Source organism: Paraburkholderia strydomiana (assembly GCF_031456815.1).
Taxonomy (GTDB): Bacteria; Pseudomonadota; Gammaproteobacteria; order Burkholderiales; family Burkholderiaceae; genus Paraburkholderia; species Paraburkholderia caledonica.
The window spans coordinates 229,214-344,556 of the sequence record NZ_JAVDVL010000006.1; the positions used below are offsets into that span (position 1 = coordinate 229,214).

At 61.7% G+C, this 115,343-nt stretch carries 98 protein-coding genes, 1 tRNA gene and 3 riboswitches (3 of these 102 only partly in view); of the genes, 70 read left to right on the top strand and 29 right to left on the bottom strand.

All coding sequences use genetic code 11. From position 1 onward, the window contains the following. Nucleotides 1–3, bottom strand: the 5' end (the start) of a protein-coding gene (gspE, locus tag J2W46_RS18335) for a type II secretion system ATPase GspE (RefSeq protein WP_310355374.1). 1,557 nt of this gene lie to the left of the window's left edge; the window shows 3 of its 1,560 coding nt (coding positions 1–3); its start codon is at nt 1–3; the stop codon falls past the left edge of the window. Continuing rightward, nucleotides 1–2,351, bottom strand: partial view of a type II secretion system secretin GspD gene (gspD, locus tag J2W46_RS18340; protein WP_020067389.1) — the 5' portion only. It extends 1 nt beyond the left edge of the window; the window shows 2,351 of its 2,352 coding nt (coding positions 1–2,351); its start codon is at nt 2,349–2,351; the stop codon is cut by the window's left edge — 2 of its three bases fall inside, at nt 1–2. Before gspD ends, gspE begins: the two co-directional genes overlap by 4 nt. Before the next feature lie 517 nt (nt 2,352–2,868). Here gspD and J2W46_RS18345 point away from each other — a divergent pair. Then, on the top strand, nt 2,869–3,315 hold the full coding sequence (locus J2W46_RS18345; protein ID WP_087752400.1) for a lytic transglycosylase domain-containing protein: 447 nt from the start codon (nt 2,869–2,871) through the stop codon (nt 3,313–3,315). A 252-nt stretch (nt 3,316–3,567) separates the two neighbouring features. Then, complete coding sequence (locus J2W46_RS18350) at nt 3,568–4,908, top strand: GTP-binding protein (protein WP_310355580.1); 1,341 nt, start codon at nt 3,568–3,570, stop codon at nt 4,906–4,908. Nucleotides 4,909–5,048: 140 nt separating this feature from the next. Here J2W46_RS18350 and J2W46_RS18355 read toward each other — a convergent pair whose 3' ends face one another. Further along, a complete protein-coding gene (locus J2W46_RS18355; protein WP_006050811.1) occupies nt 5,049–5,327 on the bottom strand; it encodes an HU family DNA-binding protein in 279 nt (92 codons plus the stop codon). Nucleotides 5,328–5,740: 413 nt separating this feature from the next. On the opposite strand from J2W46_RS18355, the gene mnmC reads away from it, so the two are divergent. The 7 genes from mnmC (at nt 5,741) to J2W46_RS18390 (ending at nt 15,138) form a co-directional block, all read left to right on the top strand. Continuing rightward, nucleotides 5,741–7,720, top strand: coding sequence for a bifunctional tRNA (5-methylaminomethyl-2-thiouridine)(34)-methyltransferase MnmD/FAD-dependent 5-carboxymethylaminomethyl-2-thiouridine(34) oxidoreductase MnmC (gene mnmC / locus J2W46_RS18360; protein ID WP_310355375.1), 1,980 nt, complete (start codon nt 5,741–5,743; stop codon nt 7,718–7,720). Between the two features lie 867 nt (nt 7,721–8,587). After that, the gene (locus J2W46_RS18365; RefSeq protein ID WP_020067394.1) at nt 8,588–9,793 is read left to right on the top strand and encodes a cation:proton antiporter; all 1,206 of its coding nucleotides are present in this window, start codon (nt 8,588–8,590) and stop codon (nt 9,791–9,793) included. Nucleotides 9,794–9,891: 98 nt separating this feature from the next. Beyond that, nucleotides 9,892–11,007 carry a YbdK family carboxylate-amine ligase gene (locus tag J2W46_RS18370; RefSeq protein WP_310355376.1) on the top strand — a complete coding sequence of 372 codons (1,116 nt, stop codon included), beginning with the start codon at nt 9,892–9,894 and terminating at the stop codon, nt 11,005–11,007. 537 nt (nt 11,008–11,544) lie between these two features. Next, on the top strand, nt 11,545–12,183 hold the full coding sequence (locus J2W46_RS18375) for a MarR family winged helix-turn-helix transcriptional regulator (RefSeq protein WP_027776893.1): 639 nt from the start codon (nt 11,545–11,547) through the stop codon (nt 12,181–12,183). Nucleotides 12,184–12,309: 126 nt separating this feature from the next. Further along, entirely contained in the window at nt 12,310–13,023 is a 714-nt protein-coding gene (locus J2W46_RS18380) for a glutamine amidotransferase (RefSeq protein WP_310355378.1), read from the top strand. Between the two features lie 195 nt (nt 13,024–13,218). Continuing rightward, entirely contained in the window at nt 13,219–14,331 is a 1,113-nt protein-coding gene (locus J2W46_RS18385) for an NADH:flavin oxidoreductase/NADH oxidase (protein ID WP_020067398.1), read from the top strand. 276 nt (nt 14,332–14,607) lie between these two features. Then, nucleotides 14,608–15,138: an SET domain-containing protein gene (locus tag J2W46_RS18390; RefSeq protein WP_027804522.1), complete on the top strand. Its 531-nt coding sequence runs from the start codon at nt 14,608–14,610 to the stop codon at nt 15,136–15,138. A gap of 63 nt (nt 15,139–15,201) precedes the next feature. Here J2W46_RS18390 and J2W46_RS18395 read toward each other — a convergent pair whose 3' ends face one another. Together J2W46_RS18395 and J2W46_RS18400 are read right to left on the bottom strand one after the other, a co-directional pair. Continuing rightward, a complete protein-coding gene (locus J2W46_RS18395; RefSeq protein WP_020067400.1) occupies nt 15,202–16,704 on the bottom strand; it encodes a sensor histidine kinase in 1,503 nt (500 codons plus the stop codon). A gap of 132 nt (nt 16,705–16,836) precedes the next feature. Then, a complete protein-coding gene (locus J2W46_RS18400; RefSeq protein ID WP_013590077.1) occupies nt 16,837–17,523 on the bottom strand; it encodes a response regulator in 687 nt (228 codons plus the stop codon). Nucleotides 17,524–17,694: 171 nt separating this feature from the next. Between J2W46_RS18400 and J2W46_RS18405 the strand changes: the two genes are divergently transcribed. Together J2W46_RS18405 and J2W46_RS18410 are read left to right on the top strand one after the other, a co-directional pair. Next, nucleotides 17,695–17,919, top strand: coding sequence for a DUF3717 domain-containing protein (locus tag J2W46_RS18405; protein ID WP_020067401.1), 225 nt, complete (start codon nt 17,695–17,697; stop codon nt 17,917–17,919). Between the two features lie 92 nt (nt 17,920–18,011). After that, nucleotides 18,012–18,503: an Lrp/AsnC family transcriptional regulator gene (locus J2W46_RS18410; protein WP_020067402.1), complete on the top strand. Its 492-nt coding sequence runs from the start codon at nt 18,012–18,014 to the stop codon at nt 18,501–18,503. Nucleotides 18,504–18,528: 25 nt separating this feature from the next. Here the strand turns inward: J2W46_RS18410 and J2W46_RS18415 are convergent, their stop codons facing one another. Together J2W46_RS18415 and J2W46_RS18420 are read right to left on the bottom strand one after the other, a co-directional pair. After that, nucleotides 18,529–19,065 (bottom strand): class IV adenylate cyclase, encoded by a 537-nt coding sequence (locus tag J2W46_RS18415; protein ID WP_027776899.1) that lies wholly within the window; start codon nt 19,063–19,065, stop codon nt 18,529–18,531. A 242-nt stretch (nt 19,066–19,307) separates the two neighbouring features. Next, complete coding sequence (locus J2W46_RS18420) at nt 19,308–20,207, bottom strand: LysR family transcriptional regulator (protein ID WP_020067404.1); 900 nt, start codon at nt 20,205–20,207, stop codon at nt 19,308–19,310. A 154-nt stretch (nt 20,208–20,361) separates the two neighbouring features. Between J2W46_RS18420 and J2W46_RS18425 the strand changes: the two genes are divergently transcribed. The 26 genes from J2W46_RS18425 (at nt 20,362) to J2W46_RS18550 (ending at nt 50,711) form a co-directional block, all read left to right on the top strand. Then, nucleotides 20,362–21,900: a CoA-acylating methylmalonate-semialdehyde dehydrogenase gene (locus J2W46_RS18425; protein WP_310355384.1), complete on the top strand. Its 1,539-nt coding sequence runs from the start codon at nt 20,362–20,364 to the stop codon at nt 21,898–21,900. A 101-nt stretch (nt 21,901–22,001) separates the two neighbouring features. Further along, on the top strand, nt 22,002–23,714 hold the full coding sequence (locus J2W46_RS18430; RefSeq protein WP_310355386.1) for a GMC family oxidoreductase: 1,713 nt from the start codon (nt 22,002–22,004) through the stop codon (nt 23,712–23,714). Between the two features lie 277 nt (nt 23,715–23,991). Further along, on the top strand, nt 23,992–24,771 hold the full coding sequence (locus J2W46_RS18435; RefSeq protein WP_020067407.1) for an ABC transporter ATP-binding protein: 780 nt from the start codon (nt 23,992–23,994) through the stop codon (nt 24,769–24,771). Beyond that, complete coding sequence (locus J2W46_RS18440) at nt 24,768–25,526, top strand: ABC transporter ATP-binding protein (protein ID WP_087752410.1); 759 nt, start codon at nt 24,768–24,770, stop codon at nt 25,524–25,526. Before J2W46_RS18435 ends, J2W46_RS18440 begins: the two co-directional genes overlap by 4 nt. Nucleotides 25,527–25,581: 55 nt before the next feature. Beyond that, nucleotides 25,582–26,796 (top strand): ABC transporter substrate-binding protein, encoded by a 1,215-nt coding sequence (locus J2W46_RS18445; protein WP_087752411.1) that lies wholly within the window; start codon nt 25,582–25,584, stop codon nt 26,794–26,796. A 166-nt stretch (nt 26,797–26,962) separates the two neighbouring features. Then, nucleotides 26,963–27,847, top strand: coding sequence for a branched-chain amino acid ABC transporter permease (locus tag J2W46_RS18450; RefSeq protein WP_020067410.1), 885 nt, complete (start codon nt 26,963–26,965; stop codon nt 27,845–27,847). Continuing rightward, nucleotides 27,847–28,818 carry a branched-chain amino acid ABC transporter permease gene (locus tag J2W46_RS18455; protein WP_288827641.1) on the top strand — a complete coding sequence of 324 codons (972 nt, stop codon included), beginning with the start codon at nt 27,847–27,849 and terminating at the stop codon, nt 28,816–28,818. The genes J2W46_RS18450 and J2W46_RS18455 overlap by 1 nt, the downstream gene beginning before the upstream one ends. Nucleotides 28,819–29,335: 517 nt before the next feature. Continuing rightward, nucleotides 29,336–30,502: an ABC transporter substrate-binding protein gene (locus J2W46_RS18460; protein WP_087752413.1), complete on the top strand. Its 1,167-nt coding sequence runs from the start codon at nt 29,336–29,338 to the stop codon at nt 30,500–30,502. 387 nt (nt 30,503–30,889) lie between these two features. After that, on the top strand, nt 30,890–32,050 hold the full coding sequence (locus tag J2W46_RS18465; RefSeq protein WP_088176204.1) for an ABC transporter substrate-binding protein: 1,161 nt from the start codon (nt 30,890–30,892) through the stop codon (nt 32,048–32,050). A gap of 200 nt (nt 32,051–32,250) precedes the next feature. Further along, nucleotides 32,251–33,306, top strand: coding sequence for a branched-chain amino acid ABC transporter permease (locus tag J2W46_RS18470; RefSeq protein WP_310355389.1), 1,056 nt, complete (start codon nt 32,251–32,253; stop codon nt 33,304–33,306). 4 nt (nt 33,307–33,310) lie between these two features. After that, nucleotides 33,311–35,095 carry a branched-chain amino acid ABC transporter ATP-binding protein/permease gene (locus J2W46_RS18475; protein WP_310355391.1) on the top strand — a complete coding sequence of 595 codons (1,785 nt, stop codon included), beginning with the start codon at nt 33,311–33,313 and terminating at the stop codon, nt 35,093–35,095. An 11-nt stretch (nt 35,096–35,106) separates the two neighbouring features. Next, complete coding sequence (locus J2W46_RS18480; protein WP_087752415.1) at nt 35,107–35,859, top strand: ABC transporter ATP-binding protein; 753 nt, start codon at nt 35,107–35,109, stop codon at nt 35,857–35,859. A 161-nt stretch (nt 35,860–36,020) separates the two neighbouring features. Then, entirely contained in the window at nt 36,021–37,979 is a 1,959-nt protein-coding gene (mnmG, locus tag J2W46_RS18485; RefSeq protein WP_310355393.1) for a tRNA uridine-5-carboxymethylaminomethyl(34) synthesis enzyme MnmG, read from the top strand. After that, nucleotides 37,976–38,659, top strand: a complete 684-nt coding sequence (gene rsmG / locus J2W46_RS18490; RefSeq protein WP_310355395.1) for a 16S rRNA (guanine(527)-N(7))-methyltransferase RsmG — start codon at nt 37,976–37,978, stop codon at nt 38,657–38,659. Before mnmG ends, rsmG begins: the two co-directional genes overlap by 4 nt. 78 nt (nt 38,660–38,737) lie before the next feature. After that, nucleotides 38,738–39,529: a ParA family protein gene (locus tag J2W46_RS18495; RefSeq protein ID WP_310355397.1), complete on the top strand. Its 792-nt coding sequence runs from the start codon at nt 38,738–38,740 to the stop codon at nt 39,527–39,529. Nucleotides 39,530–39,547: 18 nt separating this feature from the next. After that, nucleotides 39,548–40,435, top strand: coding sequence for a ParB/RepB/Spo0J family partition protein (locus J2W46_RS18500; protein WP_020067420.1), 888 nt, complete (start codon nt 39,548–39,550; stop codon nt 40,433–40,435). 533 nt (nt 40,436–40,968) lie between these two features. Continuing rightward, the gene (locus J2W46_RS18505; RefSeq protein ID WP_087752418.1) at nt 40,969–41,508 is read left to right on the top strand and encodes an ATP synthase subunit I; all 540 of its coding nucleotides are present in this window, start codon (nt 40,969–40,971) and stop codon (nt 41,506–41,508) included. 156 nt (nt 41,509–41,664) lie between these two features. After that, nucleotides 41,665–42,516, top strand: a complete 852-nt coding sequence (gene atpB, locus J2W46_RS18510; RefSeq protein ID WP_027776916.1) for a F0F1 ATP synthase subunit A — start codon at nt 41,665–41,667, stop codon at nt 42,514–42,516. A gap of 81 nt (nt 42,517–42,597) precedes the next feature. Further along, nucleotides 42,598–42,867, top strand: a complete 270-nt coding sequence (gene atpE / locus J2W46_RS18515; RefSeq protein WP_007180033.1) for a F0F1 ATP synthase subunit C — start codon at nt 42,598–42,600, stop codon at nt 42,865–42,867. Between the two features lie 138 nt (nt 42,868–43,005). Then, nucleotides 43,006–43,476 (top strand): F0F1 ATP synthase subunit B, encoded by a 471-nt coding sequence (locus J2W46_RS18520; RefSeq protein ID WP_020067423.1) that lies wholly within the window; start codon nt 43,006–43,008, stop codon nt 43,474–43,476. Between the two features lie 2 nt (nt 43,477–43,478). Next, a complete protein-coding gene (locus J2W46_RS18525; RefSeq protein ID WP_310355402.1) occupies nt 43,479–44,018 on the top strand; it encodes a F0F1 ATP synthase subunit delta in 540 nt (179 codons plus the stop codon). 56 nt (nt 44,019–44,074) lie between these two features. Beyond that, nucleotides 44,075–45,616, top strand: a complete 1,542-nt coding sequence (gene atpA, locus J2W46_RS18530; RefSeq protein ID WP_020067425.1) for a F0F1 ATP synthase subunit alpha — start codon at nt 44,075–44,077, stop codon at nt 45,614–45,616. 139 nt (nt 45,617–45,755) lie between these two features. After that, the gene (atpG, locus tag J2W46_RS18535; protein WP_020067426.1) at nt 45,756–46,640 is read left to right on the top strand and encodes a F0F1 ATP synthase subunit gamma; all 885 of its coding nucleotides are present in this window, start codon (nt 45,756–45,758) and stop codon (nt 46,638–46,640) included. Between the two features lie 126 nt (nt 46,641–46,766). Then, a complete protein-coding gene (atpD, locus tag J2W46_RS18540; RefSeq protein ID WP_020067427.1) occupies nt 46,767–48,161 on the top strand; it encodes a F0F1 ATP synthase subunit beta in 1,395 nt (464 codons plus the stop codon). 160 nt (nt 48,162–48,321) lie between these two features. Beyond that, nucleotides 48,322–48,747, top strand: coding sequence for a F0F1 ATP synthase subunit epsilon (locus tag J2W46_RS18545; RefSeq protein WP_020067428.1), 426 nt, complete (start codon nt 48,322–48,324; stop codon nt 48,745–48,747). Nucleotides 48,748–48,980: 233 nt separating this feature from the next. After that, entirely contained in the window at nt 48,981–50,711 is a 1,731-nt protein-coding gene (locus J2W46_RS18550; protein ID WP_310355403.1) for an AMP-binding protein, read from the top strand. Between the two features lie 869 nt (nt 50,712–51,580). Here the strand turns inward: J2W46_RS18550 and J2W46_RS18555 are convergent. Beyond that, the gene (locus J2W46_RS18555) at nt 51,581–52,378 is read right to left on the bottom strand and encodes a transporter substrate-binding domain-containing protein (RefSeq protein WP_310355404.1); all 798 of its coding nucleotides are present in this window, start codon (nt 52,376–52,378) and stop codon (nt 51,581–51,583) included. Between the two features lie 217 nt (nt 52,379–52,595). Between J2W46_RS18555 and hemE the strand changes: the two genes are divergently transcribed. Continuing rightward, nucleotides 52,596–53,696, top strand: a complete 1,101-nt coding sequence (gene hemE, locus J2W46_RS18560; protein ID WP_310066006.1) for a uroporphyrinogen decarboxylase — start codon at nt 52,596–52,598, stop codon at nt 53,694–53,696. Between the two features lie 476 nt (nt 53,697–54,172). Continuing rightward, nucleotides 54,173–56,419 carry a primosomal protein N' gene (locus tag J2W46_RS18565; RefSeq protein WP_310355405.1) on the top strand — a complete coding sequence of 749 codons (2,247 nt, stop codon included), beginning with the start codon at nt 54,173–54,175 and terminating at the stop codon, nt 56,417–56,419. 41 nt (nt 56,420–56,460) lie between these two features. On the opposite strand, the gene J2W46_RS18570 is transcribed toward J2W46_RS18565, so the two are convergent. Next, nucleotides 56,461–56,670, bottom strand: coding sequence for a hypothetical protein (locus tag J2W46_RS18570; RefSeq protein WP_310355407.1), 210 nt, complete (start codon nt 56,668–56,670; stop codon nt 56,461–56,463). 142 nt (nt 56,671–56,812) lie between these two features. Then, nucleotides 56,813–56,983 carry a hypothetical protein gene (locus J2W46_RS18575; protein WP_167455745.1) on the bottom strand — a complete coding sequence of 57 codons (171 nt, stop codon included), beginning with the start codon at nt 56,981–56,983 and terminating at the stop codon, nt 56,813–56,815. A gap of 303 nt (nt 56,984–57,286) precedes the next feature. Here J2W46_RS18575 and putA point away from each other — a divergent pair, with 303 nt between their 5' ends. Continuing rightward, nucleotides 57,287–61,225: a trifunctional transcriptional regulator/proline dehydrogenase/L-glutamate gamma-semialdehyde dehydrogenase gene (gene putA / locus J2W46_RS18580; protein ID WP_310355410.1), complete on the top strand. Its 3,939-nt coding sequence runs from the start codon at nt 57,287–57,289 to the stop codon at nt 61,223–61,225. Between the two features lie 170 nt (nt 61,226–61,395). After that, nucleotides 61,396–62,544 carry a branched-chain amino acid ABC transporter substrate-binding protein gene (locus J2W46_RS18585; RefSeq protein ID WP_020067437.1) on the top strand — a complete coding sequence of 383 codons (1,149 nt, stop codon included), beginning with the start codon at nt 61,396–61,398 and terminating at the stop codon, nt 62,542–62,544. 98 nt (nt 62,545–62,642) lie between these two features. Here the strand turns inward: J2W46_RS18585 and J2W46_RS18590 are convergent, their stop codons facing one another. The 8 genes from J2W46_RS18590 to J2W46_RS18625 all read right to left on the bottom strand — a co-directional run bounded on the left by J2W46_RS18590 (nt 62,643) and on the right by J2W46_RS18625 (nt 74,011). Next, on the bottom strand, nt 62,643–64,361 hold the full coding sequence (locus J2W46_RS18590; protein ID WP_310355412.1) for a thiamine pyrophosphate-binding protein: 1,719 nt from the start codon (nt 64,359–64,361) through the stop codon (nt 62,643–62,645). 263 nt (nt 64,362–64,624) lie between these two features. Continuing rightward, on the bottom strand, nt 64,625–66,013 hold the full coding sequence (locus J2W46_RS18595; protein ID WP_020067439.1) for an L-serine ammonia-lyase: 1,389 nt from the start codon (nt 66,011–66,013) through the stop codon (nt 64,625–64,627). A 27-nt stretch (nt 66,014–66,040) separates the two neighbouring features. Continuing rightward, entirely contained in the window at nt 66,041–67,171 is a 1,131-nt protein-coding gene (locus tag J2W46_RS18600) for an alginate lyase family protein (RefSeq protein ID WP_310355415.1), read from the bottom strand. A 116-nt stretch (nt 67,172–67,287) separates the two neighbouring features. Beyond that, nucleotides 67,288–70,224 carry an aminomethyl-transferring glycine dehydrogenase gene (gene gcvP, locus J2W46_RS18605; RefSeq protein ID WP_310355417.1) on the bottom strand — a complete coding sequence of 979 codons (2,937 nt, stop codon included), beginning with the start codon at nt 70,222–70,224 and terminating at the stop codon, nt 67,288–67,290. 160 nt (nt 70,225–70,384) lie between these two features. Continuing rightward, nucleotides 70,385–70,765, bottom strand: coding sequence for a glycine cleavage system protein GcvH (gene gcvH / locus J2W46_RS18610; protein WP_020067442.1), 381 nt, complete (start codon nt 70,763–70,765; stop codon nt 70,385–70,387). A 78-nt stretch (nt 70,766–70,843) separates the two neighbouring features. Further along, entirely contained in the window at nt 70,844–71,962 is a 1,119-nt protein-coding gene (gene gcvT, locus J2W46_RS18615) for a glycine cleavage system aminomethyltransferase GcvT (RefSeq protein ID WP_310355419.1), read from the bottom strand. Between the two features lie 80 nt (nt 71,963–72,042). Further along, nucleotides 72,043–72,195, bottom strand: a riboswitch (glycine riboswitch). 42 nt (nt 72,196–72,237) lie between these two features. After that, nucleotides 72,238–72,337, bottom strand: a riboswitch (glycine riboswitch). Between the two features lie 91 nt (nt 72,338–72,428). Next, nucleotides 72,429–72,779: a hypothetical protein gene (locus J2W46_RS18620; protein ID WP_310355420.1), complete on the bottom strand. Its 351-nt coding sequence runs from the start codon at nt 72,777–72,779 to the stop codon at nt 72,429–72,431. A gap of 182 nt (nt 72,780–72,961) precedes the next feature. Further along, nucleotides 72,962–74,011: an oxidoreductase gene (locus J2W46_RS18625; RefSeq protein WP_310355422.1), complete on the bottom strand. Its 1,050-nt coding sequence runs from the start codon at nt 74,009–74,011 to the stop codon at nt 72,962–72,964. A 406-nt stretch (nt 74,012–74,417) separates the two neighbouring features. Here J2W46_RS18625 and J2W46_RS18630 point away from each other — a divergent pair, with 406 nt between their 5' ends. Both J2W46_RS18630 and J2W46_RS18635 read left to right on the top strand, forming a co-directional pair. Beyond that, nucleotides 74,418–76,526: a UvrD-helicase domain-containing protein gene (locus tag J2W46_RS18630; RefSeq protein ID WP_020067448.1), complete on the top strand. Its 2,109-nt coding sequence runs from the start codon at nt 74,418–74,420 to the stop codon at nt 76,524–76,526. 161 nt (nt 76,527–76,687) lie between these two features. After that, nucleotides 76,688–77,257 (top strand): hypothetical protein, encoded by a 570-nt coding sequence (locus J2W46_RS18635; protein ID WP_310355424.1) that lies wholly within the window; start codon nt 76,688–76,690, stop codon nt 77,255–77,257. 152 nt (nt 77,258–77,409) lie between these two features. On the opposite strand, the gene J2W46_RS18640 is transcribed toward J2W46_RS18635, so the two are convergent. Beyond that, nucleotides 77,410–78,336, bottom strand: coding sequence for a c-type cytochrome (locus tag J2W46_RS18640; protein WP_310066013.1), 927 nt, complete (start codon nt 78,334–78,336; stop codon nt 77,410–77,412). A gap of 293 nt (nt 78,337–78,629) precedes the next feature. On the opposite strand from J2W46_RS18640, the gene J2W46_RS18645 reads away from it, so the two are divergent. The 14 genes from J2W46_RS18645 (at nt 78,630) to J2W46_RS18710 (ending at nt 91,086) form a co-directional block, all read left to right on the top strand. Beyond that, a tRNA-Arg gene (locus J2W46_RS18645) sits at nt 78,630–78,705 on the top strand. A 131-nt stretch (nt 78,706–78,836) separates the two neighbouring features. Further along, nucleotides 78,837–79,017: riboswitch (yybP-ykoY riboswitch) on the top strand. Nucleotides 79,018–79,106: 89 nt separating this feature from the next. Further along, the gene (locus J2W46_RS18650; RefSeq protein WP_204522569.1) at nt 79,107–80,117 is read left to right on the top strand and encodes a sodium:calcium antiporter; all 1,011 of its coding nucleotides are present in this window, start codon (nt 79,107–79,109) and stop codon (nt 80,115–80,117) included. A gap of 477 nt (nt 80,118–80,594) precedes the next feature. After that, on the top strand, nt 80,595–81,257 hold the full coding sequence (locus tag J2W46_RS18655) for an acetyltransferase (protein ID WP_310355426.1): 663 nt from the start codon (nt 80,595–80,597) through the stop codon (nt 81,255–81,257). Nucleotides 81,258–81,269: 12 nt separating this feature from the next. Beyond that, nucleotides 81,270–81,509 carry an acyl carrier protein gene (locus tag J2W46_RS18660; protein WP_020067453.1) on the top strand — a complete coding sequence of 80 codons (240 nt, stop codon included), beginning with the start codon at nt 81,270–81,272 and terminating at the stop codon, nt 81,507–81,509. After that, on the top strand, nt 81,506–82,909 hold the full coding sequence (locus J2W46_RS18665; protein ID WP_310355427.1) for an AMP-binding protein: 1,404 nt from the start codon (nt 81,506–81,508) through the stop codon (nt 82,907–82,909). The genes J2W46_RS18660 and J2W46_RS18665 overlap by 4 nt, the downstream gene beginning before the upstream one ends. Beyond that, nucleotides 82,888–83,970 carry a LuxE/PaaK family acyltransferase gene (locus J2W46_RS18670; RefSeq protein ID WP_310355429.1) on the top strand — a complete coding sequence of 361 codons (1,083 nt, stop codon included), beginning with the start codon at nt 82,888–82,890 and terminating at the stop codon, nt 83,968–83,970. The genes J2W46_RS18665 and J2W46_RS18670 overlap by 22 nt, the downstream gene beginning before the upstream one ends. Beyond that, entirely contained in the window at nt 83,951–85,168 is a 1,218-nt protein-coding gene (locus tag J2W46_RS18675) for an acyl-CoA reductase (protein ID WP_310355430.1), read from the top strand. The genes J2W46_RS18670 and J2W46_RS18675 overlap by 20 nt, the downstream gene beginning before the upstream one ends. 23 nt (nt 85,169–85,191) lie before the next feature. Then, nucleotides 85,192–85,665, top strand: coding sequence for a 3-hydroxyacyl-ACP dehydratase FabZ (gene fabZ, locus J2W46_RS18680; protein WP_087754282.1), 474 nt, complete (start codon nt 85,192–85,194; stop codon nt 85,663–85,665). Continuing rightward, complete coding sequence (locus J2W46_RS18685) at nt 85,662–87,266, top strand: GMC family oxidoreductase (protein WP_310355432.1); 1,605 nt, start codon at nt 85,662–85,664, stop codon at nt 87,264–87,266. Before fabZ ends, J2W46_RS18685 begins: the two co-directional genes overlap by 4 nt. Before the next feature lie 2 nt (nt 87,267–87,268). Further along, the gene (locus J2W46_RS18690) at nt 87,269–87,685 is read left to right on the top strand and encodes a hypothetical protein (protein ID WP_310355434.1); all 417 of its coding nucleotides are present in this window, start codon (nt 87,269–87,271) and stop codon (nt 87,683–87,685) included. A 17-nt stretch (nt 87,686–87,702) separates the two neighbouring features. Further along, complete coding sequence (locus J2W46_RS18695; protein WP_310355436.1) at nt 87,703–88,446, top strand: SDR family NAD(P)-dependent oxidoreductase; 744 nt, start codon at nt 87,703–87,705, stop codon at nt 88,444–88,446. A 17-nt stretch (nt 88,447–88,463) separates the two neighbouring features. Further along, entirely contained in the window at nt 88,464–89,285 is an 822-nt protein-coding gene (locus J2W46_RS18700; protein WP_020067461.1) for a transketolase, read from the top strand. A gap of 16 nt (nt 89,286–89,301) precedes the next feature. Further along, a complete protein-coding gene (locus tag J2W46_RS18705) occupies nt 89,302–90,282 on the top strand; it encodes a transketolase family protein (protein ID WP_310355438.1) in 981 nt (326 codons plus the stop codon). 69 nt (nt 90,283–90,351) lie between these two features. Then, the gene (locus J2W46_RS18710; protein WP_310355439.1) at nt 90,352–91,086 is read left to right on the top strand and encodes an LbetaH domain-containing protein; all 735 of its coding nucleotides are present in this window, start codon (nt 90,352–90,354) and stop codon (nt 91,084–91,086) included. A gap of 90 nt (nt 91,087–91,176) precedes the next feature. Here J2W46_RS18710 and J2W46_RS18715 read toward each other — a convergent pair whose 3' ends face one another. From J2W46_RS18715 to J2W46_RS18735, 5 genes are all read right to left on the bottom strand, one after another. Next, on the bottom strand, nt 91,177–92,322 hold the full coding sequence (locus J2W46_RS18715) for a DegT/DnrJ/EryC1/StrS family aminotransferase (protein ID WP_087754275.1): 1,146 nt from the start codon (nt 92,320–92,322) through the stop codon (nt 91,177–91,179). Nucleotides 92,323–92,367: 45 nt separating this feature from the next. Continuing rightward, nucleotides 92,368–94,854, bottom strand: coding sequence for a tetratricopeptide repeat protein (locus J2W46_RS18720; protein WP_310355440.1), 2,487 nt, complete (start codon nt 94,852–94,854; stop codon nt 92,368–92,370). A gap of 364 nt (nt 94,855–95,218) precedes the next feature. Then, nucleotides 95,219–95,518, bottom strand: a complete 300-nt coding sequence (gene fliT, locus J2W46_RS18725; RefSeq protein ID WP_020067466.1) for a flagellar protein FliT — start codon at nt 95,516–95,518, stop codon at nt 95,219–95,221. 18 nt (nt 95,519–95,536) lie between these two features. Beyond that, a complete protein-coding gene (gene fliD, locus J2W46_RS18730) occupies nt 95,537–97,063 on the bottom strand; it encodes a flagellar filament capping protein FliD (protein ID WP_310355441.1) in 1,527 nt (508 codons plus the stop codon). Nucleotides 97,064–97,199: 136 nt separating this feature from the next. Further along, nucleotides 97,200–98,372 carry a flagellin gene (locus tag J2W46_RS18735; RefSeq protein ID WP_204522559.1) on the bottom strand — a complete coding sequence of 391 codons (1,173 nt, stop codon included), beginning with the start codon at nt 98,370–98,372 and terminating at the stop codon, nt 97,200–97,202. 267 nt (nt 98,373–98,639) lie between these two features. On the opposite strand from J2W46_RS18735, the gene J2W46_RS18740 reads away from it, so the two are divergent. Together J2W46_RS18740 and rpsU are read left to right on the top strand one after the other, a co-directional pair. Beyond that, nucleotides 98,640–99,581, top strand: a complete 942-nt coding sequence (locus J2W46_RS18740; protein WP_310355442.1) for an aldo/keto reductase — start codon at nt 98,640–98,642, stop codon at nt 99,579–99,581. Between the two features lie 358 nt (nt 99,582–99,939). Then, a complete protein-coding gene (gene rpsU / locus J2W46_RS18745) occupies nt 99,940–100,152 on the top strand; it encodes a 30S ribosomal protein S21 (protein WP_006050883.1) in 213 nt (70 codons plus the stop codon). 155 nt (nt 100,153–100,307) lie between these two features. On the opposite strand, the gene J2W46_RS18750 is transcribed toward rpsU, so the two are convergent. Both J2W46_RS18750 and J2W46_RS18755 read right to left on the bottom strand, forming a co-directional pair. Continuing rightward, nucleotides 100,308–100,733 (bottom strand): hypothetical protein, encoded by a 426-nt coding sequence (locus J2W46_RS18750; RefSeq protein WP_310066030.1) that lies wholly within the window; start codon nt 100,731–100,733, stop codon nt 100,308–100,310. A gap of 374 nt (nt 100,734–101,107) precedes the next feature. Beyond that, nucleotides 101,108–101,704, bottom strand: coding sequence for a DNA-3-methyladenine glycosylase I (locus J2W46_RS18755; protein ID WP_088176170.1), 597 nt, complete (start codon nt 101,702–101,704; stop codon nt 101,108–101,110). Between the two features lie 136 nt (nt 101,705–101,840). On the opposite strand from J2W46_RS18755, the gene J2W46_RS18760 reads away from it, so the two are divergent. Both J2W46_RS18760 and J2W46_RS18765 read left to right on the top strand, forming a co-directional pair. Continuing rightward, nucleotides 101,841–102,731: a BadF/BadG/BcrA/BcrD ATPase family protein gene (locus J2W46_RS18760; RefSeq protein ID WP_310355444.1), complete on the top strand. Its 891-nt coding sequence runs from the start codon at nt 101,841–101,843 to the stop codon at nt 102,729–102,731. Between the two features lie 126 nt (nt 102,732–102,857). Further along, complete coding sequence (locus J2W46_RS18765) at nt 102,858–103,679, top strand: Cof-type HAD-IIB family hydrolase (RefSeq protein WP_310355445.1); 822 nt, start codon at nt 102,858–102,860, stop codon at nt 103,677–103,679. 129 nt (nt 103,680–103,808) lie between these two features. On the opposite strand, the gene J2W46_RS18770 is transcribed toward J2W46_RS18765, so the two are convergent. Beyond that, nucleotides 103,809–104,120: a PXPV repeat protein gene (locus tag J2W46_RS18770; protein ID WP_020070718.1), complete on the bottom strand. Its 312-nt coding sequence runs from the start codon at nt 104,118–104,120 to the stop codon at nt 103,809–103,811. Nucleotides 104,121–104,585: 465 nt separating this feature from the next. After that, on the bottom strand, nt 104,586–105,326 hold the full coding sequence (gene aqpZ / locus J2W46_RS18775) for an aquaporin Z (RefSeq protein WP_310355446.1): 741 nt from the start codon (nt 105,324–105,326) through the stop codon (nt 104,586–104,588). 294 nt (nt 105,327–105,620) lie between these two features. Between aqpZ and J2W46_RS18780 the strand changes: the two genes are divergently transcribed. Further along, entirely contained in the window at nt 105,621–105,923 is a 303-nt protein-coding gene (locus J2W46_RS18780) for an H-NS histone family protein (RefSeq protein ID WP_310355447.1), read from the top strand. 313 nt (nt 105,924–106,236) lie between these two features. Here the strand turns inward: J2W46_RS18780 and J2W46_RS18785 are convergent, their stop codons facing one another. Then, nucleotides 106,237–107,301: a glycosyltransferase family 4 protein gene (locus J2W46_RS18785; protein ID WP_310355448.1), complete on the bottom strand. Its 1,065-nt coding sequence runs from the start codon at nt 107,299–107,301 to the stop codon at nt 106,237–106,239. 701 nt (nt 107,302–108,002) lie between these two features. Here J2W46_RS18785 and flhD point away from each other — a divergent pair. The 8 genes from flhD to J2W46_RS18825 all read left to right on the top strand — a co-directional run. After that, nucleotides 108,003–108,323, top strand: a complete 321-nt coding sequence (flhD, locus tag J2W46_RS18790; RefSeq protein ID WP_006050893.1) for a flagellar transcriptional regulator FlhD — start codon at nt 108,003–108,005, stop codon at nt 108,321–108,323. Nucleotides 108,324–108,368: 45 nt separating this feature from the next. Next, complete coding sequence (flhC, locus tag J2W46_RS18795; RefSeq protein WP_020070723.1) at nt 108,369–108,929, top strand: flagellar transcriptional regulator FlhC; 561 nt, start codon at nt 108,369–108,371, stop codon at nt 108,927–108,929. 225 nt (nt 108,930–109,154) lie between these two features. Beyond that, on the top strand, nt 109,155–110,015 hold the full coding sequence (gene motA / locus J2W46_RS18800; protein ID WP_006050895.1) for a flagellar motor stator protein MotA: 861 nt from the start codon (nt 109,155–109,157) through the stop codon (nt 110,013–110,015). Between the two features lie 19 nt (nt 110,016–110,034). Then, nucleotides 110,035–111,042: a flagellar motor protein MotB gene (gene motB, locus J2W46_RS18805; protein WP_020070724.1), complete on the top strand. Its 1,008-nt coding sequence runs from the start codon at nt 110,035–110,037 to the stop codon at nt 111,040–111,042. A gap of 84 nt (nt 111,043–111,126) precedes the next feature. Continuing rightward, nucleotides 111,127–111,504 carry a response regulator gene (locus J2W46_RS18810; RefSeq protein WP_020070725.1) on the top strand — a complete coding sequence of 126 codons (378 nt, stop codon included), beginning with the start codon at nt 111,127–111,129 and terminating at the stop codon, nt 111,502–111,504. 87 nt (nt 111,505–111,591) lie between these two features. Beyond that, entirely contained in the window at nt 111,592–113,871 is a 2,280-nt protein-coding gene (gene cheA, locus J2W46_RS18815) for a chemotaxis protein CheA (protein WP_310355450.1), read from the top strand. A 63-nt stretch (nt 113,872–113,934) separates the two neighbouring features. Continuing rightward, nucleotides 113,935–114,465: a chemotaxis protein CheW gene (locus J2W46_RS18820; protein WP_020070727.1), complete on the top strand. Its 531-nt coding sequence runs from the start codon at nt 113,935–113,937 to the stop codon at nt 114,463–114,465. Between the two features lie 42 nt (nt 114,466–114,507). Next, nucleotides 114,508–115,343, top strand: the beginning of a protein-coding gene (locus tag J2W46_RS18825; protein ID WP_131321581.1) for a methyl-accepting chemotaxis protein. 1,018 nt of this gene lie beyond the right edge of the window; 836 of the gene's 1,854 nt are visible here — the first part of the coding sequence; its start codon is at nt 114,508–114,510; its stop codon lies off the right edge, out of view.

Here is a 115,343-nt window from a genome sequence, read left to right on the forward strand (position 1 = left end):
CACGGCTGAACTCCTGGCGATGCGGTGGACGGCGCAACCGGCACTGGGTTGCTCTGCACGGCGCCGTTCACCGCGGGGGCGGCGGGCGCTGTGTAGGGCGTGCCGTTATTCGGCTGCGGCGCGGACGAACGTGGCTGAGGCGGCTGCATCTGCTGACGGCGCATCTGGTCGAGATCGAACAGATTCAACGGCGATCCGCCCTGACTCGGGCCGACGGGCATCGGCGGAACCACCGGGTCGTCCTTGTCCTTCATCAGGTTGTTGTCCTGCCGGTAGGCGCCCTGCACACCTTGAATATAGTCGTAACGGTTCGACGTGACAGCCTGCGCGGTGTCGCGATCGCTGATGATCACGGGGCGCAGAAACACCATCAGGTTCGTCTTGTTGCGGTTCTTCTGCTCCGAGCGGAACAGCTGGCCGATCCACGGAATATCGCCAAGCAGCGGTACCTTGCTGTTGCTGACCTGGTAGTTATCCTGCATGAGACCGCCGAGCACGATGATTTCACCGTTGTCCGCGAGCACCGTCGACTGGATCGAACGCTTGGTGAACTGCGGGCCGGCCGGGTTCGTCGTCGCGTTGGTCGTGCCGTTCACGATCGCCGAGTCTTCCGTGTAGAGCTGCAGCTTGAGGATGCCGCCGTCGGTGATCTGCGGTTTGACGTGCAGCGTCAGGCCCACGTCGACGCGGTCGTACGTGTTAAAAGCCGAGCTTGCACTTCCGCTCGTCAGGTTCGAATACGAACCTGTCTGGATAGGTATGTTCGTGCCGACGACGATCTTCGCTTCTTCGTTGTCGAGCGTGATCAGGTTAGGTGTGGACAGCACGTTCGCGTCGGCGGTCTGCGAGAGCGCCTGCAGCAATGCGCCGAGACCCTGCACGCCGAAAATGTTGTGAAGCCAGCCGATGTTCAAACCCTGCTGCACGCCTTGCGTGGCCAGCGCCGTGGCGAGACCGCCTGTGGCTCCGGCCGCCGCGGCGCCCGCCGTCAGGTTAATGATGCTGTTGCTGGAACCGGTTGCGAGGTTGGTGCCGGCGAAAAGCGAATTGTTCGCGACCTGCCACTGAATGCCGAGATTGCCGCTCGTGTTCGAATTCAGTTCCACGATCAGCGCTTCGATATAGACCTGCGCGCGGCGCGCGTCGAGCTGATCGATCACCGTGCGCAGATTGCGGTACACAGGTTCCGACGCGGTGATGATCAGCGAGTTGGTCGCGGCGTCCGCCTGGATCATGCCGCCCGGCTGATTGTCGTCGTTCTTGTCCTTGTCGCCACCGAGCAGCCCGCCCGCAGCATTGCCGCTGTTCGAGCCATAGCCGCCCGCACCGGAGCCGCCCATCGGCGAGGACATGGAACTGCTGTTGAGCCCACCCGACGGCAGCGGCGGAGTGCCGGAGGTGCCCGTCGAATTGTTGCCGCCGAGCCCACCGCCGGTGTTCTGATTGAACGCGTTCGCCTCGTTCGTTCCTCCCGACGAGCCGCTTTCGCCGCCTTTGCCCAGCATGCCGCGCAAGGTCTTCGCGAGCTTGGTTGCCTCGGCGTTGCGCAACGGCACGACGTGCATGTTGCCTGGCATGCTGGTGGGCGCGTCGAGTTCGCGCGCAAGCGTTCTCGCGGCGGCAAGACGCGCGCCGTTCGACGCGCGGATCAGCAGCGAGTTAGTGCGCGGGTCGGCGGTAATCGACACTTTGAGCGTAGCGTCCGTGCTGCCGATCGCGCCCGGGTCGAGCATCTTGTTCAGTTGCGCGGCAATGTCGAGCGCGTTGGCGTTTTTCAGTTGCACGACCGAGACCGACTGACCGGCCGCCGTATCGACGCCGGCAATGATCTGCGCGATGCGCCGCACGTTGTCCGCGTAGTCCGTCACGACAATCGTGTTGTTGGCGGGATAAGCGGCCACCGTGTTGTTCGGCGAAATCAGCGGGCGCAGCACCGGCAACAGATTGTTGGCCGACTCGTTTTTCAGCACGAATACCTGCGTGACGACCTGGTCGCCTCGCGCAGTCGGCGCGTTGCCGACGTAGGTCGGCACGCCCTGCAATTTGGCATCGGCTTCGGGTACGACTTTCAGTACGCCGTGGTCTTGTACCAGCGCGAAGCCTTGCATGCGCAGCGCGGATTGCAGCGTCTTCAGCGCCTGGTCCTCGGGCACCGCGTTTTCCGACACGAGATTCAACTGACCTTTGACACGCGGGTCGACGATGATCGTCTTGCCGGTCGCAGCGCCTATCGCCTTGGCCACCTGGTCGATGTCGGCGTTGACGAAGTTGAGGGTCACCTGTGCGTCCGCCGTCTGCGCAGTGATCAGTCCAGCCACCAGCAACGCCGTTGCGACGCGACGCAAAGCCATACGATTTCTTCTCATGGAATGTAATGTCGATGCCGGCAGCTCCAGCCGCCGGCGGTCATGCAGCGCGGACATGGGAGCAGAGCGCCGGTCTGTCGGTCTGCTGGCGGGCCAGGTGGGCGGAATCCCGCCCTAAAATGCTGGCCATCCAATGTCCGAAAAAAGTGAACAGTAACAGTTTTTCATGTCGGATTTGTCACAAATGGAAAGGCGCCGAGAGTTTCCTCCAGCATCCGCCTGCTTCGTCGGGACATTGAAAGGCAACCGATACGCACTGAAAACCGCGCCGGAACTTCGTGTTCCGCGCTCTTATGTCTGTTAGCCAACTTGACGGGTATCGGCCTGCCGGTATCATACGAGCCGTTCGAGCCGCCGGTTCGCTGTTGCCAACGCGGGTTTTCCCCGATGTTGCGTCAACGCCCGACCACAGTGCGCTTTCCGGCTTCTCGCGTCTGAACAATGGCCGACGCAATGCATTACGAAGCCTTACCCTTGCGGTTTTGCCAAGTCAGCTTGACCGATGAATCGATCCCTCGTTACCGCCCTGGCAGGAATTACCTTGTTGGCATTAGCCGGGCCGGCGCGCGCCGATTGTTTCGACGAGGCAGCGAAATATCAGAAGGTCAATCCGCTGATTCTGCGCGCGATCGCGTGGCAAGAGTCGCACAATCGGCCGGACGCGCAGCACAAGAATGCGAATGGTTCGACCGACTACGGCGTCATGCAGATCAACTCGATTCACTTGCCCACGCTTGCTCAATACGGCATCTCGCAGGGCACGCTGATGGAGCCGTGCAAGAACGTCTATATCGCGGCCTGGCATCTGCGCCGTCAGATGAACAAGTACGGCAATACGTGGCAAGCAATCGGCGCGTATCACTCGGAGACGCCCTCGTTGCGCGACAAGTACGCGCAACAGATCGCCGCGATTCTGCGCAAGTGGAACCTGATGCCGGCTGCGCGCTGAGCAACACGTTGATTGGGTTGTGACTCGCCCTCGTAGCGGCACGCTGATTAGTCCTTTCACTGCCCGTTGATCCGCCCGCAGAGCGACCCGGTCCATAGCCGGCTGCCGGCTACCGTCTGCTTGCCTTCCCGGATTTGATGCACAATGCGGCTTCGTGCTGCCGCCGGCGCTCGAGCGTCGATCCTGTTTCGACGCTCACGCAGCAATGCTGCGCCCGGCAAGCCCTCCAATTTCCAGCTTTCCCGTACTGCGATGAACCAGCCGCCATTGCCCGTCACCGTGCTCTCCGGTTTTCTGGGCGCCGGCAAGACCACGCTCCTGAAACACATCCTCGCGAATCGCGCCGGCTTGCGGGTCGCCGTGATCGTCAACGATCTGGCCGCCGTCAATATCGACGCGACGCTGGTACGAGACGCCGCCGCGCTTTCGCATAGCGAAGAGAAGCTGGTCGAATTGTCGAACGGCTGCATCTGCTGCACGCTGCGCGACGATCTGCTGGTCGAGATCAAACGCCTCGCCGCGGAAGAACGCTTCGACGCGATTCTGATCGAGTCGACCGGCGTGGCCGAGCCCATGCCGATCGCTGAAACATTCACGTTCGTCGACGACGACGGCGCGTCGCTATCCGACGTCGCGCGGCTCGATACGATGGTGACGGTGGTCGACGCGTTCAACTTCCTGCGCGATTACGGCTCGGCAGATGCGCTTGCCGAACGGGGCATTGCCGCCACCGAAGAGGACGACCGCACGCTGGTCGAGTTGCTGGTCGAGCAAATTGAATTCTGCGACGTGCTCGTGGTGAACAAGGCCGATCTGGTCAGCGCCGACGAACTCACGCGTCTGCAACGCATTCTCGCGCGAATCAACCCGCGGGCGGTGCAGGTGGTGAGCCGCTTCGGCGCCGTGCCGCTCGATCAGGTGCTGAACACGGGCCGCTTTGATTTCGACGAGGCGTCGAGCACGCCTGGCTGGCTTGCCGTGCTCAACAGCGATGAACACGAGCACGCGCACGGGCATAGCCATCACAGTGAAGCCGACGAGTTCGGCATCGGCAATTTCGTTTATCGCGCGCGTCGTCCGTTTCATCCGGAACGCCTGTGGGCGCTGCTGCATGAGGAGTGGAAGGGCGTGTTGCGCAGCAAAGGCTTTTTCTGGCTCGCGACGCGTAACGACATCGCCGGTTCGCTGTCTCAGGCGGGCGGCGCCTGCCGGCACGGTCCTGCGGGCATGTGGTGGGCGGCTCAGGACCGCACCGAATGGCCCGAAGCCGACGACGAACTGGCCGCTGAAATTGCCGCCGACTGGTATGGCGCGCCGGACGACCTAAGCATCGGCGACCGTCGGCAGGAACTGGTGATGATCGGCGTGGGCATCGACCCGGCGCTGTGGTCCGCGAAATTCGACGCGTGCCTTCTTACCGACGCCGAGTACGCCCTGGGACCGCAAGGCTGGCAGCAGTTCGCCGACCCGTTCCCAGCGTGGGATTTCGACGAAGACGATCACGATCATGACCACCACGGCCATGACCATGACCATGACCATGACCATGACCACGACCACGGTCACGGCGAGATCACGCATCGCCACGACTGAGCGGCCTTTCGTATCAGCCTGAAAGCCGCGATCCGGATCGCGGCACAGCACCGCGCCCGTCTCGCGCCACCTTCACGGGCGGAGCGCAGACGAAAAAAAACCCGCCGTTGGCGGGTGTCAACTGCCTGGCAGTAATCTGCTTAGCGCTTGTTGACTGCGTCTTTGAACGCCTTGCCAGCCGTGAACTTGACGGTCTTTGCGGCCGGAATCTTGATGGTTTCGCCCGTCTTCGGATTGCGACCCGTACGCGCTGCGCGCTTGCCCGAACCAAAGCTGCCGAAGCCGATCAACTGGACCGCGTCACCCTTCGACACAGACTTCTTGATCACTTCAAGCAACGTGTCCAGCGTTTCACCGGTTTGAGCCTTGCTGGCGCCCGTCTGTCCTGCGACGGCGTCGATCAGTTCCTGTTTGTTCATTAAGGTTCCTTTCTGAGTTTAGGTTGACACGAACAGCGCGAACGCGCCGATTATACGTGCGCGCGCCACGCCGTTAAGCAGCTACGGCTCCGGAGCCCCTCCGGATCGAAAGCGCCGGACAGCAAGTGTCCGTCGGCCGTGCTGCCGCTCCTCTCGCGGCGCTTGCTATGATAGCGCAGCGCAAACCCAATCAGGACAAGGGTTTCGAAGAATTACGCGGTTTTAGAACAGATACAGCAAGGAAACGGTACTTTTTGCGTATCTGAGCACGCCGCGAGCGCCGAAACCCAGCACGGACGGGGCTTTGACGTTGGTTTTTGCCAACGCTCAGCGCGTCTTCTTCGCCGCCCGGCGAGCCGCGCGCCGGCGGTAACGTTCGACCCGCTCGTCGCGGGCGTCACTTTGCGTCACGCATGACCGATCCGCTAATCCCCGCCGTCCTCTCGTTCCGGGACAACGGCACACCGTTTTCGCCCCTCTACGACGATATCTATCACAGCGCCGTCGGCGGTCTGGAGCAGGCTGACCATGTATTTCTGCGCGGAAATCTGCTGCCCGAACGCTGGCAAGGGCGGCGCATTTTCACCGTGCTGGAAACGGGCTTTGGCATGGGCATCAACTTCCTGGTGACATGGGCCGCGTGGCGAGCAGATCCGTCGCGTTGCGAGCGACTCCATTTCGTATCCACCGAAAAACATCCGTTCACGCTCGCCGATCTGCGTCGGGCTTACGCCGCGACCATCGGCGATCCGGCGATAGCGGCGCTCGCGCAATCGCTCGCTGACGAATGGCCGATGCTCGTGCCAGGCACGCATCGAATCGAGTTCGAAGACGGACGCGTGGTCCTTACGCTAGTCTTCGGCGATGCTCAGCAAAGCTTGCAGACCCTGCGCTTGCGCGCCGACGCGTTCTACCTGGACGGCTTCGCGCCGGCGAAAAACCCCGAACTGTGGACGCCCGCCGTCTTCAAGTCGCTGGCGCGGGTCGCGGGCGAAGGCGCGACTTTCTCCACGTATAGCAGCGCCGGCGACATCAAGCGCGCGCTAACCCAGTGCGGCTTCGAGTATCGCAAGGTCGAAGGGTTCGGCTGGAAGCGGGCAATGCTAGTCGGCCACTTCGCGCCGCGATGGCGCGTTCGCCGTCATGAACCGCCGTCGCCGGTCGGACCACTCGCGCCCGGCGAGCGGCATGCGGTCGTGATCGGTGCCGGTCTGGCGGGATGCTCGGTGATCGAGCGGCTCGCCGCTCGCGGCTGGCGCGTGACGTCGCTGGAACGGCACGCGTCGGTTGCGCAAGACGCGTCGGGCAACCCGGCCGGCGTGTTCCATCCAATGATTTCGCGCGACGACAGCGTCGCTTCGCGCGTCACACGCGCCGGCTTTCTGTATGCGCTCAGGCGCTGGGCAGCGCTCGAACGGCTCGGTTACGCGCCGTCACGCGGCGCGCCGGGCCTGCTGCAGATCGCCGAAAACGACGACGAAGCACGCTCCATGAGCGATGCCATCGCGGCGTTGCGCTACCCGCCGGAGTTCGTCTCGCCGGTTTCCGCCGCGGATGCGCAAAAGCTCGCCGGCGTGCCGCTTGCGCGGGGCGGCTGGCTGTTTCCGCAAGGCGGCTGGATCGACCCGGCATCGCTTTGTGCCGCGCAGTGTGGCGCGGCGGGCGATCTGCTCGAACGGCGCTTTGGAGTAGATGTCGGACGCGTCGAGCGTTTGGGTAGCCAGTGGAGCGTGTTCGATACCAGCGGTAAAGAGCTGGTGCGCGCGCCGGTTGTCATCGTCGCCGGCGCACACGATGCGGCTCGCATCGCCGGGTTGCAGCATGCGCCGACTCGCAGCATACGCGGGCAACTCACTTTGCTGCCCGCGGGCTCGGCGCCCTCGCTCGGATTGCCGGTGATCGGCGACGGCTACGCGATACCGCTGCCCAACGGCGTCACGCTCACGGGCGCCACATATGAACTCGACGACACCGATACGTCGCTTCGGCCCGGCGGTCATCTGGAAAATATCGAGCGTGTTGCGCAGATGTTGCCCGCGTTCGCAGATGTTGCCGAGAAAGCCGATCCCGCAGCGCTCGCCGGCCGAGTCGCATTTCGCTGCGTGACGAGCGATCGCATGCCGATGATCAGTAACGTCGCCGATGAAGCGCTCGCCACGCGCGACGCCGAGCGTTTGCGCGGCGCATGGCCGCTCGATTTGCCACGCATGGAAGGCCTGTATAGCGCGTTCGCTTATGGCTCGCGTGGTCTCGTGTGGGCGGCACTTGGCGCGGAACTGATCGCCTCGCAGATAGAAGGCGAGCCTTGGCCACTGGAGCGCGATCTCGCTGAAGACATCGACCCCGCGCGCTTTCTGTTGCGGGCGTTGCGGCAGGGAAGCATCGCCAGTTAATGGTTGTGTCTGAGTGCGGCCGGTTATCCACCGCAAATTGTGGATAACCGCATTGTTTACCTGCGCAACTCGTGTGGAACCGTTGTGGATGTAAACGGGGTAACTCGACCGCCGTCGAAATCCGCGAAAAGTTACCCTCGTATACGCGCTGCCATCGCACACGCTGTGCTTGCCGTTATGAACTTTGCAAGACGCTGATTTACTTCGGTAAACACCGGTTATCCACAGAATTGGGCGCAGCTTGTTAACTGTTACTACGTATACATACAGTAAACACGTAAACAGCAAGGCCCGAGCTGATTCACGCGTTGACGCCCGCATCAAACCCTCCCGGCGCGGTGTGCGACTCTGTCTAATCACTGTCCTGAAAAACACATGCCGACGGCGCAAACTTCGTCGGCAAGCGTCGCAACACCGCCGGCGATGAGTCCAAAGTGAGCAGGAAAAACGGTCGCTTTTTCCACACGTCGGCAAGATAAAGTATGTTTTTACCGTTTTGCCTGCATGTTGGCGTCTTTTCGGTTAAAGCTGAAAAAGCTATGGCACAATCGCCGTTCTTTTCCGCGTGGTGCCTGCTCTCGCAGTACCCGCAGCAACGGAACGGTGCCGTTCAATCAGACTCTGATTCAACGTCGACGGCGTTCTTTCACCGTGCCGTGCTGGTTGCTACGGCCGCACCCCTGAATGCGCCGGCTCCCTGCGACCGCGGCGCGTTCGAATCATCTGCTCGTTGAAAAACTCGCAACGCGGATCACGCGAATCGTTTGCGAAAGTGAGCGCCTTGTGCGCGCACCCGCTTGCCGGTGTTCGCGCCGGTTTGCGCCGGTTCGTGTCATCTGCCGTTGCTGCAAAGGAGAACCCATAACGATGAATTCGGCGTTTTCATTTTTCCCCGCCTGGCCGCTCGCACCCGACGCCATTTTCTGGGCGGGGCTCGCATTGCTTGCCGCGGGTTTATGCGGCGAACTCTGTTATCGCGCGTGGCGTTTGCCGCGTATTTCCGGCTATGCGGTCATCGGTCTGATTGCCGGCGCGGCGGGATCCGGTGTGATCGACGCAGAATCGGCCAAGGCCGCGCGACCGTTGCTCGATGTCGCGCTCGGCTTGCTGCTGTTCGAACTGGGGAGCCGGCTCGATTTGCGCTGGATTCGCCGTAACCCGTGGCTCGTCATGTCGAGCGTCGCCGAAGCGACACTGACTTTCGCACTGGTTTTGCCGGTGCTGCTCTTCCTGAATGTGCCGTTAATGGTCGCGACCGTGCTCGCTGCGATCGCCATGGCGACGTCGCCTGCAATGGTGATTCAGCTCAAGACCGAGCTGCGCGCGGAAGGTCAGGTCACGCAGCGTTTGCTGACGCTCACTGCGTTGAACAGCATGTATGCGGTGGTAATCGAAAAACTGGTGTCGAGCTGGTTGCATCAGGAAGCCTACGGCAACGTCTTTGCGACAATCCTTCAGCCGCTTTATCTGCTTGCCGGCTCGCTGGTGCTCGCCTATCTGCTCGCGCGCACCTGTACGTTCTTTTATCGCCGGATGAACATGCAGGACGAGCATTCGTTCGTCGCGCTGTTCGGACTCGTGCTGCTCGCGATTGCGGTCGCGCATCTGTTCAAGCTGTCGACGATTCTCGCGCTGCTTGCCGCCGGGATTATTGTGAAAAATCTGGAGGCGCGGCCGCAATTGTGGCCTCAGCATTTCGGCACAGCAGGGTGGCTTCTCACCGTGATTCTGTTCGTGCTGACGCTCACGTCGTTCGAGTGGAAAGACATTGCGCTCGGCGGCGTCGCCGCGCTGGGCCTGATTGTTGCGCGTCTTGTCGCGAAACTTGTCGGCGTGCTCGCCTTTGCAAAGCCGAGCGGTCTGAACTGGAAGCAGGGCATGGCGCTCGGTCTGTCATTGTCGCCGATGTCGGCACTGGCCTATTTGCTGGTCGACGACACGTACAACCTTTATCCGAACTTCGATCCGCAACTCCGGGCGATTGTCATGTGTTCGATCGTCGTGCTGCAAATTCTCGGGCCATGGCTCGTGTATCGCAGCCTCGCGCTGGTCGCCGAACGGCGCGAAGAATAAGCGTTTCGCGCTTTCGGCCGCGCATTAATCCACATATTCGCTCAAATAAACGGCTGGGCGCCTGACAACTGCCCGGCCGACCTCACTCAGGGGACGCTATGTCACTCGAACCCTTCATCGATTCGAAGCCGTTTACTTTCGGTGTCGAACTCGAGATGCAGATCGTCAATACGCATGACTATGATCTGACCAAAGCCGGCTCGGATCTGCTGCGCCTCGTCAAGGATCAGAAGATCCCCGGCAACATCACGCCGGAAATCACCGAGAGCATGATCGAGCTGTCCACCGGCATTTGCACGACGCACGAACAGGCGCTTGCCGATCTGCGCAAGATCCGCGACACGCTCGTTTCGGCAGCCGATCATCTGAACGTCGGCCTATGCGGCGGCGGCACGCACGCTTTCCAGCAATGGAGCGAGCGGCAGATCGTGGATACGCCGCGTTTTCAATATCTTTCGGAGCTGTACGGCTATCTGGCCAAGCAGTTCACGGTGTTCGGCCAGCACGTGCACATTGGCTGCCCCGATCCGGACAGCGCGCTGTTCCTTCTGCATTCCATGTCACGCTTCATCCCGCACTTCATTGCGTTGTCGGCATCGTCGCCGTTCGTGCAGGGCGTGGACACCGGCTTTCATTCGGCACGCCTGAATTCCGTGTTCGCTTTTCCGCTCTCGGGCCGCGCGCCGTTCGTGCTGACATGGGACAGTTTCGAGGAATACTTCTCGAAGATGGTCCATACTGGCGTCGTCAACAGCATGAAAGATTTTTACTGGGACATCCGGCCGAAGCCCGGCTTCGGCACCATCGAAGTACGTGTGATGGATACGCCGCTGTCGGTGGATCGCGCGGCGGCAATTGCGTGCTACATACAGACGCTCGCGCGCCATCTGTTGCTCGACAAGCCGATCACTCCGCACGAAGACGATTACCTCGTCTACACGTTCAACCGTTTCGAGGCATGCCGCTTCGGACTTGCGGGCACTTGCATCAATCCGCAAACCGGAGAACGCAAGACGATTGCCGAGGACATTCTCGAAACGCTCGATCTGATCGCACCGCACGGCGAGGCGTTGGCCTCGGGCCACGCACTGGCCGAGATTGGCACGATTGCACGCGGCCAGATCAACGACGCAACGTGGCTCAGAGGCGTGGTCGAAGAGGAAAAGTCGCTGCATGAGGCGGTTCGCCAGCAGTGTCTGAAGTGGCGAGCATAACGAGGCGCGGGGCGCGCTTCGTATTCAAACGTAAGAAACCCGCCGTTGGCGGGTTTTTTTTCGTAATTAAATTTTCCAGTTCGGGGCCCTTAAGGTTTTTCGAATTTGTACGTATACATACGTAGTAGTAGTTAACAAGCATTGCCACGGGCTGTGGACAACTGAATAATTCCCTGCAAAGTCAAGGCGCTGCGTAAACCATAAGTAGGCCGTTGAGCAGTGCGCGGGCGGCGGTAAACGAGGACAACTTAAGACCGGTAAACTTGCAGCAGATGCTTATCAAGAATCGGCGCACATGTATTCCCCCATGTTGTCCCATGGTTATCCACAACTTGCATGGGATAACTTAGCTGTACGATTCGCCGCTCTCGCATAGAATGTCGTCTTAACTGCTTTGGCTTGCAAGGCGGTGAATTTTTGAGATAGTCGAATCCGTCTCGTCCTGTTTTGGGCGGGGCTACCCCACACAGGCTACGGGCGTTCCCGGCGAATAAGGCCGGCACCGCACAAAAGCTGTAAATAAACGAATCGAAGATTATGAGCGAAGGCGTATACGGAGAACAGGCAACCGGGCGAGTCACCCACAGTCTCTTGCGACTGAGCACGGCCATGCGAAGCCAGGCTTGGGAGTGGGCGGAGGGCGCGGGTCTCACACCCACGCAGGGCGAAATCCTGGTTCTGTTGATGCAGCGGAAGGGCCCGATGCGGCTCGGAGAAATCGCGCGTGAAACGGCGCTGACCGCCGCTACCACGAGCGACGCCGTCAGCACGCTTGAAACCAAGGGGCTTGTCGAAAAGCGCCGCGCGCTCGACGACGGCCGCGCGCTCGCCGTCCGCCTGACCGCTCGTGGCCGCACAGCCGCCAAGCGCGCTGCTCAATGGCCGGACTTCCTGGCCAAAGCAGTCGGCACCTTGCGCGACGACGAGCAAGCCATGTTCTACCGCACGCTGCTCAAGACGGTTCATCAACTGGAAGCGCAGGGCCACATTCCGCCCCACCGCATGTGCCTGAGCTGCACGCATTTCGAGCCCAGCAAGAATCCGAAGAAGACGCCGCATCACTGCGCGCTTCTCGATCTGAACATGGCGGACACGGACCTGCGTCTCGATTGCGCGGTGCATGAAACCGCTGACGCCGCTACGCAGAAGAAGACCTGGAAGATCTTCGCCCAATAAGGCGGCTGCTTTCCTGACAATCCGCTACACTGCAAAGCCGGTTCCGGCAGGCGGCCTTCGCCGCCCGCCCAGCCGTTCGGCGCCGCGTAGCGGCAGGTCTCCAGTCAACCGCGAAGTGAGAGGCTGATGAATCAGGAAGTTCTGGCCATTCGCCACGTGTACTTCGAAGATCTGGGCAGTCTCGAACTGGTGCTCGGCGAGCGTGGACGTCCGGTCCGTTATCTCGACGTCGGCTTTGCGCGCATTGAAGCGCCGAATCCCGTCTCGCCATCGTTGATGGTGGTGCTCGGTGGCCCGATCAGCGCCACCGACGACGCGCTTTATCCCACCCTCGTGCCGCTGCTCTCAATGATCGAAAAACGCATCGAGGCGGGGCTGCCTACACTCGGCATCTGTCTCGGCGCGCAATTGATCGCGCGTGCGCTTGGGGCGCGGGTCTATCCCGCGGGTCATGTCGAACTGGGCTGGGAGCCGCTTACGCTGACCGACGCCGGGCGCGCGTCGCCGGTGCGTCACCTCGATGGCGCGCAGACATCCATGCTGCATTGGCATGGCGATACCTTCGATCTGCCCGCCAACGCCACGCGTCTTGCATCCACGAGCGCGTGCGAGAACCAGGCGTTCGCATGGGGCGACCATGTGCTCGCGTTGCAATGCCATCCCGAGATTCGCGCTGACCGCTTCGAGCCCTGGCTGATCGGCAACGCCGGTGAGCTCGTCGGCCATGGAATCGACGCACGCCGGTTGCGCGCGGAGACTGCGCAATTCGGTCCGGCTCTGGAAGCCGCCGCTTGCCGCATGTTCGGCGAATGGCTGGATCGGGTGGAACGTAAGCCCTGAGCCGGAGCGGATCTCGGGATTGAAGCTGGCGCCGCGTTGCCATGTCCGAGCGGTGGCTCGAGCGTCCCGTTTGTCTGAGCGCCTGAACACGATCGGCAGTATCAACGCCGACTGTTATCGACACCTCGCTGCCTGCAGCAAACGATCTGCGGTGCTATGCTCGTTCGCTCTCGGGTTTTAACTGGGCGGTGATCCATGAGCGCGCTATTTTCTCCACTCACGCTGCGTAGCGTGACGCTTCCGAATCGCATCGTCGTGTCGCCGATGTGCCAGTATTCCGCCGAACGCGGCGAGGCTACCGCGTGGCACATGATCCACCTTGGCAGTCTTGCGTTATCCGGTGCCGGCATGTTGTGCATCGAAGCGACGGCCGTCGAGCCGGACGGCCGCATTACGCCGGCGGATCTCGGTTTATGGGACGACGCCACTGAAGCTGCGCTCAAGCCGGTGCTCGCCGCGATTCGCAAGCATTCGCATATCAACGTGACGATGCAGCTCTCGCATGCGGGGCGCAAGGCTTCGAGCCAGGCGCCGTGGGAAGGCGGTCAGTTGATTCCCGTATCGCAAGGCGGCTGGTTGCCGCACGCACCTTCGGCATTGCCGCACAAGGCTGGCGAGGAGCCGCCGCTGGCGCTCGACACGCCGGGGCTTAACCGCATTCGTGAAGCCTTCGCGGCATCGGCCCGCCGCGCGGCGCGCCTCGGTATCGACGCACTGGAAGTGCATGCCGCTCACGGCTACCTGTTGCATCAGTTTCTGTCGCCGCTCGCGAACCAACGCGACGACGACTACGGCGGTTCGCTCGAAAACCGCATGCGCTTTCCGCTTGAAATCTTCGACATCGTGCGCGCATCGTTTCCCGCCGACAAACCAGTCGGCGTGCGCGTGTCCGCGACGGATTGGGTCGAAGGCGGCTGGTCGCTCGAAGACACGATCGCGTTTGCGCAGGAGTTGAAAAAGCGCGGCTGCGACTGGATCGACGTGTCGTCCGGAGGCGTGTCGCCATTGCAGAAGATCCCGCTTGAACCCGGCTATCAGATTCCGTTCGCGAAGGCCGTCAAAAAAGCGACGGGCCTCACGACCATCGGCGTCGGACTCATCACAGATCCGCTTCATGCCGAGCAACTGATCGAAGAGGGCGACGCCGATCTGATCGCGCTGGCCCGTGCGCTGCTGTATAACCCGCGCTGGCCGTGGCACGCCGCGGCACAACTTGGTGCGACGGTTGAAGCGCCTCCGCAGTACTGGCGCTCACAACCGCGCGAGCAAAAGGCGCTGTTTGGCGAGATTTCGTTCGGACAAAGATGAAGCCGCACATCGCCATGACGTGGGCACAACGCGGGCGATACGAGGGCATAACGAGCGGATAACGAGGGCATGACGCGGCCACACGTTTTTGACGGTTGAACGAAGCCGTCTTCAGCGTGTAGGATGCCGGATGTGGCGCATGAGCGTCGCAAGTCGACGCGGCGCTCGCAGGGCGCCGCGTTTGCTATCAGCGCCAGAAAAAATCAGCGCGTCAGACGCGGGCGTTTTCCGACGGCTGCCGGACTTCATCCCCAGTTCTTCACAAGGATTCATTCAATGAGTTCACGCAGGATCGCCGTGCGTCGTTCAGGTGTGCACGGCAAAGGCGTGTTTGCGCTCGAACCGATTGCGGCCGGTGAGCGGCTAATCGAATACAAGGGCGAGCGGATTTCCTGGAAAGAAGCGTTGCGCCGTCATCCGCATAATCCTGACGAACCGAACCACACGTTCTACTTCGCGCTCGACAGCGGCAAGGTGATCGACGGCAAGGTGAACGGCAACAGCGCGCGCTGGATCAACCACTCGTGCGCGCCGAACTGCGAAGCCGAAGAGATCGACGGTCACGTGTATGTGCACGCACTGCGCGACATCGCCGAGGGCGAGGAGATTTTCTACGATTACGGCCTCGTGATCGACGCGCGTCAGACCAAGAAGCTCAAGAAGGAATACGAATGCCGTTGCGGCTCGCGCAAATGCCGCGGCACGATGCTCGCACCGCCCGAGAAAGAGAAGGGCGCGGCCAAAACGGCCAAGTCTGCTAAATCGGCTAAATCAACGAAGGTGGCGAAGAAGGCCAAAAAGAAGTAGCGCCCGAGTTGCCCCGTTCGTCATGCGAATGACGGCGAGGCAACCCGTTCAGCAGACACACAGCTACATATCGACCGGCGCTGAATGCGCCGGTTTTTTTTCGTGGCGCTGCACGTCGTCTTTCTGGCCAGCCGGAACGGCGGCATGCACGAGCGGGATACGCACGATGAAACGCGCTCCGCCTTCCGATGCGTCTTCGTAATGCACGCTGCCGTGATGTAACGCCATGATGTCGTGAACGATCGCGAGGCCGAGACCGGCGCCGCCGTCCACACCGTTATCGCTCTGGCCGTCGCCGCGGAAGAACCGCTTGAAGAGATCCGCTTGCTGCGTATGAGGCACGCCCGCGCCGTTGTCTTCGACGACGATTTCGGCCATGCGGACGTCGTCGATCACAGTCTGCGAGACAGTGACCGTGATGCGCCCGCCATCGAAGCGCGACGGCGGCACATACTTCAGTGCGTTATCCAGCAGGTTCGCGATTACTTCGTGAAGCAGAACCGGATTGCCGCGCGCGATCAACGGATGGTCGTTGGTGGGGTCGTCGAGCCGTTGAAAACCGAGGTCGATGTGCGAGGTCAGAGCGCGAGGCACCCATTCCGCGCCGGTATCGAACGCGAGCGCGGCCATATCGACATTCACAAAACGTGCAGCCTGCTCGGCCGGTTCGGCGCGTGCAAGAGACAGCAGCTGATTCGACAGACGCACCGCGCGGTCGGCCGCCGCGCGCAGTTCGCGCACCGCTGCGAGCGTTTGCCGAGGATCTCGGGCGGTGGCCGCCTGCTCCGCATGCAACTTGACGGCGGTGAGCGGCGTGCGCAACTGATGCGCGGCATCGGCGATAAATTTGCGTTGGCCGTCGAGCGCGGTTTTCAGCCGGTCAAGCAGCGCATTCACAGCGCCAGTCAGCGGCCGGATTTCGACGGGCACATAGGTTTCGTCCACCGGTTCTAGCGACGTATGAGTTTGCCGGTTCAGCGAGTCTGCGAGATCGGTTAGCGGATTGAGCTGCTGATTGACCACTCGCCAGACGATCACCCAGCCGGCGAGCAACAGCAACAGCAGCGGCATCATGATGGCGACGAGGAATTCGGCTGCGATACGAAAACGATGGTGCACCGGCTGCCCGACTTCGACGACAATCGGATTGCCGACCGGCTGATCGACCCGTACTTGCGCGACGCGCACGGTGACGCCCTGGTGCTGGGTTTCGAACACATACGCGTAATGCATGCGCCGAACGCTCGTGCCTTGCAGCGGAAGGCTCTTATCGCCCGCGATTTCGGTTTCGCCATTGCTGATCCGGTAGACGAGATGCTCGACCGGATCCGAGAACATCGCCTGCGCGAGCGGCGGCACGGTGATCGGCGCTTCGGGGCCCGCAATCTGGATCTGCTTGGAGATCGCGGTCGCGAGGTCGGCGAGCGAGCGGTCGACCACGTGCTGCGTGTACTGCCACGCGAGCCAGTAGGCGATCAGGCCGCTCATGAGCGCAAGCAGCGAAAGAGGAGCAGCTAGGCGCCGCAGCAGCGTGCGGCGCAGACTATTGGCGGCCGGCTGGGGCATGATCGAACGCGCGGGAAGAGTGCAGGCGCAACGCGCCGTGAAGTTTCGCCGGATGCCGGCGAATCGCGCAAGCAGTGCGCTGCGCCGGCCCGGCGCCGTCGGGCCGCAATCGGATTGCGGCCTTCACGACGATTATGCGGCCTGGCGGATTTCCTGCAACAGATAACCGAAGCCGCGCACCGTGACGATTTCGACACGGCAGTTCTCGAGCTTTTTGCGCACACGGTGCACATAGACCTCGATTGCGGTGTCGCCGAGATCGCCGCCGAAATGCGTGAGGTGGTCTTGCAGTTGCGCCTTGCTGACCACGCGGCCGTGGCGCAGCAGCAGCATTTCGAGCACGGCGAATTCGCGCGGCGACAGTTCGAGCGGCTTGTCGTCGTTGAAAATGCGGCGATCGACGCCCGACAAACGCACGCCGCCCAGCGACACTTCCGGACGCGGCATGTCGCCGTGCGGGCCGCTACGGCGCATTACCGCGCGAATACGCGCTTCGAGTTCGGTGGGCTCGAACGGCTTCAGCATGTAGTCGTCGGCACCGGAATTCAGGCCTTGCACACGGTCGTTCAGTTCGTCACGCGCGGTGAGGATGATCACCGGAGTGTGGCGATTGCTCTGACGGAAGCGCGAAAGCAGCGTCATACCGTCGATGCCCGGCAAGCCGAGGTCGAGAATCACCAGTTCGTGCCGGTTTTGCGTGAGGGCCTGTTCGGCGAAAATGCCGTCGTGGACCATGTCGACGGTGAAGCCGGCTTGTTCGAGACTGCTTTGGATGCCGCGCGCGATGGGACGGTCATCTTCGATCAGAAGGAGTCGCATGGATTTCGCTCAAGTACAATGGGTTTAGGCGTTTGGGCAAGCGGTTCGCCGGGGCGCCTGCTGCACAGATCTGCTACACGGACCGCGTGTGGTGTGGCTGTGCCTAACTGGCGTAACCGGCCACGAAGCAGTCGTCGAGCAGCCTGCCGGCGCACCCCGGTAATCGAAGCCATGTCCGAGATAAGCATTCACGAACTGGAAGCCGCGATCAACTTCTGGCGCGCCCGCTCACCTTCGAGCGGAGACGAACTCGTTCTGTGCAAGGAGGCAAGCGCGCTCTCCAAGCCGTATGCGCTCCTGATTGTACAGCGTCAGAACACGCTCACGCGTGATGGTTTGGACGCGTTTGCGCAGCAGGCGTGGGATTCTTACGTGCGCCTTAAGAATAGCCTGTAGAACTGAAGGTTTGAGCCCCGCGTCGCCTGCAAAGCCCTTTCAATACGACGAATTCTTTAACACGCGGTAATACAGTCGATGAAATTCCCTACATGCTAGAACTCGATCACTTCGATCTTGCACTCCTCGACGTACTGCAGCGCTTCGGGCGCGCAACGCATCAGCAACTGGCAGAACAGGTGCCGCTGTCGCCGTCGCAAATCGGACGGCGATTGCAGCGGCTGGAACAGATCGGTGTGGTGGACGGTTATCGGGTGGTGTTGCGGCCCGAGAAACTGGGCCTTGGCGTGACGGCTTTTACGAGCCTGAAGCTCAAGCATCATGGCGATTCGATCATCGAGCAATTCCAGCAGCAGATCGACACCTTGCCCGAAGTGCTCGAATGCCATGCGGTGGTAGGCGACGCCGACTATCTGCTGCGCATCGTCGCGCCCGACCTGAACTACCTGTCCACCTTCGTGATGAAGAAGCTGATGCGCGTGCCGGGCGTAGACAGCGTGCGCTCGAACATCGTACTCACCACCTTCAAGCGCAACGGGCCATTGCCGCTTGGCCACCTGTCGCCGGGAACGGCCGCCGCCTGACGCACGCACGGTGGCCGCGCGTGGTTTATGCGACTTGCTTCGGCGCGCTGTCCGGACTCAGCAAATCGACGTAGGCGACCGCAACCAGATCCGATTCCGGAACGCCGAGGCTCGCGAACATTGCGTGCGCTTCGGCCTGACCGTCTTCCTCATTGTCGTCTTGCGCGAGCACCACTTCGAGTTCCACGAAATCGCCGAGACCGTCGACGCGATCCAGATGAATGCGCGTGCGCCCCGCCAGATACACATGCCGCTCCTTCGTCACGATGCCGCGCGTCGTCAGCGCAGTGGCAAGCAGCGCGTGCATGGCTTCGGGGTTCGTCACAGGACTGCGCGTGTAATACGACGCCTTGGGCCCGTCGCGGTCGTCACGCTGATAGAAGATCAGTTCGGCGGGCGTGCCGTCGTCGAACTGGCGCAGCTTAAGGCGCCCGCGCGGCACGTCGTAGAAAAAATCCTGCTGGCGGAAGATCAAAGGCGTGTCCGGCGCGAGCTGCGCCGCGCGTTCGCGCAGTTGCTCGAAATGCTGCGCGCGGGCTTTTATTTCGATGTTGCGTGCCATGTCAGGCTCCTGTCGAAGAATTGAGTGGTCGGCGGGTTGTGCAGTGACCGGCGCCAAGCTGCCGGGAAGGACAGAGTCGGTTGGAAGGAAAGGGGTGAGGGCGGGTGCCAATGGCGTGCGCGCGTGAGAGAACCGTCAATCTAACAAAAACTGCGTGACGCCGCGGTTTAAGCCCGCCATGATCCGGTGGAATTCACGCGAACGCTGTCATGAGGACCGCTCATATCGCAGCCGCAAAGCGTTCAGCCGGTCCATTGCTGTTCGATGAGCTTGAGCGCGGCGGCTATCGCCGGCTCGTCCTTGCGTTCGTCGAGCGTGATGAAGCTCAGTTGTGTCGGCACGGTAATGCCTTCGACGATGGTCAACGCGTGCGCGTGAGCCTCGGCGATCGCAATCGCATCGCGCGCGAGCGTCAGGCCCACGCCGGATTTGACGAGATCCAGCATCGACGGCTCCTGATCCACTTCCGCGACCTTCACCGGTTTCACGCCGGCCTCCCCAAAAGCGCGGGACAGCAAGCGGTTGTGTGCGGAAGCGGGCGGCGTCCAGATCCACGGAAAGGCGGCGAGCGAGCGCCAGTCGCGCGCGCCTTTCACGCGGTCTCTCCAGCCGGCGGGCGCCAGCACGCGGTACTGGAACCGTGTGAGCGTCAATGTGTGGAAGGCGGGCCCATCGCGCGCATCGTCTTCGGAAGGCACGCCAATGTAGTAGCCGACATCCAGTTCGCCTGCGCGGACCTGATCGAGCACCCAGCCCGACATGCCGTGCCGCAAAGCAGTTTCGATATGCGGCCACGTCTCCACCAGTTGCTTGAGGAAACCCCCGAGGCGCAAAAATTCGGGATCGAGAATCGTGCCGATGCGCAAGCGTCCGCGCACTTCCTGGCGCAGCGATTGCGCCGCTCGTTGCACGTCGCCCGCCGCGGCCAGCGCACGCTCGGCGTGCGGCAGAAGCGCCTGGCCGTCGCGGGTCAACGAGAGTCCATGCGAGGTCCGCGTGAACAGCGTCACGCCCAGCGTCTCCTGCAAATGCTTGATTTGCAGGCTAACGGCGGGCTGGGTCAAATGCAGTTGCACCGCAGCACGCGTGAGATTGCCCTCGCGTGCAACCGTGACGAACGCGCGTAGCAGAGTCAGATCCATCCACTGATATTAACGCCGCTTATGGTGCAGTTGAGCATTACTCATTGGATTTCGCGGGGCGAAGCGCCTTACGCTGGCGTTTGAGCACGCCAGCGTCTTGGCGGAAGAGTCTCAGCAGCCATCTATGAATGGCCTACCACCGAGAGGACAGAACATGAGCGAGACATATCAGGAAGAAGGCGTCCGCGCGGATGCCGGCACACGCGCGCTAACCCATTTCATCAACGGCAAGGCGATTGACGGAACGAGCGGCCGTTTCGGCGACGTCTTCAATCCCGCACTGGGCGACGTCGCCGCGCGTGTGCCGCTCGCAAGCGTCGCCGAAGTGGATGCCGCTGTGGCCGCCGCTTACGCCGCGTTTCCCGCCTGGAGCGAGACCGCGCCGATCAAGCGGGCGCGGGTACTGTTCAAGTTCAAGGAATTGCTGGACCGCCATCACGACGAACTCGCGGAACTGATCACGCGCGAACACGGCAAGGTGTTCTCAGACGCGAAGGGCGAGGTGATGCGCGGCATTGAAGTGGTCGAGTTCGCATGCGGCATTCCGAATCTGTTGAAGACGGACTTCACGGACCAGATCGGCGGTGGCATTGACAACTGGAACCTGCGTCAACCGCTCGGTGTAGTCGCCGGCATTACGCCATTCAATTTCCCGATGATGGTGCCGTGCTGGATGTTCCCGGTCGCGATAGCTTGCGGCAACACGTTCGTGCTGAAGCCTTCGGAGCGCGATCCGTCGGCGTCGAACCGTCTCGCGGAACTATTGAAGGAGGCCGGCTTGCCGGACGGCGTGTTCAACGTCGTGCACGGCGACAAGGTCGCGGTCGATGCGCTGCTCGTGCATCCCGACGTAAGCGCTGTTTCGTTTGTCGGCTCCACGCCGATCGCCGAGTACATCCACACGGAAGGCACGAAGCACGGCAAGCGCGTGCAGGCATTGGGCGGCGCCAAGAATCACCTCGTCGTCATGCCGGATGCCGATCTCGACCAGGCCGTCGACGCTCTGATCGGTGCCGCATACGGATCGGCGGGTGAGCGCTGCATGGCGATTTCCGTCGCCGTTGCGGTGGGACATATCACCGATGAACTGATCGAGCGGCTCACGCCTCGCGTAGAAAGCCTGAAGATCATGAACGGCATGGAATCGGCCGCCGAAATGGGACCGTTGGTGACCGCCGTGCATCGTGAGAAAGTGGTCGGCTATATCGAAGCGGGCATCGCGGAGGGCGCGAAGCTCGTGGTCGATGGCCGCGGTCATCGAGTGGACGGTCACGAGAAAGGCTTCTTTCTCGGCGGTACGCTGTTCGACGATGTATCGACTGATATGAAGATCTATCGCGAGGAGATTTTCGGACCAGTGTTATGCGTGGTACGCGTGCCGGACTTTGCGTCTGCCGTGGAATTGATCAACGCCAACGACTTTGCCAACGGCGTGTCGCTCTTCACGTCGGATGGCGGCATTGCGCGCGCCTTCTCACGGCAGATTCAGATCGGCATGGTCGGCATCAATGTGCCGATTCCCGTGCCGATGGCGTGGCATTCGTTCGGCGGATGGAAGAAGTCATTATTCGGCGATCACCACGCATACGGCGAGGAAGGCGTGCGGTTCTACACACGCTATAAGAGCATCATGCAGCGCTGGCCTGACAGTATCGCGAAGGGTGCTGAGTTCACCATGCCGGTTGCAAAGTAGTTGGAGATGTTGGCCTTCGGCGGCGGCGAGCCTGTCGCGCCGAAGGCATCGATAAAAACCGGTTCCACATAGGCCGGGAAAAATGATTAGGAGACGGAACAATGAGCAACGCGCAAGCCGCGTCTTCCGGGCGGCGTCTTGAAGGCGAATTCGACTACATCATCGTCGGCGCTGGGACAGCGGGCTGCGTGCTCGCCAATCGCCTGACTGAAGATCCGGATGTGCAGGTGTTGTTGCTCGAAGCGGGCGGCAAAGACGACTATCACTGGATTCACGTGCCGGTCGGCTATCTGTACTGCATCGGCAATCCGCGTACTGACTGGCTCTACAAAACTCAGGCGGAACCAGGCCTGAACGGCCGCGCGCTTTCGTATCCGCGCGGCCGCGTCCTGGGCGGCAGTTCGTCGATCAACGGAATGATCTATATGCGCGGCCAGCGCGAAGATTATGACGAGTGGGCGCGCGTCACGAACGACGCGTCATGGTCGTGGAATTCCGTGCTGCCGGTTTTCAAACGCAGCGAAGATCACTACTCGGGCGAGAGCGAATCGCATGGCGCCGGGGGACCGTGGCGCGTTGAGAAGCAACGCCTCAAATGGAAGATTCTCGAAGAGTTTTCGAAGGCCGCGCAAGAGACCGGCATTCCTGCCACGGACGACTTCAATCGCGGCGACAACACGGGCGTCGGTTACTTCGACGTCAATCAGAAGCGGGGTATTCGCTGGAACGCTTCTAAAGCGTTTTTGCGCCCCGCGATGAAGCGCCACAATCTCACCATCATCACCGGCGCGCACACACAGCGCGTGGTATTCGATGGACGCCGCTGCACGGGCGTCGAATATCGCGGCAACGAAACAGAGTACTTTGCCAAAGCCCGCTGCGAAGTGATCCTGAGTTCGGGCGCCGTCAACTCGCCACAATTGCTGGAACTCTCCGGCATTGGTAACGGTGCGCGTTTGCAGAACCTTGGTATCGACGTAGTCAACGACCTGCGCGGCGTAGGCGAAAATCTGCAGGACCATTTGCAATTGCGCATGGCTTATCAGGTCGACGGTGTCCGCACACTCAATACCGCATCCGCGCATTGGTGGGGCAAGCTCATGATCGGCGTGCAGTACGCGCTTTTTCAAAGCGGCCCGATGTCGATGTCGCCGTCGCAGCTCGGTGCATTCGCAAAGTCGGACCCCGACGATCGCTCGCTCACGCGCCCGGACCTCGAATATCACGTACAACCTCTTTCGCTGGATCGCTTCGGCGAACCGCTGCATCGGTTCAATGCATTTACGGCGTCGGTGTGCCAGTTGCGGCCCACTTCGCGCGGGAGCATTCATATTGAATCGACAGACGCCGCCGCGCCGCCGCTGATCGCGCCGAACTATCTATCCACCGACTACGACCGCCATGTCGCGTCAAACGCGTTGCGTCTCACGCGGCGCATTGCCGCGGCACCGGCATTGGCCCGTTATCAGCCGCGGGAAATATTGCCGGGCATCGAATATCAGACCGAGGAAGAACTGCAGCGTGCAGCAGGACTGGTCGGCACGACGATCTTCCATCCGGTCGGCACATGCAGGATGGGCACGACCGACGATCCCGGCGCGGTCGTCGACAACAGGCTACGAGTTATCGGTGTAGACGGACTGCGCGTGGTCGACGCATCGGTCATGCCTACCATCACATCGGGCAATACAAACTCGCCCACCTTGATGATCGCCGAGCGCGCGAGCGACATGATCCGCGAGGATCGGCGTGCGCGCGTGGCCGGCAGCCTTGCTGCGCATGCGGGTCAGGCCGTGTCGATGTCCGCTGTGTGACACGCATGGTGACGAGGGCGGCACGCGTTGCGTGTCTCCAGTCGGAGACTACGGTGCGCAATCGCTCACACGCGTCATCCACTAAGTGCAAATCCCAATGAATGCGCTGCATCATTGGCGCGACAATGGCAGCCATGCTGCGTGTGGCCCCAAGGATTACCGTCCGGATTGGTGCACCACGCCAACGAGCGAGCACGGGGTGCCGCCGTCCAAAAAGTCGCGCAGGGTTTCGCGCGTAAGATCGTAGTGCTTCGCCTTACTCCGTATGGAAGGGAACATGATTCTCGGCGATACGATTCTCGAAACGCGCGGCCTCACTCGTGAGTTCAAAGGCTTCATTGCCGTGAACGGCGTGAACCTGCGCGTGCGCCGTGGCTCGATCCATGCGCTGATTGGTCCAAACGGAGCGGGCAAGACCACGTGCTTCAATCTGCTCACCAAGTTCCTCGAGCCGACGGCGGGCCAGATTGTCTTCAACGGCGAGGACATCACGAATGAGCGGCCGGCGCAGATCGCGCGGCGCGGCATCATCCGCTCCTTTCAGATTTCCGCTGTATTCCCGCATCTGACGGCATTGCAGAATGTGCGCATCGGTTTGCAGCGGTCGCTCGGCACCGCGTTCCATTTCTGGAAGAGCGAGCGCACGCTGCGCCAACTCGACGACCGCGCAATGGATCTGCTTACGCAGGTCGGTCTGACTGATTTCGCCGACGTGTTGACCGTTGAACTCTCATACGGTCGCAAGCGCGCGCTGGAAATTGCCACGACGCTCGCGATGGAGCCTGAGCTGATGCTGCTCGACGAGCCGACGCAAGGCATGGGTCACGAAGACGTCGACCGCGTCACGGCGTTGATCAAGAAAGTGTCGAGCGGTCGCACGATCCTGATGGTCGAACACAACATGAATGTGATCGCAGGCATCTCCGACACCATCACTGTTCTGCAACGCGGTGAAGTGCTCGCCGAAGGCAGCTATGCAGAAGTGTCGAAGAATCCGCTCGTGATGCAAGCCTATATGGGCAGTGCCGACGCGGCGCTCGCCGGAGCCCACGCATGAATACAATTGCCGAGCGCGAAAGCCTCGAAGTCAGCGGCACCGCGGCGGGTGCGCCCGCGCTGGAGATCGCGGGTCTGCAGGCGTGGTACGGAGAGTCCCATATTCTGCACGGCGTCGATCTGACGGTGGACCGCGGCGAGGTTGTCACGCTGCTTGGCCGCAACGGCGCGGGGCGCACCACGACATTGCGCGCGATCATGGGCCTGACCGGACGGCGCACGGGTTCGATCCGCATCGGCGGACGTGAAACGATCAACCTGCCCACGCATCGCATCGCGCATTGCGGCATCGGCTATTGCCCCGAAGAGCGCGGGATTTTTTCGAGCCTCTCGTGCGAAGAGAATCTGCTGCTGCCGCCGCCCGTTGGCGACAAGGCGCACATGATGTCGCTCGAAGAAATCTATTCGATGTTCCCGAACTTGCAGGAGCGTCGCATGAGCCAGGGCACGCGGCTCTCCGGCGGCGAACAGCAGATGCTCGCGGTCGCGCGTATCTTGCGCACCGGCGCGAGTCTGCTTCTGCTCGACGAAATCTCGGAAGGACTGGCGCCTGTCATCGTGCAGGCGCTTGCGCGCATGATCGTGACGCTCAAGGCGCGGGGCTACACGATCGTCATGGTCGAACAGAATTTCCGCTTTGCCGCGCCGCTTGCCGACCGCTTCTATGTGATGGAGCACGGTGCGATCGTCGAGCACTTCGGGGCAAGTGAACTCGAAAGCAAGATGCCGACACTGCACGATCTACTGGGCGTATAGATAGCGCGCGCCCAATTGCCTCTGATAACCACAAGCGATGAACCAGGAGACAGGAATGAAAAAGAACCCACTCGCGCGGCTTGCTTCAGTTTGCTTCGCGGTCGCCGCCGGCGCCGCTATCACGATGAGCAGCGCGCAAGCGGCTGACGATGCGGTAAAGATCGGCTTCATCACGGATATGTCGGGGTTGTATGCGGATATCGACGGTCAGGGCGGCCTTGAAGCCATTCGCATGGCCGTAGCGGACTTCGGCGGCAAGGTGAACGGCAAGCCGATCACGGTGCTGTACGCGGATCACCAGAACAAGGCCGATATCGCCGCTTCGCGTGCACGCGAATGGTTCGATCGCGAGGGCCTCGATCTGCTGGTCGGCGGCACGAACTCGGCAACGGGTCTTTCGATGAACACCGTCGCCGGTGAGAAGCACAAGGTCTACATCAGCATCGGGGCGGGCGCCGACACGCTGACCAACGAGCAATGCACGCCGTACACGATTCACTATGCGTACGACACCACGGCGCTCGCGAAGGGCACGGGCTCCGCGGTGGTGAAGCAGGGCGGCAAGACGTGGTACTTCCTGACCGCCGACTACGCATTCGGCAAGGCGCTCGAAAAGAACACATCGGACGTCGTGAAGGCGAGCGGCGGCCAGGTGCTGGGCACGGTGCGCCACCCGCTGTCGGCGTCGGACTTCTCGTCGTTCCTGCTGCAGGCGCAGTCGTCGAAGGCGCAGGTTCTCGGTCTCGCCAATGCGGGCGGCGACACGATCAACTCCATCAAGGCCGCGAAAGAATTCGGCATCACGAAGAGCATGAAGCTCGCTGCGTTGCTGATGTTCATCAACGACGTGCATAGCCTCGGTCTCGAAACCACGCAAGGCCTCGTGCTGACGGATAGCTGGTACTGGAACAAGGACGCGAACACGCGCAAGTGGGCACAGCGCTACTTCGACAAAATGCGCAAGATGCCGTCCAGTCTGCAAGCCGCTGACTACTCGGCGACGATGAATTATCTGAAGGCCGTGCAGGCAGTCGGTTCGACGGACGCCGACAAGGTCATGGCGCAACTGAAAAAGACCAAGATCGACGACTTCTACGCGAAGGGCTACATCCGTCAGGACGGCAGCATGATCCACGACATGTACCTGATGCAGGTGAAGACGCCGGGAGAATCGAAAGAGCCGTGGGACTACTACAAGATCACCGCGACGATTCCCGGCGAGCAGGCGTTCACGACGAAGTCGGAAACCCGCTGCGCGCTGTGGAAATAAGCGCGGGTTGAAGAGCTGACTGACGGCTGGCTGTCCGCGCGCGGGCGGGCAGCCGTCCGTTTCGGTTCTTTTCGTATGCCGCGTGCGGCCGGCGTCATGAGCGCTTGTCGCGTGCCGGCCGGATCGTGCACAACCGATCTCACCCTGACGATGGGTTAAGGCTTCAATGGACATCTTTGGCATTCCGCTTCCCGCGATGTTGAGCCAGTTGCTGCTCGGGCTCGTGAACGGCTCGTTCTACGCAATTCTGAGTCTTGGTCTTGCGGTGATCTTCGGCTTGCTGAACGTGATCAACTTCGCGCACGGCGCGTTGTTCATGCTCGGCGCGATGCTCGCGTGGATGGGCTTCTCATACTTCGGCGTGCCGTATTGGGCGATGCTCGTGCTCGCACCGCTGATCGTCGGCCTGTTCGGCGTCGCGATAGAACGCTCGATGCTGCGTTGGCTTTACAAGCTCGACCATCTGTATGGCCTGTTGCTCACGTTCGGGCTCACGCTCGTCGTCGAGGGCGTGTTCCGTTCTATCTATGGTTCGTCGGGCCAGCCGTACGACGTGCCTTCCGCGCTGTCGGGCGCGACCAACCTCGGCTTCATGTTCCTGCCGAACTATCGCGCGTGGGTGGTGGTGGCGTCGCTGATCGTTTGCTTTGCGACGTGGTTCGTGATCGAGAAGACCCGGCTGGGCGCCTATCTGCGCGCCGGGACCGAGAACCCCAAGCTGGTCGAGGCGTTCGGCATCAACGTCCCGCTGATGATCACGCTCACTTACGGCTTCGGCGTGGCGCTCGCCGCGTTCGCCGGCGTGCTGGCCGCGCCGGTTATCCAGGTTTCGCCGCTGATGGGCCAACCGATGATCATTACCGTGTTCGCGGTAGTGGTGATCGGCGGAATGGGCTCGATCATGGGTTCGATTCTCACCGGACTGATGCTCGGCGTAATCGAAGGACTGACTCGCGTGTTCTATCCGGAAGCGTCGGCGACCGTTGTGTTCGTCATCATGGCGCTCGTGTTGCTCGTGCGTCCGGCGGGTCTCTTCGGCAAGGAAAAATGATGCAGAGAAAAGTACTCTACGGTTTGCTGCTGGTGGTGCTGCTCGCGGTGCCCGTGCTCGGCATCTATCCGCTCTTTGTCATGAAGGTGATGTGCTTTGCGCTGTTCGCGGCCGCGTTCAATCTGTTGATTGGCTACACCGGCTTGCTCTCGTTCGGGCACGCCATGTTTCTAGCCTCGGCCGGCTACATCACCGGTTATGCGATGCAGACGCTCGGCTTCTCGCCCGAGCTCGGAGTGCTTGCAGGCACGGCGTCGGCGACGCTCCTCGGCTTCATCGTCGGCATTTTCGCGATCCGGCGTCAGGGCATCTATTTCGCGATGGTGACGCTCGCACTCGCGCAGATGGTGTACTTCGTGTTCCTGCAAGCGCCGTTCACGCATGGCGAAGACGGCCTGCAAGGCGTGCCGCGCGGCAAGCTCTTCGGCGTGCTGGATCTTTCGTCGGATGTGGCCTTGTACTTTGTTGTGCTGGCCGTGATCGTGCTCGCCTTTCTGCTGATCGTGCGCATCGTGCATTCGCCGTTCGGTCAGGTGCTGGTCGCGATCAAGGAGAACGAGCCGCGCGCGGTGTCGCTTGGCTACGATACGGATCGCTTCAAGCTGCTAGCGTTCATTCTGTCGGCCGGACTTGCAGGACTCGCGGGCTCGCTAAAGGTGGTGGTGCAAGGCTTCGAGACTTTGAGCGACGCTTACTGGACCATGTCCGGCCTGGTGGTGCTGATGACGCTTGTCGGCGGCATGGGCACGCTGTTCGGACCGTTGCTCGGCGCGGCACTGATCGTCGCACTCGAGGATCGGCTCGGCGATATCGGTGGCGCGCTCGCGTCGACAACAGGCATCGAGTGGTTCCGTTCGCTGGGTGAGTCGGTAACGATCGTGACGGGCGTGATCTTTATTGCGTGCGTGCTCGCGTTCAGGCGCGGGATTGTCGGCGAGATCATCGCGCGCGTGCGGCCGCTGCGCGCGTGAGAAAGCGGTCACACGAATCGTTGCTTCGGCGTCCGATCTAATTTCGCTGCTATGCAGTATGACGTCGGCAAACCACTTGAGCCCTTATTTTTATGTATCGCGCCGCATCGCCGGTTAAACTTGCCCCAATTCAGTGCCGCAGTGCACCACTAGGGTAATTGCTAGTTGTGGCACGCTGGGTGCTCGTTTAACCTTCATGCAGTTCTGATGAACCACGAATTTGCAGGTGGAGAACGAGGAGACATGAGGCACTAAGTGCCCACACGAAAGCGCTGTTGGATTGATATCCAACAGCGCTTTTTATTTTGCTTTTTTGAATTACCTCGTTCAATTCCTTCGCTAAATCGGTGACCTATTTTATGTCTCCGATAATTGCTCGATTTCCCACGCTGGCGCCCTGCAAAGTGCTTGCCGCGTGCGGCTCACGTCCGCTACACTCCTTATTCACCGACCGCTGGGTCGGGATTTAAATTGCGAATTTAATCTGAATTGTTTTAACGGGGCATAGAGGAGCGGGATGAAGTCGGCATTGCGTTGGATCAGTGCGGCATTGGTCGCCACGGGCATTTCGGCTGCATGGAGCAGCCATGCATTTGCAGATGTGAAAATCGGCGTCACCGTTTCGGCAACCGGCCCGGCCGCATCGCTAGGCATTCCGGAGAAGAACACCGTCGCGCTGCTTCCAAAGGAAGTGGCCGGCCAAAAAATCGAATACATCGTGCTGGACGACGCGACTGATTCGACTCAGGCCGTCAAAAACGCCCGCAAGCTCACGAGCGAAGACCATGTAGACGCGCTGATCGGGTCGACCGTCGTGCCGAATTCGCTTGCCATGATAGACGTCGCCGCTGAGAGCACCACGCCGGTGATCTCGCTTGCGGCAGCGGCCAGCATTGTCGAGCCGATGGATGCCAAGCGCGCATGGGTGTTCAAGACGCCGCAAAACGACATTCTCATGGCTACCGCCATCGCGCAGCACATGTCCAATCATGGCGTGAAGACGGTGGCGTTCATCGGCTTCTCCGACGGTTATGGCGAAAGCTGGTTCAAGGAATTCAGCAAGGCCGCCGATCTGGCAAAGATCAAGGTCGTTGCGAACGAGCGCTTTGCACGTAACGACGCTTCCGTCACCGGTCAGGTGTTGAAGATCGTGTCGCAGAACCCGGACGCAGTGTTGATCGCAGGCGCCGGTACGCCTGCCGCGTTGCCGCAGAAGACGCTCCGCGAGCGCGGCTACAAGGGCAAGTACTATCAGACGCACGGCGTCGCGAATAACGATTTCCTGCGCGTGTGCGGCAAGGATTGCGAGGGCACCTTTCTGCCCGCCGGCCCTCTGCTCGTTGCCGAGCAACTGCCCGATTCGAATCCGGTGAAGAAGAGCGCGCTCGCCTATAAGCGGGCGTATGAAGCCGCCTATGGCGCCGGCTCCGTGTCCACCTTCGGCGGTCACGCATGGGACGCTGGCCTGCTGCTGCAACGCGCTATTCCGCTCGCACTGAAGAAAGGTCAGCCCGGCACGCCGGCGTTCCGCGAGGCGTTGCGCGCAGCGCTTGAAGGAACCAAAGAGCTGCCGGCGTCGCACGGTATCTTCAACATGAGCGCGAACGACCATGCCGGTCTCGATCAGCGGGCGCGCGTCATGGTGGAGATTGTCGGCGGCAAGTGGAAGTTGTCCGGCGACTGAGCGAAGGCAAAGCGATAGGGGACCTCATAACAAAAGACGCGTGCAGTCCGACGCGTCTTTTTTATTGCCCGCTTCGCACGAGACTTGTGGCTATGCGGCTTCAGGACAAACCCGCATTTGCGTTGCAGTCTATTGACCGTCAACGATGCACAACGCAATACTACTAACATGTTAGTGTTTTGTGTCCGCCGGCTCGGCGAGGCACCCAGGAATCGCAGCAGCAGGCAGTGACGGCAGGCAGCAGGGAGTGACATAAAAGACGGAGAAGGCATGCGTGTTCGGCAGGGAAAACCATGCTTGGCACGCCCGGATCCGATAACTAGATTCAGACACCCGGCCCACGAGCCGGATAACAGATACGCGCTTCGCAGCGTTTGGAGACTTGCAATGACAAAGACAAAACAATGGGTACGCACCGGCATCGCGATGGCGTTGATGTGCGGCGCGGGCGCCGCCATCGCTCAGGTGAAGATCGGCGTAACGCTATCCACCACGGGGCCGGCTGCATCGCTCGGGATTCCTGAAAAGAATACGATCGCGTTGCTGCCGAAGGAGATCGGCGGCAAGACGGTGCAGTACATCATCCTCGACGATGCATCGGACACCGGCAAGGCCGTGCAGAACACGCGCAAGCTGATCGACGAAGACCACGTCGACGCAATTATCGGCTCGACCGTCACACCGAATTCTCTCGCCATGCTCGATCCCGCTTCCGAAGGCAAGACGCCGGTGATCTCGCTCGCCGCGTCTGCCGCGATCATTTCGCCAATGGACGCGAAGCGTGCGTGGGCCTTCAAACCGCCGCAGAACGACAGTCTGATGGCCGACGCAATTGCTGATTACATGGAGCATCACGGCGTGAAGACGGTGGGTTTCATCGGCTTCGCGGATGCATACGGCGACAGCTGGAACAACGTATTCACCGCCGCGGCGAACGCACACAATCTGAAGATCGTTTCCAACGAGCGATTCAATCGCACGGACGCGTCGGTGACCGGCCAGGTGCTGAAGACAATGGGCGCCAATCCCGACGCAGTGTTGATCGCGGGCTCCGGTACACCGTCGGCGCTGCCGGCGAAGACGCTCAAGGAGCGCGGCTACAAGGGCAAGGTTTATCAGACGCACGGCGTGGCCAACAATGACTTCCTGCGCGTTTGCGCCAAGGACTGCGAAGGCGAGATTCTGCCGGCTGGTCCGATCCTCGTCGCCGATCAATTGCCCGAATCGAATCCGGTGAAGAAGTCCTCGCTGGCTTATAAGGCTGCGTACGAGAAAGCGTATGGCGCGGGTTCGGTCGCGACGTTCGGCGGTCACGCATGGGACGCCGGCCAGATGCTGCAGCGTGCGATTCCCGAAGCGCTGAAGACCGCACAGCCGGGCACCGAGGCATTTCGCGTGGCACTGCGCAGCGCGCTCGAAAGCATCAAGGAACTGCCGGTCTCGCACGGCATCATGAACACGACGACAACCGACCACAACGGCCTCGACAAGCGCGCACGCGTGATCGTGCAGATCGTCGACGGCAAGTGGAAGCTGCAGAACGACTAATACAAAAGCGGTACGCGCCTCTCGCAAAGTGCGGCATGTGACGCCGCATTGCCATTGTGTTCAACGACAATGGCACCGACCGCCGCGCCGTGCTCCTGCGCGGCGGTCGTCTTTCAGGCATTGCGGTTCGATGGACGGCTGCGGGTTGCGCCGCCACGACTGTTTCCAGTTTCGATTTCGACGCTTCAGGACGAGGAAGTATGGATCTATCAATTGCGGCGATCCTCGCGCAGGACGGCATCACCACGGGCGCTATCTATGCGTTGCTTGCGCTCGCGCTGGTGCTGGTGTTCTCCGTGACGCGGGTGATCTTTATCCCGCAGGGCGAGTTTGTTTCGTATGGCGCGCTCACGCTCGCCGCGTTGCAAACACAGAAATTTCCGGCCACCTGCTGGCTGCTGATGGCAATGGGGGCTGCGTGCTTCGTGGTCGAAGTGGCGGGGCTCGTACGGCACGCGGAGCGGCGCCGGCATGCGGCTCGCACGCTGGCTCTGATGGTCGGCAAGTATCTGCTGTTCCCGGTTGCGGTGTACGCGCTCACCCAAGGCGTCTTCCTGCATCCACTGCCGATGATCGCGCAAATTGCGCTGACGCTGCTGATCGTGATTCCGATGGGCCCGTTCGTTTACCGGCTCGCGTATGAGCCGATCGCCGAAGCGACCACGTTGTTGCTTCTCATCGTCGCGGTGGCGGTGCACTTTGCGATGGTCGGTCTTGGCCTCGTGATGTTCGGCGCGGAAGGCTCGCGCACGACGGCGTTTTCGGACGCGACGTTCAATGTCGGCAACCTGTCGATTTCGGGGCAAAGCCTGTGGGTCGTCGGGACAGCGGTTGTACTGATCGGCGCGCTGTATCTGTACTTCGACCGCTCGATTTCAGGTAAGGCGTTGCGTGCGACATCGGTGAATCGACTCGGTGCGCGCCTCGTCGGTATCGGCACGACGCAAGCGGGGCGCCTCGCGTTCACGCTCGCAGCGGGCCTCGGCGCGCTGTGCGGCATCCTGGTGGCACCGTTGACTACCATCTACTACGACTCGGGCTTCCTGATCGGTTTGAAGGGCTTCGTCGGGGCGATTATCGGCGGGCTCGTGAGCTATCCGCTGGCGGCGGCCGGTTCGATCCTCGTCGGCCTGCTGGAGTCGTATTCGTCGTTCTGGGCGAGCGCCTATAAGGAAGTGATCGTGTTCACGCTGATTATCCCGGTGCTGCTCTGGCGCAGTCTTGCCAGCCCGCACGCTGAAGAGGACGAGGAGTGACGCGATGAAACGGATCATGAAAAACAAGTTCTTCTGGCTCTTCCTCGTCGTTCTGTTCGCGTTGCCGGTGTTGCCGCAGCCGATCCACGTGCCCGAGTACTGGGTCACGCTGCTGAACTACATCGGCCTCTATTCGATCGTGGCAATCGGGCTGGTGCTGCTCACCGGCATTGGCGGGATGACGAGTTTCGGGCAGGCCGCGTTTGTCGGCATCGGCGCGTATGCAACTGCGTATCTGACGACGCGCTTCGGTGTCTCGCCTTGGCTTGCGCTGATCGCCGGGGTGCTGGTGACGGCGCTGATCGCCCTGATTCTCGGCCTAGTGACGATGCGCCTCTCCGGCCACTTTTTGCCGCTTGGCACGATCGCCTGGGGGCTGTCGCTGTTCTATCTATTCGGTAACCTGGAGATGCTGGGCAAGTACGACGGCATCAACGGAATTCCAGTGCTGAATGTTTTCGGTATCGATCTCGAGTCCGGCCGTCACATCTATTACCTGATCTGGCTGGTCGTGCTCGGCGCGGTCGTGTCGGTCCAGAATCTGTTGAATAGCCGGCCGGGGCGGGCCATTCGCGCTTTACGCGGCGGCGGCATGATGGCTGAAGCAATGGGTGTGAATACGGCGTGGATGCGCGTGGTCATTTTCGTCTACGCCGCGGTGCTGGCGTCGGTTTCCGGCTTTCTGTATGCGCACTTGCAGCGCGCGGTGAACCCGACGCCTTTCGGTCTGAATCACGGCATCGAATTCCTGTTCATGGCCGTGGTGGGCGGAGTGTCACACGTTTGGGGCGCGGTGCTCGGGGCGGCAATCCTCACCGTGTTGCAGGACTATCTGCAAACGCTGCTGCCCAAACTGTTGGGCGAGAACGGCAACTTCGAAGTGATCGTGTTCGGCATCTTGATGGTGTTGTTGCTGCAATATGCGCGGCAGGGCGTGTGGCCGTTCGTCGCGCGCTTTTTCCCGCGCGGCCCTCGTGCGCATCTGCCGGATCAGGCGGAAGCTTTGCCGCAGCGCAGCAAGCCGACGGCCGGGGAAAACCTGTTGACGGTCAACAAGGCTCGCAAGCAGTTCGGCGGCTTGGTCGCGGTGAACGACGTTAGTTTTGAAGTCAAAGCAGGGCAGATCATTGGCCTGATCGGACCAAACGGCGCCGGCAAATCAACCACGTTCAATCTCGTGACCGGCGTGCTCCAGGCGACGAGTGGCGAGATCACGTTCCGCGGCGAGCGCATCGACGCGCTGAGTTCACGTGAAATCGTCAAGCGAGGAATCGGCCGCACCTTCCAGCACGTCAAGCTGCTGCCCGGCATGACGGTGCTGGAGAACGTCGCGATTGGCGCGCACTTGCGCGGGCATGCGGGCGTCTGGCGAAGCATCGTGCGTTTGAACAGCGTGGAAGAAGCGCGCTTGATGGCGGAGGCCGCCCGCCAGATTCGCCGCGTCGGCCTTGAACAGCACATGTACGACGAAGCCGGAAGCCTGGCGTTGGGTCAGCAGCGGATTCTGGAAATCGCTCGTGCGCTGTGCTGCGATCCCACCTTGCTGCTGCTGGACGAACCGGCAGCCGGCCTGCGCTATCAGGAAAAGCTGCAACTGGCCGATTTGCTCCGTCGGTTGAAGGCGGAAGGCATGAGCGTGCTGCTCGTCGAGCACGATATGGATTTCGTGATGAATCTGACTGATCGACTCGTCGTGATGGAGTTCGGCACGCGTATCGCCGAAGGCTTGCCGCAGGAAGTGCAGCAGGATCCGGCGGTGCTCGAAGCGTACCTTGGCGGAGTGGAGTAATGGAGAACCTCATGAATGTAGCTGCACCCATTCTCGACGTGAACGGGTTATCCGTCCGATACGGCAAGGTCGAGGCACTCCACGGCGCTGCCATCAAGGTGCGAGCCGGGCAAATTGTGTCGGTAATCGGCCCGAACGGGGCGGGCAAGTCCACGCTGCTGAACGCGATCATGGGCGCTTTGCCGACCACTGGTCATGCCAAGGGCGCGGTCGTGTATCAGGGCGAGGACGTCAGTGCTGTGCCGGTGGAGAAGCGCGTGGCTCGCGGCATGTGCCTGGTGCCCGAGAAGCGTGAGCTTTTCGCGTCGATGAGTGTCGAGGACAACCTGGTTCTCGGCGCCTATCGGCGCAAGCGAGCGGGTGAGCGCAACTTTCTCGACCAGATGGAGCCGGTGTTCCAGCTGTTTCCGCGTCTGAAGGAGCGCCGTAAGCAGGCAGCCGGAACGTTGTCCGGTGGCGAGCGGCAGATGCTCGCGGTCGGGCGTGCTTTGATGGGCAAGCCGGATCTGCTGATGCTGGACGAGCCTAGCTTGGGGCTCGCGCCGCTGATCGTCAAAGAAATTTTCCACATCATCAGCGCTCTGCGTCAGACTGGGGTGGCGACGCTTCTGATCGAACAGAACGCTCGCGCGGCTCTGCAGATTTCGGACTATGGTTACGTCTTAGAGACGGGAGAGCTAGCGCTGGAGGGCGCGGCGTCGGATTTGGCGCAGAATCCTCGAGTTATCGAGACCTATTTGGGGCTGGCCAAAAAGGCGGCTTAGTCACTCTCACCTGCAGTTCCCAGCGGCGTGTTTCACGTGAAACACGCCGCTTTTTATTGTCTGGCGATTCGGCCTAATTCGGGCCGAAACCGAACCCGTTATAATTCGCCCATACTTTTTTCCTTTGAAGGCTCACGCGACGATCTGGCGTGAGATCCGCGATGCTTTTTCCCACAGAATTTGACGTAATCGTCGTCGGCGGCGGCCACGCCGGCACCGAGGCCGCTTTGGCCTCGGCGCGCATGGGCAATAAGACGCTCCTGCTGACTCACAACATCGAAACGCTCGGTCAGATGAGCTGCAATCCGTCTATCGGCGGCATTGGCAAGGGTCATCTGGTCAAGGAAGTCGACGCGCTCGGCGGTGCTATGGCCGCGGCCACGGACGAGGGCGGCATCCAGTTCCGCATCCTTAATTCCTCGAAGGGCCCGGCTGTGCGCGCGACTCGCGCGCAAGCTGACCGGCTGCTCTACAAGCAAGCGATCCGTCACCGGCTCGAAAACCAGCCGAATTTGTGGCTCTTTCAGCAAGCCGTAGACGATCTGATGGTTGAGGGCGACCGCGTGATCGGCGCGGTTACACAGGTGGGAATCCGCTTTCGCTCGCGGGCCGTGGTGCTGACGGCGGGCACCTTCCTCGACGGAAAGATCCACGTGGGACTGAACAACTACACCGGCGGTCGTGCTGGCGATCCTGCGGCTGTGTCGTTGTCGGCGCGTCTGAAGGAATTGAAACTGCCGCAAGGGCGCTTGAAGACCGGCACGCCGCCGCGAATTGACGGTCGGACCATCGACTTTTCGCAACTCGAGGAACAGCCTGGCGATCTCGACCCAGTGCCGGTCTTCTCGTTTCTCGGCCGCGCCGAACAGCATCCGCGCCAAGTGCCGTGCTGGGTCACGCATACCAACGAGCGCACGCACGACATTATCCGGGGCGGGCTGGATCGCTCGCCCATGTACACGGGCGTGATCGAAGGGGTAGGGCCACGGTATTGCCCTTCCATCGAGGACAAGATTCACCGCTTCGCGTCAAAGGAATCGCACCAGATCTTTCTGGAACCGGAAGGGCTGACCACGAACGAGTTCTATCCGAACGGGATCTCGACCAGCCTGCCGTTCGATGTGCAGCTCGAACTCGTGCGGTCCATGCGCGGCTTGGAGCACGCGCACATCCTCCGTCCTGGCTATGCAATTGAATATGATTACTTCGATCCGCGGGGGCTTAAGGCGTCGCTGGAAACCAAAGTGATCAACGGCTTGTTCTTTGCGGGGCAGATCAACGGCACCACCGGCTATGAAGAGGCGGCGGCGCAAGGCCTCTTGGCCGGCATCAACGCTGGCCTGTTCGTTCAGGGCAAGGAAGCATGGTGCCCGCGTCGGGATCAGGCCTACTTGGGCGTGCTGGTTGACGATCTAGTGACTCGTGGCGTTTCGGAGCCTTACCGCATGTTCACGAGCCGGGCTGAGTACAGGCTGAGTCTCCGGGAAGACAACGCCGATATGCGGTTGACGGAGATTGGCCGCGAGCTTGGCGTCGTTGACGATGTGCGTTGGGATGCATTCAGCCGCAAGCGCGATGCTGTTTCACGTGAAACAGAGCGGCTCCGCACGACTTGGGTGAACCCAAAAACGCTGTCGGCGGATGAAGCGACGGCGTTGCTGGGCAAGCCAATCGACCACGAATATAGCCTCGCGGACTTGCTGCGCAGACCCGGCGTGACTTACGACGGCGTATCTGCATTGCGAAACGGCGCATGCGCTGCACCGGAAATACTGGCCGACGATGACGTACTGCTGGCTCAGATCAAGGAACAGATCGAGATCGGTATCAAGTATCAGGGCTACATCGACCGGCAGGCGGACGAAATAGAGCGGAACGAAGCGCACGAGAGCACGCGTCTCCCGGAAGGTTTGGACTATGCCGAAGTGAGGGGTCTGTCGTTCGAGGCCCGGCAGAAACTGATGCAATTCCGTCCCGAAACCATCGGTCAGGCGTCGCGCATCTCGGGGATCACTCCTGCGGCCATCTCTCTGCTGATGGTTCATCTCAAGCGTGGCTTGGGTCGTCGTCCTGCAAAGGCGACCGCGCCGGACCCGGATAACAAGCCGGTGGTGCAATGACGGTGAAGAGGAGCGGAGCTGACCGGGAAGCGCTGTGCCAACTTCTCGCCGATGGCGTAGGCGAGCTCGGACTCGAGTTGAGCGATGTGCAACTCGGCAAGCTGCTCGACTACGTGACGCTGCTGGCGAAGTGGAATGCCGTCTACAACCTGACGGCCATTCGCGATCCCCGGCAGATGTTGATTCAACACATACTCGACTCCCTTTCGATCGTGCCGCACCTCGTGCAGCGCAACCCGGGGACGGTGCTGGACGTCGGCTCGGGCGGCGGTTTGCCTGGCATCGTCTTGGCGATCGTCCGTCCTGATTGGGGCGTGACCGTGAACGACATCGTTCACAAGAAAACGGCCTTCCAGGCGCAGGCGAAGGCTGAACTTGGTCTGACGAACCTCTCGGTCGTGACCGGGCGTGTAGAAACGCTGCGGCCGGGCGCCGAAGTGTCGGCAAAGTTCGACGTAATCGTCTCTAGAGCATTCGCAGAACTCGCCGATTTCGTTACACTGGCCCGTCATCTGGTGGCAGAGCAGGGCGCCATTCTCGCGATGAAGGGTGTGCGTCCCGACGACGAAATCGAGCGGTTACCTGCGGGCGCCCACGTGGAGCAGATCATCCGCCTCGACGTGCCGTTCCTCGATGCCGAGCGCCACCTCGTCACGGTTCTTATGAATGAAGGCGACTAGCCGCCCTCACTCGCGCACGACGCCATTCCAAATAGACGACGTAATCACTTCTTCAAGCAGCAAAGGGACACTCCAACGATGGCAAAAATTTTCTGCGTTGCGAACCAGAAAGGCGGAGTCGGTAAGACGACGACGGCAGTCAATCTGGCGGCCAGCCTGGCAGCGCAGGGACAGCGAGTCCTTCTTATCGACCTGGACCCGCAGGGCAACGCCACAATGGGCAGCGGCATCGACAAGGCAGCGTGCGCCAACACCGTCTATGAAGTGCTGGTTGACGGGGTCTCGGTGGCTGATTCCAGGATGCGTCCCGAAGCCGTCGGCTATGACGTACTGCCTGCCAACCGCGAACTTGCGGGAGCGGAAGTCGAGTTGGTCAGCGTGCAGAACCGCGAGCGGCAGTTGAAGGTCGCGCTTGCGACAGTGGAAAGCGAATACGACTTCGTGTTGATCGACTGTCCGCCCGCATTGTCGCTGCTGACGCTCAATGGCCTCTGCGCTGCGCATGGCGTCGTGATTCCCATGCAGTGCGAGTACTTTGCGCTCGAAGGGCTGTCCGATCTGGTCAACACCATCAAGCAGGTGCATGCGAATCTGAATCGCGACCTCAAAGTGATCGGCTTGTTGCGCGTCATGTTCGACCCGCGGATCACGCTGCAGCAGCAGGTCTCCGATCAATTGAAGGAGCACTTTGGCGACAAGGTGTTCGACGCGGTGATTCCGCGCAACGTGCGCCTCGCCGAGGCGCCCAGCTATGGGCTGCCGGGCGTGGTGTTCGACAGGGCGTCGCGCGGCGCGCAAGCCTACGTGCAGTTCGGCGCGGAAATGATTGAGCGGGTGCGCGCACTGAATGACGCGCCCCAAGCATCCTAAGTGGATCGAGGAAGCACGATGAACGCAGTAGCAAGAAAGAAGGGATTGGGCCGCGGCCTGGAAGCGTTGCTCGGCGGCAGCGCCGACATCACCGAGGCGGTGGTGATTGACGGCGCGCCGAACGTGTTGCCGCTCAGCAAAATGCAGGCGGGCAAATATCAGCCGCGCACGCGGATGGACGAAGGCGCGTTGCAGGAGTTGGCCGCCAGCATACGTGCACAAGGCTTGATGCAACCGATCCTCGTGCGGCCGGTGTCGGCGGACAAATACGAGATCATCGCGGGCGAGCGGCGTTTCCGCGCGGCTCGACTTGCTGGTCTGGAAGAAGTCCCGGTACTCGTGAAGGACGTGCCCGACCAGGCCGCCGCCGCGATGGCGTTGATCGAGAACATCCAGCGCGAAGATCTGAATCCGCTGGAAGAGGCGCAAGGTATTCAGCGGTTGCTCGACGAATTCAACTTTACACACGAGCAGGCCGCCGAGTCGGTCGGCCGCTCGCGTAGCGCCGTGTCGAACCTGCTGCGCCTGCTCAACCTCGCGACACCAGTTCAAACCATGTTACTTGCCGGCGACCTCGACATGGGCCATGCGCGCGCGCTGCTGGCGGTCGACGCAGCGACGCAGATCACGCTGGCGAATCAAGTCGTCAACAAGCGGATGTCCGTGCGGGAAACCGAGAAACTGGTGACGGCGACCACGAAGGCGGCTCCGGCGGTCAAGGCGCGCGCCAACCCGGACGGCGGCCGCGATACGAGACGGCTGGAAGAAGAACTGTCCGATCTGCTGGCCGCAACCGTCAAAATCAAGCTTGGCCGACGCGGTCGCGGTCAGGTGCTGGTCGATTTCGGCGATCTGGACGCGCTCGAGGGTATTCTTGTGCGGTTGCGCGGAAACGCCACGGCTTGAGCGTCTGACGACCGGAGATCCTTCGGTGAGCGGCGCCGAAAAAGATGGTCGCGCGCCGCTCAATTGCACTCCCGGGCGTTGAGCTCGTGGGCGCGGCCGAACGCCGTTTGCGACGGTCGAGCAGGGGTTGAATATCAGGGAATCCTAACTAATTTTGGTTCTGCAATAGGCACCTGGACGGCTGTGACGAACAGTCTACAGAGGAGGTGCCGCGCCGGCTTGGCAAACTCATTGTGCTCTGTTGCGTTTTCGACACGGCTGTTGCAACAGTTGCGAGTCAGCTTGTCGACCCGAAAAACGGCTCGATGAACACGCACATTTTACATTTGCAAGACCGCCTTACAGTTGACAGGCTGACCATTCGTCGGAAGCCTTTTCCGCATCGCGAGGAGTCGTTTCGTACTGTTTATTGAACGGCCTAAAGTCTTGAATTGCCTGCAACTATCGCTTACAATCGCCCGGATTTAATTGCACGGCAACCCCGTAAGCGCAGCGAAAGCTCGCTGACCGGAACGAGACTTCGGAACACTGCGATGGCGGTCAAAACGTCGAATCAAGCGCCGAAAAATGGGCGAGACGGGCACCGCGAAAAACGCAGCGTTTCAGAGGCGTCTACCGCTCAGCAAGTCACGCATGAAGAACCGTGGGACGCCGAGCAGGAAAATATCGTTCCGCTCACGCGGGCCGAGGCTGAAAAGCTGTTTGGTCCCAGTGTGAACCGTCCATCGCGCGTCACCCCCTTAAGGGTTGTGGCAGCGCAAATGGTCTTGTCCCTAGGCGCAACGCTGGTATGGTGGCTGTTCTATGAGCCGCCGGGCGCTGCTGCGCTGTCTGCGTTCCTGGGAGGGGCGATATGCTGGGTGCCGGCCGCATTGTTCGCGGCGCGGCTGAGAACGCTGAGCGGCGCCGAAACAGCAATGAGCTGGATGATCGGCGAAGCGCTCAAGATGGGGACAACGATCGCGATGTTTGTAGCCATCGCCTTCTGGTATCACGACGTACGCTGGGTTCCGCTGCTCGTGACTTATCTCATCGCGCTCAAGACGTATTGGATCGCTTTGGCGTGGCGCTGAAGAGGCAACAGGTAACAGCAAGATTCAAAAGCCGGCGCGCGGCGCCGGCGAGAGCGTGCGGATAAGACAGGATCCGCACCCGGCGCGTTCCCGCAATACAGCATTGCGGCGGGGCGGCCTCAGACGATTTTCGACAATTTGGGTGGCTTTAACGATATGGCAGCTAGCGAAGGCACGCGCGCAATGGATCCGTCCGAGTACATCGCGCACCACTTGCAGAACTTTTCCACCGGACACCAGACGTCGATTTTCGACATTCACGTGTGGAATCTGGACACCCTCTTCTGGTCGATCGTTTGCGGTCTGGCCACCATCTTCATCCTGCACATGGCTGCACGCAAGGCAACGTCCGGCGTGCCCGGCCGTTTCCAATGTGCAATCGAAATGCTGGTCGAGATGGTCGAGGATCAATCGAAGTCGATGATCCACGGCACGCGTACTTTCATCGCGCCGCTGGCACTGACGGTGTTCGTCTGGGTCGCGCTGATGAACGCGCTCGACTTTATTCCTGTTGACCTGCCGGGCCACGTCATCGGCTGGCTTGGTCTGTCTGAAGTCATCCCGCACCACCGCATCGTGCCGACCGCCGACCTGAACGGCACACTCGGCATCGCCCTCGGTGTGTTCGCGCTGATGATTTACTACAACTTCAAGATCAAGGGCGCCGGCGGCTTCGTGCACGAACTGCTGTCCGCTCCGTTCGGCGCGCATCCGCTGCTGTGGATCCCGAACCTTGCACTGAACATCATCGAGTTCGTCGCGAAGACGGTCTCGCTCGGCATGCGGCTGTTCGGCAACATGTACGCGGGCGAACTGTTGTTCCTGCTGATTGCCCTGCTCGGCAGCATCTGGAGCTTCGGCGCGGACACGACGGTGCTTGGCTTCATCGGCCACGTGATCGCCGGCAGCGTGTGGGCAATCTTCCACATCCTGATCGTTCTGCTGCAGGCGTTCATTTTCATGATGCTGACGCTGGTGTACATCGGCCAGGCACACGACACGCACTAAACCGCGCAGTCGTTAAAGAATCGTAGTTTTTCAAATCCCAGTTCCAACCAGTTCTAAAAGACTTTTCACAAAGGAGTGATCATGCAAGCTTTCATCGCCAACATCCAGGGTCTGACCGCCATCGGTATCGGCATCATCATCGGCCTGGGTGCAATCGGCGCCTGTATCGGTATCGGCCTGATGGGTGGCAAGTACATCGAAGCATGTGCTCGTCAGCCGGAACTGATGAACCCGCTGCAAACCAAGATGTTCCTGCTGGCTGGTCTGATCGATGCGGCGTTCCTGATTGGCGTTGGTGTGGCAATGCTGTTTGCGTTCGCGAACCCGCTGCTGTCGAAGCTGGCAGGCTGAGGTTCCTCGGAAGTTTGCGCCTGAGCTATAACTGGTAAAGGCGCAGGGCGGAACGGGCACTTAGGCGCTGATCGAACACAGAATCGATGAGCGCCTTGCCGTTTCACTTTCCGAACTAGCAACGTTTAAGGAAACACCGTGAATCTCAACGCAACCCTGTTTGCGCAAATGGTCGTGTTCCTGATCCTCGCGTGGTTCACGATGAAGTTCGTGTGGCCGCCGCTGATCAACGCCCTCGACGAGCGCGCGAAGAAGATCGCCGACGGTTTGTCGGCTGCAGAAAAGGGCAAGGCAGAACTGGCAGCCGCTCACAAGCGCGTCGACCAGGAACTTGCTCAGGCACGCAACGACGGTCAGCAGCGTATCGCTGACGCCGAAAAACGCGCCGTGGCAGTCGCTGACGAAATCAAGGCTCAAGCACAGGCTGAAGCCGCTCGCATCATCGCGCAAGCGAAGGCCGACGCTGAGCAGCAAGTCGTGAAGGCGCGCGAAACGCTGCGTGGTGAAGTCGCCGCGCTCGCCGTGAAGGGCGCTGAACAGATCCTGAAGCGCGAAGTCGACCAGGCAGCGCATGCTGACCTGCTGAATCAACTGAAAGCCGAGCTCTGATCATGGCCGAACTTGCAACCATCGCCCGTCCGTACGCAGAAGCGCTGTTTGGCGTGGCCGAAGCTGGTGACATCGCCGCCTGGTCCACGCTCGTGCAGGAGCTGGCACAGGTTGCGCGTCTGCCCGAAGTGCTGTCGATCGCCTCGAGCCCGAAAGTAAGCCGCGCCCAGGTCAGCGAACTGCTGCTGGCTGCGGTCAAGTCGCCGCTCAAGGACAACGCGCAAGCGAAGAATCTGGTGCAAATGCTGGTGGACAACCATCGCCTGCAATTGATGCCGGAAATCGCCGTGCAGTTCGAAGAGTTGAAGAACGCCCGCGAAGGGGCGGCCGATGTGCTGATTGTCAGCGCATTCTCGCTCGAGGGCGCGCAGTTGAACGACCTCGTCGCAAGTCTCGAACGCAAGTTCAAACGCAAGCTAAAGCCGACGGTCGAGATCGACCCGTCGTTGATCGGCGGCGTGCGCGTGACGGTCGGCGACGAAGTGCTCGATACCTCGGTCCGCGCGCGGCTTGCCAGCATGCAAACGGCTCTGACGGCCTGAAGCGCCTCGCGCTGAAGCGGCTGGCACGCAACAGAATTGACTATCAGGAGCGAATAATGCAACTCAATCCCTCTGAGATCAGCGAGCTGATCAAGAGCCGGATCCAGGGCCTTGAAGCGAGCGCAGACGTTCGCAACCAGGGCACCGTGATCTCCGTGACCGACGGTATCGTGCGTATTCACGGCCTGTCGGAAGTGATGCAGGGCGAAATGCTCGAATTCCCGGGCAACACCTTCGGTCTCGCGCTGAACCTCGAGCGCGACTCGGTCGGCGCCGTGATTCTGGGTGAGTACGAGCACATTTCGGAAGGCGACATCGTCAAGACGACGGGCCGCATTCTGGAAGTGCCGGTTGGCCCGGAACTGCTCGGCCGCGTGGTCGATGCACTGGGTAACCCGATCGACGGCAAGGGTCCGATCAACGCGAAGAAGACCGACGCGATCGAAAAGATCGCTCCGGGCGTGATCTGGCGTAAGTCGGTTTCGGAACCGGTCCAAACCGGTCTGAAGTCGATCGACGCAATGGTGCCGGTTGGCCGCGGCCAGCGCGAGCTGATCATTGGCGACCGCCAGTGCGGCAAGACCGCAGTCGCAGTCGACGCGATCATCAACCAGAAGGGCAAGAACCTCTTCTGTATCTACGTCGCGATCGGCCAGAAGGCTTCGTCGATCATGAACGTGGTCCGCAAGCTGGAAGAAACCGGCGCGCTGGAATACACGATCGTCGTCGCCGCTTCGGCGTCGGAATCGGCCGCCATGCAGTACCTGGCACCGTACGCCGGCTGCACGATGGGCGAATATTTCCGTGACCGCGGTCAAGACGCGCTGATCGTTTATGACGACTTGACCAAGCAGGCTTGGGCATACCGTCAGATCTCGCTGCTGCTGCGCCGTCCGCCGGGCCGTGAAGCATATCCGGGCGACGTGTTCTATCTGCACTCGCGTCTGTTGGAACGTGCTGCTCGTGTCTCGGAAGAGTACGTCGAGAAGTTCACCAATGGCGAAGTCAAGGGCAAGAGCGGTTCGCTGACGGCACTGCCGGTCATTGAAACGCAAGCCGGCGACGTGACCGCATTCGTTCCGACGAACGTGATCTCGATTACCGACGGTCAGATCTTCCTTGAAACCGACCTCTTCAACGCAGGTATCCGCCCGGCAATTAACGCTGGTGTGTCGGTGTCGCGCGTCGGTGGTGCGGCTCAAACCAAGGTCGTGAAGAAGCTGTCGGGCGGTATTCGTACCGACCTCGCGCAGTATCGTGAACTGGCAGCGTTCGCGCAGTTCGCATCGGACCTCGACGAAGCAACCCGCAAGCAGCTGGAGCGCGGCCGCCGCGTGACGGAACTGCTGAAGCAGCCGCAATACCAGCCGCTGCAAGTGTGGGAACTCGCTATCTCGCTGTTCGCCGCGAACAACGGCTACCTCGACGATCTGGAAGTGTCGCAAGTTCTGCCGTTCGAAAAGGGCCTGCGCGAATATCTGAAGTCGAGCCACGCTGACCTGGTCAAGCGCGTCGAAGACAACAAGGAACTCTCGAAGGACGACGAAGGCCTGCTGCACACGGCCGTCAAAGACTTCAAGAAGTCCGGCGCTTATTGATCTGCGAGTGATCCGCAAGGCATAAACGGACCTTGAAGCGGCGCGGGCCGCATGCGAATGCTCCCGCGCTGCTTCGATCGCTTTGCATGGGACCCGGGTAAGCGTTGAAGCACTAACTCGGGCCGACAAGGAGCAAGCAATGGCTGGAATGAAGGAAATTCGCGGCAAGATCAAGAGCGTGCAAAACACGCGCAAGATCACGAAAGCGATGGAGATGGTGGCCGCATCGAAGATGCGCCGCGCTCAGGAGCGCATGCGCGCTGCTCGCCCGTATGCCGACAAGGTCCGCGACATCGCTGCGCACATGAGCCGTGCGAACCCCGAGTATCGTCACCCGTTCATGGTGTCGAACGAAGGCGCGAAGACGGCGGGCATCATCCTCGTCACGACCGACAAAGGTCTGTGCGGGGGCATGAATACCAACGTGCTGCGTGCAGCGCTGCAGAAGTTCAAGGAACTGGAAGGCCAGGGCAAGACGATCGAAGCAACTGCGATCGGCACCAAGGGCTTGGGTTTCCTGAACCGCTTGCGCGCCAAGGTGGTATCGAATGTCGTGCATCTGGGCGATACGCCGCATCTGGAAAAACTGATCGGCGCGGTGAAAGTTCAGCTCGACCTGTACTCGGAAGGCAAGGTTTCGGCGGTGTATCTCGCATACACGCGCTTCGTCAACACGATGAAGCAGGAGCCGGTGATCGAGCAACTGCTGCCGCTGGCGGCAGATCAGTTCGAGCGCAAGGACGAGCAGAGCGCGACGCCGACCACCCAGTGGGACTACATCTACGAGCCGGATGCACAGGCAGTGGTGGACGAACTGCTGGTGCGTTATGTCGAGGCGCTGGTCTATCAGGCCGTCGCGGAAAACATGGCGTCGGAGCAGTCGGCCCGTATGGTCGCAATGAAGGCCGCTTCGGACAATGCGAAGACGGTCATCAACGAACTGCAGCTTGTGTATAACAAGAGCCGTCAGGCCGCGATCACGAAAGAACTGTCGGAAATCGTCGGTGGCGCGGCGGCCGTCTGACCTTCTTGGTCAGCATGTCGCCTTGCGTGCGCCCCTGAGGCGCACCGTCCAGGCAACCGGTCTGGGCGATTCCATCGAAACAGCGCCTTTGCGCGAGTGAAGAATTGAGTATCTAAAGGAAAAGCGATGAGTACTACTGCTTTGGTAGAAGGCAAGATCGTACAGTGCATCGGCGCGGTGATCGACGTGGAATTCCCGCGTTCGGACATGCCGAAGATTTACGACGCGCTCATTCTGGAAGGTTCGGAACTGACCCTCGAAGTCCAGCAACAGCTGGGCGACGGCGTTGTCCGTACCATCTGTCTGGGTGCATCGGACGGTCTGCGTCGTGGCACGGTCGTCAAGAACACTGGCAATCCGATCAGCGTGCCGGTCGGCAAGCCGACGCTCGGCCGTATCATGGACGTTCTCGGTCGTCCGATCGACGAAGCCGGTCCGATCAACTCGGACGTGGTTCGCGGCATTCACCAGAAGGCTCCGGCGTTCGACGAACTGTCGCCGTCGACCGAACTGCTCGAAACCGGCATCAAGGTTATCGACCTGATCTGCCCGTTTGCCAAGGGCGGTAAGGTGGGTCTGTTCGGTGGCGCCGGCGTCGGCAAGACCGTGAACATGATGGAACTGATCAACAACATCGCTAAGGAACACGGTGGTTACTCCGTGTTCGCCGGTGTTGGCGAGCGTACCCGCGAAGGGAACGACTTCTATCACGAAATGAAGGACTCGAACGTTCTGGACAAGGTCGCGCTGGTGTACGGCCAGATGAACGAGCCGCCGGGCAACCGTCTGCGCGTCGCGCTGACCGGCCTGACGATGGCTGAGCACTTCCGTGACGAAGGCCTCGACGTGCTGTTCTTCGTCGACAACATCTACCGTTTCACGCTGGCCGGTACTGAAGTGTCGGCACTGCTCGGCCGTATGCCGTCGGCAGTGGGCTATCAGCCGACGCTGGCTGAAGAAATGGGCAAGCTGCAAGAGCGCATTACGTCGACCAAGACCGGCTCGATCACGTCGGTTCAGGCCGTGTACGTCCCTGCGGATGACTTGACCGACCCGTCGCCGGCTACCACTTTCGGCCACCTGGACGCTACCGTCGTGTTGTCGCGTGACATCGCTTCGCTGGGTATCTACCCGGCAGTGGACCCGCTCGATTCGACCTCGCGTCAGATCGACCCGAACGTGATCGGCGAAGAGCACTACTCGATCACGCGCGGCGTGCAACAAACGCTGCAGCGCTACAAGGAACTGCGCGACATTATCGCGATTCTGGGCATGGACGAACTCGCGCCGGAAGACAAGCTCGCCGTGGCGCGCGCTCGTAAGATCCAGCGTTTCCTGTCGCAGCCGTTCCACGTTGCTGAAGTGTTCACGGGTTCGCCCGGCAAGTACGTTCCGCTGAAGGAAACGATCCGCGGCTTCAAGATGATCGTTGAAGGCGAGTGCGACCACCTGCCGGAACAAGCCTTCTACATGGTCGGCACGATCGACGAAGCCTTCGAAAAGGCCAAGAAGATCCAGTAAAGGTCGGGTGTAACGAAGCGGGCGCCGGCCTCGCGCGCGATGACTTCCGCACGGTAGTCGTCCGCAAAGCCGGTGCCTCTCACTACGCTTAACCCAGCCTTGCACGGGGCCAGAGCGAGCGCCAAAGCGCTAACCCTGGTCGCCACAGGAGTCGACACTTATGGCAACCATTAAAGTAGACGTCGTCAGCGCGGAAGAGCAGATCTTCTCGGGCCAGGCGAAGTTCGTCGCGCTGCCGGGCGAAGCAGGTGAACTCGGCATTCTGCCGGGCCACACGCCGCTCATCACCCGGATCCGTCCGGGTGCAGTGCGCATCGAAGCTGAAAACGGCGAAGAAGAGTTTGTGTTCGTCGCCGGCGGCATCCTCGAAATCCAGCCGGGTGCTGTGACGGTTCTCGCCGACACGGCAATTCGCGGCAAGGATCTCGACGAAGCCAAGGCCGAAGACGCGCGCAAACGTGCGGAAGAAGCGCTGCAAAACACGGGCTCGAACCTCGAATACGCGACCGCCCAGGCGGAACTGGCGTACGCGACGGCTCAGCTTGCTGCGATCCAGCGTCTGCGCAAACTGCGCGGTCAGAGCTAAGCAACACGTATCAGAGAAAAGGCAGCCCGCGTGGCTGCCTTTTTTTATCCTTCACTTGACGTTTACGGAAAGGTAAGTGAGATTGTGAGGCCGTCCGGACCGGCGCAGCAATGGCAGCCATCCAATACGCCGGGCCGCTGCGGGTAAGACTTGATGCCGCGCAAGCAACCGCCGGTGGCACAATCGGTTTCAAATTCATTTCAATAGGGCGATTTGCTCACGGAGACAGCACCATGGCGACGCAAGTGTCAGGCGAAGGCGCAATCATAGAACCGAAAGACGGACTCTCGTATGTCCGTGGATCGACAGAGATTCCGTTGAGCGAAGCGACAATCGGCGAGTTTTTGCGCAGCACCGCCGAGCGCTTTCCCGACCGGCCTGCGGTGGTTTTTCGTGAGCAGCAAATCCGGTGGACCTGGAAAGAGTTCGCCGAAGAAGTCGACATATTGGCCGCCGGCTTCGTGGCGCTCGGCAACGTGAAGGGCGACCGCGTCGGCATCTGGTCGCCGAACCGGGTTGAGTGGCTGCTAACGCAGTTCGCGACGGCGCGCATCGGTGCGGTGCTGGTCAACATCAACCCGGCTTACCGCCTTGCGGAACTGGAATACGCACTGAATAAAGTGGGCTGCAAGGCGATTGTCGCGGCGGAGCGCTTCAAGACGTCGATGTACCTCGAAATGCTGCAGCAACTCGCGCCCGAGCTTGCTACGCACGCGCCCGGCGATCTGCACGCGGCACGACTGCCTGATCTGCGCTACGTGATCCGCATGTGCGACACGGAAACGCCCGGAATGCTCACGTTCTCGGACGTGATCGAGCAGGGGCGCGCCACGCTCGACGTCGCGAAGCTCGACGAGATCGGCGCGACGCTTTCGTGCCACGAGGCGATCAACATTCAGTTCACCAGCGGTACGACGGGCAATCCGAAAGGGGCGACGCTCACGCATAGCAACGTAGTCAACAACGCGCGCTATATCGCGATGGCCATGAACCTGAGCGAGCAGGACGCGCTGTGCATTCCCGTCCCGCTATATCACTGTTTTGGCATGGTCCTCGCGGTTCTCGCGTGCGTCTCGGTGGGCGCGAACATGGTGTTTCCGGGCGAGGCTTTCGACCCCGCCGCGACACTCGCGGCCGTCGCGCAAGAGCAGTGCACGGCGCTGCATGGCGTGCCGACCATGTTTATAGCTGAACTGGATCACCCGGACTTTGCCTCCTTCGACCTCTCACGCCTGCGCACTGGCATCATGGCGGGTTCGCCGTGCCCGATCGAGACGATGAAAAAAGTCGTGTCGAGGATGCACCTCAACGAAATCACGATTGCGTACGGGATGACAGAGACTAGCCCGGTCTCGTTCCAGAGTTCGACCACCGACCCGCTCGACAAACGCACGACCACCGTCGGCCGCATTCAGCCGCATCTCGAAGTAAAGATAGTCGATCCGGTAGGCAACATCGTGCCGGTGGGCGAGACCGGTGAGCTATGCACGCGCGGATATTCGGTGATGCAAGGCTATTGGGACGACGAGGCGAAAACGCGTGAAAGTATCGTCGACGGCTGGATGCACACCGGCGACCTCGCTACGCTCGACGCCGAGGGTTATTGCAACATTGTCGGTCGCCTCAAGGACATGCTGATCCGTGGCGGCGAGAACATCTATCCGCGCGAGATCGAGGAGTTTCTTTTCCGCCACCCGAAGATCCAGAGCGTGCAGGTTTTCGGCGTGCCAGACAGCCGATACGGCGAAGAGGTGTGCGCTTGGGTGGTCCTACGTCCAGGTGAACAGGCCACAGCTGAAGAGATCCAGCAGTTCTGCAATGGCCAGATAGCGCACTACAAGGTGCCGAAGTACATCCGGTTCGTCGACGAACTGCCAATGACGGTAACAGGCAAAGTGCAGAAGTTCGTCATGCGTGAGCGCATGATCAGCGAACTGAAGTTGCAGGAAGGGAAGACGGCCTGACGAGTGCGCGATACGCGGTGACCTGCTTGGGAGCGGGCCCGCGCAGCGAGGTGCTGCCGACGCCAACCGCCGCATACGCCGCCAAACAGCAAATTGCGCCTAAAAGCATGTAAAACATGCCATCTTGCACTGCGCAAACGTTTGGCTAGACGAAAAAAAAGCGGGCCTGGAGCCCGCTAAAAACCACACGCTACGGGGTTAGCGCGAGGAGACCAATGTAGGAACCGACTGAGACGACGACCCGGCGTCGACTACGGTCCCAGCAGGGATGCCCCTTTACAGGGCTTCGGCATACGCCGACCGGCAAGTGCATCGTATCCGCTCACACCATGCACGCAGCCACATCCGTGTTGAAACCGTTGAGGGCATTGTGGGCGAATTAACAAAGGAGCGCCGTAACAAAGTGTTTCAGGTTGTAACGCCCGCCAGATAAGGCGCTGAGGGATTTATTGCGGAATTCAAGGGCTAAAAAAGTAATATATACCGATGACTGCACGGCAATTTAATACGACCGTTTAATGATATTCGCGAAGCATAGCGCCGCATAAAGCGTTAAGTCGATTCCGCATGAAATAGTTGCGCGTTCATCTTTCCGACAATAAACCGTTGTTGTTACAACTGGTTCCCGGTGCAGAGAAAATCGGGCGCAGCGACCGGCGCAGTTGAGTGCGGCGCAATAAACGCCGCGCGACCTTCAAAAATGTAAGGGACGGTTCACGAATTCACGTGGCGCTCACCTTTGTTTACCTCTAGCCGGCCTTTTCCGTGCCGCCGTTACATGATGCGACCGGCAAACCGTCCCTATATAGCGGCGCGGCCGCCGACCGTCCGCAATCACCCCGGGAAAGAACGCGGCCGAGCGGAATACCTCACTTCAACCACTTATCCAGCACGGCTTGATATTCACCCGTCGCCCGCGCGAAATGCAGCCACTGGTCAACGTACTGTTGAAAGGCGACATCGCCGCGGGGCAGCAGCCACGCTTTCTCCCCATACTGGAACGGCTTCTGTGGATGCACGGCACACAGGCCAGGATTCAGCTTTTGCTGCAGCAGGGTTTCGGACGCATCGGTCACCATCACGTCGGCCTTGCCGGCGAGGATCTCCTTGAAGATCGTCACGTTGTCCGGATAAACAGTCATCGAGGCGTGCGACAGGAACTGCTTTGCGAAACGTTCGTTCGTGCCGCCTGGATTAACGATTACACGCGTTCCCGGCTGGTCGATCTGTGCGACGGTCTGGTATTTGTCGACGTCGTCGCATCGGACAATCGGCGTCTTGCCGTCCACCATAAACGCCTGGGTGAAGAAGGCCCGCTTTTGCCGCTCCAGCGTCGGCGAAACGCCGCCCACGCCGATGTCGCATTTGGCCACGAAGTCGTTCATCAGGTTCGACCAGGAAGTCTTCACGAATTCCGCTTTGACGCCGAGCGACTTGGCCAGCGATTCGGTCATATCGATGTCGATCCCCTCGAACTGACCGTCTGCCCTATAAAACGAGTGCGGTTTGTAGTCGCCCGTCGTGCATGCGCGCAAGATGCCACGGGCGGGGATTTCATCGAGCCGGGAAGGTGTCGCGGTGGTGGCCGATGCTTGCGCCTGCGCCGCGCCGGTGTAAATGAGAGCGCCCGTCAGGACGCCGAGCAATGCGACTGCTGCCTTATTCATTGAGTCTCCTTAATTGTGCTTTGTTATGGTCAGGCCGCTGGATAATCGCCAGGAGAGTTCCGCTTGAACGTTGGCCGTTTGACCAGGTTGAGTCGCTTCCCGCCGACCGGGAAAATGGGCTTCAAACCGTTCGCAAATCACAGTTATTGGCCGCATCAAGCAGGATGGGGTGCGCGCTGTCCGGTAAAATGCCCCTTTGCTCCTAGTCGCACGCAACGTGGCCCATAAACTTCTGAACGACACCTTCCTGCGCGCGCTGCTGCGCCAGCCCACTGACTACACGCCTGTCTGGCTGATGCGGCAGGCGGGTCGTTACCTGCCGGAATACAACGCCACTCGGGCTCGCGCTGGCAGCTTCCTCGGGCTGGCCAAAAACCCCGCGTATGCAACGGAAGTCACGTTGCAGCCCCTTGAGCGCTACCCGCTCGACGCCGCGATTCTGTTCTCCGACATTCTTACCGTGCCGGACGCAATGGGCTTGGGTCTGGAGTTCGTCACGGGCGAGGGCCCGACGTTTGCACGCCCTGTGCGCACAGAAGACGATGTGGCGCGACTCGCGGTGCCCGACATCGACGCCACGTTGCGCTATGTAACCGACGCGGTTCGCGAGATCCGCACCGCGCTGACCGACGCTCAAGGCCGTCAACGCGTGCCGCTGATCGGATTCTCGGGCAGCCCGTGGACGCTGGCGTGCTACATGGTCGAAGGCGGCGGCTCGGCGGACTTCCGCACGGTCAAGTCCATGCTGTACGCACGTCCAGATCTGATGCATCGCATTCTCGAGATCAACGCGAATTCGGTTGCCGCTTATCTGAACGCACAGATCGAAGCGGGCGCACAAGCCGTTATGATTTTCGACACGTGGGGCGGTGCGCTCGCGGACGGCGCCTATCAGCGCTTTTCCCTGCACTATATTCAGCAGGTCGTCAGTCAACTGAAGCGCGAGCACGACGGCGAAAAAGTGCCCGTGATCACCTTCACGAAGGGCGGCGGACTGTGGCTCGATGAGATTGCGGACATTGGCGTGGACGCAGTTGGTCTCGACTGGACCGTCAACCTGCGTAAGGCGCGCGAACAGGTAGGCGCAAAGGTGGCTTTGCAAGGCAACATCGACCCGTCGGTGTTGTTCGCGCCGCCAGCGGCGATCCGAATGGAAGCGCGCGCCGTGCTGGACAGCTTCGGAAATCATCCGGGCCACGTCTTCAACCTGGGTCATGGCATCTCGCAATTCACGCCGCCGGAAAACGTTGCAGAGCTCGTCGACGAAGTCCATCGCCATAGCCGCGCCATTCGCAGCGGCGCGCACACACCGGCTTGACCGCTGTAATAATTGCCGTTTTATGTTGCGATGCAGCGCGCTGGGCTCTGCCACTCAGGAAAAATTCGCACCGTGCGGGCCGTCAGATGGCGGTCTCGCAGTTGTCAAGACTTGACTTATACACATTTATCACGCTGCGGCGCGGTAGAACCTTTAGTCCTGTCCTGACCCTTGCAGAACGCGTATTTATTTGATCTCGGCCTTACGTGGCAAGGGTTTGGCGGCTTCCCGAAGAAGTGTGCGGAACCCCACAGAACGCCGCTGCGGCGCGGTTTCCGGGCTTTCGGAGCGAAGTTCTCAACAAAGTTATCCACAGGCAGCCGGGGTCGAGAGCAATTGTTCAGCGGAATCCAAAACTTAGCGGCGAAATTGAAGCTTTACTTTAACTTCGGCGGCTCGCCCCAGAGTGGGGCAATCTCGACTGCCACCTGCGGCGCAATGACGCGATTCGCCCTTGCCAGCATCCGCGCAGCCGAATGAGTGAAGCGTTCGTCCGCGTCGCACTGGACCATCCACTGCCGACCCTGTTTGATTACCGCTGCGATTCGGCGCAGTTGCCTGTACCGGGAACGCTCGTTAGCGTGCCGTTCGGCAAACGCGACGTGGTAGGCCTCGTGTGCGAAGTGACTGGTCACAGTGACGTTCCCGCCGATCGTCTTAGGTCGGTGAACGGCGTTTGCACCGGATGCCCGCCGCTGTCGGCTGAATGGCTCGCGCTAGCTGCGTTTGCTGCCGATTACTATCAACGTGGACTTGGCGAAGTGGCGTTACCGGCGCTGCCGCAAGCGCTGCGTGACGCCTCGCGCTGGTCACGGCTGCTCGCGCCGGAAGAGCGCTACAGGCTCACGCCGGAAGGCCGCACGACCTTGCCCGACGCTCTGCCCGCGCGCGCGACTGCGCTGCGAAACCTGGCGCAAGCGCTTGCCGCCGGCGAGTTTTTAAGCGCCGCCGACGCCCGCGGGCTGCACCCTAAAGCTATCTCCACGCTCGCCGCATGGCAAGCCGAGGGCTGGGTCGCGCTCGACGTGGTCGATGCCGCCACGGCGCCCCCTGCCGCCGCGGCCACCCCGACGCCGCCGCAGACGCTTCCTACCCTCACAGACGAACAAGCCGCCGCCGTCGAAGCGATTCGCGACGCGCACGGCTTCGCGCCGTTCCTGTTGCATGGCGTCACGGGGAGCGGCAAGACGGAAGTCTATCTACGCGCGCTCGCCGAGATTCTTGCCGCCAATGCAGACGCGCAAGCGCTGGTGCTGGTGCCCGAAATCAACCTGACGCCGCAGTTCGAAGCGGCTTTCCGCGCCCGCTTCGCGGCGCTTGCGGACACAGCGATCGTCACGTTGCACAGCGGTCTTGCCGAGGGAGAGCGCGCGCGCAACTGGTTCGCGGCGCATGTGGGCCATGCGCGCATCGTGTTGGGCACGCGCCTCGCGGTGCTCGCGTCGCTGCCCCGGCTCGCCATCATCGTCGTGGATGAAGAGCACGATCCGGCTTATAAACAGCAGGAAGGGCTGCGCTACTCGGCGCGCGACCTCGCCATCTATCGTGCAAAGCAGCTTGGCCTGCCGGTCGTCCTGGGATCGGCCACACCGTCGCTCGAAAGCTGGTGGCAGGCGGATCAGGGGCGCTACAAGCGGCTTACCTTGTCGCGCCGCGCGGTCGCCGATGCAGTGCTGCCCACGGTGCGCCTGATCGATCTCGAGGACGAGCGGCGGCGCGGACGCGCTTCAGTGGAAGGATTGTCCGGCCCGTTGATTGCCGCGCTGAAGACGCGGCTAGAGCGCGGTGAACAGAGTCTCGTGTTCCTGAACCGCCGTGGCTACGCGCCACAGCTTGCTTGCGATGCCTGCGGATGGGTCGCCGGTTGTCCGCGTTGCAGCGCGTATGTCGTTTTACATAAGCCGGAGCGCGCGCTGCGCTGTCACCATTGCGGTTGGGAGTCGCGAATTCCGCGCTCATGTCCCGAGTGCGGCAATGTCGACATTGCACCCATGGGTCGCGGCACCCAGCGCGTCGAAGAAACGCTCGCGAGCGCGGTGCCCGGCGCTCGCGTGCTGCGCATCGACGCCGACAGCACCCGCCGCAAAGGCAGCGCGCAGGCGCTCTTTTCCGACGTGCATGCGGGCGAAGTCGACATTCTGGTCGGCACGCAGATGATCGCAAAGGGACACGACTTCCAGCGCGTTTCGCTAGTCGGCGTGCTGAATGCCGACACCGCACTGTTTTCCCACGACTTTCGGGCGAGCGAACGCCTCTTCGCGCAACTGATGCAAGTCAGCGGCCGCGCCGGCCGCGCGGGTTTGCCAGGTGAGGTGCTGGTGCAGACGCGTTATCCACGCCATGCGCTTTATCACGCGCTTGGGCGCCACGATTACGTCGGCTTCGCCAACTCGACGCTGGCCGAGCGGCGCGACGCGCATTTGCCGCCGTTCGTATATCAAGCGTTGCTGCGTGCGGAAGGCCGCACGCTCGAGGCTGCGCTCGCTTTTCTGCAGCAGGCCGCAGCCGAATTGACGGGCATTGCGGCTGCCGAACGCGTGACCGTCTACGACGCGGTGCCGCTCACCATCGTCAAGGTGATGCACGTCCACCGCGCGCAGTTGCTGATAGAAAGTGCGTCGCGCGCGGCGCTGCAGGCCACGTTGCGCGCGTGGCAGCCGTTATTGCGCGGGTTGAAGGGCGTGCTTCGCTGGAACCTCGAAGTCGACCCGCTCGATATTTGAGCCGGCGCCTCTGCTGCCGGTTTGCGTCGGCGCGACTCGGATCAGCAAACAATCACTATCGACAGCGGCTGCGCGCGCTCCGGGCGCGCGCTCGGACCGTGTTCGAATAGCTTGCGGCGGAAGTCGCGGCGCGCGTGCGTGTCCGCGTACCCAACACCGCCGATGCCCGCGACGAAACGTGCGCGCCGCGCGCCGCGTGCCGCGAGTTGTCGATAGCGTGCGGAAGATCTGTAGTCGCTGGAACAAAGCATGGTGGATCTCACCGTGTTCACTTCTCACTTCCCGGCAGCAACGGCCGGCAGACCTCACAAACGCGCCGCCAACCCGCCCCCGGCAAGCCAGCCAGGCCAGGCATCCGTTAACACCGCGCAGGTAATCGCGCCGCCGCTGCGCTCAGTCGTTCAACGCCGCCTGCGCGTCACCGGATGATGCAGCCGACGTCGCACGTCCCCGGCCTTCGGACGCATCACGTTTGTCTGAGCCGCCCGTCGCGCCGCGGATAAACAGCACAGCGCAGGTTGCGCACATCGCCCAGATGCCCAATACGACCAGCCACTTTTCCATTTCGCTTGTCCTCACCCCGTACCGTTTTTGTGCGAGCGTGACCCCGCGCCCGCTATGTCCTCTATAACGGCGCGCCCGCCGGTTTGATAAGGGTTCGAAGAAAAGAAATCTGGCCAGGGAAAATACCGATCCTTACCGGCCTCCGCGCTTTCACGAAGACTGGCCGGAAAGCCGCGCTGGGCAAGGGATTCGACAAGGTGCAACCGTTTCGCTATGCCGGTTGCACCTTTTTATTGGGAGGCGTACGATTCGGCCAACTTTTGTCTTTCGCCAGCATTTCGTCTGGTATCCGAAGAAGGAAACATGGCTAGCACCACCCTTGGCGTCAAGGTCGACGACCTCCTGCGTTCCCGGCTGCGAGATGCCGCCACCCGCCTCGAACGCACTCCGCACTGGCTGATCAAGCAGGCGATTTTTGCGTACCTCGAAAAGATCGAGCAGGGACAACTGCCGCCGGAACTGTCGGGCGTGGCAGGTTCCGCCGACATGGCTGACGGCGCGTCGGTCGAACCGGACGAGGACGGTGCGGCTCATCCGTTCCTCGACTTTGCGCAGAACGTGCAACCGCAATCGGTGTTGCGCGCGGCAATCACCGCGGCATATCGCCGGCCGGAGCCGGAATGCGTGCCGTTCCTGCTGGGTCAGGCCCGCTTGCCGGCCAATCTCGCGGGCGACGTGCAAGCGCTCGCCGCGAAGCTCGTCGAAACGCTGCGCGGCAAGAGTAAGGGCGGCGGCGTCGAAGGGCTGATTCACGAATTTTCGCTGTCGAGCCAGGAAGGTGTCGCACTGATGTGCCTCGCCGAAGCCTTGCTGCGTATTCCCGATCGCGCGACGCGCGACGCGCTGATCCGCGACAAGATCAGCAAGGGCGACTGGAAATCGCACGTCGGCCAGGCGCCGTCGCTGTTCGTCAACGCCGCAACCTGGGGCTTGATGATCACCGGCAAGCTGGTCACGACCAACAGCGAGACGAACCTTTCGTCGGCGCTTACGCGGCTGATCGGCAAGGGCGGCGAGCCGCTGATCCGCAAGGGCGTGGACATGGCGATGCGCCTGATGGGCGAGCAGTTCGTCACCGGCGAGAACATTTCGGAAGCGCTGGCGAACAGCCGCAAATACGAAGCACGCGGTTTCCGCTACTCGTACGACATGCTCGGCGAAGCGGCGACGACCGAAGCGGACGCGCAGCGTTACTACGCCTCGTATGAGCAGGCGATCCACGCGATCGGCAAGGCGGCTGGCGGCCGCGGCATCTACGAAGGTCCGGGCATCTCGATCAAGCTCTCCGCACTGCATCCGCGTTACTCGCGCTCGCAGCAGGAGCGCACGATGAGCGAGTTGCTGCCGCGCGTGCGTTCGCTTGCGATCCTCGCGCGCCGTTACGACATCGGCCTGAATATCGACGCCGAAGAAGCTGACCGCCTCGAAATCTCGCTCGATCTGCTGGAAGCGCTGTGCTTCGATCCGGAGCTCGCCGGTTGGAACGGTATCGGTTTTGTGGTGCAGGCTTATCAGAAGCGCTGCCCGTTCGTGATCGAATACATTGTCGACCTCGCGCGCCGCAGCCGTCACCGCATCATGGTGCGCCTCGTGAAGGGAGCGTACTGGGACACCGAAATCAAGCGTGCGCAAGTGGATGGCCTCGAAGGCTATCCGGTCTACACGCGCAAGATCTATACGGACGTGTCGTATCTGGCGTGCGCGAAGAAGCTGCTCGGCGCGCCCGACGCGGTGTACCCGCAATTTGCCACGCACAATGCGCACACGCTGTCGGCGATCTATCACCTCGCGGGCAACAACTACTATCCCGGTCAGTACGAGTTCCAGTGCCTGCACGGCATGGGCGAGCCGCTCTACGAAGAAGTGACGGGCCCGCTGTCCGCAGGCAAGCTGAACCGTCCGTGCCGCGTGTATGCACCGGTCGGCACGCACGAAACGCTGCTCGCGTATCTCGTGCGACGTCTGCTGGAAAACGGCGCGAACACGTCGTTCGTCAACCGCATCGCAGATGAAAACGTCGCGATCCAGGATCTGATCGCCGATCCGGTCGAAGAAGCGTCGAAGATCGTTCCGCTCGGTGCGCCGCACGCAAAGATTCCGCTGCCGCGCAATCTGTACGGCGCGGAGCGTCTCAATTCGATGGGTCTCGATCTGTCGAACGAGCATCGTCTGGCGTCGTTGTCGTCGGCGTTGCTGGCGAGCGCGAATCATCCGTGGCGCGCCGCGCCGATGCTGGCCGACGATCAGATCGTGCTGGGCAATGCGCGCGACGTGCGCAATCCGGCGGACCATCGCGACCTCGTCGGCACGGTGGTCGAAGCGAGTGCTGAACATGTGAGCGCCGCATTGGCGCACGCGGTTGCCGCAGCGCCGATCTGGCAAGCAACTCCCGTAGAAGCGCGTGCCGATTGCCTCGCGCGTGCCGCCGATCTGCTCGAAGCGCAGATGCATACGCTGATGGGCCTCGTGGTGCGCGAAGCGGGCAAATCGCTCGCGAACGCGGTGTCGGAAATTCGCGAAGCGATCGACTTCCTGCGCTACTACTCGACTCAGATTCGCAGCGAATTTTCGAACGACACGCATCGTCCGCTTGGACCTGTCGTGTGTATCAGCCCGTGGAATTTCCCGCTCGCGATTTTCATGGGCCAGGTGGCCGCCGCGCTCGCAGCCGGCAACACCGTGCTCGCGAAGCCGGCTGAGCAAACGCCGCTGATCGCCGCCCAGGCCGTGCGCATTCTGCGCGAAGCCGGCGTCCCTGCCGGTGCCGTGCAATTGCTGCCGGGCGATGGCGAAACCGTCGGTGCTGCGCTCGTCGCCGACCCGCGCACGCGTGCGGTGATGTTCACCGGTTCGACCGAAGTCGCGCGTCTCATCAACAAGACGCTGTCGGGCCGTCTCGACCCGGAAGGCAAACCGATTCCGCTGATCGCCGAAACAGGTGGTCAGAACGCGATGATCGTCGATTCGTCGGCGCTCGCAGAACAGGTGGTGGCGGACGTGATGCAGTCGTCGTTCGATTCGGCCGGTCAACGTTGTTCGGCGCTGCGCGTTCTCTGTTTGCAGGACGACGTTGCGGACCGCACGCTCGAAATGCTGACGGGGGCGATGCGCGAACTGACGGTGGGCAATCCGGATCGCCTGTCGACCGACGTCGGCCCGGTGATCGACGTTGACGCGAAGCGCGGCATCGACGCGCATATCGCGGCAATGCGTGAGAAGGGCCGCAAGGTCGAGCAACTGCCGATGCCGGAGGGTTGCGCGCAAGGCACGTTCGTGCCGCCGACGCTGATCGAACTCGAAAGCATCGACGAATTGAAGCGCGAAGTGTTCGGGCCCGTGCTGCATGTGGTGCGTTACCGCCGCAGCCAGCTCGACACGCTGCTCGAGCAGATCCGCACGACGGGTTATGGCCTGACGCTCGGTATCCATACGCGCATCGACGAAACCATTGCTCACGTGATCAGCCGCGCGCATGTCGGAAACATCTACGTGAATCGCAACGTGATCGGCGCGGTGGTCGGCGTGCAGCCGTTCGGCGGCGAAGGTTTGTCGGGTACGGGGCCGAAGGCCGGCGGCGCGTTGTATCTGCAGCGTTTGCTCGCGACGCGTCCGGCGGGCTTGCCGAAGTCGCTGGCGCAGGCGCTGATCGTAGATGTACCGCAAGCAGCCGAAAAAGGCGACAATCCGTCCGCCGCGTTGACGGCGTTGCGCGACTGGCTGATTGCCGAGCGCGAGCCGCAACTTGCTGCGCGTTGCGACGGTTATCTGTCGCAGATGCCGGCTGGCGCGACCGCGGTGTTGTCGGGGCCGACTGGCGAGCGCAACACTTACACGCTGGGTGCGCGCGGCACGGTGTTGTGTATCGCATCGACCGCGAGCGGTGCGCGCGCGCAGTTTGCCGCCGTGCTGGCTACGGGAAATCGAGCGTTGTTCGAAGGCGCGGCTGGGGAACAACTGGTGACGCAGTTGCCCGCATCGCTGAAGTCTTATGCGAGCGTGCGCAAGAACGCGGAGACGCCGTTCGACGCCGTTTTGTTCGAAGGCGACAGCGACGAATTGCTGACGCTCGTGAAGGAAGTCGCGAAGCGTCCCGGACCGATTGTGTCGGTGCAAGGTGTCGCGTCGCGCGCGCTGGAGAGCGGCGACGAAGACTACGCGCTCGAGCGTCTGTTGACGGAGCGCTCGGTCAGCGTGAATACGGCAGCCGCCGGTGGTAATGCGAATTTGATGACGATCGGTTGAGCGAACCTCATCGATTACTGGCAAGAAAACGCCGGGCCGCCCCAAGTTTTCTTGCGCCCCCTCGGGGGGCCTGGCGCGATGCGCCAGGATTTGGGGGCGGTCATTAGAACGGAAGCGGTAACGGCGATCCCGAAAGCCGCTCCATCCACACCTGGTACCAAGGAGAAGATATGCAACACAAGATGACACAGCTGGCAGGCGCAGCACTGGTTGCGGCGATGTCGCTGGCGGGGACGGCCAACGCTCAATCTACGGACGACGTGAAGATCGGTTTCGCCGGTCCGATGACGGGCGCGCAGGCGCACTACGGCAAAGATTTCCAGAACGGCATCACGCTGGCTGTGGAAGACATCAACGCAACGAAGCCGGTGATCGGCGGCAAGCCGGTTCGCTTCGTGCTCGACTCGGCAGACGACCAGGCTGACCCGCGCACCGGCACCACCGTCGCGCAGAAGCTGGTGGACGACGGCATCAAGGGCATGCTCGGCCACTTCAACTCGGGCACCACGATCCCGGCTTCGCGCATCTACGCGAACGCTGGCATTCCCGAAATCGCAATGGCAACGGCGCCTGAATACACGCAACAAGGTTTCAAGACCACGTTCCGCATGATGACGTCCGACACGCAGCAAGGTTCGGTCGCGGGCACGTTCGCGGTCAAGACGCTTGGCGTGAAGAAGATCGTGATCGTCGACGACCGCACGGCTTATGGCCAGGGTCTCGCGGATCAGTTCGAGAAGGCGGCGAAGGCAGCGGGCGGCACGATCGTCGATCGTGAATACACGAACGACAAGGCCGTGGACTTCAAGTCGATCCTGACCAAGCTGAAGGCGGCCAATCCGGACCTGATCTATTACGGCGGCGCGGATTCGCAAGCAGCACCCATGGTCAAGCAGATGAAGGCGCTCGGCATCAAGGCGCCGCTGATGGGCGGCGAAATGGTTCACACGCCGACGTTCATCCAGATCGCGGGTGACGCAGCGAACGGCACGGTGGCATCGCTCGCCGGCCTGCCGCTGGAAGAAATGCCGGGCGGCAAGGACTACGTCGCCAAGTACAAGAAGCGCTTCAACGAAGACGTGCAAACGTACTCGCCGTACGCTTACGACGGCGCAATGGCCATGTTCGCAGCAATGAAGAAGGCGAACTCGACGGACCCGGCCAAGTACCTGCCGGTGCTCGCCAAGACGTCGATGCCGGCTGTGACGTCGTCGAACCTCTCGTACGACGCCAAGGGCGATCTGAAGAACGGCGGCATCACGCTGTACAAGGTTGTCGACGGCAAGTGGACGACCCTGCAAAGCGTTGGCGGCAAGTAAGCCTTTCTTTGCAGATCGATCCGATCTTGAAGACCCCGCTTCGGCGGGGTTTTTTTATGGATTGTCGTGGAAGGTGCTTTTCCCCCGCACCGTTGCGCTTACTCCCCGCGCAACTTCCTTCCCTGCTCCCGAATCTGCTCCAAAGTCGCGCCGGGCGTGCTCGCCTCCTGCGGCATACGGATCTCTATCACCGCCGCGCATTTCGCCTCCAATGAACGCTGTAACGCCGGCAGAAAATCTTCGGTGCGTTCGACGGTTTCGCCGTGCGCGCCGAACGATCGCGCGAATGCCGCGAAGTCCGGATTCGTGAGCCCGGTGCCGTGTACGCGATTCGGATAGTGCCGCTCCTGATGCATGCGGATCGTGCCGAAGTGCCCGTTGTTCACGACGATGAACAGCACATGCAGGTCGTATTGCATCGCCGTCGCGAGTTCCTGCGCGGCCATCATGAAGCAGCCGTCGCCCGCCAGCGCGACCACCGCGCGTTGCGGATAGAGCGACTTCGCCGCGATCGCGGCCGGCACGCCGTAGCCCATCGCGCCACTCGTGGGCGCAAGTTGAGAGCGGTATTGACGATACGAAAAGTGCCGATGCAACCACGTCGCGTAATTGCCGGCGCCGTTGGTCAGTATTGCGTCATCGGGAAGATGCGCGCGAAGTTGCTGGATCACTTCGCCCATTTGTACGTCGCCTGGAATGGGCCGAGGTTTGCGCCACTCGAGATACGCGCGATGCGCTTCTTCCGCCGCGCCCGCCCACGTCAGCGTGCGGGTGGAGGGTTCCAACGCCGCGAGCGCGGCCGCAAGTTCAGGCATGCCGGACACGATGGGCAGATCGGCGGCATAAACCCGCCCCAGCTCTTCCGCGCCTTGGTGCACGTGAACCAGTGTCTGCTTCGTCTTGGGAATGTCGAGCAACGTATAACCGTTCGTCGTGGCTTCGCCGAGGCGAGGACCCAGCGCGAGCAGCAGGTCGGCATCGCGGATCCGCTGGGCCAGCGCCGGATTGATGCCGAGTCCCACATCGCCGGCATAGTTCGGATGCTCGTTGTCGAGCGTGTCCTGGAAGCGGAACGCAAGGCCGACAGGCAATTGCCAGTTCTCGACGAAGCGTTGCAGGTCCGCGCAGGCCGCGGGCGTCCAACCGCTTCCGCCTGCGATCACCATTGGCCGTTGCGCGCTCTCCAGCAATTCGCGCAGCTTGTCGATCTGCGCGGTTGAGGGCGACGCAGCCACGCGCTGATATCGCGGCGCGCCTGGTACGGCGTCGCATGCATCGCTCAACACGTCTTCGGGCAAAGACAGCACCACGGGTCCCGGCCGCCCCGAAGTCGCCGTGTAGAACGCATGACTCAGATATTCGGGAATGCGCTTCGGATCGTCGATCTGCGCGACCCACTTCGCCATCTGACCGAACATGCGCCGATAGTCGATCTCCTGGAAAGCCTCGCGATCGAGATGCTCGCGCGCGCACTGACCAATCAGCAGGATCATCGGCGTGGAGTCCTGAAACGCGGTGTGCACGCCAATCGATGCGTGCGTCGCGCCCGGTCCTCGCGTGACGAGCGCGACGCCCGGGCGCCCGGTCAGCTTTCCGATCGCTTCCGCCATGTTCGCGGCCGCCGCTTCGTGACGGCAGACAATGGTCTGGATGCGCTCCGTTTCGTCGTGCAATGAATCGAGCACCGCGAGAAAACTCTCACCGGGCACGCAGAAGACACGTTCGACACCGTGGGTGAGCAAAGCGTCGACAACAAGGCGCGCGCCAGTGGTTCGAGCGGCGGCAGTATCGGAAACGGGAGCATTCGGCTGCGACATTGCGATGAGGCCTCCAGACAGTGCATGAGTGCGGTTGCGTCGGCATCGACTGCATGATCGGCCGACCGGCGCCCCGACAGCTTACGCTGGGAGCGCACCCGGTGTCACGGCGCAGCGCAACGTGCGCTCACACAGCGGGCGCGGCTAGCAAACATGCAAACGTGCAAACAAAAAACGCGGACCCTGGGGCCCGCGTCTCGTTCACTTCGCAACACGCCGCGTTGCCGACCAACGATCAGCAACGGACATCCTGCAGTCAAGCATCAACATTCGACGATATTCACCGCCAGACCGCCGCGCGACGTTTCCTTGTACTTCGTCTTCATATCCGCGCCGGTTTCGCGCATGGTCTTGATGACCGAATCGAGCGACACGTAATGACTGCCGTCGCCGCGCAGTGCCATGCGCGCTGCGTTGACGGCTTTCACCGACGCCATTGCATTGCGCTCGATGCACGGAATCTGCACCATGCCGCCGACCGGATCGCACGTCAGCCCGAGGTTGTGCTCCATGCCGATTTCCGCCGCGTTTTCGACCTGCTTCGGCGTGCCGCCCATCACGGCGGCGAGTGCGCCGGCAGCCATCGAGCAGGCGACGCCGACCTCGCCCTGGCAGCCGACTTCGGCGCCGGAAATCGACGCGTTCAACTTGTACAGAATGCCGATCGCAGCCGCCGTCATCAGGAAGTCGATCACGCCTTGCTGGTTCGAGCCGGGCATGAACCGCGTGTAGTAATGCAGCACCGCGGGAATGATGCCGGCCGCGCCGTTGGTGGGCGCGGTGACGACGCGGCCGCCGGCGGCGTTTTCTTCGTTGACCGCGATTGCGTAGAGATTGATCCAGTCGATCATCGACAGCGGATCGCGCAGCGCAAGCTCAGGGTTGCCCGATAGCGCTCGATACAACTGCGGCGCGCGGCGTTTCACCTGAAACGGGCCGGGCAGGTTGCCGTCCGCGTCCGGATTGTTGATGCCGCAGCCTCGCGACACGCATGACTGCATCACGTCCCAGATCTTCAGAAGGCCTGCGCGGGTCTCTTCTTCGGTGTGCCAGACCCGCTCGTTTTCCCACATCAATTGCGCGATGCTTTTGCCGGTCGATCCGCACAGCGCGAGCAATTCGTTGCCGGTGCGAAACGAGTGCGGCAATTGGTCGACGGCGGCAAGGACCTTGGTATTCGGTGCGCCGGCCGTCACCACGAAGCCGCCGCCCACCGACAGATACGTCGATTCGCGCAGCGTCTCGCCTTGCACGTCGAACGCGCGCAGCTTGAGCCCGTTCGGATGTTCGGGCAGCGCTTGCCGGTAGAACGAGATGTGATCCTTCTGCACGAACGGCACTTCATGCGTGCCGAGCAATGCGAGCTTGCGCGTGGTGCGCACGGCTTCTAGCCGTTGCGCGATCGTGTCGGGGTCCACTGTGTCGGGTGCGTCGCCCATCAGACCGAGCATTACGCCGCGATCCGTGCCGTGCCCTTTGCCTGTTGCGCCGAGCGACCCGTAAAGATCCGCTTTCACCGACGCGGTGTTCGGCAGCAGCCCATCGCGTTCGAGCCCTTGGGCGAACATCAGCGCCGCGCGCATCGGCCCGACCGTATGCGAACTTGACGGACCAATGCCGATTTTGAAGAGATCGAACACGCTGACTGCCATTACTGCTCCCTGCTGATGAAAGTTGGTTTAGCGCGCCGGCATCGGCAAACACACGGCGAGCCACGCGGGTGGCGTCGGCGCGAGCCGCAGCGCAATCGGCGTATAGCGTCCGTCGAGACGCGCCGCCAGATGAAACAGCTCCGTCGCGTTCTTCGGATCCCACTGACCCGAGTAGCCGGGCAAGCCGGCTTCGCGACGTTTTGCGTCGAATGCGACGCTCGAATGCACGAATTCCTCATGCGTCTTGCTGCCCTCCGCGTACGGCGAGAGCCAGTTCAGCGCGGCTTGCAGCGACGCGCCGTTCGCGCCCTTCTCCGGCAGCCAGTTGCGGTTGTGGCGGCGGGCGGCGAGCGCGGCGGTGACGAGCGGCTGCAGATCGTAAGTGACATAGTGCAGCGCGTCACGTTCGCTGAAATCGATCGTGGAGCCGTCCGGCTCGATGTTGTCGCCAATATGCTCGGCAAAGAGACGCTGCGCCGCATTGATCATTTTGCGGTTGTCGAGCGTGAAAGCCGCCATGGCTATCAGTTTGATCCGGTGACTTTGCCAGTTGTTCCGGTAAGTGCCTTTCAAAGGACGCGGCTGGTCGTCGATGTCAGCGATGTAGCCGTTCGCGAGCTTCGTCAGAAACGCCATCGACGCGTTACGCGTTTTCACAGGCAGCGCACTCGCGGTCATGTCATACGCGAGGATCAGCCCTTCGAAGTGCGTTTCGTCGATTGGATTGAAGCTCGGCTGATAAGTCGTGACCCACGCGTACAGCAAACGGTCGACCAGCTTCAGATACCGGTCGTCGCTGGTGGCGCGCCATGCGAGCGCCGCGTCCCGCAACAGGTCGAGATCCTTCTCAGCTTCGACGCTCTGATCGTAGATGCCCTCGTGCGGCAGCGTGCCTTCCGTGTGCAGTTTGGCTTGCGCGTGAGGCTTGTCGTTCAGATGCGCGAGCACATTGCTCACCAATGCCTTGACGCCGGGATCGGCATTCGTGCGCTCGCTGGTTTGCCAGGCGGGCGCTGCGCAGAAATTCATTGCCGCCTGCGCATGGCGAAGCGGCAGCAACACGGCTGCGCCGGCAAGCAGGCATGCGCATGCGTGCCGCCACGTTGGGACTCGCGTTGCCCCGGCCGGGCTTTGCATCAATCGCACCTTTCGCACCATGCGAAACTCCTCGTTGGGCTGATTCGGTGTGTGATGTTAGCCGTTTGCGGCCTCCAGCGACAGAACCGCGCACCGCACGCTACAGGCTGCGGGCGGCGCGCGGCGACGGCCGGGTGTTACTCGTAATCCGCAACCGGCACGCACGAGCAGAACAGGTTGCGATCGCCATAGACGTTGTCCGCGCGGCCGACCGGCGGCCAGTACTTCTTCGCGATCAGCGTGGGCAGCGGATAGGCGGCGGTTTCGCGCGCATACGCATGCTTCCACTCGTCCGCGATGACGACTGCAGCCGTGTGTGGGGCGTGCTTCAGCGGATTGTCTTCCCGGTCCGAGCGGCCTTCTTCCACAGCGCGAATTTCGTTACGGATCGCGATCATCGCTTCGATGAACCGGTCGAGTTCTTCCTTCGATTCCGATTCGGTCGGCTCGACCATCAGCGTGCCCGGCACCGGAAAGCTCATGGTGGGCGCATGGAAGCCGTAGTCGGCGAGGCGCTTCGCGACGTCGTCCACAGTGATGCCGCTGGTTTCCTTGATCGGACGCAGATCCAGAATGCACTCATGCGCGACGAGTCCGCCCGGGCCCGAGTACAGCACCGGATAGTGCGGCGCGAGTTTCTTCGCGACGTAGTTCGCATTGAGGATCGCGGTCTCGGTCGCGGCGGTGAGGTTTTTCGCGCCCATCATCGCGATGTACATCCACGAGATCGGCAGGATCGACGCCGAGCCGTACGGTGCGCCCGACACTGCGCCAATACCGTTGAGCGCGCGTTCGTAGCCCGACGAAATCTGGTTCGGCAGGAACGGCGCGAGATGCGCGCCGACCGCAACCGGACCGACGCCCGGTCCGCCGCCGCCGTGCGGAATGCAGAAGGTCTTGTGCAGATTCAGGTGCGAGACGTCGCCGCCGAACTGGCCCGGCGCGGTCAAGCCGACCATCGCGTTCATGTTCGCGCCGTCCACATAGACCTGACCGCCGCGCGCATGCACGATCTCGCAAATTTCGCGGACGTTCTGTTCGAACACGCCATGCGTGGATGGATACGTGATCATGATCGCCGCGAGCTTGTCGGCGTGCTGGTCGGCCTTCTTCTTCAGATCTTCGACGTCGACATTGCCTTGCGCGTCGCACGCGACGACCACGACCTGCATGCCGGCCATTTGCGCCGACGCCGGGTTGGTGCCGTGCGCCGAAGCGGGAATCAGGCAGACGTTGCGATGCGCTTCGCCGCGCGACGCGTGATATGCGTGGATGATCAACAGGCCGGCGTATTCACCTTGCGAGCCCGCGTTCGGTTGCAGTGAAACCGCTGCGTAGCCGGTTGCGGCGACCAGCATTTCTTCGAGCTGATCGATCATTTCGCGGTAGCCGACGGTTTGCTCAGCCGGTGCGAACGGATGAATCTGGCCGAATTCGGGCCACGTGACCGGCAGCATTTCCGACGTCGCGTTCAGCTTCATCGTGCACGAACCGAGCGGGATCATCGACCGGTCGAGCGCGAGATCCTTATCCGACAAGCTGCGCAGATAGCGCAGCATTTCCGTTTCCGAATGATGACGGTTGAATACGTGATGCGTGAGATACGCGCTCGTGCGTTCGAGCGCGGCCGGCACCGAGGCCGTGCTGGATGCCGTGATTGCGGCGTCGAGCGTGTCGACTTGCGGCGCGTCTTTCGCACCCGCGGCTTGGGCGAACACAGCCAGCAGATCGCCAAGATCGCGGCGCGATGTCGTTTCGTCGATCGACACACCGACTTGCGTGTCGCTCACGCGGCGCAGATTGATGCGCTTCGCTTTGGCCGCGTCGTGCAACGCTTGCGTGCGTGCGCCGGTGTCGAACGTGAGCGTATCGAAGAACGTTTCGTTGACGAGCGTGTAGCCAAGCTGCTTCGCGCCTTCCGCGAGCAACGAGGCGATGCGGTTCACGCGCAACGCGATTGTCTTGAGACCGCGCGGGCCGTGGTACACCGCATACATGCTGGCCATGATCGCGAGCAGCGCTTGCGCCGTACATACGTTCGACGTCGCTTTCTCGCGGCGAATGTGCTGTTCGCGCGTTTGCAGCGCGAGACGCAGCGCGGGATTGCCTTGCGCGTCGACGGTCACACCGACGAGACGGCCCGGCATCTGGCGCTTGAATTCGTCGCGCACGGCGAGGTAGGCCGCATGCGGGCCGCCGAAGCCGACCGGAACGCCGAAGCGCTGCGTGTTGCCGACGGCCACGTCCGCGCCCCACTCGCCCGGCGGCGTAAGCACGGTCAGCGCGAGCAGGTCGGCGGCGACCACCACGTGGCCGCCCGCTGCGTGGATCGCCTCGGTCAGCGCGCGATAGTCCCGCACGTCGCCGTTTACGCCCGGGTATTGCAGCAGCACGCCAAATGCATTTGCGTTCGCGGCTTCCGCTGCGGGGCCCACTTTCACTTCGATGCCGACCGGCGTGGCGCGCGTTTTCACCACTTCAATGGTTTGCGGCAGCACGTCGTCGGCGACGAAGAATACGTTCGACTTCGGCTTGCCCACGCGTTGCAGCAGCGTCATTGCTTCAGCTGCGGCGGTGGCTTCGTCGAGCAGCGACGCGTTCGAGATCGCGAGACCTGTCAGATCGACGATCATTTGCTGGAAGTTCAACAGCGCTTCGAGGCGGCCCTGCGAGATTTCCGGCTGATACGGCGTGTACGCCGTGTACCACGCGGGATTCTCGAGCACGTTACGCAGGATCACCGTCGGCGTGTGGGCGTTGTAGTAACCCTGCCCGATGTACGAGCGGAACACCTGGTTCTTGTCCGCGAGTTCGCGCAGCGCGGCGAGCGCTTCTGCTTCGCTCTTAGGCTGTGCGAAGGGGCCGAGCGGCAGCGGTTCGGTGCGGCGGATCGTCTTTGGAATGACGGCGTCGATCAGCGCGGCGCGCGACGCGAAGCCCAAGGCTTCGAGCATCGCTTCCTGGTCGGCCGCATCCGGGCCGATATGCCGTTCAGCGAAGGCGTCATGCACTTCGAGCGCGGCGAGCGAGAGAGGAGTGCGGTTCATCAGACGATCCGGGTGTTCGAGCTTCATGGTGTTCCTGGCGGTGCGGCTGTCCGTGCTGGACCGTTCCAAACCTGGCGCTGTGCGCAAGGTCTTCTGAAGGAGCATCCCAAAAGGGATTTTCTTCAGGGCGCGGTCCCGTGTGTTTCGCGAGGGACGCGCCGCACCTGTCGGGTTATATAAAAGTGAATCAGGCGCCGATCGACTTCGAGTACGCGTCCGCGTCGATCAAACGATCCTGCGCTGCGTCCGAGGCCGGCTTGATCTTGAAGAGCCAGCTTTCATACGGGGCGCTGTTGACCGAATCGGGCGTGTCGGCAACGGCGGTGTTCGCTTCGATAATTTCGCCGGAAACCGGCGCGTAAATATCCGAAGCGGCTTTGACCGATTCGATCACGGCGACGGTATCGCCGGCCGTGACGGTCTTGCCCAGTTCCTGTACTTCGAAGAAGACGATGTCGCCGAGCGCTTCCTGCGCGTGGTCGGTGATGCCGACCGTCAGCGTGCCGTCCGCCTCGGTGCGGACCCACTCGTGCGATTCGGTGTATTTCAGATCGGCCGGGATGCTCATCGGATGCTCCTATGCGGTGTGATTCGATATGGACTAAAAACTGGGAAAAGGACGCACGCGCCGACTGCTAACAATGGTTCAACTCACTGCGAGTACTTTGCCGTTGCGCACGAACGGCAGTTTTACCACGCTTGCGGGCACGGATTTGTCACGAATCTGAACATGAACCGTGTCGCCCGGTTGCACGCCTTTCGGCACCCGTGCGAAGGCGATGGATTCCTGCATGGTCGGGGAGAAGGTGCCGCTGGTGATTTCGCCTTCGCCGTGCGGCGTGACGACCTTCTGATGCGCGCGCAGCACGCCTGCGGCCTTGCCGTTCTCCTTCAGCAGGATCAGACCGACGAACGCCGCGCACGAGCCGTCCGCTTCCAGCCGGCTCCTGCCGACGAAGTCGCGCGCGGAGGTCAGGTCGACGGTCCAGGCGAGACCGGCGTCGAGCGGCGAGATGTTGTCGTCCATATCCTGGCCGTACAGGTTCATGCCGGCTTCGAGACGCAGCGTGTCGCGCGCGCCGAGACCCGCCGGGCGCACGCCCTGTGCTTGGAGCGCGTTCCACAACGCGACGACGTGATCGGCCGGGACGATGATCTCGAAGCCGTCTTCGCCGGTGTACCCGGTGCGTGCAACGGTCAATTCGCCGAACGGTGTCGATTCGACGCGCGCGGCGTTAAAGGGCTTGAGTGTTTCGGTGGCAGAGCGGATGGCCGGGACGGTTTGCCAAACCTTCTCACGCGCGTTCGGACCTTGCACGGCGACGATCGCGAGATCGCGGCGCGGCGTGATGGTCAGACCAAAGCCGCCTTCGTTGAGCTGCTTGAACCACGCGATGTCTTTGTCGGCGGTGCCCGCGTTGACCACCACGCGGAAATGATCTTCGCCGAAGTAATAGACGATCAGGTCGTCGATTACGCCGCCGTCCGCGTTCAGCAGGCACGAGTACAGCGCGCGCCCAGGCGTTTGCAGCTTCGCGACGTTGTTGGCGAGCGCATGCTCGAAGAACCCGCGCACGCGTTCCCCGGTGAAGTCGATGACGCACATGTGCGAGACGTCGAACATGCCGGCGTCGGTACGCACGGCGCGGTGTTCGTCGATCTGCGAGCCGTAGTTGACGGGCATGTCCCAGCCGCCGAAATCGACCATGCGAGCGTTGAGCGCGCGATGGGTGGCGTTGAGCGGAGTGTGTTTGAGTTCGGTCATGGGGCCTCGGGCGTCTCGCGAAACAAAAAAGGCCATGCAGAGCCGCGCCTCGCGGCCTGCTGGCTGCGAGCGTGGTTCTGCATGGCCCCTCTGTCCTCGATACCTGAGAGATTGCGCTGCCGCGGCGACGTTGATTCGTCACGGCGGAACGCGCGCCCCTTCGGTGGGCAGCTTGCCGGATCTGCACGACATTGCGATGCAGACGGCTACTGCCGCTCTCCAGAGTGCGAAAAACGGCGCCTTGATGTTGCGTGTGTTACGTGGCGGCCGGTCTTTCGACGCGTTCGGTCCTTTTGCCTGAGAGTTTGCGGGTGTGCCCCTTCGGCGGCGCGGCCTGCGAAAATCAGCGGCCCGCGCGCTCTCCCGACGCGTGCGGCGAATGTACGCGAGGGCCGGAGGCTTGTCAAATGGACGGTTTATTCGCCGTCATTCGTCCTCGTTCGCCCTGATTCGTCCTTATTCGCCCTTACTCTCCGATCGCATGCGCCGCGCCGTCCAGTTCCTGGTTCAGCACGCGCTGTTCGTCGGGGGATAAGCCGCCGCCATGTTGCCCGGCCATTTCGTGCGCCTCGCGCCGGATCACATCCAGCCGATGATGCAATGCATCGCCTTGCGGCGGCGGGTAGTAGCCTTGATTGACGCGATTGTCGATACGGCGGCTCAGATTGTCGATGCGGCCGTCGACCTGATGCAGGCGTTTATCGGCGATCTGTTGCGGGCTTGGGCGCGGCGCCGGCTCGGTGTGCGGTGCTACCACACAGGCGGCGAGCGAACTCAGTAATGCGCATGCGGCGAGGGCGCGGATGGGACGTGACATGAACTCTCCGTGAAGTCGTTGTGGTTTTGCGTTGCTACAGGCGTAGCAACGGATCACGGCAGACGAGCGCTGACCCGGACGGCCCGCTCTTTTGTAACGTTATATTGCTTTCCGCTTTGTCAGCATTGCCGGCGCGGCACTTTGCGCCGCGCCGGCAACACCTGAATAGCCTGTAACGCCGGTCAACGAACCCGCTGGAATGGCAGGCGGACGCCTTCGTCGGAACTGCGCGCCGCCAGTTCGATGATGGTCATCACGTCGACGGCATCTTGCGAGCTCACCGGAAATTTCACGCCGTGCTGGATCGCCTCGGCGAGCGCGATGTAGAAGCCCGCATAATCGCCATTGCGCGTCGGCAATTCGCGCTCCACTTCGCGGTCGCCCTCCAGCACGCGCAACGTGCCGGCGGCATTGCCGGCCGCGAAGCCCTCGTCGCCCGGACGCAAGCCGGCTTTCAACTGGTCTTCCTGCGTGTCGAGACCGTACTTCACGTAACTGCCGCGCGTGCCGTGAATGGCGAACCGCGGCGCGACGATCGCCGTCAGCGCGCTGGCGTGCAACACGACTTCGAACCCGCCGTAGCCCAACTGGATATGCACGTAGTCAGGCGCGCTCGCGTCATCGCGATGTGTGCGAACGGTCGCGGACACGGTCTGCGGCGCGCCGAACACTGCCAGCGCCTGGTCGATCAGGTGCGGTCCGAGATCGAACAGCAGCCCGCCGCCGCGCGACGCTTCCTCGCGCCAACGCTGACGCACTTCGGGCCGGAACCGGTCGAAATGCGATTCATAGTGCGTGAGGCGTCCCAACTCGCCGCTTGCGAGCAGATCGCGGACGGTCATGAAATCGCCGTCCCAGCGACGGTTGTGAAACGGCACGAACAGCTTGCCCCGCGCGAGTGCAATGTTGGCGAGCGTGCGAGCGTCGGCGGCGCTCAGCGTAACCGGCTTGTCGACCACCACATGCTTGCCTGCTTCGAGCGTACGGCGCGCGAGATCGAAGTGCGTGTCGTTCGGCGTGGCGATAACCACGCAGTCGATCTCCGGGAGCGCGAGCAACGCGTCGAGATCGGCCACCACTTTCGCGTGCGGATAGTCGGCGAGCGCGGTCTCGGGTCTGCCGGTCGCGATGGCGGCGACGCTGGCGCGGCCGCAGTGCTCGATCACCGGTGCATGAAACGTCGCGCCTGCGAATCCGTAACCCATCAATCCAATTTTCAGCGATGCGGACATGCGTGTCTTCCTGCAAAAACGGCGCGCCGCTTTGCCACCGCGGCGGCGGCGCGCAACGCCGTCATTGTGGCATGGCCGGGACCGGGATTGCGCCGGCAGGCCAGGCGCCGAAGCTCTGACATTTTTCCCAAAGCGGTGGGCGCCGGTTCATCCGCAGGATTCGTCGAGCGAATCTATCCGCCGATTTCATCCGTGTTAACATCGCTCCTCTCGCGCCAACCGAGGCGCGCCGGGCGAGCCTCGCAACGCGTGGCATGCATTCCCTGAGCGCGCGCCGCGCGGCATGCGCCGGCTTCGCGACCGGCAATACTGCGCTGCGGCGCCTCAAGCGCCGCTATCAAACGGCGCGTCCGAGTGCTCCGTCTGAACAGCCGCTTTTCAACCCGCACTACCCCATCCACAGACGATGTCCGCAGGCCTGAATCCCGCTCAAAATGAAGCGGTCCGTTACCTTGACGGGCCGTGTCTCGTACTCGCCGGCGCAGGGAGCGGCAAGACGCGCGTGATCACGCAGAAAATCGCGCACCTGATCGAGGCAAAGGGCTTCGAGCCGCGCCACATCGCAGCGGTCACGTTCACGAATAAAGCCGCGGCGGAAATGCGCGAGCGCGTGGGGAAACTGCTCGAAGGCAAGACGCTGACCACGCCCGGCAAGGAAGGCCGCAAAGTGCCCGTCAATCAGTTGACGGTGTGCACGTTTCACTCGCTCGGCGTGCAGATTCTGCGGCAGGAAGCGGAACACGTCGGCCTAAAGCCGCAATTCTCGATCATGGATTCCGACGACTGCTTCGGCATGATCCAGGAGCAGGTCGGCTCGACGGACAAGGGCTTTATCCGCAAGATCCAATCGATCATTTCGCTGTGGAAGAACGGGCTCATCATGCCCGAACAGGCGATCGCGATCGCCGCGAATGAAGACGAGCACCAGGCGGCGATCGTCTATCGCAACTATGTGGCGACGCTGCACGCGTACCAGGCGGTCGATTTCGACGATCTGATCCGCCTGCCCGCCGAACTCTTCGCGAGCAACGAGCAGGTGCGCGACCGCTGGCAAAACAAGCTGCGTTATCTGCTGATCGACGAATATCAGGACACCAACGCCTGCCAGTATGAATTGCTCAAGCAACTGGCCGGCCCGCGCGCGGCATTCACGGCGGTGGGCGACGACGATCAGGCCATTTACGGCTGGCGCGGCGCGACGCTCGAGAACCTTGCGCAGCTCGGCAAGGATTTCCCGAAGCTGCATGTGATCAAGCTCGAGCAGAACTATCGTTCGACGGTGCGCATTCTGACCGCCGCCAACAACGTGATCGCGAATAACCCGAAGCTCTTCGAAAAGAAACTGTGGTCCGAGCACGGCATGGGGGATTCGATCACCGTCACGCCGTGCAACGACGAAGAGCACGAAGCCGAGTCCGTAGTGTTTCGTCTGTCCGCGCACAAGTTCGAGCGCCGTGCGAATTTTCGCGACTACGCAATTCTCTATCGCGGCAACTTTCAGGCGCGCATTTTCGAACAGGTGCTGCGCCGCGAGCGGATTCCGTATGTGCTGTCCGGCGGCCAGTCATTCTTCGATAAAGCCGAAATCAAGGACATTTGCGCGTATCTGCGGCTGATTGCGAACGCTAACGACGACCCCGCGTTCATCCGCGCGATCACCACGCCGCGTCGCGGGGTCGGTAACACGACGCTCGAAGCACTCGGCTCGTTCGCGGGTCAAGCGAAGGTGTCGCTGTTCGAGGCGGTGTATATGGGCGGCATTGAAGCGCGCTTGTCGCCGCGTCAGATCGAACCGATGCGCGTGTTCTGCGACTTCATGCAGCGCCTCACCGACCGCGCCGAAAAGGACGCGGCCGGCACGCTGCTCGACGAGTTGATGGACGCGATCCACTACGAAGCGTATCTGTACGACGCATTCGATGAACGTCAGGCGCAATCCAAGTGGCAAAACGTTCTGGAGTTCATCGAATGGTTGAAGCGCAAGGGCACGAAGGCGGAGCCCCAAGGCTCGGATGAATCCGCTGGCTCGGGCAACCAGGAGGCAACCGGCTACGACACGGCGGACGGCTTTGGCGACACGGGCAAGAACCTGCTCGGCCTCATCCAGACGGTCGCGCTGATGTCGATGCTCGAAGGCCGCGAGGAAGACCCGGACGCGGTGCGGCTCTCAACCGTGCACGCGTCGAAGGGGCTCGAGTATCCGCACGTGTTTCTGGTGGGCGTCGAAGAAGGAATCATGCCGCATAGAGGCGGCGCGGACGACGAGCCGATCGACGACGCGCGCATCGAGGAAGAGCGCCGTCTGATGTATGTCGCGATCACGCGCGCGCAACGCAGTCTGCATCTGAACTGGTGCAAAAAGCGCAAGCGCGCACGGGAGACGGTGGTTTGCGAGCCGTCGCGATTCATTCCCGAGATGCTGCTCGACGACGCGCCGCCGCCGACGCCCGAAGAGGCGCCGATGTCGCCGAAAGACCGGCTCGCGAGTCTCAAGGCGCTGCTGCAGAAGCCTTGAATGCCGTGGTTAGCGCGTGCGTGGCAAGACCCCGCTAACCTCAGGTGCTTCACCGGTTTTTGTGGAAAGCCGCGCTACAGTGGCGCGGCTGCTCGGTCGCATGGTCATGTACCTTCGCGTACCTTTGCGCACCTTCGAGCCTGTCAACTGGAGACCGCCGCATGACCTCGCCGACGCTCGCGCCATACACTCGCGCCCTCGAAGCCTACATCGACGCGAAAGACAACACGCGCGCGCAACGCATGCCGGATGCTTTTGCTCCCGACGCCGAGCTCACCATTTCTCTTGCGACGTCGACAATCACCTTCCCCGCGCGCACGGTCGGCATAGACGCGATCACGAAGACGCTCGTCACCGATTTCGGCGCGACCTACACGCGGTGCCGCACGTATTACTTGTGCGACTCGCTGAACGTGCGCGACGGTGTGATCGATGCGCTGCCGTGGCTCGTGCTGATGCGTGAACCGGCCGCCGGCGCATTGCGCGTGGGCCACGGCGTCTATTGCTGGACTTTCGATAAGACGCCCGCTGTCAGCCGCTTTCATATTCACATCGCACGCATGGACGTCGTGCCCGATGCAGATGGCGCGTTGCTCGACGCGTTGCAGGAAGGCTTGAGTTATCCGTGGCTTCCGCCGGCGGAATTGCACGCGCGTTTCACCGAGCTTGCGCGCAGGACGCCGGCGCTCTCGTTTGTCGATGCCTTCGCTCGTCCCGTCGGCGAGCAATAAGGCGGCACGCGCGCGCGAGAATCCGTCGAGCATAAAAAATCCCTGCCCGCGTGGTTGCGGTGCAGGGATCGAGTTGTCGGGCAAGCGGCGCGCAATTGTCTTTGCGCGCGATTAATGCGCGACTAATGCGCGCTACTTCGTGTTACTTCCCGTCACTTCGCGGCACTGACCATGTAGTCGACGGCGGCCTTTACGTCGGCGTCCGAGGCGTTCGAGCCGCCTTTGGGCGGCATCGCGCCCTTGCCGTGCAGCGCATAGTTGTAGACGGTGTCCATCGGCTCTTTCAGGCGCGCCGCCCACGCTTCCTTGTCCCCGAACTTCGGCGCGTTGAGCACGCCGGCAGCATGACATGCCTGGCACACCTGCTGGTACAGGGCCTTGCCCGCTTGCGATGCATCCGCGCTTTGCGTGGCGCCGGATGCCGGAGCCGCAGCTTGCGGGACGCTCGCCATTGCCGCCACTGCGGCGGCGGCTTGTGCCGCGCCCGCGTCGGAAGCGCCGGCGGCAGCTGTTGCACCGGAAGCGCCGGCCGCGACAGAAGCGGCCGCCGCGCCGGACGCGGCCGCCGCGCCCGATGCCGGTTGCGCCGGTTCAGCGAAGCTTGCGCCCGAATTGTTCGCCATGTAGGTCACCGCGCGGGCGATTTCGAAGTCGCTGTAATCGTCCGGGCTCGTGCCGCCGCGTGGCGGCATCGCGCCTTTACCGGCGAGCGCCGTATGCAGCAGCGTGTCGAAGCCTTGCGAGATGCGTGGTGCCCAGTCGGCAGTATTGGTGAACTTGGGTGCGCCTGCCGCGCCGGACGCGTGACAGGTCGAGCAGACCGCCTTGTAGACTTCTTCGCCGGTCTTATAGACGCGCGGCGCGTTGGCGTCGCGAATGTCGACCTGAGCGATAGGCTTGATGCGGGCACTGACCTCGGCTTGGGAGAGACTGTCGGTGCCAGCGCCCGTGCGCGTCGAATTGTCGACGTAATAGGCCAGCAGAACGATGATGATGATCGGCACAGCAAACCCGGCGATGACCGCGGCGATGAGCTGTCCTGGGGTTTTGATCGGGGCTCCGTGTGGTGCTTCGCTCATGCTTGTCTCGTCTCCGTGGGTATGTGAGCGGTACAGCGCGACGGCAACTTCTTGTTCTTGATCGGCCACGGACGATTATAGACGCAAGCTTTCTGCGGCGGCGAGGGCCGCGGCGTGCTGTTCAGCAGGCGTTTACCCGCATCGCGCGAAGTCCTGCAAAGGTGCGCGAAACCACGGGAAACGGGCCCGAAGGCCGTCCGGTGGACGGTATGGCGGAAACCGGGTATCCTTTCGGTCTTGCTTTGGCGCCGCATCCGCTCAGTTTGCCGCGCTTTCGCGTTTCTTGTGTCAAAGCGCCCGTAGCTCAATGGATAGAGTACTGCCCTCCGAAGGCAGGGGTTGCTGGTTCGATCCCAGCCGGGCGCGCCAATAACATTGGCTCGGAATCAAGGGTTTAGGCAAACAACGCCTAAGCCCTTTTTTATTTCCCGCGCCCTCAATGCCGCGCCATTCGGCGCCCCATACCCAGGCTTGTCCGTTGTGCTCACTCCCGCTAGAATCCCCCGGTCACTGGGGAGTAGCCTTCCTTCACGCATCGCATGAAGGAGAGCGCGTCAACATACTTGACCTGACTGGTCATGGCGCGTTCGACCGGGTCGGTTTGGCGAGACCATTGGCGCACTGCTTCGTTCTGGTCGGACGGGTGGCGGTGCGTCATTGGTTCGTCTAACGTCCGACCGCGGAGCCGCTGTGAAATCACGTTGTCCCCTACCCAATTTCCTCCTGCACCATGCGCCGTGCCGCGCGCTTCCCGTCGACGGGAGCCGTGCATGACCGGTCTTATCATCGAACTGGCTGTCATGCTGGTCGTCATTCTGGTGGCGGCCGAGCTTTTCACCAACGCGCTCGAACATCTCGGCGAGCGCCTCAAAATCTCGGAAGGCGTCACCGGCTCGCTGTTTGCGGCGGTCGGCACTGCGTTGCCGGAGACCTTGGTGCCGCTGATCGCAATCATCGGCGGCACGGCTGATCATGCCGTCAATGAGGAAATCGGTGTCGGCGCGATCCTCGGCGCGCCGCTGATGCTTTCCACGCTGTCCACCTTCCTTATGACGCTCGCGGTTCTGCGTTCACGCGGCATCGGCGGACGCGTCGCACCGGAACGCTCGGGCTTCACGCGTGACCTCAACTATTTTCTTTTCGCGTTCCTGCTGGCGGCTGCGGCCATGTATGTGCCGCACGAACAAAGAATCGTCCGCGCGCTGTTCAGCATTGCGCTCGTGGGCGTCTACGTCGCCTATGTGGTGGCGACTTTCCGTGCGTCGAACAGTCTCGTGGATGCCGGTCACGGCACGGAGGCGCCGGGCAAGATGATGCTCGCGCGCCTCGGCGTCTCGACGAACCTGGCGACGATCGCTGTTCAGCTCGTGCTCGCGGTCGCCTTGCTGGTTTGGGGCGCCGAAGGTTTCATCCACGGCGTTCGGGGCGTGTCCGAGGCGTTCGGCGTCTCGCCGCTGCTGCTCTCCCTGCTGATCATCCCGATCGCTACCGAACTGCCGGAGAAGGTGAACAGCATCCTGTGGATTCGCCGCGGCAAGGACACGCTGGCGTTCGGCAACATCACCGGTGCAATGGTGTTTCAGGGCACGTTGCTGCCGGCGATCGGCATCCTTCTGACGCCGTGGACGCCGCGAATCGAGGTTGTCACGGGCATCGTCATCACGCTAGCCGCGGCGGCTTGGCTGCGGATCAACGCGCGCGAGCGCGGCGCGCCGGTGTGGGCGCTGCTCGTGTGCGGTGCGCTTTATGTGGCTTATCTGGCGATTACGCTGAGCCGCTAGGCGTTGCGCAGGCGCATGTCTCACGTAGCCCGGCAGATTCCCGCGGCGCTGCAGGCGTTTCGGGCACCTCGCCGGTGTTTTGCACAATGCGGTAGCGTTCGCGCAGTTTGCGCCGCAGCGTGCGACCAGGAGGGCCACTGCAGCTGTCGGCTGTCTCACACAGCCCGGGCGGGCCGCTGCGCGCAGCCCGCCAAGCCCACGCAGCCCTAAGCTCACGCAACCCTCGGCGCGCCCACGCCGAGCCGCCGAGCACCCCCCGCCCAACCCTCCTGCCCCCCCGCCTCACGCGTCCCGCAATGCATCGATTTAAAGGCTTTTCCAGTGCTAACTCTTGGAATCGCGAACGAGGGTGCAACGGCATAATTTCGACCATGTTCCATTGGCCTCGGTGCCCATCTGTCTGGTCTTGAGCGGCTCGCCGCATCAACCGCCATACGGGCCGAGACGCCGGCATTCATGTTCGGGTGATTCAAAATCGTGACTCTGAGACTTTTCGTGTACGGCGCCGGCGGCTTCGGCAAAGAAGTGATGGACGTCGCGCGCCGCCAGAACGCGGTGAGCCGGCGCTGGGACCAGATCTGCTTCGTCGACGACATCCGCGAAGAGCGCACGTTCTACGGCACCCAGGTATTGCGCTTCAACGATGCGGAAGTCGCCGGACATCTCGACCAGGCCGAGTTCGTGATCGCCGTGGGCGAGCCGGCAGGCCGCGAGAAGCTCGGCAATAAGCTGCGCGAAGCCGGCGCCCGCCTGGGCCAGGTGATCGACGTCAGCTCGCTCGTCGCCGACACCGCGTCGCTCGGCGAAGGCCTCGTGGTCACGCCGCTGTGCTCCATTTCCAGCGACGCGCAACTTGGCCGCAATGTTTGCGTGAACACCATGTCGATCGTCGGCCATGATGTACAGGTCGGCGAAAACACCGTCGTCTCGTCGATGGTCAACATCGGCGGCGCGTGCGTGATCGGCGCGAACAGCTACCTCGGCATGGGCGCGTTGATCAAGGAGGGCGTGCGCATCGGCTCGAATTCAATCGTCGGCATGGGATCGGTCGTGTACTCCGACATTCCCGACGACGTGATCGCCCTGGGCAACCCCGCGCGCGTTGCCCGTCCTAATACCGACCGCAAGGTCTTCAAGTGAGATTGGCAATAAATGACGAACAGAGATAAATACGATCAGGTGTTCATGGACAGCTTCGCCGTTCCGCGCGACGCGCTGAACGAAGCTTTCGTCTATCAATGCGTGCCGGCGTGGGACTCGGTCGGCCACATGGGCATGATCGCGGCGCTCGAGGACACCTTCGGCATCATGATGGAGACCGACGACATCATCGAATTCGGCTCGTACACCATCGGCGTCGACAAGCTCAAGAAGTACGGCGTAGAGCTATGAACTCCGGGTTCGTTAGCCGGCAATATCCTGAACGCGCAGCGCTCATTACGGAGAGCGGTGTCACGCTCACGTATGCCGAACTGCATCAGGCCGTTGACCGGCTCGCGACCGCGTTGCCTGCAAGGCAACTGCTTTTTATCGTCGGCGGCAACGATCTGCCGACGGTGCTGTGCTATCTCGCGTCGCTCGCGAGCGGCACTGTGCCGCTCCTGTTGAGCAGCGGGCTCGATCAGGTGCAGTTGAATCGCCTGATCGACACATACGATCCGGCGTACATTTTCTCTTCGACCGGTGCGGAATACGGCACGCTGGTTCATCAGGAAGGCGCCTACGGTTTGTATCGCCGCGCCGATTCGGCACGCGTCGACCTTCACCCCGACCTCGCGTTGCTGATGACGACGTCGGGCTCCACCGGCTCGCCCAAGCTCGTGCGTCTGAGCGCCGCAAATTTACGCGCGAATGCGACGTCGATTGCCGAGTATCTGCACATCACGCACGAAGAGCGGGCGATCACGTCGTTGCCGTTCAACTACTCGTATGGTCTGTCGGTCATCAACAGCCATTTGCTGGCGGGCGCGTCGCTCGTCGTATCGGACCGCTCGCTGATGGACGCCGCGTTCTGGCGGCAGATCAACGACCACGGGGTGACGAGTTTCGCGGGCGTACCCTATAGCTACGACATTTTGCTGAAGCTGCGTCTGGCGCGAATCAACATGCCGTCGGTACGAACATTGACGCAGGCGGGCGGTCGCATGGACCCGGCGAAGCTTCGCCAGGTCAGCGAAATCTGCCGCGCAAAGGGCATTCGCTTCTTTTCGATGTACGGTCAAACGGAAGCGACCGCGCGCATCGCCTATCTGAACCCGGAAGAAATCGAGCACAAGGCGGGCAGTATCGGCCGCGCGATTCCGGATGGCCGCCTGTGGCTCGAGAGCGACGACGGACGCACGATCGCTGAGCCCGGCGAAGTGGGCGAACTCGTCTACGCGGGCGGTAATGTGTCGATGGGCTATGCGCAAAAGGCCGCCGATCTCGCGTTAGGCGATCTGAACGGCGGCACGCTGCGCACCGGCGATCTCGCGCGGATCGACGAAGACGGCTGTTTCTTCATCGAAGGGCGCCGTCATCGCTTCCTGAAAATATTGGGCCTGCGAATCTCGCTCGATGCGGTCGAGCAGATCGCCGCCGACAAAGGCTTCGCCTGCGCCGCAAAGGGTACCGACGAGCAACTGGTCATTCACGTAGTGGACAAGCCTGATTTCGTCGCAGACGAATTCAGGACCGCCATGGCGAAGTCGCTTGGACTTCATCCTTCAGTCGTCGCCGTGAGCCGCTTGCCGGAATTGCCGCGCCTACCCACAGGAAAGGTTGACTATCAATGTCTGACCCAATTGTCCTGAGCGACGTCCCGCAATGGCCGGTGTTCGCGCTTCCCAAGGCGGACAAGGAGCCTGCGCTGCGGGACGAACTGCAGCGCCTCACGCGCCTGCACTACGAAGGTTGCCCGCAATACCGTGCGATTGTCGACAAGCTCGGTGCGAAGCGCCAAGCGGCCACGTTGGAAGAACTTCCGTTTCTGCCCGTGCGGCTCTTCAAGCACGAGCAATTGCTTAGCGTGCCCAGAAGCGAAGTCATCAAGACGATGACATCGTCGGGCACGAGCGGCCAGAACGTGTCGCAGATCTTTCTCGACAAGCAGACGTCGGCGCTTCAGGTCAAAGTGCTGTCGCGCATTGTCGGCGACTTCATTGGGCCGAAGCGTCTGCCGATGCTCGTGATCGACTGCCGCGCGACGGTCGCCGACCGCTATCGTTTTTCCGCGCGCACTGCCGGCATTCTCGGCTTTTCGATTTTCGGTCGCGACGTCGAATATGCGTTGAACGACGACATGTCGCTCAATCTCGAAGCGACGCGACGCTTCCTCGACAAGCACCGGGATCAGCCCGTGTTGTTGTTCGGCTTCACGTTCATCGTCTGGCAGCATCTCGTTGAGGCGCTCGAAGCCTGCGGCGAGACGCTGCCTCTCGAACGCGGCATTCTAATTCATGGCGGCGGCTGGAAGCAGCTTCAATCGAAGGCAGTCAGTGCCGATGAATTCAAGCGCCGCCTGCAAAACGTTGCCGGTGTTGCGCGTGTGCACAACTACTACGGTATGGTCGAGCAAACCGGTTCGATCTTCGTCGAATGCGAGCGCGGGCATTTGCATGCGTCGTCGTGGTCGGACGTGATCATTCGCGATCCGCTCGATTTCAGCGCGCTGCCGCCGGGCAAGCCAGGCTTGATCCAGTTGTTGTCGGTTATTCCGCACAGCTATCCAGGTCACTCGTTGCTAAGTGAGGATCAAGGAGAGATTGTCGGTGTCGACGATTGCGCATGCGGTCGCCACGGCACCTATTTCAAGGTGCACGGCCGGATTCAGAACGCCGAGACGAGAGGTTGCAGTGATACGTATTCCCGATGAGATTCAGGGCAAGACCACGATTCTGGTCGGCCGTCGGGACGAGATCTCGAATGCGCCCGCGCCGGTGTTCGACGCGGCACGCGTGGAGTTTCTCGCCGATCTGTCGCGCGCGTTGCTGGCCCGTGCCGAGACGCGGTCGATGCCAGACGTCGTCAGCTTCGCCTATTGGTGCCGTCGTGCGAATCTGACGCAGCTTGCCACGAAGTTTGGTTCGCGCGACGAAGTTCGCATGGGCCTCGGCTTGTCATTTCATGTGTGCCCGTCGAATGTGCCCGTGAACTTCGCCTTTTCGCTCGCGTTCGGCTTGCTGTCGGGCAACACTTGCGTGCTGCGTTTGCCGTCGCGAGCGTCCGCCACCGCAGAAGTTCTCGTCGAAGCAATCGGAGATCTGTTGAAGGACGAGCGGCACGCTGCGCTGTCCGATTGCATCCTGCTGACTCGCTTTGAGCGCGACGATCTGCTGAACCGCTTCTGGCTCTCCGTCGCCGATGCGCGGCTCGTGTGGGGCGGCGACCAGACCGTCGAGCACATGCGTGCACTGCCAAGCCGCCCGCGCTCGCGCGAGGTCGCGTTTTCCGACCGCTATTCGTTGTGTGTGATGGAACCGCAAGCCGTGTTGTCTCTCGACGACGAAGGTTTGCGCACGCTTTGCCATCAGATGTTCAACGACTTGTATCTGATGGATCAGGCCGCGTGTTCGTCCCCGCAACTCGTCGCATGGATAGGATCGCAAGACGCCGTTGAAGCCGCGAAAGAGCGGCTCTGGCCCGCGCTCGTCAAACACGTTGCCCAGCGCTATACGCCGGAGCCCGTCCAGGTGATGGACAAATACGTGCAGGCATGCCGCCATGCATTCGACAACGAGCAGGTCGTTGCGATCCGTCAGCATGGCAATCTGTTGTATCGCGTCGAGTTGTCGGCGGTCGCGGCCGATCAGGACGAATGCCGCGGTTACTTCGGCACCGTTCACGAAGTCACGCTCGCGTCGCTCGACAAGCTCGCGCCGATCGTGAACGAACGCTATCAGACGCTCACCTACTTTGGCGTCGACAAGACGCAGTTGCAGGATTTCGTCGTCTCGCGGCGGCTGCGTGGCATCGACCGCGTCGTGCCGATTGGGCGCGCGCTGGATATGAATATCGTATGGGATGGCTACGACGTTGTCGCGAGCCTCTCGCGCGTCGTAGACATTCAATGACGCATCGGACACCAGAGGAACAGATGGACAAGTTCAGTCTCAATTGCATCGAGCTGCAGGAATACCAGCCGAATCGCTATCCCTTCCTGATGATCGACCACGTCGATGAAGTCATGCCCGGGAAATACGCGCGCGGCTATAAAAACCTGACAATGAACGAGTGGTACTTCCCGGTTCATTTTCCCGGTGGCCCGAATATGCCCGGCGCGCTTCAGTTGGAAGCGCTCGCGCAGATGCTCACCGTGGCGATCACCACGCTGCCCGGCCTTAAGGGCAAGGTGACGCACGCGTTGCAGCACACCGTGCGTTATCGTAAGGAAGTTCTGCCGGGCAAAAAGTTCGAAATCGACACCGAAGTGTTGTCGTGGAATCGCGGCATCTGCAAGGGTCGCGGCGTGGCGAAGGTCGACGGCGAAATCGCCTGCGAAGCGGACATGCTCATCACGATTCCGGAAATCCTCGAACAATATCTGCCGAAAAAGAAATCGCCGGTATGAAAGAAGTTGCGGACATCGTGATCATCGGCTCCGGAGCGAGCGGCGCCGCCGCTGCCTGGAGTTTGAGCCGCGATCGCTCGTTGCGCATCGTGTGCCTCGAGCAGGGCTCCGTCACGAAGCCATCCGATTACCCGTCGGCGTCCGTCGACTGGGAATTGAGCCGTTCGGGCGCGTATAGCTCGAATCCGTCGGTGCGCCGCAGCGCGGCCGACTATCCGATTGACGATTCCGCATCTCCTATATCCATTGCCAACTTCAACGGCTTTGGCGGCAGCACCATTCTGTATTCGGCGCACTTTCCGCGCTTTCATCCGTCGGATTTTCGTACGCGCACACTCGACGGCGTCGGCGACGACTGGCCGCTCAGCTTCGAGGAACTGAAGCCGTTCTTCACCGAAAACGAGCGGATGATGGGCGTGGCCGGACTCGTCGGCGATCCCGCGAATCCGGACTACGAGTCGCTGCTGCCGCCCATCCCGCTCGGCCCGATGGGTCGAACAATGGCCGCCGCATTCAATGAACTCGGCTGGCACTGGTGGCCGTCGTACAGCGCGATCAATACGCACCGGCACGGCAATCGCGGCGCGTGCGTGAATCTCGGTCCTTGCAATACCGGTTGCGCACAGGGCGCGAAAGCCAGCGTGGATGTCACGTATTGGCCGGTTGCGCGCCAGCAGGGTGTCGAAGTGAGGACACAATGCCGCGTCCGCGAAATCACGCTCGATGCGCGCGGACAAGCAGACGGTGTGCTTTATATGGACGCCGATGGCGTCGAGCATCGGCTGAACGCGCGTGTGGTCGTGGTGGCCTGCAGCGGCGTCGGCACGCCGCGCCTGTTGCTCAACTCCAGGTCGAGCGCATTTCCGGATGGGCTGCTGAACGATAACGGTCTGGTCGGCCGGAATCTTATGCTGCATCCGCTGGCTTACACCGAAGCCGTGTTCGACCACGACGTGCAATCGAGTATTGGACCGCACGGCTGCTGCATTCTGAGCCAGCAGTTCTACGAGAGCGCAGCAGAGCGCGACTTCGTGCGCGGCTACACGATGCAAGTGTTGCGCGGCGCGCCGCCGGTCGAGACCGCGGTGTCCGGCTATTTCATGCGGCAAGTGCCGCTCGGCGCAGAGCATCATGCGAAGTTCAACCGGCTCTTTAACCGGACCGCCGGTATCGCAATCATTACCGAAGATCTGCCGGAGCCGGAGAATCGCGTGGAACTCGATCCGGACCATTGCGATTCGAGCGGCATGCCGGGCGTGAAAGTGTTTTACAAGCTGGGTGACAACACGAGCCGCATGCTCAAGCACGGCATTGAAATGAGCAAGCAGGTGTTCTCGGCAGCGGGCGCGAAAGTCACGTCTTCTTTTGCGCCGGTGAAGAATACCGGCTGGCATTTGATGGGCACCGCTCGAATGGGCGACGATCCGGCCACCTCGGTCGTGAACAAATTCGGCCAGGCGCATGCGGTGAAGAACCTGTTCATCGTCGACAGCAGTATCTTCGTAACGGCGGGCGCGGTGAATCCCGTAGCGACGGCCCAGGCGTTGACGCTGATGGCCTGCGATCATCTGCAGCGCAATCTGCACACACTGGTGGCATGAACATGATCGAACTTGTTCTCGACACCATGCTTCCGGGCGACGCCGCGTTGGGCATGCCTCGCGCTTCCACGCTCGATTTCGAAGGCTATCAACTGCGTCATCGCGTGACAGATCAGGTAGACGCGTTTCTGAAAATGCTTGCGAACGTCGCGCACGAAAAGTTCGGTCAGCCGTTCGACGCGCTCGACGCAGGTCAGCGGCTCACGGCGATCAACGGCTGCAAGCTCGTCGATGTACGTCTCTTTTCCGCCTTCGTGACTCATGTGATGCGCGCCTATTACACCGAGCGCCGCGTGCTCGCGCAACTGTCGGTCGGCGCGGTGCCGCCGTTTCCCGCAGGCAATGAAATAGCCGCCGACGACTGGACGATTCTCGAACCCGTCTATCTGCGCGGGCAGATCTGGCGTAGCGCCGAATGAACAGGCAGGAACCTTCGATGTTGCTAAAAGACAAGCTCGCGGTGATTACCGGCGCCAATCGGGGCATCGGCCGCGCGATTACCGAAACCTTCGCCGCGCAAGGCGCAAGCGTGATCGCTTGCATGCGCGAAGCGAGCGACGAGAAACAGCAATGGCTTGCGTCACTCGCCCAGCAGCATGGCGTGACGGCGCACGCAGTCGGTGTCGACCTCGCCGATGAAGCGTCGGTGAAAGCCGCCGTCCGCCAGATCGCGAGCCTCGCGCCTCGCATCGACGTACTGGTGAACAATGCCGGCGTAGCGAGCGGCGCGATCTTCCAGATGACGTCGATGACAGAATTGCGCCGTCTCTTCGAGATCAACTTCTTCAGCCAGATTCTGCTGACGCAAGGACTCGCGCGCCCGATGGCGCGGCACAAGGCCGGCTCGATCATCAACATCGCATCCACGGCCGCGATGGTCGCCGATCCGGGCACGCTCGCCTATGGATCGAGCAAGGCTGCGTTCGCACGCGCGACGCAAAGCATGGCCACGGAACTCGGCGCGGCGGGCATTCGCGTGAATGCGATTGCGCCCGGCGTGACGCGCACCGACATGTACGACCAGATGTCCGAAGCTGCCCGTGAAATGTTGATTGCTTCGTCGGCGCTCAAGCGCGCGATCGAACCCCAGGACGTTGCCAACATGGCGCTGTTCCTCGCATCAGATCTGTCCGCCAGTGTGACCGGGCAGATCATGCGGGTGGACGGCGGCATGGTATGAATTCAGGACGAGACACTATGAACTACTCCGACATCGAGCGCATGGCTTTGCTGATGCGTCAGAAAATCCTCGAGGTGAGCCACCACTGCAATCTGAGCGCCCACCTGGGCGGCGGGTTGTCGATGGTGGAGATCATGGCCACGCTGTATGCAAGGCAGTTGCGCTACGACCGTGCGAACCCGCGCTGGCCGGAACGCGACCGCTTTATTCTCAGCAAGGGTCACGGCGTACTCGGTTATTTTTCGGCGCTGCGAGCGGCCGACATTATCGACGACGCGGTGTTCAACACTTTTCAGACCAACGACAGTCATCTGATTGCTCATCCGGTCATGAACATGGATCTCGGTATCGAGTCTTCGAATGGTAGCCTCGGGCAGGGTCTTTCGATGGCGATCGGCATCGCGCTCGCGGCCAAAAAGAAGAAGCAGCCGTTCAAAACATACGTGCTGCTCGGCGACGGCGAATGCAACGAAGGTTCGGTGTGGGAAGCGATCATGTCGGCCGCACAATTGCGACTCGACAACCTGGTGGCGATGGTCGACTACAACAAACTGCAAAGCGACGGCGAAGCGGGCCAGATCATGGACCTGGGCGACCTCGCGGATAAGTTCCGCAGCTTCCGCTGGGACGTGCATGAAGTAGACGGACACGACATCGCGCAACTGGTAGCCGCTTTCGAGGCGCCCAAGGTTGCCGACCGGCCGCGCGTGCTGGTCGCGCATACGGTCAAGGGAAAGGGCATCTCCTTCATGGAGAACAACAATGAATGGCACCATAACCGGCTGACCAAGACAAACTACGATCTTGCGCTCGCCGAGTTGAGCGTCATGGCGGACTGAACGGAGACCGAATCAAATGTTGGAAATCAACGCAAGCAATGCGCGTCAATGGTCGCGGCTCGGTTCGCGCGGCGTGTTCGGTCTCGCGGCTTTGTCGATTGGCGAGACGCATGACGATCTGATGCTGATGTCCGCCGACCTCGGTAATTCGTCGGGTCTGGATCGCTTCAAGAAAGCGTATCCCGAGAAGTTTCTGAACATTGGCATTGCCGAGCAGAACTTGGTGGGCGTTGCCGCCGGCCTCGCGAAGGAAGGCTACAACGTCTTCGCCACGTCGTTCGCACCGTTCATTTCGATGCGCGCGGCCGAACAGATTCGCATGAATCTCGGCTACATGGAGATGAACGTGAAAGCCGTGGCGATTGGCAGCGGCGTATCAATGGCATTTCTCGGCAATTCGCACTACGGCATCGAAGACGCGGCTGTGATGCGCTCGATTCCGAATATGACGGTGGTTTGCCCGGCCGATTGCGCGGAGATCATCAAGACCGTGCAAGCGGCGGCCGATTTCAAAGGGCCGATGTATATCCGGCTGACGGGCGCAGTCAACAATCCGCCCGTCTATACCGAGGACTACGATTTCCGCATTGGTCGCGCGATCACGCTGCGCCGCGGCTCGGACGTGACGATCATCGCGAACGGCACGATGGTGCACGAATCGCTCGAAGCCGCGAAGCTGCTCGAAGCGCAAGGCATGTCGGTCGGAGTGGTCAACATGCATACGTTAAAGCCATTGGACACCGCGGCTATCGACGCAGCAATGGCAAGTTCAAAAGTGCTCGTCACCGTCGAAGAGCATTCGGTGATCGGCGGTCTTGGCAGCGCGGTCGCCGAATACAAGGCGTCGCAAAGAGCGGCGCCGCCGCAACTGATTCTCGGCTTGCCGGACCGCTTCGAGAAGGCAGGCGAGTATCGCTACATGCTCGAAAAAACCGGGCTGGTCGCGGAGAAAATCGCCGCGCGTATCTCGGCGTTTGCAGCTGAGTCCGGCGACTGATTGACACGAAGCCCGGCATATATGCCGGGCTTTTTTTCTATCCGGCACTTCAACCCGAAGACAAAACATATGAACGTCGTGACATCGGACGACAGCATCGGCATCCTGCCGAACCATCCTCTCTCGAAGCAGTTCGTTGTAATCGGCTACAGAGACGGCGCTTTCTCGACCATTCCCAATAACTGTTTCCGTAACTGGCTGGACGAAGAAGCCGCGGTCGGCACCTTCCATATCGGCCGATGCTCGGGGCTGGGTGTCGGCTCGATCGTCAAATACGACGGCGACGCTCAAAAGCTCGTGATCGGCAAGAATGTGGCCGGCGGCCAGCGGCTCAAGTTCTTGTTGAATGGCCAGCATGAGATCAAAGGCATCTCGATGACCCTGTTCTCGCTGTACGGAAACGGTCTGACCAATTGCGAAATGCCCCAATACGGCGACACGATCGTTCACAACGATGTGTGGATCGGAGACGAAGCGATGATCCTTGGCGGCAGCGTGATTGAGAGCGGATGCGTGATCGGCGCACGCGCGGTCGTGCCGCCGAACTTTCGTAGCGAGCCCTATGGAATATATGTCGGATCGCCGGCGCGGCTGGTGCGCTTCCGCTTCCCGGAAAAGATCCGTGAGCGCCTGCTCGAACTCGCGTGGTGGGACATGCCGCTCGACTGGATCAAGGCGAACAACGGCGCGTTTCTCGAAGATCTCACGAAGGACGAGGGTCGCGCGCTGGAGTTGCTCGCCGGGCTGCAGATCTCGAAGAACAACGCGCTCGAAGCAACGCGCGCGGCGGCAGTGCAAGGCTAACGGCCGATTCGATTATTCGTGGAAGGTATAGCCAGGCGCACGGTACGGCGCCTGGCGCCGCCGTGCATTTGAAACGTCCGCCCAGACTTCTTAGCAGGACGTGATGATGTCGACAATCCGGTCCATTTGCGCGTCGGACAGAGTCGGGAAGATCGGCAGACAGAGCACTCGTTGCGCGGCGTCGGACGCGATCGGCAGATTCGCTCGATGCGCCGTCGGCAAGCCACGGTACATCGGAAAATCCGAAATCAGCGGATAGAAGTAACGACGCACGATGACGTTGTGTTCGCGGAATCGCTCGTACAACGCGTCGCGGCTCAACGGATACTTGTCGCCGACGAGAATCGGGAAGTACGCGTGATTCGAGACCGTGTCTTCGCACGCGGGCAGGCAGTGAATGCCCTGTACATTGGCGAGCAGTTCACAGTAGCGCGCGGAGATATCGCGGCGGCGTGCAAGCGCTTCGTCAATATGTTCAAGTTGCAGCAAGCCGAACGCCGCGTTGATCTCGCTCATCTTGCCGTTGATGCCGGGCGCCACCACGGTGGTTTCGTCCACGATGCCGAAGTTTTTCAGGTGATCGACACGCTGCTTAGTCTTGGCGTCGGGACAGATGATCGCGCCGCCTTCGAAGGTGTTGAACACCTTCGTTGCGTGGAAGCTGAGCACTGAAAGATCGCCGTGTCGCAGAACGCTCTTGCCGCCGGTTTTAACACCGAACGCGTGAGCGGCGTCGTAGATGACCTTCAGGTTGTAGTTGTCGGCAATCTTCTGGATGGCGTCGGTGTCGCACGGATAGCCATAGCAATGCACCGGCAAAATCGCGGTTGTTTGCGGCGTGATCGCGGCCTCGATCTTCGCGGGGTCCATGTTGAGCGTCACAGGGTCCACGTCGACGAAAACCGGCTTGATGCCGTTCCACAGTAGCGAGTGACCGGTCGCGACAAACGAATACGGGGTCGTGATGACTTCGCCGGTAATGCGCAAAGCCTGCAACGCGGTGACGAGAGCGAGCGTGCCGTTGGACAGCAGCGCGAGGTGGTCGACGCCCAGATATTCTTCGAGTGCCTTCTCGAGGCGCTGGTGAAATGGGCCACCGTTAGTCAGGATCTTGCGGTCCCAGATTTCCCGCAGATACGGGACGAAATCGTCGAGCGGCGGCAGGTGCGGCTGCGTGACGTAGATCGTTTCCTGGGTCAGCGCCGAGAGCGCTTCGGCTGGTAGGCTCGCATTCATATTCGCGTGTTCACTTTTATTGAGGACAATGCCCGGACGAATCCGTCACGCCGCTGTTTTGACTTCAGGCTCTGTTTCCGGCTTGGCGTCGGTCTTGGCGTCGGTCTTGGCGTCGGCCTTGGAATTCGACTTCAGGTCGGGCTTGTCCTCGGGCGCAGGCGGCGGGCACCAGTCCGCAGGCAAGGTCGCTTCGAATGCGCTCGGCGTTTCTTCGGCGCACCAGCGTTTCCACATCGTGCGCAGCGCGATCGACAGACCGCCGGCCACCTTCTCCGGCTGGAACGGCACAGAACCCTGGCAGCGATCGCGCATGCCGATGCGAAGACGGCTCAACGCATCCAGATCGCGCGTCAAATCGATACTCTTCTGCACGAACTCTTCCTTGTCGCGCGCGACGAATTCGTGAAGTCCAACCTGTTCGAGCCAGCCCGCACCGCATCGGCTCGGCATCGAGATGCCTGGCATCGTCACAGTCGGCACGCCCATCCATAGCGCGTTAAGCGTGGTTGTCGAACCCACGTAAGGGAACGTGTCGAGACACAGGTCCACGTGATGATGCTGCTGCATATAAACGGGCAACGTCGTGCGAGGGCAGAACGTGAGCCGCGACGTGTCGATGCCTTCGGCCCTGAACCAGTCCAGATACGTCTCTTCGTCGAGCTTGCTGCCGATCGCGCCGATCACCATGCGCGAGGTCGGCTGCGCACGCAGAATCGTGCTCCACAGCGCAATGACCTCGGGGCTCAGCTTGTTCAGCCGGTTGAAGCTGCCGTACGTGATGTAGCCCTTGTGAAGAGCAGGCAGGCCATTGACCGGCGGGCAGTTCGGCGGCGGCATATATGCGGTCGACGACGGCAACAGTGCGAGCTTTTCGGTGAACTGTTCCGTGAACTCGTCGATAGGCGCGACGAAGCGGTCCGCGATGTAGTAATCGAACGCGGCCATGCCGGTGGTTCCCGGATAGCCGATCCACGATGCCTGCACCGGCGCCGGTTTCTGCGCGAGCGCGACGATTCGCGTATGCGCGGTATGTCCCGACAGATCGACCACGATGTCGATGTTGTCGTCGCGGATCTTCTTCACTAGCGCGGCGTCGCTCATGTCGGCGACCGCATTCCAGGCGTGGGCGTGCGCGCGCAGTTGCTCCGTCATGTGATCCTGGAGCCCGAACGTGTAATAGAAGTGCAGCGACAGGTTCGGGTCGCGGCTCAGATGCCGCACGATCGGCAGGAAGTAGTAAGCCACCGCGTGGTTGCAGAAGTCGCCGGAAACAAACCCGATCCGCAGCTTGCGGTCCGGATTGCGCTTGTTCGGATAGCGGCGGTTGCTGGCTGAGGGCACGTCGTGAATCTGGCCGAACACGCAGTGCTCCTTGTAGAGCGCCGCTTTGTCGATCGTGCTGTTGTGCGTCAGGCAGAACAGCAGGTTGCTACGCGCGTTGCTGTTGGCCGGTTCGAGTTCCAGCGAGAGACGCAGTGCCTTCTCCGCAAGATCCATCGCGCCGATGCCGAGGTAAAGCGTGCCGAGCGAGCTGTGCACGGCGGCGGATCGCGGCGCGAGATCGGCGGCGCGCTGACACGATGCAATGGCCTCAGCACGTTTGCCGAGCGCAATCAGCGTCACGCCGAGAATACGGTGCGCTTCCGCGTGATCGGGAACGAGCGCGAGCAGTTCGCGCACCTGGGTTTCCGCCTCGGCCAATGCGCCAGTGTGGCGCAGCGTGTCCGACAGAAGCAGGCGGCAGATCACATCGTTCGGGTCGAGTTCGACGGCCTTGCGCGCGGCCGGAATCACTTCGCGGAACTGGCTGTTCTTGTGCAGCGAAATAGACAGCGCGCGCCAGCATTCGCTGTCTTTCGGGTAGCGAGCCACCAGCTTGCGCGCCACGGCGACCGACTCGGCGATCTGGCCTTTGTGCACCAGCGTGTTGTGCTTATGCAGGTCGCCCTTTTCGGCCTGACGGTGCTTGGTCGTTTTTATCGACACTGGCGCCGCTTCGCGCTGCTCTTCCTGAGGCGCGGGTTCCTGCTGTTGCGCTTCGGCCGCCGTTTCGCCGACGATCAGCGTGATGTTGTTCGCCGTCGTTGGGCGCGCGTTGGGGACCGTCTCGAGCTTGCGGTCCGGATAGGCCAGCTGCGTAATCAGGCCGTTCAGCGCGGGACCGTTGACGCCCTGTTGCTGCGCCATTTCTACCGCGAGCCAGCCCGCCGCCGTCTGGTCGCTCTGGAACAGCGCGTTGATGTAGGCCACCCAGTACTGCCCGTTGGACGGCCGCACGCCCAGCGCGACCTCGAAGTGCGCGACGGCCTCAGCGGCACGGTCGGTCTGCACCTTGATCACGCCGAGGTTGTAGTTCGCATCGGGATGATTTGGCACCGCTTCGACGATCGCTTCGAAAAGCGCCCGCGCGTCGTCGACCTCACCCGCGTGATATTGCTCGATGGCGCTCTGCATGACGAGAGCGATGTCCTGAGCGCGCTGCTGTTCAGGAGAGAGAGGCTGGGGAGCCGAGAAGTCGAATTGGATGGACATGATGCTCGCACGAGGAAGCTGTACGTTGGATTATCAAGTCGGAATTCGCAGCCTGAAGGGTGGAAGTGACGGCAAAATGGCCACCAATTCACCTGATTACGGCTCCCCGGCGACGCCGCCATGAAACGCCGCTCGCAGGCCTTTAGGCAATGTGTCGACATGGGTTGCGCGAGGCTTTCGCACGGGGCTTCCAGGGGCGTCGGCCGTCCTCGTGTGTCTCGCTGGAAGCACAAAAAGAAACGCCCGCGCAAGGCGGGCGAGGGTGAAGCGTGCGCACCTTTATGCTGGCGCGCGTGTTGTTGTTCTTCTGTTCTGTCGTTCTGTCTTTCTGCGGTTCGTTCAACCGGCGGGCCGTTCGTAAAGCTTAAAGCTGCGCCGCCTTCTGATACTGATTCGCGGCGCTCACGCGGCGCATGGCAGCCGTGTATTCCGCCTGCAATTCGACCTGCGTGGTTTGTGCGTCGGCGACGATCGCGTCGTTGCGCGCGACGATCGAGCGGATCACATCGAGCGAGCCCTGAACCTGCTGGGCGTCGAGCGACATGATGAGCGGCGAGCGCAGTTCGGCAAGTCGCGCGGCTTCGGGCCAGTCGGCCAGCGCGGCCGCATGCTCGATTTCGCCGGTCAGTGCCAGCACTTTCTCGATCAGGGCAGATTGCTCCATTTGCGGTTCTCCGTGCTGTTACTTGTTGGTCGCGAGCGCGCCGGCGCTGTTCGTGCCGCCGAAGAGCTGCGTCAGGTACGCCGAGTTGTTGCTCGTCGTGGCCATCAGCGTGTTGAGCGCGGTGAACTGCGCCGAATACTGGCTCGTCAGTTGCGCGATGTAATCGTTCAGGCTCGTCTGCTGCGTCGTGAGACTTTTCAGGTCGGAGTTCAGCGCGCTGGTTCGCGCGTCGATCATGCCGCCCGTCTGAGTGAAGTTCGTGATGCTGGTGCTGAGCTTCGCGCCGATACCGTTGGTCGAGTTGAATATCGACGCTACGGTTGTCGAATTGTTCGTCAACGCGTTGTTGAGCGCCGTGCTGTCGACCTGCAGCGTGCCGTCGGCCTGCAGCGAGATGCCGATCGAACCGAGGCTGTTGGTCGTGCTGCCGTCTTTCACACCGCCTGCAATGATCGAAGCCAGCGTGTTCTTGATGGTGTTGAGCGTGGAGTCGCCGAGCAACGGGCCTTGCGTGGTCGCGCCAGACGTGTACTGCGCGAGGGTGCCCATCGTCGTGACAACGGTGTTGTAGAGCGACACGAAGTTGTTGATCGTGCTGGCCTGCGTCGCGGTGTCGGTTGCCACGGTCAGCGTCTGCGTGGTCGCCGGACTCGTAACCGCTGCGGAAGTCAGGTTCAGTGTCACACCTGCGATCGCGCTGGTCACTGCATTCGTCGAACTGGATGCCGCGACGTTGTTGATGGTGAATTCGGCGTCCTGCGCGGCAGAGCTTTGCGTCCACGCGTTCGAGCTGTTCGCCGACACAAAAGTCGACTGGCCGCCCGTCGTGCTGGCAGTGGACGTCACGCCGAGGCTCGACAGGCCGTTATCGCCGGTCACATTATTGACTGCGACGCTGATCGTATTCGCCGCACCGGTCCCGGAAGAGGCGAGCACGAGGTGGGCGCCGTCGGTGCCGTTGACGACCGTCGCGGTAACGCCAGGATTGCCGGTCGCGCTATTGATCGCTGCGGCGATGCCGGCCACGGTGTTATTGCTGCTGTCGATCGATACATTGAACGACTTGCTGCCCAGCGAAACGGCGAGCGTTCCGGAGCCAAGTGTCTGGTTCGCGGTGAATTTGGAAGACGTCAGCGCCTGCGCCGTTGCGATTTGCGAGACGGCGACGCTATAGCTGCCCGCCACCGCGCCCGTTTTGGCCGTCGCGGTGATGCCGGTGCCGCCCGTCATGGTGGCGGTGAAAGTGGATGCAAGCCCGCCGTTGGACAGCGAGCTGAGGCCGCTCTCCAACGCGCCGAGCGCGGCCGAGAGCGTGCCGAATGCGGAAATCTGGGTGTTGTCGCTGCTTTGCTTGGCTGCCATTGCTGCAACCTGGCCAGCAGTTTTGGAATTCACGAGCGCCGTGACGAGCGAGTTGACATCCAGCGAGGTGTTGCCGGTCGCGCCGCTGATGACCGATTGCATGGCCTGCTGCAGGGCTGCGTTGTCGGCTGCGACTGTCGCCGAGGCTGCGCTTGCCGCCGATGAACTCGTAATCGTTGACATGGAAATGCTCCGTGCGTCCGTTTTGATGCGTGATTGACGTGACAGAAATGCAGGATGGAAGGCGAACCTTCCATCGAATAGCTAAAAACCGGACAACGCGCTTTACGCGCGAAGCCCGGTCAAACTTCAGAAGCTATTACTGGAGCAGCTTCAGAACTTGCTGCGGCTGCGAGTTGGCTTGCGCCAGAACCGAGATACCAGCTTGTTGCAGCACTTGAGCCTTCGAGAGGTTAGCAGTTTCCTGCGCGAAGTTCGCGTCGGTGATCTGCGATTGTGCCGACGACAGGTCGGTTGCTTCTGCTTGCTGCGACGTTGCAATCGCGCTGAAGCGGTTCTGTGCTGCACCGAGACTTGCTTGCAGGTTGCTGACTGCGGTCAGTGCGTTGTCGATTGCGACCATCGCCACGTTCGCGCCGCTGACCGTGCTGATGTCGAGGCTCGAAACGGTGGTGTTGGATGCGTTGACCGCACCGATCTGCGCCGTCGCGTTGGTGATCGACGTGCCCAGTGCTGCGTTGGTCGTGTCGTATGCACCCGTCGACATCGTCAGCGTGGTGATCGGCGAAGTCGTCGTCGCGCCCGTCGAAGTACCGGTCGAGAAGATCGAGCCAGCAACCGTTGCGCCGATCGAGCCACCATTCTGATCGGTGAACGTGAAGCCGCCGTGACCGTCGGACAGAACGTTGATCGAGGTGATCGCGCTGCCGGTGTAGCCAGCCGTTGCTGCTGCGCCGGTCGATGCGTCGATGTCCAGACCGCTGATCGTGCCAGCCAGTTGGCCGGTTGCCAGGGAACCGCTACCCAGGCTAGCTGCCGACATGCTCTTCGACAGGTCGAGGTTGATCGTCTGACCGACGTTCGCGCCAACCTGGAAGCCCACGATACCAGCCGAGCCGTCCAGAATGTTCGTGCCGTTGTACGTCGTTTGCGACGCGATACGGTTCACTTCCTGGATTTGCTGCGCAACTTCTTTCTGCAGAGCTGCCTGGTCCGACGAGGACATCGTGCCCGTCGAAGCTTGCACAGCCAGCGTACGGATACGCTGCAGGCTGGACGTCAGCGAGGACAGCGCGCTCGACGCCGTCTGGATCAGCGAAACGCCGTCGTTCGCGTTCGACACGCCTTGGCCCAGACCGTTGATCTGGGTTTGCATACGCGTCGAGATCGCCAGACCTGCTGCATCGTCAGCCGCGCTGTTGATGCGCTTGCCCGACGACAGGCGGGTGATAGCTTGCGACAGGGCGCTTTGCGAGCCGTTGAGGTTTTGCTGTGCAACCAGCGAGTTGATATTGCTATTGATTCCGAGCATGGAAAATCTCCTAAATAAGCCTGAGCCCAATACGCCACGTTGGCATCGGCGGAAGCACTCGTTCATTGCTGGCCGCCTCAGTGAAGGTTGACGGCCCCCCTAAAAAAAACTTGAGGGACTTTCTTTTATCGCGCTCCAATTGCTATCGCGGACGAGGCGTGCGCGCCCCGCCCGACAAGGGTTTGCGGTGCGATGCATGGGTGCGCTGCACGATTTGAAAAGGCGGCGTATTCTCTTTTTCTCTTGTGAATAAACGCGGAAGAAATCATGCAAAGACGCCGCATTGGACGCTCGGAATTGCAAGTCGCACCGCTTATGTTCGGTGGCAATGTATTCGGCTGGACCGCCGATGAAGCGACGTCGTTTTCGATTCTGGATGCCTTCGTCGACGCCGGACTGGACTTCATCGATACGGCCGACGTCTATTCCGCGTGGGCGCCCGGCAATCAGGGCGGCGAGTCCGAAACCGTCATCGGAAAGTGGTTCCGGCGGAGCGGCAAGCGCGACAAAATCGTGCTGGCGACGAAAGTGGCGAAGTATCCGCAGCGAAAGGGACTTTCGGCGGCGAACATTCAGGCGGCGGTGGAAGACTCGCTGCGCCGCTTGCAGACCGATTACATCGACGTGTACTTTTCCCACGAAGACGATACCGAAACGCCGCTTGCCGAGACACTCGGCGCGTACCAGCGGCTGATCGAAGCTGGCAAGGTGCGAGTGATTGGAGCGTCTAACTATAGCGGTGCGCGCGTCGAGGAGGCGCTTGCCGTGTCCCGCCAGCACGGGCTGCCCGAGTATCAGGTGTTGCAACCAGAATACAATCTGTACGACCGGGCCGAATATGAGACCGACATTGAGCCGGTTGCGGTTGCCCATCAGTTGGGTGTGGTCGTGTATTGGAGTCTTGCGAGCGGATTCCTCTCGGGAAAATACCGTTCGCAGGAGGATCTCGCCAATAAGGCGCGAGGTAGCCGCGTGGAAAAGTATCTGAACCCACGTGGTTTGCAGATTCTCACGGCGCTCGACCGCGTCGCAGCGCGGCATGGCAGCACGCCGGCCAGCGTCGCGCTGGCATGGCTGATTGCGCGCCCGAGCGTGACCGCGCCAATTGCGAGCGCGACGTCGCTGCAGCAGCTGGACAGCCTTGTCGCCGCGGTTCATCTGACGCTCACGAGTACCGACATCCGCGAACTGGACGATGCGAGCGCATGAATCGCCCGGATGGCCTGGCGTAATCCCTAAACCCCTGGTAGCATGGAGAGTTTCCTGATATCATCGGGAGTGAATTGAGATCTTTGCCTGTTTCGTCATCGGTTTTCCGTTGGTGAAAGGTTGGCGAAACGGCAGCAGACGCGGCTTTGCAGTACGTCTGTCCGCGTTCCGCGGTGAGCTCCGCACCTCTCTTTTCCGGCCTCCGTGGCCGCTTTGCCTCTCGTTTCATTCATGGTTTGGCCGGGTTCTTCCCGCGTTTGCCTGTTACTGGCCATGAATCGAAACGACCGGAGGGCCGGCGCGTGAGCGGTCTCCGCCACGCAATCAACCCATATCAAGTGATTGAGTTAGGAATTACATGACGACGATTCTTCTGAAGGAAAACGAGCCGTTCGAAGTGGCGATTCGCCGCTTTCGTCGCGCAATCGAAAAGAACGGCCTGATCGCAGAACTGCGTGAGCGCCAATCGTACGAAAAGCCGACTACGGCACGTAAGCGCAAGAAGGCTGCTGCTGTGAAGCGCCTGCACAAGCGCCTGCGCAGCCAGATGCTGCCGAAGAAGCTGCACTAAGCAAGCTTCTCAGCACGTCAGAACGGCGGTGTGAGCTTCGAAAGAAGCCACACCGCCGTTTTGCTTTGTGGTCGCAGTTGACGCGGCTTTACCGCGTTGGAGCAGGCCAGCGCCGCGCCGTGCTCAGGCGTCGCCAGACGACGCCTCGCGCGTGGTTACGCTGCGCTCTTCAACTTGTGCACGGAGAGCCCGAATTGACGCGCGATCGAGTTCAGGCGCTCGTCCCACTCCCACGTGCCGAACACGTCGTGCACGTTTTGCAGGCAGCTGAGCAGATCGACGGTGGCCTGATCGTACACATTGATGCGCGAACGCAGCAGCGCTTTCCTCAGCGCTGCTACGCCGACGTCCATATACGCGGGCGCCGGGACGGGCGTCTTGCCGATATAGCGCACGGGCACGCCTTCCATAGCCGTCATATAGTCGCGCAGCTTGATGAAGTTGCCGACAGGGCAGCCGCCACAATAGCCGCGATACGCGCCGCCTCCGCGTGGCAGCAGTGCTGCGCGCTTCTGGTCGAAGAGGTGGCTCACGGCCCGGTCGTAAATGTCCTGATGGGTGAGGAAGGTAACGGTTTTCATGGTTGGTCTCGCGATGCTGCGCGGTGGTTACTCGTTGATGAGCGTCTGATACCAGTATCCAGCCTGCGTGCGTTGGCCAAGCCCCGACTAGCATGGCGAAAAGCCTTCAATTCCGGCCTTTGCCCGTGGATTCGCCGCGTGACTCAGGCGGGCGCCCAAGCACAGCGCAAGCAGGCGCAAGCAGGCCCAGCAGGCTCCAATCGCCACTGGCTTCCGCAAACGAAGCGACGCTCATAACGGTATAACGACCGGCATCCGTGATAAGCGCAGCAGGGCTTTACCGGATAGCGGTTTCGACCGGTGCGCAAGGACCGTGTAGGCAGGCGAGCGCTGCCTCCCACGCGCCCGGCACCGTCACCGTGTAGTCCCCGCGGCTAACCGGCCTTGCGAGCCCGTCCCTTCTTGCCGAGGGCGGCGCAGCGCGCGCGGCACATGCAGGTCACCTCGTGATCGTTCACCATGCCGACCGCCTGCATGAACGCATAACAGATGGTCGATCCGACGAACTTGCAGCCGTAGCGCTTCAGCGCTTTGCTGAGTGCATCGGAAACTTCCGTCGATGCCGGCGCGTGCTTGTACGACGCCCACTCGTTCTGAATCGGCGTGTTGTCGACGAAAGACCAGACGAAGTCGGCGAGCGATCCGTGTTCCGCCCGGATCTGCTGCACGGCGCGCGCATTGGTAATGGCGGACTCGATCTTGCCGCGATGGCGCACGATGCCTTCGTCCGCCACGAGCGTGTCGACGTGCTGCGGCGTGAAGCGCGCGACCTTGTCGATATCGAAGTCGGCAAACGCGCGCCGGTAGCCCGCTCGCTTGTTGAGAATCGTCGACCACGATAGTCCGGCTTGCGCGCCTTCCAGCACGAGCATTTCGAAAAGATGCTGGTCCTCGCGCGACGGCACGCCCCATTCGGTGTCGTGATACTGTGCGAGCGCTTCGCTCGATACCCAATTGCATCGTTGTGTCATGTGGCGCTCCCGGTAGTCATGTCGCTCGCCAGCATAGCGGAACGCCTGGGCGTCGCAAGCTAGCCGTTCGGCCAATTGCCGGATCGAAACAGACCTGCCACGCTATGCACATTTCCCACGAAACGCACCTCTCTCAATGAACGAAGACCTATTTCTGATCGGCGTTGACGGCGGCGGCACCGGCACACGCATTGTGCTGGCCGACGCGCACGGGCGCGAGTTGGCGCAGGCGGCAAGTGGGCCGTCGGGTCTTGGCTTGGGCGTCGAGCGTGCGTGGCAAGCAATCGCGGCTGGCTGTGCCGATGCATTCGCGCGGGCGGGCGCCGCGCTCGACTGGTCACGCTGCGTATTGGGTTGCGGTCTCGCGGGCGTGAACAATCGCGACTGGCTGGCGGCATTTCTCGCGCAGGCGCCAGCTTTGGCCGGGCTCGCCGTGGAAAGTGACGCGTACACAACATTGCTTGGCGCGCATGGCAGCGCGTATGGCGTGATTGTCGCGCTCGGCACGGGCAGCGTTGCGGCGGCGGCCGACCGCGACGACGGCGAATTCCGGACGGTCAGCGGGTATGGTTTTCCGTCGGGTGACGAAGCGAGCGGCGCCTGGCTCGGAGTGCGAGCCATTGTTCACGCACAGCACGCGCTCGATGGACGGGGGCCGAACGACGATCTCGCGCAGGCGCTCCTGGCCCATGTCGGCGCACACGATCGCGACGAGCTCGTCGTGTGGCTTTGCGAAGCCAATCAGACCGCGTATGCGAGCCTCGCGCGGATCGTGATTGCGCACCGCGCGCATCCATTCGCCGCGCGGCTGCTCGGCGAAGCGGGTGTCCAGATCGGCAAAATGATTGCCGCGCTCGATCCATCTGGGGCGTTGCCCATAGCCTTGTGCGGCGGCCTCGGAGCGCCGTTGCGCGAGTATGTGCCGCAAATCTATCAGGCACGGCTGCGCGAACCGTCGTCCGACTCCGCGCATGGTGGTTTGCAGCTGGCGCAGCGTCAAGCCGCGCGGCTTGTGGGCGACGCGTGAGCCAGTGTCTGACCGGCGTCCGATATGGGCGCGGGCGCCGCGCGTTGAATGCCGACGGGAAGCGTTCGGGGCCCATCTCGTCATCGACGGTAAAATAGCGCCTTCCACGCTGCTCGCCTGCTCACTATGTATAAAGTCATCGCCACGGATCTCGACGGCACGCTGCTCAATGCCGACCATCAGGTCGACCCGTTCACGGTCGCCACCGTGCGCAGGCTGGAAAGCGACGGCGTGCAATTCGTGATCGCAACGGGCCGCCATTTCTGCGACGTCGCGGGTATTCGCGACATTCTCGGCATCAAGCCGTATCTGATTACGTCGAACGGCGCCCGTATCCATGCGCCCGACAATACTGTGATCCACGCCGACGACCTGCAGCCCGCCATCGTGCAACGTCTCGTGCAGCCCGGAATTGTCGGCGAGCACGGTCGCGTCATCGTCAACCTGTTCGCCGACCAGGCGTGGCTGATCGACCGCGACGCGCCGGAGCTGCTGAAGTTTCATCAGGATTCCGGCTTCACCTATGAAGTCGCCGAACTGCTCGCGCACGACGGCGTCGATATCGCCAAGGTTCTTTACATCGGCGATCCGGCGGATCTGGCCACGGTCGCGGACAATCTCGCACGCGAGTTCGGCGACGCGCTCTACGTGACATATTCGCTGCCGGACTGCCTGGAGGTAATGACGGCGAATGTCTCGAAGGGACGCGCGTTGCAAATCGTGCTCGAGCGCGTGGGCGTGGATGCTGCGCATTGCGTGGCTTTCGGCGACAACATGAACGATATCGACCTGCTCGAAACGGCCGGCCATCCGTTCATGATGAACAACGCGAATCCCGATCTGATCACACGGCTGCCGAACGTGCCGCGGATAGGCAACAATTTCGAAGCGGGCGTCGCGCATCACTTGCGCAAGCTGTTTTCACTCGACGACGAACTGACGGCCTGACGACCGGAGTCTTGAATGCGACCGGCCCGCATCGCACGATGGCAGATGCGGGCCGGTTGACTAGATGCCGGAGTCTCTCCGGCTCTCGTTGCCGACTTAACTACTAGTCCGAATCACTAGTCGTAACCATTAGTCACGCCATCCGCCACGGCGGTCGCCGTGATCGCGCCGGTCGTCGTGGCCCCAACGGCGGTCGTCCCGATTCCAGCCGTGCTCGTAACGGCGGTCGCCGCGATAATAGTCGCCCCGATCGTAGCGATGGCCCCAGCCGCTATTGCCGTAGTACACGGGCTGCGGTGCTGCGTAGACCGGCGCTGGGCGGGTGTAGACCGGCGCGCCGAGCGACAGCCCGATGTTCAGATCCGTGTGTGCTTGCGCTACACCGCATGCGCCTGCTGCGAGACCTGCGGCAACCAGCAATTGAGTGACGATGCGTTTCATGTTGTTCTCCATCCAAGAGCCTGCTGTGAAGCGACGAGTGTTTGTCGCACAGATTCAATCTACGCATTGCGCCTCACGAGTACTGCGACCAGATGTTACGGACTGCAAGCATCGTCGCAGTGCTTGAAAGCATCCATTTGGGCCTGCTCCGCGTCGGATCGGCGCCACTTATTGATTGGAAAGCCTGTCGCAGCGGGGCGTTGGGGCAGGCAAGCGACGCGCGCATCGAATTGATGGCAACTAACGCAGGCGTTTGCCGGCATGGCGCGTAATCCCGGCTTACATCTGTATAACGGATTAATCTGGTCCTTTCGACGAATTCGCTGAGATGGCCGGACGTGAAACGCCGCGAAGACCCAGACTATAAATAGTACTGAAGCGGCTGCTAGACCTCTCCGGCACGCGGCCTTCATAAAAAAACGGGCGCCGTAGCGCCCGTTCGAACCCGCAGCCAACCGGTTCCGGTTAGTCCAGTGCCAGCTTCCGCGCGTTAGCGTCGCGGCTTTCCGCGACCAGCGGATACAGCACGCCGGCAATAACGGCGCCGATGATCGGCGCGATCCAGAAGAGCCACAACTGATCCACCGCAGCCCCGCCGACGAAAAGCGCCGGGCCGGTCGAGCGTGCCGGGTTGACCGAGGTGTTCGTCACCGGAATCGAGACAAGGTGAATCAGCGTCAGACACAAGCCGATGGCAATAGGCGCAAAACCGGCCGGCGCGCGTTTGTCAGTCGCTCCGAGGATGACGAAGAGGAAGAAGCCCGTCATTACCGCCTCGCAGACGAATGCCGCGGCGAGCGAGTAGTGGCCCGGCGAGCGCTCGCCATAACCGTTGCTCGCGAAACCGCTCGCGACGAGTTCGAAGCCGGGCTTGCCCGAGGCGATCAATGCCAGCACCGCCGCGCCCAGCACGGCGCCGACCACCTGGGCGACGATGTACGGAACCAGGTCGCGAGCCGGGAAGCGGCCGGCCACTGTCAGGCCGACGCTGACTGCCGGGTTCAGATGGCAGCCGGAAATGTGGCCGATTGCATACGCCATGGTCAGCACCGTCAGCCCGAAAGCGAGCGATACGCCGACGAAGCCGATGCCGAGGCCATGCACCGGACCGGCGAAGTTGGCGGCGAGAACAGCGCTGCCGCAGCCTCCCAGCACGAGCAAGAAGGTGCCGAACAACTCGGCAGCAAGGCGCTTTGACAACTGCATGATTGGTAATCCTAAAATAGTTGATGCTCTGAAAGCACGGAGTCTGGGCGCACGCTCCGGGCGGGCGCGTGCCTTTGAGCGCCCAATTCTAGGGAAAGACTCGCCAATCGGGTGTCAAGAATTGTCAATGCCGGGCGGCATTACCGATTATTCCGGGATAAAGCCGTTTTGCAATTCATCAACCTTAATAATTATCAGAAGATACCGTCCTAAATCAGTAATGTTATCCATTGCGAATTTTTATAATTACAGTTAGTCTGCGAAGCGAATGAGATCTAAAAGGGGAGAACCGGAATGTCTCAATATGCAGACCTCAAGGCGCAGATCGCCAAATTGCAGGCACAAGCAGAAGAAGCCCGCCGTACGGAAATCGACAATGTGATAGCCGACATCCGCCAAAAAATCGCCGAATACGGCCTGACTGCACAGGACCTCGGCTTTGCAGTAGCCGCCAAGCGCGGACGCCCGCCCAAGAGGGCGCCGCTGCCGGCTAAATATCAAGACCCGAAAACAGGTAATACCTGGAGCGGCCGGGGAAAACCGCCCAAGTGGATCGTCGGCAAGAACCGTGAACGCTTTTTGATTGGTGCAAGCTGAGTCGTTCGCGAGTGAGCGAAAGCGAATTGAAGGATCGGCGCGAGTCCGGGTTTAGTGGACTGTTCTAATCGGACATGGAAGCGCATCCAGTTCGCCATTAAAAAAGCCGCCTTTGAGAGGCGGCTTTTCTGTAAATGAAGCGGGATAAGTCCGAGTTACCGTTTGCGCAAACGATTCACGTGGAAAAAATACCTGCATTCCGTGCGTCAATCGAAAAGCGCTTCAGGCATGTGAGGCTGGATGGCGACAGAGTACTGGCCCGTTTAAAACACCAGTATCCTGGTTGCGCCGCCATCTTCAGGCTCACCACGCTTTAGCCCACCGCAACCTGGCGCAGCATCGGCCGACGCGAGGCCTCGATCAGCGCCGAGTACGCGTCGACGTAGTTGCGTGCCATCGTCTTCGAACTGAAACGGCGTTCGAACTGCGCGCGGATCTCGCTGCGCGACAACTCGTCGAGACGTTGAAGCGCTGCCACCGCGCCCTGCACGTCTTCTACGATATAGCCGGTCACGCCATGGTCAATCACTTCCGGCACCGAACCGCGGTTAAACGCGATCACCGGCGTGCCGCATGCCATCGACTCGATCATGACGAGCCCGAACGGCTCGGACCAGTCGATCGGGAACAGCAGCGCCTTGGCACCCGACAGGAACTCGGGCTTTTGCGCCTCGTTGATCTCGCCGACGAACTCCACATGCGCCTGCGACAACAGCGGCTCGATCTCGCGCTTGAAGTAATCCTGGTCGGCCTTGTCGACCTTGGCCGCGATCTTCAGCGGCAAACCGCTTTGCGCCGCGATCTTGATGGCGGTGTCGACACGCTTTTCCGGACAAATCCGGCCCAGGAACGCGAGATATTCCGGCTTCTTCTGCGCCTGCGGCGTGAGCAGCTGCTCGGGCAGGCCGTGGTAGATCGTGCTCAGCCAGTTTGCTTGCGGCAACGGCAGGCGCTGCGAATCGGAAATCGAAACGACCGGCGCGCCCGAGAACGCATCGAACACCGGCTGCAATTCAGGTAGATCGAGGCGGCCGTGCAGCGTGGTCACGAACGGCGTGTCCATCGTCGAAAACAGCGGGAACGGCATGTAGTCGAGGTGGAAATGCAGCACGTCGAACTCGTGTGCGACCCGGCGCACCTTTTCCATCATCAGGATATGGGGGGCCAGCGCGTCGCGAATCGTCGGATCGAGGCGCAGCGCACGAGGCCAGCACGCGTCGAGCTTCGCGGAAGTCGCCGAGTCGCCGCTCGCAAACAGCGTGACGTCGTGACCGTCGCCCACCAGTGCCTCGGTGAGGTAGGACACGACACGTTCGGTGCCACCGTACAATTTCGGCGGGACTGCTTCATACAGCGGCGCAATTTGTGCGATTCGCATGCGTTTCTCCTGTTGAGTACGGCTTCGCACAGCGGCGCTCGGGTAGAGCGAAGAGCGAATGCCTGACGGACGGTTGGGCGCGGTAGCCGCCGCCCGGGGGTGCTCCGAAACTGCATCGGGTTATCCCTTAGGGTCATTATCGGGATCGGCCGCGCCAATTCGAGTTATTTTTCAAACGCTTAACCTTGTTACAGCGCGAAACACGAGACGTTACACACGCTCAGGCACGCTTTCGGCGCTTTTAAACTGGTTCTGGCGGGGAATGACGAACGTTCTTCTAACCGCCGCGCTCCCTTACAGCAAGCGCCGAGCCCGCGATCGCAAAGTCGGAAATATTACGGGGCGGTGAAAACGTTTTATAATCCGGCTCACCGTTGAACGGTGCGGCCCGACTGCCTAACCTGCTCACCGCTTGGCACATCGCCGGGAAGTTAAGATTCACCGCGCATAACGGCCCTGATCTCCGCGCCCGTTAATCTGCTTAACCCAACCCAAAAATACAGCGTTGTAGGAAAAACTCCTACATGAATGACGGATTAATCCGTCAAACAAGCTGGGTGTCTGTCCGATTTCGTTTCGCCCCCCCTTTCGAGACAATGCTCGCAAGACTACAAACGAGCCGACCGGCGCGGTTTGACTGCGCGCGTTCGAGCAAACGTTTCCGTAACGGCCTGACCAGCCAGATACACCCCGGGGGAATCATGAGCGCGACAAGCGAAATGCTCAATGAGATCAGAGAAGTCAACCTGTCTTATCTCCTGCTCGCGCAGCGCCTGCTCCGCGAAGACAAGCCGATGGGCATGTTCCGCATGGGGATTTCGGACCAGTTGGCCGACGTGCTCGCCAACCTTTCGTTGGCGCAGACCGTGAAGCTGGCGGCGTCCAATCAGGTGCTGTGCCGCTTCCGTTTCGACGACCACGCCGTGCTGTCCGCGCTCGCGGACAAGGGCAAATCCAGCGCCGTTGCGCAGGCGCACTCCGCGATCCTGATGGCAAGCCAGCCTGTCGAGCAACTCGGCTGATGGCGGTCCGCACAAGGCAAGCAATCGGGACGGGAACGTAAGCGGATGGCCTATAAAAGCGTGGTGCTCGAAGTCAGGGAAATCACCCTGGCCATCGAACTGATCGAACTCGGCGCGCGTCTGCAACTGCTCGAGGCGGAAACCAGCCTGTCGCGCGACCGGCTCATCAAGCTGTACAAGGAACTGAAAGGGGTCTCGCCGCCCAAGGGCATGCTGCCGTTCTCGACCGACTGGTTCATGACGTGGCAGCCGAACTTTCACTCCTCGCTGTTCTACAACATCTACCGCTTCATGGCCGACCATGGCGGCTGCGCGACGATCCAGTCGATCGTGAAGAGTTACCGGCTTTATCTCGAGCACGTGCAGTTGCACGAAGACGAACCCGTGCTCAGCCTCACGCGCGCATGGACGCTCGTGCGTTTCTTCGATTCGGGGATGCTGCAGATCACGCCCTGCTGCCGCTGCGGCGGGCATTTCGTCGCACACGCTCACGACCCGAAACACGGCTTTATCTGCGGGCTGTGCCAGCCGCCTTCGCGCGCCGGTAAGACAAAGAAAGTTGCCGACGCCCGCGCCCGCGAGAGCCTCGCTGCGCTCGCCGCCTGATCCTCAAGCGGGCCGCCGCCGTGCGGCCCACGTCCATCTCCCCGCCCACTGGGCGCTGCCGCCCGGCTGACTACCGCGCCGGGCCGCGCATCCACTCTCCGGCCAGCCGCGCCCGCCTCTGGTTTACACCGGCGCGGCTAGCCGCTTTTCCGTCAAAGTTTTCTGGTGCGTTGCCGTAAACCAGTTTAACGACGGTCACCGTCGCTTCTTTGTGAGGGCTCCGCAGTGCTGATTTTCGTGGGAACACTCGTGACGCTTTTGTCCGTCTTCGGCGGTTACGCGCTGGAAGGCGGCCATCTCGGCGCGCTGTTGCAGCCCGTTGAAGTGCTGATGATCGTCGGCGCCGGCGTAGGCGCGTTCATCCTCGGAAACGGGATGAAGACGATCAAGGCAACGCTGCGCGTCATTCCGACCCTGTTCAAGGGCGCGAAGTACAACAAGGACGTCTATATGGAGCTGATGGCGCTCCTTTACGTCCTGCTCGCCAAAGCGCGCAAGGAAGGCACGCTGACACTGGAAGCGGACATCGACGATCCGTCGAAGAGTCCGATCTTCACGCAGTACCCGAAGATTCTCGCTGACCATCACATCATCGAGTTTCTGACCGACTACCTGCGCCTGATGGTGGGCGGCAACATGAATGCGTTCGAAATCGAAAGCCTCATGGACGAGGAGATCGAGACGCATCACCAGGAAGGCGAAGCGCCCGCTCATGCGCTGAACAAGGTGGGCGACGCAATGCCGGCGTTCGGTATCGTGGCCGCGGTGATGGGCGTGGTGCACACCATGGCGTCCGCCGACAAACCGCCGGCAGTACTCGGCGAAATGATTGCGCAGGCGCTGGTTGGTACGTTCCTCGGCATTCTGCTTTCGTACGGGTTGATCGGGCCGCTTGCGAGCGTCGCCGAACAGCGCGTGACCGAGTCGACCAAGATGTTCCAGTGCATCAAGGTGACGATTCTCGCGAGCCTGAATGGCTACGCACCGGCGATCGCCGTCGAGTTCGGCCGCAAGGTGCTCTTCTCGACCGAGCGTCCGTCGTTCGCCGAGCTCGAAGAGCACGTGCGCCGCGTGAAGGCCAAGTAAGGGCGCCGGGAACGAACCGATGAGCAAGGACAAAGACCGCGCCATTGTCGTCAAGCGCGCTGCGCCGAAGAAGGCCGGCCACCATGGCGGCGCCTGGAAGCTCGCGTATGCGGACTTCATGACCGCGATGATGGCGTTCTTCCTGCTGATGTGGCTGCTGAGCTCGGCATCCACGGTGCAGTTGAAAGGCATCGCGGAATACTTCAACCAGCCGTTGAAGATCACGCTGTGGGGCGGCGACCGCAGCGCGGAAGACTCGAGCATTCTGAAGGGCGGCGGCCGCGATATCTCGACCGACGCGCAAGGCGTGACGCGCGCAACGGACGGTACGAACAATCGCGCCGAGCGCACGGTCTCGCACAGCAGCGAAGACTCGATGAAGCAGTTGCAAGGTGAACTGGAGCGACGCGAGCAGGTCCGGCTGCACGATCTGCAAGTGAAGCTGATGGCCGCGATCGAAGCGAATCCCGTGCTGCGCCAGTTCAAGCAGCAGATACGAATCGATTCGACGCTGACCGGCTTGCGCATCGAAATTGTCGACTCGCAGAAGCGGCCGATGTTCGCGACCGCGAGAGATCAGGTCGAGCCGTACATGCGCGACATTCTGCGCGAGATCGGCCACACGCTGAACGATGTGCCGAACCGCATCATCGTGCAAGGACACACCGACGCCGCGCAGTACGCGGGCGGCGAGAAGGGCTACAGCAACTGGGAATTGTCCGCGGACCGCGCGAATGCGTCGCGCCGCGAGCTGATCGCCGGGGGCATGGACGAAGCAAAGGTAATGCGTGTACTCGGCCTCGCGTCGACGCAGAACCTGAACAAGGCGGACGCGATGGATCCGGAAAACCGCCGCATCAGCATCATCGTTCTGAACAGGAAGTCAGAGGAGGCGCTCGACCACGACGACTCCACTACGACGACCTTGTCGGACGATGCAGCCGGCTCGAAGCCGCTGCTGCAAAAACTGGCGCAGCCGGCGACGGCCGCGCCCAAGGTACCGGCGGTAGCGCCGGCGGCTCAGTAACAGAAGGCGGTCGTCCCGCTGCTCCATGCGCCTCACTGGCGCGGACAGCGAGGCGACACATAGCGTAAGTGCAGCGAGGTTTTCATGATCAGGCATATCCTGGCAATCGACGATTCGGCATCGATGCGGCAGATTCTTTCCGCGACGCTGACGGCGGCCGGCTATGAGGTGACGCTCGCCGCGGACGGCGCGGAAGGGCTCGAAAACGCGCTCGCCGTGCGGTTCGACCTGGTGTTGACCGATCAGCACATGCCGGGCAAGACCGGCCTCGATCTGATCTCCGAACTGCGCGGCAATCCGGCTTACACGGCGACGCCCATCCTCGTCCTGACGACGGAATCGGGCGAGTCGTTCAAAGCCGCGGCGCGCGAAGCAGGTGCGACCGGCTGGATCGAAAAGCCGCTCGACCCGGACATGCTCACCGAACTGGTGGCGGCGCTGGCCGAGCCAGATCAGGCATAAGCATCAACCTTAGACAAGTTATAGAAGCTCTCGACGCTGCGGCACGGTAGCCCAAGCCTAGACAGGAACTCTCGCGGTGACCCAGGCATGACACTCGACATCACTCAGTTCTATCAGACGTTCTTCGACGAAGCGGACGAACTGCTCGCGCAGATGGAGCAGTTGCTGCTCAATCTGGACATCGCGCACCCAGACCCCGAAGACCTCGCGGCAATTTTCCGCGCGGCACATTCGATCAAGGGCGGCGCGGCGACGTTCGGCTTTACAGCCTTGACGGAGACGACCCACATCCTCGAATCGCTGCTCGACCGTGCGCGCAACAACGAACTCGTGCTGCGCAAGGACATGATCGACACGTTCCTCGAAACCAAGGACGTGTTGTCGGGCCAGCTCGCCGACTACCGCGCGAGCGCAGAGCCCGACGCGGCGGTTGCGAAGGCGATCTGCGCGAAGCTCGAACAGTTGCACGCGGAAAGCCGCGGCGTGGCTGCGCCGGCTGCTGCAGCGCCGGTCGAAGTCGCGGTGACCGCGCCGATCGAGGAGTTCGCAACAGTAGAAGAAGGCAGTCCGCCGGAACACGTCGTCGAACAGGCGGTGCAGGCGGCGGGCGAATGGAATGACGGCGAACCGGCACAGACCGGGCAAGCCGAAGGAACCGGCGACGCGGACGACGCCGCCGGTCCGCACCTGAAAATTACGCTACGGGGCGTTGATGAGAAGGACCAGGAACTCCTTGCCGAAGAGCTCGGTAACCTGGGCAATATCGTCGGGCAGGTCAAGAGCGGCGGCGATCTGACGCTGTGGCTTCAGACCGATGTTACGTCCGACGACATCATCGCCGTGTGCTGTTTCGTGATCGACGAAAGTCAGATCTCGATCGGCCGCGGAACCGCACCGGCGGACGGTGCTCAGCAAGGCGAACCTGGAACGCCCGACGCTGAGCCTTCGTCTCCGGTGCAAGCAGCACCGGCGGCTTCGGCCGCCACTAATACCGCAGCACCCGTGGCGCCCGCCGCGACGGCCGCGCAGTCGGCTCCGGCGCTCGCCGCCGAGCCCGCCAAGGCAGCTCCGGCAGCGGCTCAAGCGCCTGCGGCCAGCGCACCGGCAGCAGCTCCGGCCGCGGCAGCCGGCGAGCAGGACCGCAAGGCCGCACGTCCGGCAGCGGCGGCAGGCGGCGCGGAAGGCAGCTCGATTCGCGTGGGCGTCGAAAAGGTCGATCAGCTGATCAACCTGGTCGGCGAACTGGTGATCACGCAGGCGATGCTTGCGGAAACCACCAGCACGTTCGATCCGGCGCTGCACGATCGCCTGTTCAACGGCATGGCGCAGCTCGAGCGCAACGCGCGCGATCTGCAGGAAGCCGTCATGTCGATCCGCATGATGCCGATGGACTACGTGTTCAGCCGCTTCCCGCGTCTCGTGCGCGATCTCGCGGCCAAACTCGGTAAGGAAGTGGAACTCGTCACCTTCGGTCAAGCCACCGAACTCGACAAGAGCCTGATCGAGCGGATCATCGACCCGTTGACCCACCTCGTGCGCAACAGTCTCGACCACGGCATCGAAACCGTGGAAGCGCGGCGCGCGGCGGGCAAGGCCTCGACCGGTCAGCTCGTGCTGTCGGCGGCGCATCACGGCGGCAACATCGTGATCGAAGTCAGCGACGACGGCGCCGGTCTGCGCCGCGACAAGATTCTCGCGAAGGCTGCGAAGCAGGGCATGCAGGTCAGCGAAACGATGACCGACGAGGAAGTCTGGAACCTGATCTTCCTGCCGGGCTTTTCGACGGCGGAGCAGGTCACGGACGTGTCGGGTCGCGGCGTCGGTATGGACGTGGTGAAGCGAAACATCCAGTCGATGGGCGGTCACGTGGAAATCACGTCGCACGCCGGCAAGGGCAGCACCACCCGCATTGTTCTGCCGCTCACGCTGGCGATTCTCGACGGCATGTCCGTCAAGGTCGGCAACGAGATCTTCATTCTGCCGCTGAACTTCGTGATGGAGTCGCTGCAGCCGCAAGCCGAGGACATTTACACGGTCGCCAACGGCGAGCGCGTGGTGCGCGTGCGCGGTGAATATCTGCCGCTCGTCGCGTTGCACGAAGTGTTCAACGTCGACGGCGCAAAGCAGGAGCCGACCCAAGGCATCGTCACCATCATGCAAACCGAAGGGCGTCGCTTTGCGATGCTGATCGACGAACTGGTGGGGCAGCAGCAAGTGGTCGTGAAGAACCTTGAAACGAACTACCGCAAGGTGCGCGGCATTTCCGCAGCGACCATTCTCGGCGACGGCCGCGTCGCGCTGATCGTGGACGTGGCGGCGCTGAACCGCGAGTCGCGCAACGCGCATGGCGCAATGAGTCTCGCATGATGTCCGTCAAATTTGTCGTAACACTCACTCAACTTAATTTATCCCAACCGTTTGGGGGCTAACGTGGCAGAAGTTCAATCCATCAATTCGAGCGTCGCGAACGCGACGAATGGTCGCCGCGATGCGCAGCAGGCCGACGCCGGCGGTCAGGAATTCCTCGTCTTTACGCTCGGCGCCGAAGAGTACGGCATCGACATTCTGAAGGTGCAGGAAATCCGCGGCTACGACAACGTGACGCGCATCGCGAATGCACCCGAGTTCATCAAGGGCGTCATCAATCTGCGCGGCATCATCGTGCCGATCGTCGACATGCGCATCAAGTTCCATCTGGGCCGCGTCGAGTACGACCACCAGACCGTCGTGATCATCCTGAACGTCGCGCATCGCGTGGTCGGCATGGTGGTGGACGGCGTGTCCGACGTGTTGACGCTTGCCATCGACCAGATCATGCCGGCGCCGGAATTCGGCGCGACGCTGACGACCGAGTACCTCACGGGTCTCGGCACCGTCGACGGCCGCATGCTGATCCTGATGGACATCGAGAAGCTGATGACGAGCCGCGAGATGGCGCTCATCGAAACGCTCGGCGTCTAACAGCCGCGGCGTTCAGAAAAGTTAGTGACAGGGAGCATTGAGATGCTAAGCAGGTGGTCGATTCGCACATCGCTCACGCTAGTGGGGATCATTCTCGTCGCGCTGACCATGGTGGTCGGCGTACTTGGGTTGACGGCGCTCGGCAGCGCGAGCAAGTCGCTCGACCGCATCGCGCGCGGCGATCTGGTGGCGATTCATGCGCTCGACGACGCTTCGGCATACCTGCTGCGCTCGCGTGTTTCGCTGGACCGCTTTACCGCGCTGACAGCCGCTGGCGACACTGAAACGGCCAAGAAGGTTCTGGACCGTGCAGTGGAGCTGTACGGCTTCAGCAACAAGAACTGGCAGACCTACGTCGACGCGCCGAAGACCGGCGTCGACCAGGCGCAGATGGACGAACTGCTCGCGCGCCGCACGGCGCTCGTGCGAGACGGCATGGAGCCGGAGTTCGCGGCGCTGCGGGCGAACGACATGGCCGCGTACCACGCGATCGCCGATACGAAGATCAGCCCGATGTTCGTCTCGTATGACAACGTGGCGTCGGTGGTGATCAAGAACCTGCAGCAACAGGCCGTGGACCAGCAGGCGGATGCGCAGTCGAACATCTCGCTGATGACGACGTTGATCATCGCGTTTGCCACACTCGCGCTGCTGCTCGTGATCGGTCTGCGTTTCGCGCTGCGTGGCCTCATCGTGCAGCCGCTTCAGGACGCAACCGAATGCTTCGAGCGGATCGCCGCGGGCGATCTGTCGGAAGCGATCGAGGTGAAAAGCCGTAACGAAATCGGCCGCCTCTTTGCCGGCATCAAACGGATGCAGGAAAGCATGGCGTCGATGGTCACCGCCGTTCGCAGCAGCACCGAGTCGATCGACACCGG

What these genes read in the sequence shown, in the direction of transcription:
- J2W46_RS18345 (WP_087752400.1), top strand. Translation starts at nt 2,869, where the DNA reads ATGAATCGATCCCTCGTTACCGCCCTGGCAGGAATTACCTTGTTGGCA.
- J2W46_RS18350 (WP_310355580.1), top strand. Translation starts at nt 3,568, where the DNA reads ATGAACCAGCCGCCATTGCCCGTCACCGTGCTCTCCGGTTTTCTGGGC.
- J2W46_RS18355 (WP_006050811.1), bottom strand. Translation starts at nt 5,327, where the DNA reads ATGAACAAACAGGAACTGATCGACGCCGTCGCAGGACAGACGGGCGCC.
- mnmC (WP_310355375.1), top strand. Translation starts at nt 5,741, where the DNA reads ATGACCGATCCGCTAATCCCCGCCGTCCTCTCGTTCCGGGACAACGGC.
- J2W46_RS18365 (WP_020067394.1), top strand. Translation starts at nt 8,588, where the DNA reads ATGAATTCGGCGTTTTCATTTTTCCCCGCCTGGCCGCTCGCACCCGAC.
- J2W46_RS18370 (WP_310355376.1), top strand. Translation starts at nt 9,892, where the DNA reads ATGTCACTCGAACCCTTCATCGATTCGAAGCCGTTTACTTTCGGTGTC.
- J2W46_RS18375 (WP_027776893.1), top strand. Translation starts at nt 11,545, where the DNA reads ATGAGCGAAGGCGTATACGGAGAACAGGCAACCGGGCGAGTCACCCAC.
- J2W46_RS18380 (WP_310355378.1), top strand. Translation starts at nt 12,310, where the DNA reads ATGAATCAGGAAGTTCTGGCCATTCGCCACGTGTACTTCGAAGATCTG.
- J2W46_RS18385 (WP_020067398.1), top strand. Translation starts at nt 13,219, where the DNA reads ATGAGCGCGCTATTTTCTCCACTCACGCTGCGTAGCGTGACGCTTCCG.
- J2W46_RS18390 (WP_027804522.1), top strand. Translation starts at nt 14,608, where the DNA reads ATGAGTTCACGCAGGATCGCCGTGCGTCGTTCAGGTGTGCACGGCAAA.
- J2W46_RS18395 (WP_020067400.1), bottom strand. Translation starts at nt 16,704, where the DNA reads ATGCCCCAGCCGGCCGCCAATAGTCTGCGCCGCACGCTGCTGCGGCGC.
- J2W46_RS18400 (WP_013590077.1), bottom strand. Translation starts at nt 17,523, where the DNA reads ATGCGACTCCTTCTGATCGAAGATGACCGTCCCATCGCGCGCGGCATC.
- J2W46_RS18405 (WP_020067401.1), top strand. Translation starts at nt 17,695, where the DNA reads ATGTCCGAGATAAGCATTCACGAACTGGAAGCCGCGATCAACTTCTGG.
- J2W46_RS18410 (WP_020067402.1), top strand. Translation starts at nt 18,012, where the DNA reads ATGCTAGAACTCGATCACTTCGATCTTGCACTCCTCGACGTACTGCAG.
- J2W46_RS18415 (WP_027776899.1), bottom strand. Translation starts at nt 19,065, where the DNA reads ATGGCACGCAACATCGAAATAAAAGCCCGCGCGCAGCATTTCGAGCAA.
- J2W46_RS18420 (WP_020067404.1), bottom strand. Translation starts at nt 20,207, where the DNA reads ATGGATCTGACTCTGCTACGCGCGTTCGTCACGGTTGCACGCGAGGGC.
- J2W46_RS18425 (WP_310355384.1), top strand. Translation starts at nt 20,362, where the DNA reads ATGAGCGAGACATATCAGGAAGAAGGCGTCCGCGCGGATGCCGGCACA.
- J2W46_RS18430 (WP_310355386.1), top strand. Translation starts at nt 22,002, where the DNA reads ATGAGCAACGCGCAAGCCGCGTCTTCCGGGCGGCGTCTTGAAGGCGAA.
- J2W46_RS18435 (WP_020067407.1), top strand. Translation starts at nt 23,992, where the DNA reads ATGATTCTCGGCGATACGATTCTCGAAACGCGCGGCCTCACTCGTGAG.
- J2W46_RS18440 (WP_087752410.1), top strand. Translation starts at nt 24,768, where the DNA reads ATGAATACAATTGCCGAGCGCGAAAGCCTCGAAGTCAGCGGCACCGCG.
- J2W46_RS18445 (WP_087752411.1), top strand. Translation starts at nt 25,582, where the DNA reads ATGAAAAAGAACCCACTCGCGCGGCTTGCTTCAGTTTGCTTCGCGGTC.
- J2W46_RS18450 (WP_020067410.1), top strand. Translation starts at nt 26,963, where the DNA reads ATGGACATCTTTGGCATTCCGCTTCCCGCGATGTTGAGCCAGTTGCTG.
- J2W46_RS18455 (WP_288827641.1), top strand. Translation starts at nt 27,847, where the DNA reads ATGCAGAGAAAAGTACTCTACGGTTTGCTGCTGGTGGTGCTGCTCGCG.
- J2W46_RS18460 (WP_087752413.1), top strand. Translation starts at nt 29,336, where the DNA reads ATGAAGTCGGCATTGCGTTGGATCAGTGCGGCATTGGTCGCCACGGGC.
- J2W46_RS18465 (WP_088176204.1), top strand. Translation starts at nt 30,890, where the DNA reads ATGACAAAGACAAAACAATGGGTACGCACCGGCATCGCGATGGCGTTG.
- J2W46_RS18470 (WP_310355389.1), top strand. Translation starts at nt 32,251, where the DNA reads ATGGATCTATCAATTGCGGCGATCCTCGCGCAGGACGGCATCACCACG.
- J2W46_RS18475 (WP_310355391.1), top strand. Translation starts at nt 33,311, where the DNA reads ATGAAACGGATCATGAAAAACAAGTTCTTCTGGCTCTTCCTCGTCGTT.
- J2W46_RS18480 (WP_087752415.1), top strand. Translation starts at nt 35,107, where the DNA reads ATGAATGTAGCTGCACCCATTCTCGACGTGAACGGGTTATCCGTCCGA.
- mnmG (WP_310355393.1), top strand. Translation starts at nt 36,021, where the DNA reads ATGCTTTTTCCCACAGAATTTGACGTAATCGTCGTCGGCGGCGGCCAC.
- rsmG (WP_310355395.1), top strand. Translation starts at nt 37,976, where the DNA reads ATGACGGTGAAGAGGAGCGGAGCTGACCGGGAAGCGCTGTGCCAACTT.
- J2W46_RS18495 (WP_310355397.1), top strand. Translation starts at nt 38,738, where the DNA reads ATGGCAAAAATTTTCTGCGTTGCGAACCAGAAAGGCGGAGTCGGTAAG.
- J2W46_RS18500 (WP_020067420.1), top strand. Translation starts at nt 39,548, where the DNA reads ATGAACGCAGTAGCAAGAAAGAAGGGATTGGGCCGCGGCCTGGAAGCG.
- J2W46_RS18505 (WP_087752418.1), top strand. Translation starts at nt 40,969, where the DNA reads ATGGCGGTCAAAACGTCGAATCAAGCGCCGAAAAATGGGCGAGACGGG.
- atpB (WP_027776916.1), top strand. Translation starts at nt 41,665, where the DNA reads ATGGCAGCTAGCGAAGGCACGCGCGCAATGGATCCGTCCGAGTACATC.
- atpE (WP_007180033.1), top strand. Translation starts at nt 42,598, where the DNA reads ATGCAAGCTTTCATCGCCAACATCCAGGGTCTGACCGCCATCGGTATC.
- J2W46_RS18525 (WP_310355402.1), top strand. Translation starts at nt 43,479, where the DNA reads ATGGCCGAACTTGCAACCATCGCCCGTCCGTACGCAGAAGCGCTGTTT.
- atpA (WP_020067425.1), top strand. Translation starts at nt 44,075, where the DNA reads ATGCAACTCAATCCCTCTGAGATCAGCGAGCTGATCAAGAGCCGGATC.
- atpG (WP_020067426.1), top strand. Translation starts at nt 45,756, where the DNA reads ATGGCTGGAATGAAGGAAATTCGCGGCAAGATCAAGAGCGTGCAAAAC.
- atpD (WP_020067427.1), top strand. Translation starts at nt 46,767, where the DNA reads ATGAGTACTACTGCTTTGGTAGAAGGCAAGATCGTACAGTGCATCGGC.
- J2W46_RS18545 (WP_020067428.1), top strand. Translation starts at nt 48,322, where the DNA reads ATGGCAACCATTAAAGTAGACGTCGTCAGCGCGGAAGAGCAGATCTTC.
- J2W46_RS18550 (WP_310355403.1), top strand. Translation starts at nt 48,981, where the DNA reads ATGGCGACGCAAGTGTCAGGCGAAGGCGCAATCATAGAACCGAAAGAC.
- J2W46_RS18555 (WP_310355404.1), bottom strand. Translation starts at nt 52,378, where the DNA reads ATGAATAAGGCAGCAGTCGCATTGCTCGGCGTCCTGACGGGCGCTCTC.
- J2W46_RS18565 (WP_310355405.1), top strand. Translation starts at nt 54,173, where the DNA reads ATGAGTGAAGCGTTCGTCCGCGTCGCACTGGACCATCCACTGCCGACC.
- J2W46_RS18570 (WP_310355407.1), bottom strand. Translation starts at nt 56,670, where the DNA reads ATGCTTTGTTCCAGCGACTACAGATCTTCCGCACGCTATCGACAACTC.
- J2W46_RS18575 (WP_167455745.1), bottom strand. Translation starts at nt 56,983, where the DNA reads ATGGAAAAGTGGCTGGTCGTATTGGGCATCTGGGCGATGTGCGCAACC.
- putA (WP_310355410.1), top strand. Translation starts at nt 57,287, where the DNA reads ATGGCTAGCACCACCCTTGGCGTCAAGGTCGACGACCTCCTGCGTTCC.
- J2W46_RS18585 (WP_020067437.1), top strand. Translation starts at nt 61,396, where the DNA reads ATGCAACACAAGATGACACAGCTGGCAGGCGCAGCACTGGTTGCGGCG.
- J2W46_RS18590 (WP_310355412.1), bottom strand. Translation starts at nt 64,361, where the DNA reads ATGTCGCAGCCGAATGCTCCCGTTTCCGATACTGCCGCCGCTCGAACC.
- J2W46_RS18595 (WP_020067439.1), bottom strand. Translation starts at nt 66,013, where the DNA reads ATGGCAGTCAGCGTGTTCGATCTCTTCAAAATCGGCATTGGTCCGTCA.
- J2W46_RS18600 (WP_310355415.1), bottom strand. Translation starts at nt 67,171, where the DNA reads ATGGTGCGAAAGGTGCGATTGATGCAAAGCCCGGCCGGGGCAACGCGA.
- gcvP (WP_310355417.1), bottom strand. Translation starts at nt 70,224, where the DNA reads ATGAAGCTCGAACACCCGGATCGTCTGATGAACCGCACTCCTCTCTCG.
- gcvH (WP_020067442.1), bottom strand. Translation starts at nt 70,765, where the DNA reads ATGAGCATCCCGGCCGATCTGAAATACACCGAATCGCACGAGTGGGTC.
- gcvT (WP_310355419.1), bottom strand. Translation starts at nt 71,962, where the DNA reads ATGACCGAACTCAAACACACTCCGCTCAACGCCACCCATCGCGCGCTC.
- J2W46_RS18620 (WP_310355420.1), bottom strand. Translation starts at nt 72,779, where the DNA reads ATGTCACGTCCCATCCGCGCCCTCGCCGCATGCGCATTACTGAGTTCG.
- J2W46_RS18625 (WP_310355422.1), bottom strand. Translation starts at nt 74,011, where the DNA reads ATGTCCGCATCGCTGAAAATTGGATTGATGGGTTACGGATTCGCAGGC.
- J2W46_RS18630 (WP_020067448.1), top strand. Translation starts at nt 74,418, where the DNA reads ATGTCCGCAGGCCTGAATCCCGCTCAAAATGAAGCGGTCCGTTACCTT.
- J2W46_RS18635 (WP_310355424.1), top strand. Translation starts at nt 76,688, where the DNA reads ATGACCTCGCCGACGCTCGCGCCATACACTCGCGCCCTCGAAGCCTAC.
- J2W46_RS18640 (WP_310066013.1), bottom strand. Translation starts at nt 78,336, where the DNA reads ATGAGCGAAGCACCACACGGAGCCCCGATCAAAACCCCAGGACAGCTC.
- J2W46_RS18650 (WP_204522569.1), top strand. Translation starts at nt 79,107, where the DNA reads ATGACCGGTCTTATCATCGAACTGGCTGTCATGCTGGTCGTCATTCTG.
- J2W46_RS18660 (WP_020067453.1), top strand. Translation starts at nt 81,270, where the DNA reads ATGACGAACAGAGATAAATACGATCAGGTGTTCATGGACAGCTTCGCC.
- J2W46_RS18665 (WP_310355427.1), top strand. Translation starts at nt 81,506, where the DNA reads ATGAACTCCGGGTTCGTTAGCCGGCAATATCCTGAACGCGCAGCGCTC.
- J2W46_RS18670 (WP_310355429.1), top strand. Translation starts at nt 82,888, where the DNA reads ATGTCTGACCCAATTGTCCTGAGCGACGTCCCGCAATGGCCGGTGTTC.
- fabZ (WP_087754282.1), top strand. Translation starts at nt 85,192, where the DNA reads ATGGACAAGTTCAGTCTCAATTGCATCGAGCTGCAGGAATACCAGCCG.
- J2W46_RS18685 (WP_310355432.1), top strand. Translation starts at nt 85,662, where the DNA reads ATGAAAGAAGTTGCGGACATCGTGATCATCGGCTCCGGAGCGAGCGGC.
- J2W46_RS18690 (WP_310355434.1), top strand. Translation starts at nt 87,269, where the DNA reads ATGATCGAACTTGTTCTCGACACCATGCTTCCGGGCGACGCCGCGTTG.
- J2W46_RS18695 (WP_310355436.1), top strand. Translation starts at nt 87,703, where the DNA reads ATGTTGCTAAAAGACAAGCTCGCGGTGATTACCGGCGCCAATCGGGGC.
- J2W46_RS18700 (WP_020067461.1), top strand. Translation starts at nt 88,464, where the DNA reads ATGAACTACTCCGACATCGAGCGCATGGCTTTGCTGATGCGTCAGAAA.
- J2W46_RS18705 (WP_310355438.1), top strand. Translation starts at nt 89,302, where the DNA reads ATGTTGGAAATCAACGCAAGCAATGCGCGTCAATGGTCGCGGCTCGGT.
- J2W46_RS18710 (WP_310355439.1), top strand. Translation starts at nt 90,352, where the DNA reads ATGAACGTCGTGACATCGGACGACAGCATCGGCATCCTGCCGAACCAT.
- J2W46_RS18715 (WP_087754275.1), bottom strand. Translation starts at nt 92,322, where the DNA reads ATGAATGCGAGCCTACCAGCCGAAGCGCTCTCGGCGCTGACCCAGGAA.
- J2W46_RS18720 (WP_310355440.1), bottom strand. Translation starts at nt 94,854, where the DNA reads ATGTCCATCCAATTCGACTTCTCGGCTCCCCAGCCTCTCTCTCCTGAA.
- fliT (WP_020067466.1), bottom strand. Translation starts at nt 95,518, where the DNA reads ATGGAGCAATCTGCCCTGATCGAGAAAGTGCTGGCACTGACCGGCGAA.
- fliD (WP_310355441.1), bottom strand. Translation starts at nt 97,063, where the DNA reads ATGTCAACGATTACGAGTTCATCGGCGGCAAGCGCAGCCTCGGCGACA.
- J2W46_RS18735 (WP_204522559.1), bottom strand. Translation starts at nt 98,372, where the DNA reads ATGCTCGGAATCAATAGCAATATCAACTCGCTGGTTGCACAGCAAAAC.
- J2W46_RS18740 (WP_310355442.1), top strand. Translation starts at nt 98,640, where the DNA reads ATGCAAAGACGCCGCATTGGACGCTCGGAATTGCAAGTCGCACCGCTT.
- rpsU (WP_006050883.1), top strand. Translation starts at nt 99,940, where the DNA reads ATGACGACGATTCTTCTGAAGGAAAACGAGCCGTTCGAAGTGGCGATT.
- J2W46_RS18750 (WP_310066030.1), bottom strand. Translation starts at nt 100,733, where the DNA reads ATGAAAACCGTTACCTTCCTCACCCATCAGGACATTTACGACCGGGCC.
- J2W46_RS18755 (WP_088176170.1), bottom strand. Translation starts at nt 101,704, where the DNA reads ATGACACAACGATGCAATTGGGTATCGAGCGAAGCGCTCGCACAGTAT.
- J2W46_RS18760 (WP_310355444.1), top strand. Translation starts at nt 101,841, where the DNA reads ATGAACGAAGACCTATTTCTGATCGGCGTTGACGGCGGCGGCACCGGC.
- J2W46_RS18765 (WP_310355445.1), top strand. Translation starts at nt 102,858, where the DNA reads ATGTATAAAGTCATCGCCACGGATCTCGACGGCACGCTGCTCAATGCC.
- J2W46_RS18770 (WP_020070718.1), bottom strand. Translation starts at nt 104,120, where the DNA reads ATGAAACGCATCGTCACTCAATTGCTGGTTGCCGCAGGTCTCGCAGCA.
- aqpZ (WP_310355446.1), bottom strand. Translation starts at nt 105,326, where the DNA reads ATGCAGTTGTCAAAGCGCCTTGCTGCCGAGTTGTTCGGCACCTTCTTG.
- J2W46_RS18780 (WP_310355447.1), top strand. Translation starts at nt 105,621, where the DNA reads ATGTCTCAATATGCAGACCTCAAGGCGCAGATCGCCAAATTGCAGGCA.
- J2W46_RS18785 (WP_310355448.1), bottom strand. Translation starts at nt 107,301, where the DNA reads ATGCGAATCGCACAAATTGCGCCGCTGTATGAAGCAGTCCCGCCGAAA.
- flhD (WP_006050893.1), top strand. Translation starts at nt 108,003, where the DNA reads ATGAGCGCGACAAGCGAAATGCTCAATGAGATCAGAGAAGTCAACCTG.
- flhC (WP_020070723.1), top strand. Translation starts at nt 108,369, where the DNA reads ATGGCCTATAAAAGCGTGGTGCTCGAAGTCAGGGAAATCACCCTGGCC.
- motB (WP_020070724.1), top strand. Translation starts at nt 110,035, where the DNA reads ATGAGCAAGGACAAAGACCGCGCCATTGTCGTCAAGCGCGCTGCGCCG.
- J2W46_RS18810 (WP_020070725.1), top strand. Translation starts at nt 111,127, where the DNA reads ATGATCAGGCATATCCTGGCAATCGACGATTCGGCATCGATGCGGCAG.
- cheA (WP_310355450.1), top strand. Translation starts at nt 111,592, where the DNA reads ATGACACTCGACATCACTCAGTTCTATCAGACGTTCTTCGACGAAGCG.